Genomic DNA, 98,750 nt, shown 5'->3' with positions numbered 1-98,750 from the left:
CAACTATGTGTTTACTGTGAGTAATACAGGAAATATCGATCTGTTTAATATTCAGGTAGACGATCCAACCGTTACCGTTACTCCAGCTACTACGATTGACTTGGTAGTAGGAGCAAGTGACAACAGCACCTATACCGCGAGTTATGTGATCACCGCAGCAGATATTACCGCAGGTAGCTTTAGCAATACTGCTGTCGCGAGTGCACCTAACCCATTAGATCCAACAGCACCACCAGTGAGTGATGATTCAGATGATCCAGATGATGCTACAGATGTTGATCCAGACAATGATGGCAGTCCAGACGATCCAACAGTAACAGACCTTAGACAAGGTTTACTGGATATCACCAAGACGGATAGTTATGTAGATACAAACGCTAATGGTATTATCGATGCAGGAGATACGATCAACTATGTATTTACTGTGAGCAATACAGGAAATATCGATCTTACAGGAATCAGTGTTACGGATGCCTTAGTTACTGTTACTCCAGCCACTCCGATTGATTTAGTAGTAGGGGCTAGTGATAACAGTACCTATACAGCTACGTACACCATCACCGCAGGAGACATTACAGCGGGTAGTTTTAGCAATACCGCTACTGCTACTGCTACCGATCCATTAGGCGGCCCAGACATCACGGATGCCTCAGATGATCCAGATGATGCTACAGATGTTGATCCAGACAATGATGGTAGTCCGGATGATCCAACGGTTACAGATTTAAGTCAACCATTATTGGATATCACTAAGACAGGAGTTTTAGATGATACAAATGGAAATGGTTTTGCAGATGCAGGAGAAAATATCACATACACTTTTGCAATAACAAATACAGGTAACGTAGATTTAACAGGAATTAATGTTACTGATTTTGGAGCAATTATTACACCAACTACTACTATAGATTTAGTGGCTGGAGCTAGTGATTCTACAACCTATACTGCAATACATATGTTAACGCAAGCGGATATAGATTCAGGTAGTTATACTAATCAAGCTACAGTAAGCGGATTAGATCCAAATATGATTACTGTAACAGACCTATCCGATGATCCTAATGATCCTACAGACAATGATCCTAATACAGATGGAAGCCCTGATGATCCAACGGTAATTATGCTTCCTGCTAATGGTTCAATCAGTATAACCAAAGCAACAGATGTTCCAGTCGATGGTTCGTATGATACGGTAGGAGAGAATATTAGTTATACTATAGAAATATCGAATAATGGAAATGTAACCTTAACTAATGTTGTGATTACTGATGCTAATGCAGACATGATAACTCCATCCACAGTAAACAGTATCGATCCAGGTGAAATCATAACAGTTACAGCTACACACATTATTACACAAGCAGATATAGATGCAGGTAGTGTAACTAATGTAGCGCAAGTAACTTCTGAAGATCCGAATGGAATGCCGATCGAAGATCTTACATCTGATGATCCTAATACACCAACTTTAGATGATCCTACAATAACTGTAGTTGATCAAACACCAGAACTTACACTGATCAAAGTGCAAGATGCTCCAGCTGATGGAGCATATGATACCGTTGGAGAGGTGATTACTTATATGTTGACAGTTACTAATTCGGGTAATACAACATTGACGAATGTGGTAGTAAATGATGCCAATGCAGATGCAGGAAGTATCACACCAGCTGTTATACCTACCCTTGCTTCAGGAGCTAGCGTTATGGTTACAGCTGCTCATACGATTACACAAGCTGATTTAGATGCAGGTGTGGTTGTGAACCAGGCAGATGTAACTGGAGATGCTCCTGATGGTAGTCCTGTGACTGATCTTTCAGATGATCCTACTACTCCAGATCCAGATGATGCAACAATTACGATTACTAATCTAACACCTCTTGGTGATCTGGCGGTGACTAAAGTAGCGGATCAGGGATTATTTACAACTGTAGGAGATGTAATTACCTATACAATTGTAGTAACCAATACTGGAAATGTTACTATGAATAATATTACTATTACTGATGCCAATGCGACCATTACCTCTGGTTCGCCGATAGTTTCTTTGATTCCTGGTGGTATGGCAACCGTTACCGCGGAACATATAGTAACACAAGCAGATATGGTAGCTGGACAAGTGATAAATTCGGCAATTGCTGAAGGAACGACTCCACTTGGAGAAATAATTACTGAGACATCTGATGATCCTAATAATCCTAATGATATAGATCCTAATGGAGATGGAGATCCTGATGATCCAACTATAAGTTTCTTAGATAGTGATGGTGATGGAATTCCAAACCCTATAGATTTGGATGATGATAATGATGGTATTACTGATATCGAAGAACAAAATGGAGATCCTAATTTAGATACAGATGGTGACGGAGTTATAGATAGTCAAGATTTGGATGCTGATGGTGATGGAGTGAATGATGTGGCTGAGTCAGGACACGGAATGATGGATCTTGATGGAGATGGAAGATTAGATGGACCATTTGGTGATGACGGTATTCCAGATATTGTGCAGGATGATCCTGATGGAGGAACCGTAAATTATCCTATACAAGATACCGATGGAGATGGTATTGATGACTTCCAGGATACAGATGATGATGGTGATAATATCCCAACGGCGGATGAGAACCCTAACCCTGATGGTGATGGAGATCCTGATACTGGAAATACTCAAGATAGCGATGGAGATGGAATACCAGATTATTTAGATATGGATGATGATAATGATGGTGTAGATACAGTATATGAAGATTATGACGGTGATGATGATCCTACCGACCAAGATAGTGATGGAGATGGAATCCCAGATTATCTGGATACAGACGATGATGGTGATGGGATAGATACAATCTTTGAAGGAGTAGATCCTGACGGTGATGGAAACCCGAACACAGGAGATACTCAGAATACCGATTGTGAGATAGATAATAACTGTGATACCATTCCAGATTATCTTGATGTAGATGATGACGGTGATAATATCCCAACAGAAGATGAAAATCCAGATGCCAATGGAGATGGTGATCCAGATGATGCTTCAGATTTAGATGGAGATGGAATACCAGATTATCTCGAGCCTAATAGCTCAGATCCAACTGCAGAAGATGGAATTGAAATCTATACAGGGATCACACCTAATGGAGATGGTATTAATGATGTATTAGTAATTAGAGGAATTGAAAACTTAGAAAATACTTTAGAAATCTATAATCGATGGGGAGTAAAAGTTTTCGGGACAGATAATTACGGTAGAAATGATAATTTCTTCAGAGGTATATCTAATGGAAGAACTACGGTAGAGGCAAGAGATGAACTTCCTGTAGGGACATATTACTATGTACTGGAATATGTTCTGGATACTGGTGAACGCAAAAATAGAGCAGGATACTTGTATATCAATAAATAACCGATCAAAATAAAATACCCGTGAGTGAAATTCTCACGGGTTTAAATAAAAATATTAAACTAGAGCTGATGAAAAAAGCATACATATTAATTACTACAGTACTTTTAAGTCTCGCTTTCCAGCATTTGGGATATGCTCAACAGGATGCCCAATATACTCAGTATATGTACAATACTATTAGTGTAAATCCAGCCTATGCTGGTAGCAGAGGAGTAATGAGTATTACTGGGTTACATCGTAGTCAATGGGTTGGGTTAGATGGAGCACCGCGTACACAAACATTATCGTTGAATACACCGCTTGGAGGGAATAATAGAGTCGGTTTAGGTTTATCCATTGTCAATGATGAGATAGGGCCTACAAACGAAACCTATTTTGATATTGATTTTTCATATACGATTCCCACATCAGATGTTGGGAGGCTTAGTCTGGGATTAAAAGCAGGAGGACATTTATTAAATGTAGATTTTCAGCGATTAAGTCAGTTTGATATTAATGATCCGAATTTTGAGAATAATATAGATAATAAGTTTAGCCCCAATGTTGGAATAGGAATATACTATCATACAAACAAGTTCTATTTTGGACTAAGTGCTCCCAATCTTTTAGAAACAGATCATTTTGATGAAGATGCTACAGTAAACAGTAATGATTCAGCAACCTTTGTAGCAGAAGAACGTGTTAATTATTATTTGATAGCAGGTCATGTTTTTGATCTTAATGATAATCTAAAGTTTAAACCAGCAGTATTAAGCAAGCTAGTGTTTGGGACTCCTTTACAAGTTGATGTATCGGCCAATTTTTTATTGTATGATCGATTGACTCTTGGTGTAGGATATCGATGGAGTGCAGCTTTTAGTGCTATAGCAGGATTCCAAGTTTCGGATTCGTTGATGATTGGATTTGCCTATGATAAAGAATCAACTGAGTTAGGAAGAACGCAGTTTAATGATGGAAGTTATGAAGTAATGCTCCGTTTTGAACTATTTAGAAAATATAACAGAATGCTAACGCCTAGATTCTTCTAGCATTAAAAATATTGATTATGAACTTTAAAAAATACTTTATCTATGTAGCGTTTAGTATCATCGTTTGTGGTGCGTTACATGCACAAGAAAAACGGTTAGAGAAAGCAGATGAAAACTTTGATAGATATGCATTTGTAGATGCCCGTGAGATCTATTTGGATGTTGCAGAAAATGGGTACGCATCCGCAGATTTATATAAGAAATTAGGAGACTCTTATTATTTTAATGCAGAATTAGAAGAATCTGTAAAATGGTACGAAGAATTGGTGAGTACTTATTCGGAGCAATTAGATCCTGAATATTTATTTCGTTATTCCCAAAGTCTTAAGAGTGTAGAGCGTTATAATGAAGCTGATAAAGTAATGGAACGTTTTAATTCTGTTACAGGGAATGATCAACGTGCAGAATATTTTGCAAGTACAAGAGATTACCTTCGATTTATTGAAATGCAGTCAGGACGATATGAGGTACAACGACTTTATATTAATTCGGAGCATTCTGATTATGCTCCTAGCTTCAATAATAGAGGTCAACTTATAATAGCTTCTTCTCGTGTAGGAAGAAATAGCATAATCAAAACCGTACATGAGTGGAACGAAATGCCATTTTTAGATTTGTATTCATCGAATATAATAGGAGAACGTAGAGCTTTAACACAGCCAGAGCGACTAAAAGGAAAAATTAATACTCGGTTTCATGAATCTTCAACCTCTTTTAGCAAAGATGGACAAACGGTTTATTTTACAAGAAATAATTTCACTGATAAAAAACTAGGTTCAGATACAAAAGGAACTATCTTATTAAAACTTTATCGAGCAACTTTAGATGGTGAAAAATGGACAAATGTTGAAGAATTACCTTTTAATAGTAATGAATATTCTGTAGCACATCCAGCATTAAGTGCAGATGGTAAGAAGCTTTATTTCGCAAGTGATATGCCAGGAAGCAAGGGTTTTTCGGACTTATATGTAATAGATGTAAATGAAGATGGTACTTTTGGAGAACCTAAAAATTTAGGGAATCGTATAAATACAGAAGGAAGGGAAACATTTCCTTATCTGAGTGATTCTGGTCGATTGTATTTTGCTAGTGATGGTCATGTAGGACTTGGAGGATTAGATGTGTTCGTTGCAATACCTGAAGAATTTGGGATGTTCTCTATTCCTTATAATGTAGGGAAACCTGTAAATGGACCAGAAGATGATTTTACTTTTGTATTGGATGAGTCCACCAAAATCGGATATTTTGCCAGTAATAGAAATGGAGGTAAAGGGAATGACGATATCTATCGATTTAAACAAACAGATGAGTTAATAACAAAATGTAATCAATATGTTACTGGAGTGATTACAGATGCAGCTACTAGGGATATATTAGCGAATACAGAAGTAATTTTAATGGATTCAAGTAATCAGGAGTTGCAGAGAGTAATTTCTGATGATAATGGAATATATAAATTTGAACTTGAGTGCGAAGCATCATATGTAGTGCGCGGTACAAAAAAGACATATAGTCCTACTGAAGCTGTTTTGGCTACCAATTACATTCCAGAATATTCACATAAACTACCTTTACAACTTGGTAAAGGAGGGTTAGATAGTAATGAATTAAAACCAGGAGATGACTTAGCAAAAATACTTCGTTTACAAATTATTTATTTTAATCTTGATAAGTCCTTTATTCGATCCGATGCAGAGATAGAGTTACAAAAGATTATTGCGACTCTAAAACAAAACCCAAACCTCAAGATAGATGTCAGATCACATACTGATAGTAGGGCAGAGGATAATTATAATATGTATTTAAGTGAGAGACGTGCCCAAAGTACTATAAAGTATATTGTAGAAAAAGGAGGTATTGATCGATCCCGAGTTTCAGGAAGAGGCTATGGAGAAACCGCTCTAGTTAATAAATGCGAGAACGGTATTGATTGTAGCGAAGAAGAACATCAACAAAATAGAAGAAGTGAATTTATTTTGGTGCAATGAAATAATACTTTAATGTATGATAGAACTAATTTTGAATTTTTTATAGATTTTAAAACCCTTAATAACCCAAAATAAGTTTTGATAATAAGAAAATATATCAATCGAGTATTGTATGGCATTTTTTTAAGTGGGAAATGCTAGCTTTCGTAAGTTTCAGAATATTGTAGTTTTTATTTTTATATGACGATGGTAATAAAAACTTAGAGCAACAATTTCTGATTAAATATTTTGAAATTAGATTGATATACCGCCTCCTGATTCGTATGGGTAACGAACAGGAGGTTTTTTTATCAAATTTTCTAGTAATTATTATAATTTGATTATGCTTTCATAATTTAGCCATCTATGATAGATCATAAACTATTAGTGTATTTAGAATCTTTTCTTACTCCTAGAAGGTTGGAGTTGTATAAAAAAGTAATTGAACAACGCACCAATTATTTTACGGTGGCAGTAGAAGATGTGTATCAATTGCATAATACGAGCGCTGTGATTAGAAGTTGTGATGTGTTTGGAATCCAAAACGTTCATGTAATTGAGGAGATCAATGCAAAACGAATTGATAGAGAAATTGCAATGGGTGCACAGAAATGGGTGGATATTAATAGATACTCAACTACAAAAGAGTGTGTTTCTGCATTAAAAAACAAAGGTTATCAGATTGTAGCAACTACACCTCATGATAATTCGGTAGAATTAAAAGATTTTGATATTAGTAAACCCGCAGCGTTTTTCTTTGGGCAAGAACAAGAAGGATTAAGTGATTTGGTATTAAATATGGCAGATACAAAGCTTCATATTCCAATGGTAGGATTTACAGAAAGCCTTAATATATCTGTTTCTGCGGCGATTATTTTACAGCAAGTAACATCGTTATTAAGAAATTCGAATATTGATTGGCAATTATCAAAAGAAGAAAAATTAGAAAAAAGAATGGATTGGGCTAAAAAAGTAATCAAAAGCCATGAAAAAATTATAGCAAGATATGAAGAAGAGCAGGGATGACAAATACTAAACTATTGCTTACGAATAGTGAATAATAGATAACAAATTCTAATTATTCTTCTTTTGTTTAATTTGTAATTTACTCATAAATAATGGTTTACGCGTAAAAGGTTAATGTGCTTAAATCAAGGGTATTATAAATTAATTCCCTATATTTGATAAAGACTTTATGTTTTAGTACCCTAAAAACACCTTTGTCATGAGCAAAAAACAGTCACCTACCAACAAAATGAAAATGCTTTTAAAGCAAGTGAAAACAGGTTTTAAAACAAGTAAAACCACCATTAATTATCCAACAGAAGTCCACGATATTTTTCAAAAAAGAACGATAACATAGTTCATTTTTAAATATTGAATACATCTTCATAGCTCAAAATCATAACTAGTGATTTTGATGTACTGGTTTTATAAAACCAGTTATTTTTCTTTGTAAATATGTTTTTACTTTAGCGTACAAATTGTATCTTAATAACTATAAATTTTAGGGTTATATATTATGGTTACTTGGTTTGAAATTCCTGTTACGGATATGGATCGTGCTAAAGCTTTTTATGAAAAGGTTTTTGATATAGAAATTAGTCTTCACAACATTGATGGACTACAAATGGGATGGTTTCCAAATAAAAATGAATCTGGTATGGTTACGGGATCATTGATTAATGCAGGAGAACACTACACGCCTAGTCAGGATGGAGTTCTAATATACTTTTCTTGTGATGATGTAGCAAATGAGATTGGTAGAGTAACGGCTGCAGGAGGAAAAATAATCGCTAATAAAACACAAATATCAGAAACACACGGATATATGGGATATTTTATAGATTCTGAAGGAAACCGTATTGCATTACATTCTCAAAAATAAAAGTTGATTTTATTTTCTGTCTAAAACTTTATATTCTTCATAACACTCACTAATTGCATCAAGAATTTGTAGGTCATTAGCAAAATTTATAAAATCGGATGAGTAGTTGCAATTTCTTAGTATTTCATCAATATCCAAACGCTCTACTTGCAAAAGTGCCATGAGTGTAGCACGATCAAATTTAGTTTCCAAAAGATTTCTGATCTCATCATCTTTCTTCATTTTTCTGAGTTTACGTAACTCTTTGGATCGTTTACTAAAAATATTATAAAGAAAATCTGCAGGATTAAAAATGGCGCCCAATACTTTATTGACAGCTCCTGGTTGACTACTACCTCCTTCATATCCAGAATTTAATCCAGAAATACTATATCTATAGTTATTGTAGACAGGAATTTTCTTGGCATCGATCTCTAAGTATCCCGTAAGTTGCACATCTGCAACCACAACTTCTTCTAGAGCGATACCAAGTTCTGTCATTTTGATTTTAACGTCGCCAAACTTTTTCCAGTCATTCGTTACTCTAACTCTAAGTGGTTTGTATCCTATATACGTAAAATATAGCGTATCATTTACATTGGCCTTTATCTCAAAATCCCCTTCTTTATTGGTGATAGTTCCTACTACCTGACTTAAATTTACAATATGAACATTTTGCAATTTAATGTCAGTAGAGGCATTAAGAACTTTTCCAGAAACAGTTTCAGAATCAGTATCCTGTGCATAGATGCCAATGCTTATGATAAATGCTAAGTATGTTAAAATTCTTTTCAAAAGTTTATTTTTAGTAATGATTTTATATTAACTATTATATATGACGACCAATTTATAAGAACATAACATAAAAATCGAGCCAAAAAGCATATAGTTTCGTTAATTTAAGAAAAATTACCTACGATCACTACGTTTTCTTCTATCTCTTCTTCCATTACCTCCTCGATCACCACCACTATCATTATCACGACGATTTCTACCTTTTGGTTTAAAACCATCGCTTCTACGTTTTCCTTTAAAACCGCCTCCAGCATTATCTCTACGTTTTCTACCACCTCTGTTACGTCCAGAATCTTTAGAGATTTCTACGTTAACTTTTCTTCCTTCTAATCTAAAATCTTCAAAAATTGAAAGAATATTATCTTGATGTTCAGAATCTGTGTTGAAGAAAGAAAAACTTTCTTTTACATCCACACGGCTTACAGCATCTCTTCCTAGACCTAAAGTTTCTTTAAGGAAATCCTTCAGAGTCATCCAGTCAAATCCATCTTTCTCACCTACATTAATAAAATAGCGTGTACTACCATCTCTTCCTCCAGAGTCACGTCTATTATCTCCTGCAGCATTAAGATCCTTTGCGTTTTTATAATAATTATGAAAACGAGAGAACTCAACAGAAAAGAATTTTTTGATTAACTCTTCTTTAGAGAAATCTTTTAACACTTCATTAATTGAAGGAAGATATGTTTCAATTTCGTGATTTATTTCTGCTTTTGCAATATCATTTGCTAAATGAAATAATTGTACCTGGCAGATTTCTTCACCACTAGGAATTTCTTTTTCCTCGAATTTCTTTTTAATGATTCGTTCAACGGTCTTAATTTTTCTAAGTTCACTCTTAGAAACAATCACCATTGAAACACCATTTTTACCTGCACGCCCGGTTCTTCCACTTCGATGCGTGTATGTTTCAATCTCATCAGGTAATTGATAGTTAATTACGTGGGTAATATCATTTACATCAATTCCACGCGCAGCTACATCCGTAGCAACTAACATTTGAATCTGACGATTTCTAAAACTTTTCATTACTAAATCACGTTGATTTTGACTTAAATCTCCGTGCAAAGCAGCTGCATTATACCCATCTTCGATTAAACTTTCTGCGACCTTTTGGGTATCTCTTTTGGTACGACAAAATATTACTGAAAATATATCGGGATTAGCATCAGATAATCTTTTCAGTGCAGCATAACGATCTCTTGAATTTACAACATAATATTCATGAGAAACGTTTTCAGATCCTGTATTTTTATGTCCAACTGTAATTTCTACAGGGTTATGCATAAAACGTTTTGCAATTGTAGAAACTTCTCTAGGCATGGTTGCAGAGAATAACCAGGTACTCTTATCATCTGGAGTATGAGATAGGATAGCATTAATATCTTCATAAAATCCCATATTAAGCATTTCATCAGCCTCATCTAGTACGCAATATCCAATATTAGAGATATCCACCATCTTACGATTGATCATATCTTGCATACGTCCTGGAGTAGCAACAATAATTTGTGCACCTCGCTTTATCTCTTTTGCTTGATCATGAATACTAGCGCCTCCATATACAGCTACTGTACGCAATCCTTTAATAAATTTAGAGTAATTTTTTAGCTCATTGGTAATCTGTAGACATAATTCACGGGTAGGAGATAAAATTAATCCTTGCGTAATTCTGCTGTCGCTGTCTATTTTTTCAATAAGAGGAAAACCAAATGCAGCGGTTTTTCCTGTTCCTGTTTGCGCTAGCGCAACAATATCCGTATCTTCATCAAGTAAAATAGGGATAGCCTTTTCCTGTACTTCACTAGGAGTTTCAAACCCCATTTCATTCACCGCTTTTATAATAGCTTCACCGAGGCCTAACGCTTCAAATTTGTTCATATAAATAAAAATAAGCCGCAAAGGTACGGTTTATTATCTGTCTATTATAATAACGAAGTACTTATTGTGATGTTACAAAAGAATTAGTGAACATCGATCGGTTTATGATAATAAAAGTTACTTAATGATCTCAATTTCAAAAAGTTTGTCCCAATTTTTGCCTGTAACAAATAGTTGTTGAGTATCTTTTTTATAGGCGATACCATTTAATACATCCAGGTTATCGTGTTGCGTCACTTTTTCTCTTAACCCAGCTAAGTTTATCACGGCTTCTAATGCACCATTTTTAGGATTAATTATAGCAATTCCATCCTTTTGCCAAGTGTTAGCATATATTTTGCCGTCAATCCACTCTAATTCATTAAATTTTGATTTGATTTTAGTATTGGTAGTAACCTCAATATAGGATTTTTCTGAAAGTGTTTCTGGATCTAAAATCCATATTTTTTCAGTTCCATCGCTTTTATATATTTGTGCACCATCATTACATAATCCCCAACCTTCTTTACTTTTTTTGTATGCAAAAGTTCCAGTTTTTTCCAGTGTACTAAGATCATAAATAAACCCTTCTTTAGCTTGCCAGGTTAGTTGAATAATTTTATCATTAATAATAGTAATTCCTTCTGCAAAGTATTTTTTGTCAACGTCTTTTTTTAGTAATACTTCTCCAGTTGTATAATTCGTTTTTCTAAGTGAAGACAATCCATTTTTTCCAGTACTCTCATATAAAGTATCTCTATTAAATTCCAATCCTTGAGTAAAAGCGTTTTGGTCATGCGGATATGTTGCAATAATCTTATACTTATATAATTTGGGAGGTGTATTATTAAGGAAAGTAAGTTTTTTATACACATCTTCTTCTTTACCCTCATAATATACGATTGCCTTAAGAAGGTGTTTTCCTAATCTTTCTGTATCTAATTTTTCTTCGTATGTATAGTTACTGTTAGCATTAGATTTGATATCACCTAGAAAAAATACAACAGAATCAATCTCAAAATTTTTGTTATTTACAATGCTAGCTTTTACTGTTTCACCAAGCTTAAATTTTTTTTGATTGTTATCTGTTTTTATAGAAAAATATTTTTTTTTCGCCTCCGTATTACTACCACATGAAAAGACAAGGGAGCATAATGTAATGATGGCGAATAGGTTACGTTTGTTCATGATGTGAATGAAATTTATAGCAAGATATTTATTTTAATTGGGTTTAAAAAATCATTGTTTTATATACTAAAGATTGTATCTTTGCAGCGGCAAGTCCTACACAACCAGCTCCTGTTGAATCCTCCAGGGCGGGAACGCAGCAAAGGTAAATGGTCGTAGCGGTGTGATGTAGGTAGCTTGCCTTTTTTTGTACCCTAAACTTTCCTTTTTAAATATTTTAAGATTATTTCATAATTCTAAATTCATAAATCGTAATTCAGAGTGTATATTTGCGAGCATGAACACAGATCAAAACTCTAAAGTCATTTTAATAACTGGAGGCTCCTCTGGTATTGGCAAATCTATAGGGACATTTCTTACAAATAAAGGATACATTGTATATGGTACCAGCAGAAATCCGGATCGTTTTTCTGATTTTGATGCGTTCAAACTGTTGCAACTTGATGTAGCAGATAAAGGGAGTATACAAGCTGCAGTTACTAGTATTGAACAAAAACATGGAAGATTAGATATTTTGATCAATAATGCGGGTGCTGGAATCACAGGTCCTATAGAAGAGATTCCAGAAGAAGAAATTATAAAAAATTTTACTACCAATTATTTTGGACCTATTAACGTGACCAAAGCAGTGCTGCCATTAATGAGAAAGCAAGGTAGTGGGTTGGTTATTAATATTACTTCAATCGCTGGTTATATGGGCTTGCCATATAGAGGAATTTATAGTGCTTCTAAGGCAGCATTAGAAATAACCACAGAAGCTTGGAGAATGGAGTTAAAAGCATTTAATATTAATATGACAAATGTAGCTCCTGGTGATTTTGCAACAAATATAGCCGCTGGGCGATATCACGCACCAGTTCTAGATAAGTCTCCTTACCAAAAATCGTATGGAGAATCTTTAAAACTAATGAATGGACACGTTGATGAAGGAATGAACCCTGAAGAAATGGCAAAAGTAGTGTATAAGGTTATTCAAACAAATAAACCAAAAGTACATTATAAAGTAGGAGAGTTTATGCAAAAGTTTTCTATAGTTTTAAAAAGAATACTACCAGATAAAATGTATGAGAAATTACTTATGAATCATTATAAATTGTAATTTTGGCGACATAATTAAAACAATAGTTTTTAAACAGAATTTCAAAAAATAACAAATCTAAACACAACAATATGAAGTTTTTTATTGATACTGCTAACCTTGATCAAATTAAAGAAGCACAAGATCTGGGTGTACTTGATGGAGTGACTACCAATCCATCATTGATGGCAAAAGAAGGTATCACTGGTAAGGAAAATATTATAGAGCATTATAAAAAAATATGCGATATAGTAACAGGAGATGTAAGTGCAGAAGTAATTTCTACTGATTTTGAAGGGATTATTAAAGAAGGAGAAGAACTAGCTAAACTTCATGATCAAATCATTGTAAAAGTACCAATGATTAAAGAAGGTGTAAAAGCAATCAAATATTTTAGTGATAAAGGTATTAAGACCAATTGTACACTGGTTTTTTCTGTTGGGCAAGCATTATTGGCTGCAAAAGCAGGTGCAACCTATGTTTCTCCTTTTATAGGAAGACTAGATGATATTTCTACAGATGGTTTGAATTTAATAGCAGAGATCAGACTTGTGTATGATAATTATGGATTTGATACAGAGATCCTTGCAGCTTCTGTTAGACATACAATGCACGTAATTGATTGTGCAAAAATAGGAGCAGACGTAATGACAGGCCCTCTTTCATCAATAGAAGGATTGTTGAAACATCCATTAACCGATATTGGTTTAGCTAAATTTTTAGCTGATTACAAAAAAGGTAACTAAATTTTAATAAATAAGAATACTGAAAAATGTCCTTTAATCGAGGACATTTTTTTGTTTTTCTATGGTTGCTAATCTGCTATAGCTCATCAATTGTTTTTCGAAGATTGATGAAAACAAATCTGCATTTGGATTTATAATCCTTCCACGCTGGTCTACTAATATTACTTTATTACTATAATGAATGACTAACTCATCAGAGGAGCACTTAGGAAACTTAAACTCATATTCACGATCTAGATTATAATTGTGACGTTTAATTGTTTTCAACCAATTCTCTGTTTGATCATCATCTGTATTAATACCAATAAAGTCAATTTCGGGATATACCGTACTCAAATAATTGGTTTTCTGATGGGCCTTTATATAATGATCTTTCTTTTCAGTTGACCAAAAATACAAGGCTGTAACTGGTTTTTCAAAAAGAGAAGATAACTTAGTGATTTCTCCATTCGAAGAAATAAGATCTTGATCTGGAATAATATTATTTGGTTTAAGTCTAGAGGTCGCTTTGGCTAATTTTTTAAGTTCTTTCTGAAATTTCTTATTACTACTAATGGACAAGTAATGATTTAATACTTTTTGAGAGGTATAATCATTTTTGTTATCCAAGATGAAATTTGTTGTAATTCCTCTTAATAAATTATTCTTAATATATGAATGTTGTATTACACTATCCACAAGGTCTAATTTAGACATGGTGTATTCTACTTTATTCTTTGATAAAGATTTTTTCTTCATATATCTTGTATAAGAAGAATTGGTAAAGTAGTGGTTTAAAAAACGATTATAAGAATAGAGTCGCTTTAAATCATCATTATTAAAATTTACTTGATTTCTATAATCAAAAAAAGATTTAGGGAATTCCTTAAAAGCATCAATAGAGTTCATCCCATAATATTGATATCTGTAAAAGTACATTTCATACCTTGAAAAAAAGTCATATTCAAAACTAGATTTACAAATCTCTTTAGAAAGGTCACTTAACGCATACTTATCCGTTAACTTAGCGTATTGCTCTTGTCGCAATGTTAATAATGAATCTTGAGTATTTTTAAAATCAATGGGAGATAACCTAAATTCTCTTTTTTCTATTTTTTCTCTTTCAATTTCATTTTGAAGAAACATGTCAATTAGAAAATTGTTTTTTCGGGATCCTACACCTGTAAAAACCAAGGATTCATCAAACTCCAGTGTATTTATTCTTATCAAAACACTGTCACCTTTTTCCAACATTACGAGTTGATATTCTGGGTTATGTCTAAAAGAATAGAGGCCTTCTTCTTTTAAATCTTTTATTTTGTATAAGAATTGATTGTTTTTATCTAAATAGATGGTGTCTTGATATTTATTATCCCTAAAAAGGATAATATAATCGGTGTTAGGATTTACAATTTCTCCACCAAAATAGGTATATTCTCTTTCTATTTCCTTAGTAGAATCGCAGCTACAAACACAGCAAGTAAGAATAGATAAATAAATAAAATATTTTATTCTACAGAAATACATTTTGGGTGCTATAAATTTACTGACAAACATTCAAAAATAAACGGAAACAATTCTAGAGCTTGTTAAGAATACGTTAATTGTGTTATTATTAGTTAATTGTAAAAGAAAGATTGTGCTTCAACGACTAGATATAATCTTGATTTTACCAGAATTTTAATTTTGTAAGAATCCATTGAAAATACTACTATATTGTTTCAAGTTTCGGATCCATTTTTCTACTTTTGCCGAAAATACAATTTTTTACAAATTATAGCTATGTTATCAGTTTCTAATCTTTCAGTTCAATTCGGTAAACGTATTTTATTTGATGAAGTGAATACAACCTTCTCTCAAGGTAATTGTTACGGCATTATTGGTGCAAATGGAGCAGGAAAATCAACATTCTTAAAAATACTTTCAGGAGTTACTGAAGCGACATCAGGGCATGTGCATTTAGAACCTGGCAAACGTATGTCTGTCTTAGAGCAGAATCATTATGCCTATGATCAATACACTGTGTTAGAAACAGTGATCATGGGAAACAAAGATTTGTATAAGATCAAAACAGAAATTGATGCCTTATATGCAGATTATACTGATGAAAATGCAGAAAAGATTGGAGAGCTTCAGGTACAATTTGAAGAGATGAATGGTTGGAATGCAGATAGTGATGCTGCAACCATGCTTTCTAACTTAGGTATAAAAGAAGATCTTCATTATACAAGTATGGCGGATCTGGATACAAAACAACGAGTGCGAGTATTACTGGCACAATGTTTATTTGGTAGTCCTGATGTATTAATCATGGATGAGCCTACCAATGATTTGGATTACGAAACAATTTCTTGGTTAGAGCATTTTTTAGCTAATTATGATAATACTGTAATAGTGGTTTCTCACGACCGTCACTTCCTGGATTCTGTATGTACACATATTTCTGATATTGATTTTGGAAAGATCAATAATTATAGTGGTAATTATACATTCTGGTATGAATCCTCTCAATTAGCGGCAAGACAAAGAGCGCAACAAAACAAAAAGGCTGAAGAGAAAAAGAAAGAATTACAAGAGTTTATTGCTCGTTTTAGTGCAAACGTAGCAAAGTCAAAACAAGCTACCTCTCGTAAAAAGATGATCGAAAAGCTTAATATCGAAGATATAAAACCATCTAGTCGCCGTTATCCTGCTATTATTTTCGAAAGAGATAGAGAAGCAGGTGATCAAATCCTTAATGTAGAAGGGTTAGCTGCAAGTAATGAAGGTGATATATTGTTTAAAGGAGTAGATATTAATTTGGCAAAAGGAGATAAAGTTGTTGTTTTTTCAAAGGATTCTCGTGCAACAACTGCGTTTTATCAAATACTTAATGAAAAGCAAAAAGCGGATGCTGGAAAATTTGCTTGGGGAATAACAACTACACAATCTTACTTACCTGCGGATAATAGTGAGTATTTTCAGAACGATTTATCTCTAGTTGATTGGTTACGTCAATGGGCGACTACAGAAGAGGAACGCGAAGAAGTATTTATTAGAGGTTTTCTTGGTAAAATGATTTTTAGTGGAGAAGAAGCATTAAAAAAATCAAACGTATTATCTGGAGGAGAAAAAGTACGCTGTATGTTGTCTAAGATGATGATGACCAGAGCAAATGTGCTAATGTTGGATGAACCTACAAACCACTTGGATCTAGAATCAATTACAGCATTTAATAATTCTTTAAAGAATTTTAAAGGAACGGTACTTTTTACCACACATGATCACGAATTTGCGCAAACAGTTGCAAATAGAGTAATTGAATTGACGCCGAATGGAGTAATAGATCGTTATGCAACCTTTGATGAGTATATGAGTGATGCTAAGATCAAGGAACTACGTGAGAAAATGTATACAGTGAATGTATAGAAAACCATATATGGTTTTATAAAATATAAGAATCCTGCAATTTGCAGGATTTTTTTTATCAATTTAGGACTAACCCTTCAAACTTAATATACATATATTCCTTAATAGCCGATTCCAATGTTTGTTGATTGTTATCAAAAAATGTATGATCAGTGAGAAGTTGCATAATGAAGTATTCATCCATTTTGATTAATAATTCAGGAGAAACTGTTTTGAACATCTTGTTTTCGATCCCAAAAACATAGAAATTTTTAAGATCTTTTAAAAGCTCTTGTAAAAATTGTTCTACAATATTCCAGGCGCCAGAGTAATGAGTCTGCAACTGTTTTAAATAAAAAGGTGATATATCTTCAACACCTTCTGCAAGTATTTTGGCCAATGATTCATATTGAAAATTTAATACAGAGAGTTCTCCAGAAATTTCTTTTTTATAATCTTTGATACGATCAACTCTAACTTGAGTGATATATTCAAAAATCTCTTCTTTTGTTGTAAAGTATTGATAAATAGTGGATTTGCTTTTGCCCATTAATCGAGCCAAGTCATCAATAGTCAAATCTCCTAGTTCGATATTTTTAAGCTTAGAAAGCAGTGCCTGTGTCCATTGTTCTACCTTTTTGTTTTTGCCTTTTCTTTCACGACGAATAGATTTTCTTCCCATACTTGGTAATTTGTAAAAATCGAACTATATTTGATTTAATAGTTCGATAATAAAAATATCTTTTTTCAAACATAACCATTTGACGCGTGAAAAATCAAGCAGTTTGGCAAAAATATTCAGGAAAAGTAGCTTGGCCTACTATTTCACTCTTTATACTTTTATGTATTGGATATGCAGTACTATGGAAATTTTACACAAAAGGACTCTCGGCAGGATTAACGTCTTTAATAGGTGCTGTATTAGCATATGGTATGTTTACGATTGCACATGAGGCAAGTCATAATAATATTTCGGGAGGTGTGAAATCATATAAAGGACTTGAAAAAATACTTGGATGGTTGTCGAGCTTTTTTTTGTTGTTTCCATTTTCAGCATTTGTGGTCATTCATCTTAGACATCACGCGCATACAAATGATCCTATTAAAGATCCAGATCACTACGTTAATGGCAATAATCCTTTTTCAATATTTTTACGATGTGTAACCTTGATTGGCCATTATTTTATACTATCATTAGGAGTTCAAAGTAAAACTAATCCAGCTATGAGAATTATCAGAAAACAATCTATATTGTTTTTGATCATACTTACAGGAACCTTAAGTATTTTGATTTTATCAGGAAACGGGAAGGCTTTATTTTTCGTTTTTATATTGTCTGCACTTATTGCAGCACCAGTGCTCGCGTTTTCTTTTGATTGGCTGCCACACTATCCACATAACAACTTGAGTAAATATCATAATACTCGAGTGGTCACTATTCCTGGACTTGAATTTTTATCATTATATCAGAGTTATCATTTGATTCATCATTTGTATCCAAGAGTACCTTTTTATAAATACAGAAGTTGTTTTTTGGATATAGAAACAGAGCTTTTAGAAAAACAATCGGTTATTGAAGGTTTTAGAAGTCAGGACCTTAAAATTTTAGATAAACAAAACACATATAACGATATTAAATTAGGAAAAACCTGGAGTTATGTGCTGGAAGTAGAAAATGTATTTCAGGAAACTGAAGATACAGTTCGTATTGTATTTAAGAATCTTGAAGGAAATCATTTTCAATTTAAATCAGGGCAATATGTAGTTATTTCTGATTATGTACAAGATTGTCTAGTAAGCAGATGCTATTCTATTAGTGAAGATCCTGGTACAGGAAAATTGGCCGTTGGAGTAAAAAGTGTTCCAGGAGGAAAGTTGTCCAGTCATCTTGTAGAAAAGGTAAAAGAAAATTATAAATTAAGAGTTTCTGGACCTTTTGGTAAATTTGTGTTACCAGAAAGTATCGATAGATCATTTCTTTTTATTGCTGGCGGAAGTGGCATTACACCAATAATTTCCATGGTTAAATTTATTTTAAGAACTTCTAAAGAAAGAGTTACTTTATTGTATGGATGTAGAAGCTCTATGGATGTTATTTTTTCGGATGAGTTAAATGAATTAACTAAGGTGTATCCTGAGCAGTTCAATTATATGCTAAGTTTTGAGTTGCTTGATTCTGATCGACAGTATGCTTATTTAATGGATACTAGTATAAACACATATTGTTATATCTGCGGACCTACTCCTATGATGGAAGCTTCAAAAGTAGTATTAGACAAAATAGGTGTTAAGGATAGTTTTATTAGAACGGAGGAATTTTCAAAGAAACCAAAGCAACTCTCAGGAAATGAATATCAAATTAATACCTTGATAAATAATTCAAATATGGTATTTAAAGGGGATGCTTCAGAAACTATTCTGAATGCCGCTATCCGAGCTAACAAAGAAGTTCCCTATGCTTGTATGATGGGAGATTGTGGTACTTGTAAAGCAAAACTTGTAGAAGGAGAGGTGCATTGGAATTCTAAAAAAGAAATTGTACTTCTTGAACGTGAAATAGATCAAGGATATATTTTAACCTGTACTTGTGTTCCAAAAACCGATATAACGATAACTGTATGAAATTAAAAGAGCAATACGACTATGTGATTGTAGGAAGTGGTTTTGGTGGATCCGTTAGTGCACTTCGACTTTCGGAAAAAGGGTATAAAGTTTTGGTTATTGAAAAAGGGAAATGGTATACATCTAGTGATTTTCCGAAATCTAATTGGAATCTAAAAAAATGGTTGTGGGTTCCTTTATTTAGATGGTTTGGGATCATGAAAATGTCCTTCTTTAAACACGTAGTGGTAATTTCTGGAACTGGAGTAGGAGGAGGATCTCTTGTGTATGCGAATACATTACCGATTCCTAAAAAAGAATTTTTCACCTCTGGTAGTTGGAAAAACTTGGCGGATTGGCAATCAGAACTTGCTCCGTTTTATCAAATTGCATTAAAAATGCTGGGTGCACAAAAAAATCCACAACTTTTTGATGGGGATAAAGCGTTAAAGGAACTTGCTTCTACAATGAATATTAAAGATGATTTTTCTGCTACAGATGTAGCGGTATTTTTTGGAACACCTAATAAAACTGTACCAGATCCGTATTTTGAAGGAAAAGGTCCAGAACGAACAGGTTGTAATTTCTGTGGAGGTTGTATGACTGGATGTAGAGTTGGAGCAAAAAATACATTGGATAAAAATTATTTGTACTTAGCGCAACAGTTAGGCGCAGATATTTTGGCGGAGCATGAGGTTTTTGATGTAATGCCTTCTTCAGATGGGTATGAGGTGAAATTTAAATCCGCAACTAGAATTTATAAATCTAAAAAATCAATTCACACTAAAGGAATCATTTTCTCAGGAGGCGTATTAGGGACTGTAAAATTGTTATTAAAGCTAAAACAAAAGTCTTTACCGAAATTATCTGACCGACTTGGATCAGATATTCGTACAAATAATGAAAGTTTAATTAGTGTCACTAACCTTGATGGCACTAAAGATATGTCTAAAGGAGTAGCAATTGGGTCTATTTTAAACACAGATAAAAACAGTCATTTAGAAATAGTAAGATATGCCAAGGGTTCTGGATTTTGGAGATTGTCACATTTACCATTAACTCATGGTAAAAATGTAATCGTGAGAATTACTAAAATGATAACCAGTTTTATCAAACATCCTATTTCTTATATAAAGTTATACACTTCAAGAGATTGGAGTAAGAATACGGCAATTCTATTGTTTATGCAGACATTGGATAGCACTTTAAAATTTAAAATAAATGCTTTAGGTCTAATGAATACGACTGTTGCAGAAGGTAAAAAACCAAGTGCATTTATACCTCAATCTCTTAATTTAGCAAAAAGCTATGCAAAAATAACAGCTGGTAAAGAAACTGTTTTTGGATTAGAACCGTTAGCAGGAATTCCTTCTACTGCTCATATATTAGGAGGTGCTGTAATGGGAGCTAATATTGCAGAAGGGGTCATAGATCAGAGTAATAAGGTTTTTGGGTATAACAATATGTATATCTGTGATGGATCTATGATTTCTGCGAATCCAGGAGTAAATCCATCATTGTCAATAACGGCAATTACAGAACATGCAATGAGCAAAATACCTAATAAGGAAAATTAATTGTTATCAGTACTTTGAAAGTGTCGGTAAATTAAAAAACCTCCATATCCAATAAATAAGATAGTGAGTATAGCTCGGTAATCCCATTCGGTTTCAGCTTGTAATCGTTGATATAATCTAAAACTACCGAACAAGACCAATGCAATACCAATCATAAAGTCCCAATTTTTTCTTGGAGATCTATTTTCTTCTTCCATACCTATGATAAACTTTTTTCTATAATTGGAAGCGCTTCTTCCATATCAGTTTTTTTAACAAAAAGTTGAATGTGATCAGGGATTCCACCACCAAAACCAGCAGCCATTCCAGATTTCATATCATCTCTGGTTATAGAATTAATACCACTATCTTGAAGTAATGTTTGTAAAAATTGAATGTTTATTAAACTACCCGTATATACTCGTTCGTATTCGCTTTCAGGAAACATATGTTATTATTATGCATTAAAATATTTACTATCCCAGATGGCAGTATTAAAGTTTTTACCCAATGCAAATCCATAAAATAAAACTACAGCTGCCACAGACTTAAACATAAAAAGAAATATCATTATAAATTCTGAAGTATTACTTTCTTTACTAAATAATCCTTCTGGGACCATAAAGGTAATTAAAAGACTTACTAAAAAAGTAAGGATTAATAAGTTTTCAAAACTTTTGAAAAACCACATTATTGTTTTACGAAAAGGATGTAGATCTTTTCCCCAAGTATGAACTAAATAGTAATAGTTATTTCCCATCGGGACAAAAAGTAGGGGATCATCTGCATTGGCTAGCTTAAATAATTTAGAAGGGGCAATAATCTTAAATCCAGTTAATGTTATGCCGTGTGTATTTTCTATCTCTGTTATTGCTCTAATTGCTTCCTTTGGAAATTTTCCTTTAAAGTATTTGGTGTCTAGAAAACGTAAACGATAATCGATACATATCTTCTTAATCTGATCAATATGATGAATTTTAGAATAATCTAATAAATCAAAAATGAAATCATTGGGTTCAGAGGTGTTGCCTTTCTCCAAGGTTTCTATAATTTGATCATTCTTTTCTTCAGTTTTTTCAAAAATGGATTGAACTTGTTGTTCCCAGCTGGTAATATCAAATTCTTTACGCTTTTGAGTAATTAGTTTTTTTTCAATATTAGTTTTTGGGAATAACATTTTTCTTTCTTTAGCTTCACTAAATTAAGAATTTACATCCTTGATTACAAGGTTTTTATGTTTTTATAGAATAAAAAAATGCCTTTGAAACACTCCAAAGACATTTTTATAATATGTATGTGATTATCTTCTGTTATCTCAATTCAGCCCCTAATTTATTTTCAAAATTGTACTGAAGTTTTTTCATGATCTTATCAATTTGCTTATCTGTAAGGGTTTTATGATCATCTTGCAGCGTAAAGCTTACAGCATATGATTTTTTACCTTCTGGTAAATTCTTTCCTTCATACACATCAAATAAATTGATGTTTTTTAGAAGTTGTTTTTCGGTTTGTTTTGCTATAGTATGAATTTCTTCAAAAGAAACAGTATGATCTAATAATAAAGCAAAATCACGGCGAACTTCTGGGAATTTTGGAATATCAGTAAATTTAATCTTGTTACGTTTTGCAAATTCTAAGATTGTATCCCAATTAAAATCAGCATATAGCACTTCTTGTGAAATAGAGAAATGTTTTAAAACAGGTTTTTTGACCAGACCAAACTCTACTAATTTAGATTTACCTAAACTATATGAAACACCTTCAGAAAAAAGATCATTTTTTATAGGTGAAGTTTTAGAAACTTTAACTCCTAAGCGGTCTAATATAGCTTCGATAATACCTTTTAAATAGAAGAAATCACTGTTTTCTTGATTCACTTTCCAGCTTTCTCGGGTCTTACTTCCAGTAATAATCAAACTTAGATGTTTGTTTTCTATTCTTCCGCTTTCGTAGTTATGATATGTTTTTCCAAATTCGAAAAATTTAAGATCAGGACGTTTTCTGTTGATATTATACGAAACAGCCTCTAATCCAGAAAACAACAACGATTGTCGTAATACAGCTAAATCATTACTTAGAGGATTTAACATCTCTACATTGTTTTCTGAATGCAATTGTTCAGACAATGAAACATACTCTGGAGCGGTTAACGAATTTGCTAACATCTCGTTGAATCCCTGACCGACTAACTGATTGGAAATTGTATTCTGGACATTATGATCAGAAAACTTATCAATATTAGAAATAGATGCATTTAGTTTTTGTGTAAACTGAATATTGTTATATCCATACACACGTAAAATTTCTTCGATAACATCAGCTTCTCTTTGCACATCATTACGATATGCTGGAATCGTAAGCCCTAGACCACTTTCAGTAATATTATTGACTTTAATTTCTAATGAACTTAAGATGTCTTTGATAGTTTCTTGAGGAAGTTCTTCACCAATTAATTTTGTTGCATTTTCAAACGACAAAAACACTTGAAAATCTTCTGTTTTTTTAGGATAAAGATCCACGATTTCACTAGTGATATCTCCACCAGCAAGTTCTTGTATAAGAAGAGCAGCTCTTTTTAGTGCATACTCAGCAATATTAGGATCAATACCTCTCTCAAATCTAAAAGAAGCATCTGTATTAAGTCCATGTCGTTTTGCAGTTTTACGAATGCTTACAGGATTAAAATAAGCACTTTCTAAGAAAATCGAGGTAGTTTTTTCTGTAACACCAGAGTTAATACCTCCAAAAACCCCAGCAATACATAGTGGTTTTACAGCATCACAGATCATCAAATCTTCTTCATGTAATTCTCTTTCTACCTCATCAAGTGTCGTAAATTTAGTACCAGTTTTTAAGGTTTTTACTTCGATTTTGTTTCCTTCAATATATTGTGCATCAAAAGCATGTAAAGGTTGTCCTAATTCGTGTAATACATAATTCGTAATATCTACAACATTGTTTTTTGGAGTAATCCCGATTGCTTTAAGCCTATGTTGTAACCAGGCAGGAGATTCAGCAACTTTTAACCCAGAAATTGTAACACCGCAATATCTTGGTGCTAATTCAGGGTTTTTAACATCAATATCAAATTTATGTAATCGATTATCCACCTTAAAATTACTTACAGATGGTGTAATCAATTCCATCTGTAAATCTTTTTGCTGTAAACCAGCTTTTAGATCGCGAGCAGTACCCCAATGACTCATTGCATCTGCACGATTAGGAGTTAATCCAATTTCGAATACATGATCATTTTCTATATCAAAAATATCTGCAGCTGGAGTTCCTACAGGAATATCTTTATCCAGGATCATAATACCATCATGACTTTTTCCCAGTCCTAATTCATCTTCAGCACAAATCATTCCGTGACTTTCTTCTCCACGGATTTTTCCTTTTTTTATAGTCCATTCTTTATCATCCTGATCGTACAACTTAGTTCCAATAGTAGCCACAGGAACTTTTTGACCTTCTGCAACATTAGGTGCACCGCATACAATTTGCACAGGTTCTCCAGAACCCAAATCTACTTTGGTCACTTTTAATTTGTCTGCATTGGTATGTTGCGAACAACTAATTACCTGTCCTACAATTACACCTTCCAGACCTCCTTTTACACTTTGGTAGGTCTCAACTCCTTCTACTTCTAACCCTAAGTCTGTAAGTAATTCTCCTGCTTTTTCTGCATCCCAATCAAGCTTTATAAATTGCTTTAACCAGTTATATGAAATTTTCATTAATGATGATTCTGAAATTAGTCGGTAAAGATACTACTTTGGGTAAAGTTGACAAACAAGAAATCTTTCTTATATAAAAGAAAAAGTGTATTTTTAAAATTAATATTTACCTAACCAAATAGAATTATGAAAACAACGATTAAATTTTTTGTGTTTCTGTGTACAATAACAATTATTTCTTGTACAGATAAAAAGAAAGAAGCGGAAGAAACCAATGCTGCAGTTGAGAAAATTGAAGCAGTAGAAAAAGAATTAGATAAAGTTACTAAAGAAGTAGAAGCAAAGGCAGCGGAACTTGAGGATTCTCTTAAAGATTTAGATAGTATTTGATTTAAGTAATTGCTAATAAACTTTTTTCATACCAACCACAGTTATTAACTTAAAAATAATAAAATGAAATTATTTAGAATCGTAATGATAGTAATGATGGTTTTTACATTTGGAAACCATGTAACGATAGCTCAAGGAAAATCTAAAGAAGCTAAAGAAAAGGTAGCTCAAAAAAAGAATAAGGGACAGGAAAAGCATAAAGGTGCCAAAGAAAAATCAAATGATAAATTAAACAAAGAAAAGAAAAAAGCAAAAGATGAAATAAAAGAAACAAAAGGTAAAGGAGAAGAAACTAGGGATGATCTAAAAGAGGAAGGTGATAAGTTAAGAGGTGAAGCCAAAAAAGCGGAAAAGATGGCTGAAAAAGAAGCGAAAAAGGCTGAAAAAGAAGCTAAGAAAGCCGAAGTGAATGTCAAGAAAGAAGTAAAAGGCAATGCATATGGTAAGAATAAAGAAGGTTTAACAGGGAAAGCATATGGACAAGCAAGAGCAGCAGATGCGAAATCTAAAGTTAAAGAAAGCGAAGATATCCTTAATAAAGATGAAAGAAAATTAGAAAGAGGAAGAAATAAGATAGCTGCAGCTAAGGAACGCTTGGCAAAGACAAAAGAAAAGGAAGGTGAAGATGCTTTAACGCCTGAAGAAATAGCAGAAAAAGAATCTAAAATAACTAAGGCAGAGAAAAAATTAAAAGCATTGGAAGAATCTTTAAAAAAAGGAAAGAAAAAAGTGAAAGAAGAAAGTGATAAACTTGATAAAGTCTATCCTGAAAAGCAATAAAAAGATAGAAAATAAGCATAGAAATGAGCTATCTTTCTTGTTGTTAAGAGAAAAAACATGTTTGTTGCTTTTTATAGAGTGTGTTGTTAAGTATTTTTCATTTAGGTATAATATTAGTACTTTTGATTAAGATTTTTTAAAAATAAGCCCTAAATGAAGTCATTTAAATTAATTATGTTTTTTGTGCTATCTCTTACTTTTGCCACTTATACTGGTACGGCACAACAATTAAATAGTAGCAATAGTGAAATGCCTATTTCTAATCAGGTAAAATCTAAATCTGCAACAAAATCAAAGACTAAAACTATAAAGAGAGCAAAAACAAGAGCTGTAACAGGTGTAAATACAAGTGAAACAGCAAAATTGCATTCTAAGTCCGAAATAGAAGCAAGAGCACTAACAGCACAGAAGACAAGAAATAGTGGAAAAGCAAACATTCCTAAAGAAGTAGCGGTAAGACAGAGAGAAGCTAGAATACAAGCTGCTATTGAAGCAAATAAGACAAAAAAGAAAACAACTTCAAAAAGAAAAACTGGAAATTAATAACTTAATTGAAACATACTTTTTTTGGGGATAACAATTATATTTTGATAAAATTACAACTGTCTAGCAAGGTCAATTGATCTTGCTAGACAGTTTTTATACACACACATCATGAATAAATTCATAACAGTACTTTTAGTAGGATTAATACTCTTCTCGTGTAAAGACGAAAAACCTAATAAAGAAACATTTCTTAAAAGCGGCCCTTGGAAAGCTTCACTATTGCTTCCTGATAATAAAGAACTCCCTTTTTTAATGGAGGTTTTTGAGGATCAGACCTTGAAAATTTTTAATGCAGAAGAAGTAATTGATATAGATGAAGTTAGGATTAAAGGAGATTCGGTTTTTATTAATTTCCCAGTTTTTGAGGGATATGTAGCTGCCAAGTTTGAAGATTCATTGACCATTTCTGGAAGCTTTATTAAAGAGAGTTTGGATAGAGTAGTTCCTTTTAAAGGATCCTATGGAGAGCATGATAGGTTCGAAATTGTTTCAAAACCAATTTCTGATATCACAGGTAATTGGGAAGCTGTTTTTAGTCCAGAAAACCCAGAAGACAGGTACATTGCCAAAGGAATTTTTAAACAAAATGGAAATGTGGTTACAGGAACTTTTAGAACAACAACAGGTGATTATCGTTATTTGGAAGGAGTTCTTAATGAAGATAAATTTGAATTATCTGCGTTTGATGGAGCTCACGCTTTTTTGTTTACTGGACAAGCTACCGATAGTACAATGAGCGGTTATTTTTATTCAGGAAATCACTGGAAAGAACCTTTTGTAGCTAAACGAAATGAACAATACGAATTACCTTCTGAAGATTCTCTTACTTTTATAAAAGAGGGATATGATAAACTGGAATTTAGTTTTCCAGATGCTAAAGGAAATCAAGTTTCTCTTAATGATGAGCGTTTTAAAGGAAAAGTTACCATGGTTCAGATCATGGGAACCTGGTGTCCTAACTGTATGGATGAAACCAAATATTATGTTGATTATTATGCTAAAAATAAAGATAAGGATATTGAGTTTGTAGCGTTAGCTTTTGAGTATGCCAAAACCTCAGAAAAAGCATTTAAATCTATTGAAAGATTACGATCTAAATTAAAGGTAGAATATCCAATTCTTTTAGCGCAGTTTGGTACTTCAAATAAAGAAAAAGCACAAGAGAAACTACCAATGCTTAATCATGTGTTATCATATCCAACTACAGTTTTTATTGATAAAAAGGGAGATGTACGTAAAATTCATACTGGTTTTAATGGACCTGCAACAGGTCAAAAATATATAGATTATAAGAATGAATTTGAAAGTTTTGTTAATCAGCTGTTAAAAGAATAATCTATTTAACACTTATTAGGACTTGTTTTTTGACTTTAACAATACGGTAACATCAGGATACGTATTATCCTCTTATTATTGTGACTGATGTATGATTTTTCTTTCGTATGCAGTTAAATAATTAATTCAAAAATTCAGTCATGAAACAATCTAACTTTATGATGACATTGCTTGCTGGCGCAATGATGTTATGTACGATTCAAACAAACGCTCAATTAAAAACTCCCGAAGCTAGTCAACGCGCACAGGTCACTCAGCGAGTAGGAATAACCGATATTACCATAGATTATGGAAGACCAAGTGTAAAAGAACGAGAAGTATGGGGCAAACTAGTTCCTTATGGATTTAATAACCTAGGATTTGGTACTTCTACAGCAGCTCCTTGGAGAGCTGGAGCTAATACTAATACCACAATTGAATTTGCTCATGATGTAAAGGTAGAAGGTAAAGACATAAAAGCTGGACTATATGGACTTCATATTGCATTAAAAGAAGATGGAGGTGCCACCATAATTTTTTCTAAGAATACTTCTTCTTGGGGAAGTTATTTTTATGATGAAAAAGAGGATGCCTTACGTTTAGATGTTCAAACTAAAGAGGCACCACATACTGAAACCTTAACGTTTTTATTTCCTTCTTTTGAAGCAAATAGCACCATAGCTGCATTGCGATGGGAGAAAAAAGAAATTCCATTTAAAATTGAGGTAAATGTAGAAGATATTGTCTTAGAAGGAATCAAAGATGATCTTAGGAGTAATGCTGGTTTTACACAATCTAACTGGGATAACGCTGCAAATTATGCTTTCAATGCAGGAAAAATAGATCAAGCTTTGGAGTGGGTAAATGCTTCGATAAGCGGTAATTTCTTTAGTAAAGAAACTTTTGGTAATCTTTCTTTAAAATCTCAGATTTTAGGAAAACAAGGAAAAACTCAAGAAGCTATGGCAATTGTTGATAAAGCAGCTGCACTAGGAAATGCTACTCAGGTGTTTCAATTAGGAAATGGACTGATTGGTCAAGGACAAAAAGATAAAGCATTAGAGATTCTAAAAGGTAATGTAAAAAATAATAAAGGTGCATGGCCTTCTAATTATGGATTAGCCAGAGCTTATTCTGCAACTGGAGATTATAAAAACGCGATTAAGTCAATTAATGTAGCATTAGGTAAGGCACCAGATAGATTTAAAGGAAGATTATCTGGTGATTTGGAAAAACTAAAAAAAGGAGAAGACATAAATTAAATAATTAAAAATATCAAGCATTTATAATGGGGTCAGAATTTTTCTGACCCTTTTTTTATGTATTAGAAAATAAAATGGTTAATATTTTTTAGCATTATATATTGTCATAGTTTGTTATTGTATTGCAATGTGCTATTTTGTTGCTATTAGCATATCTTTGCACAACCAAATTTATATACATGAGTAAAGCCGTTTATATTGCTACTATAGAACCTAATAGTGGTAAATCTATTGTAGTTCTCGGATTAATGAGAATGTTATTAGGGAAAACAGCCAGAGTAGGATACTTCAGACCAATTATAGATGATCCCAAAGAAGGTGAAATAGATAATCATATTAATACTGTAATATCACATTTCGAATTAGATATTAATTTCAAAAACACATATGCTTTTACAAGAAGCGAAGTACTCCAAAAGTATAATCAAGGTAGATCAGGAGCTATCATTGATGGTATTATTGAAAAGTATAAAAATCTAGAAGAGAAATTCGATTTCATATTAGTAGAAGGAACAGATTTTTCGGATGAAGGAAGTATCATCGAATTTGATATTAATGTTATTATTGCTAAAAACCTTGGGATCCCTTCAATTATTGTTGCAAGTGGTGTTGATAAGACGAAGGAAGAAATTGCAGGAAACCTTAAACTAGCATATGATACTTTTATAAGTAAGGATGTAGAAGTAGTTGCGATTGTTGCTAACAAGGTAGTGAATGGGTGTGAAAAAGAATTAAAAATAAAACTAAACGATGATTTTGGAACAGATGTAGAACAAATCATAATTCCTAAAATAGGAGCTTTAATTAATCCTACAATCAAAGAGATTGTTAAAGAATTAGATGGAACAATACTTTTCGGAAAAGAGTTTTTACATAATCAAGCAGGAAGTTTTGGAGTAGGAGCAATGCAATTGCGTAACTACCTGACACATCTTAAAGACAATAGTCTGGTGATAACACCAGGTGATCGTGCAGATATTATTTTGGGTGTTTTACAAGCCAATATATCAGATAACTATCCTAAAATTTCTGCAATTATTCTAACAGGAGGAATTGTGCCAGAAGAGCCTATATTAAAATTAATTGAAGGTGTGTCATTATCCGTTCCTATTATATCAGTTGCACAAGGAACCTTTTCGATTACCAATAAAATCGGAGCTATTAGATCAAAAATATACGCCGATAATCAACAAAAAATAAACACATCTATTAGTACATTCGAACAATACGTCGATGCAGATCGTCTGGTTGATCCTCTAATTACTTTCGAGTCGGATAGTTTGACACCAAGCATGTTTCAATACAACTTGCTAAAGCGTGCATTACAGCATAAAAAACATATCGTTTTACCAGAAGGATCTGATGAGAGAATTTTAAGAGCTACCTCTAGATTACAAGCGTCTAATGTTGTAGATATAACACTAATTGGTAATGAAAAGAAAATTAAAAGTAAAGCAATCAAATTAGATATCCCTATTGATTTCAATACGGTAAATATTGTTTCGCCAATTGACTCTCCTCATTTTGACGATTACGTAGAGACATTTTATGAGTTGCGAAAGCATAAAAATGTAAACATGGATATGGCCAAAGATATGATGGCAGATGTCTCTTATTTTGGTACCATGATGATTTATAAAGGTCATGCAGATGGTATGGTTTCTGGTGCGGTTCATACTACACAACATACTATCAGGCCAGCTTTGCAATTTATCAAAACCAAACCAGGTGTAAAAGTGGTTTCTTCTGTGTTTTTTATGTGTTTAGAAGATAGAGTTTCGGTATTTGGCGATTGCGCAATTAACCCAAACCCTAATGCTGAACAATTAGCAGAAATTGCAATTTCTTCAGCTCAATCAGCTTCTGCGTTTGGTATTGAACCTAAAGTAGCGATGCTATCTTATTCTTCAGGAACATCTGGAAAAGGAGAAGATGTAGAAGTAGTTAGAGACGCTACCAAAATTGTTAAGGATAAGCATCCAGAATTAAAAATAGAAGGACCTATACAGTACGATGCCGCCGTTGATATGAGAGTAGGGCAGAGTAAGCTTCCTGATTCTGAAGTAGCGGGTCAAGCAAGTGTATTGATATTTCCAGATCTTAATACAGGAAATAATACCTATAAAGCTGTACAACGAGAAACGGGAGCCTTGGCAATCGGACCAATGCTTCAAGGGTTAAATAAACCTGTTAATGACTTGAGTAGAGGATGTACAGTAGATGATGTGTATAATACCGTAATTATAACCGCAATTCAGGCACAAGGTCTTTAAAAAAAGAGAATATAACAATATGCAAGTACTAGTATTAAACTCGGGTAGTTCGTCGATTAAATTTCAATTATTTAAAATGCCAATGGCAAAAGTGATTTGCTCAGGATTGGTAGAACGCATCGGACTGGATAATGCTAAAATCAATTACAAGACTGATACTCAAAATATAGAAAAAACAGAAGAAATTCCTGATCATAAAACAGGCCTGCAATTAATTGCTTCTTATTTATTACATGCCGATATAGGAGTTATCAAATCCGCACTAGAAATTGAGATAGTTGGTCATAGAGTAGTGCATGGTGGAAGTACATTTGCTAAAACCGTAGAGATAAATGATCAGGTTAAGCAAAAAATAGAAAAGCTTTCTGCGCTGGCACCATTACATAACCCTGCTAACTTACAAGGGATTTTAGTCTCTGAGGAGATTTTTAAAGAAGCCAAACAAGTGGCTGTGTTTGATACAGCATTTCATCAAACCATGCCAGTTGAGGCATATCAGTATGCGATTCCAAATAAGTTTATAGATGAAGATAATATTCGAGTATATGGTTTTCATGGGACCAGTCATAAGTACGTATCAGAAAAAGCAATAGCATTTTTAGAAAATGAAAAATCTAAAATTATTACAATACACTTAGGTAATGGCTGTAGTATGACAGCCATAAAAGAAGGAAAGAGCATTGATCATACTTTGGGGTTTGCACCAATGAACGGGTTGATTATGGGAACACGATCTGGTGATATTGATCCTGCTGTAATTTTTTATATGGTAAAATCATTAGGATTTACTTTAGAAGAGGTAAGCTCATTGCTCCAAAAAGAAAGCGGTATGCTTGGATTAACGGGATATAGCGATTTACGTGATATTGAATCAGAAGCAGAGAAAGGGAATGTCAATTGCAAAAAAGCATTAGAAATGAAAGCATATCGTATCAAGAAGTTTATTGGATCCTATGCGGCGATCATGAATGGTTTAGATGCGATTGTATTTACAGCTGGAATTGGAGAAAATTCGGATGTTGTACGTAAACTTGTCTGTACTGAACTAGAGTATTTAGGGATAGAATTAGACCAAGAAAAAAATAGTATTAGATCAAAAGAAATTAGAGATATAAGCAAGAGTTTTTCTAAAGTAAAAGTATTAGTTATACCTACAAATGAAGAATTGGAAATAGCAAAACAATCTTTTCAATTACTTTCTAGCTAAAAAATGGTGCTTATCAATTGGCACCGTGAAATATTTATACTGGTTCGCAATACCCAGAAGAAGTATTGTAATTTTCACTAGGATCTCCACAAGGAGTATGTGTTCTTATACCTCCAGTAATTTGCTGTTGCTGTTGTTTATTTAGTTGGTAAACTTCTGTTAGATCTAAGATCATTTTCATTGTATTAAAAAAATAGATTATTGACTAAATATAATTAAAAACTATTAACTAAGACATGATAAAAGGCAAACTTGTATAAGTTTGCCTTTCTTATTTTTTAGAGTGTATCTATATTTAGTAAAGGATACATCCTCCCCAATCTAGACATCTTCCAGGCTCACAAAAACTTCCTCCTGGGAAACTAATACGACATTTATTACGTCCACAACATGAAACATTTCCCCAAGCTCCTTTTACAGATCTTTGCTCTTCCTTACTTAATTCTTGCACTCCTTTTAATTCTAAGATTTTTTTCATTGTGTAAATTTTAAAGTTAATTTATGTGTGTACAATATACTTGTAAGCTATGCTGAATACAAGTTGAGTTACTTGATATTTATAAATTTCAACAACAATTATATGAAGTTTGATACCACATAAGTACTAAGAATCAAAGGCTTGTTGTGTTTGCAGATTGTTATTACTAATGAAAAAACTGATGTTACCTCATGAAGTCTTCTAGGTATCTATATTATAATATTGATTGGGTTGAAGGTTTAGATTTTAATGAGTATTTAAGTTAAGCAATAATAGAAAAAGACAAATATTTCTATTTGTCTTTTTAAGTTTTAAGGATATACGATCTTATTTTATTAGTAAAGTATACAACCTCCCCAACCCCAAGGATTACATCTTCCTGGCTCACAGAAACTTCCTCCTGGAAAACTAATACGGCATCTGTTACTACCACAACAGGTAATGCTTGTCATCGCTCCTTTAATGGATCTTTGCTCTCCTTTACTTAATGTTTTAACGCCTGTTAAATCTAAGATTTTTTTCATTGTGTAAGATGTTTAAGTTAATTGCTTAAATATAACGGAAAATTCCCTTAATATGTTACGTAAAAAACTTTAAATAATGATGTGTTAGACATACTGCTTGTCTTTTTAATACACATTTAAAAATGACCGCAGCAACTTTTATTGAGTTTGAAAAAATAATTTTTGAAGCGAAATTCCTGTCTTATATGTAAGAAATAACTTATTAACAGTATTGTAATTTTTTAAACATCTGTTTATTAAGGAGTTATAACTATTTTTAGGCTAATATATACATTATCAACATATTGGGTAATGATTTGATAACATTAGAGGCTAGTTATTTTATCAAAATAGTTTTAGCTTCGGAGTTCAATTTTATACTAAACTAACTCACAACACACAATGAAAAAAGCACTACTATTACCACTTATGTTGGTATTTGTTGTGTATGCTTATGCGCAAGTTCCAGCATACTATAATGATGTTAACCTTTCTTTATCTGGACAATCTTTAAAAAATGAGTTATCCACAAAGGTTACCAATTCACAGACCAATACACTATCTTATACTCCTGGAGTATGGAATGCATTAAAACAATCCGATCTTGACCCAACAAATTCTTCTAGCGTTGTTCTTATTTATGGTTATAGTGATACAGATGGTAATTCTGTAACAGATAGAACAAGAGGAGTGAATGATAATGGTGGAGGCTCTACTGACTGGAATAGAGAGCATGTGTATCCTAAATCCCTAGGAAATCCTAATTTGGGAACTTCTGGTCCTGGAGCAGACGCACATCATCTTCGACCTGCCGATGTGCAGAGAAATTCTAATCGTGGTAGTCGAAAATTTGCAGATGGTTCTGGTAATTCAGGTACAACTTCTCAAGGGCATTGGTATCCTGGAGATGAATTTAAAGGAGATGTAGCACGTATGATGATGTTTATGTACATACGTTACGGTAATCGCTGTTTACCATCAAATGTAGGAGTAGGAACTGCCGTATCAGGAGATACGAATATGATTCAATTATTTTTAGAATGGAATGCTGAAGATCCAGTTTCACAGTTAGAATTGCAGCGAAATCCGATCATTGAGAGTTTACAAGGGAATAGAAATCCTTTTATTGATAACCCGGCTTTTGCAACACAAATATGGGGAGGTCCACAAGCCGAAGATCGTTTCGGAACTACAGGAGGAGGAGGAAATACATTATGTAGCACTACAATTACATCATTTCCTTATACAGAAAGTTTCGAAAATACTTTAGGATCTTGGAAACAAGCAACATCAGGAGATGATTTTAATTGGGCGATTCGTTCTGGAAATACTCCATCATCAAATACAGGTCCAAGCTCGGCTAATGCCGGTTCTTATTATATGTATATGGAATCTTCGAGTCCCAATTATGCCAATAAAAGAGCGATTCTATATGCTCCTTGCTATGATATAACTAATGCAAATCAAGCTACTTTTTCATTTAAGTATCATATGTATGGAGCCTCATCAATGGGTGGTCTTGCTCTAGAAGCTAGTCTTGATGGAACAAGTTGGACTTCAGTATGGAATAAATCAGGAAATCAAGGAAACTCTTGGAAAACTGCATCAGTTAGCTTAGCTGCTTATGTTGGTAAAAAAGTACAATTACGATTTAATGGAGTTACAGGAACTACATGGCAAGGAGATATGGCTATTGATGGTATAAATCTATCAACCTCTGGAAGTACAGGAGGAGGTTCTTCGACACGCGATATTACTCTTAGAATTACTTTTGATAACTATCCAGAAGAAACCAGCTGGGAAATAAGAAATGATAGTAATCAGATCGAATATTCTGGAGGAACCTATGGATCTCAGTCAGATGGTTCAACAATTAACTTATCAAGAACACTGGATATTGGATGCTATACATTTATAGTAAAAGATACCTATGGAGATGGGATTTGCTGTAGTTATGGTAATGGTTCCTATGCAATAACCGATAATTCTAATGGAACAGTATTGACTTCTGGAGGTTCTTTTGGATCTCAAGAAAATAAAAACTTCTGTATAGGATCCGCAGCAAGAAGTTTTTCAGAAGATGTAGTAAAAGAAAACACGATACATGGTTTTGATTTTAGTTTTTACCCCAATCCTGTTAAAAATGAAATTATGCTACAAATGAAAAATCCTGTAGAGGCAAATTATAGAATTGTGAATTATGTAGGCCAGGTAGTCAGTAGAGGTAAAGTGTCTAAAGAATCAATTTCACTTCATAACTTTTCATCTGGGATGTATTTTGTTTCGGTGAGTGATGGAAAACAGATTATTACCAAGAAATTTACAAAAGAATAACCGTAAATATTTTATTTAAACCTTACCCCATTTGAAAAAGTGGGGTTTTTTAGTTAAGGTATATTCCATATAATCTAAGTGAATCTTATCGCTAAGTTGATACTTGATTTATGAGTATTTCTACACAATATAAAGTCTAAGCTTCTAATTAGACATTTTCGAATTTTTAACGTCTATGTTTTTAATATTTTCATTCAGTATAACATAAACAGAAGTTATGAATAGAATTATATGTATTTTAATGATAAGTGTTAGTACCGTTGGATTTACAAAAGAGAGATCATATAGTCTCATTGGCCCTATATTGAATAGTTTTACAGCATCCAATGTTACAGGAGACACTGCCGAACTTTCTTGGAGTGCTGTTTCCGATAGTACAGATATAGATGCTTTTATAATGTATCGAAATGATCAGGTATATGGTTGGTTTGATGGATCAGATACTAGTGCAGTCATAAAAGGGTTATCCCCCAAAACATTATACCAGTTTAGAATAGTTGTATTAGATCAACTAGGAAACTATTCTGATTTTAGTGATGCTCTTTATGTATTAACTACTGAGACAGCTAGTGCTTATTGTTTAGCATCTTCATTTAGTACAGATTATGAATACATTGATTATGTGGGTCTCAATGAAATTAGTAACAATTCTAGTAATGAAGGTTATTATGATTTTACAGATTTGATAGCGAATCTATCAATTGGTATAAATACAATTGAACTACGACCTGGGTTTATCGGAGATTCATACGAAGAAAGCTTTGCAGTATGGATTGATTATAATCAAAACAAAGTTTTCGAAAACTCAGAACAAGTAGTATCTGTGGCTGTACCGATAGGCGATAATGGCATTACTACAAATTTTGTTGTTCCTTCAACAGCTACAGGTGGTAACACCAGAATGAGGGTAGCGATGAGGTATGATGGTATACCGATAGCCTGTAATAGCGATTTTGCATATGGAGAAGTCGAAGATTATACGGTTAATATTGTATCACGTAGATCTGCTAATACAACTTTTAGAGCTCTGGGGAATTTAGAAGATCAAAATTTCGATAAGAAAAAATCAACAATTACCATGTATCCTAATCCTACAGATGGATTTATTTATTTAGATTATGAACAGCATCAAGATGTTGAATACTCTTTAAGAGATATTTCAGGTAATCTTATTAAAAAAGGCAAAACAGAGGGCAAAAGAATCAATTTAAGTGAGTTACCAATAGGTGTATATGTGTTTTCAATTCCTTATGGAAATGAGGTGGTATCAAAAAGAGTTATAATTAAGTGAAAATATAAATTGGTATTTAATCTGTATAATCACATCTTTTATCTGTTATTTTGTAATGAAAAACAGGGAAAATTCCGACTTTTTGATTGAAAGCTACGGTTACTAAGTAGTTTTTGAATAATTACGCAGTAAGAATATTAAGATTTCGGGGAATTTACCCCATAATTTTAATGTTTAATTACTAGTACAATACGATGAAATACACGTTTTTTACTGCTTAAATGTTAAAAAAATATTTTTTTAACATTCTTTTGTAGGTTAATTCTCTTTGGAACATATAGTGTTTTCAGTGTTTTTTATTTTTAAAGGGTATTTAACCTTAATTAAATTATGGTTTAACCGTATTTTAATTTCTCTTTTTGTTTGTACATTAGAACTAAGAAAAATTATAAAGCGCTTATTGTTAGATTTTTAGTAATCCTTAAAATAAAATTGTTATGAAACAAAAATACTTTTTTTTAGTTGATTTTTTATCTCATTGGAAGTTTACTTTCGTAAAATAAAATACACTTTTAAAACCCATTAATTCGTTTTTTTTTGAATTAATACGGAGACTTACCGCTCAACGATTATTTATTTAGAATTATGTATCACCCATATTACCCCACTTTAATATCGGTATACAACAAAACACATTTTTGTATGCACACTATGTTTGTTGTGCAGTCTTAATAATCGTACTTATACTGTGTTACTACACAGTCCTGAGGTGGGGAATAAATTAATAATATGGTTATCGTTAGGAATTATACCTAATAGAATACTATTAAAATATTAGGATAAATGAGTATATCTGCACACTTTAATATGTTTTGTGATGAGCTTAAGGTTTCTTCTAAGAAGAAGTCCATTATTTCGCTACGTTATGATTCAATAAACAAAAAATTAAATAATGATTTTTGGAATATAAATACTAATTATGGTAGTATTTATGTCGGTTGCTATGGGAGAGAGACTGCAAATGATGGTATCAATGAAATCGATATGATTTTTGAGATGCCATCTCATTTGCAGAACGAATATGAAGAATGCGGAGGGAAATGTCAGGCTAGATTTTTAGAGGATGTTCGTAGATCAATAGCAACAATATATCCTAAAGCAAATATAGATAAGGAAGGCAAAGTGATAAAAGTCAGATTTTCTGATGGTATGTCTTTTAATGTATTACCTGCTTTTATTAGAGATGGAGGAAATTATGTATATGCGGATCTTACTAATAAGGGTAGATGGAACATTACGAAACCAAAACCTTTTTTAGAACTAATGAAAATAGGAGATAAAATTACCAATCATAACTTAAAAAAATTATGCAGAATGGCTAAGGCTTGGAAGCAAAATTGCAAGGTTAAGATTAAGGATGTGTTAATTGATATGCTTGCGTATGAGTTTTTAACATCTACAGAAAACAGATATCAGTCTTATTCTCATTTTGATACTATGTGTATGGATTTTTTTAAATTTTTGATGAACCAGGAATCATCAAAAGTAAGTTGGAATTTCGCTGGATGCGAACAAAAAATTCATAACCCTGATAATTTTAGATATAAAGCTACTGGCTCATTTTAAAGCTGAAAATGCTATAAGAATGGAGTTTTTAGGTAGAAAATGGAAAGCTAGACAAAAATGGAGAGAAATATTTGGTTATAGATTCCCTGAATCTGTAAGAGTAGAATTACAAATAAAGAAACTGTTCGAGAAGACGACAACATTATATAATTCCCAGAAAAAGTGTATACGTATTTTAAATCAGAAAGTATTAACTTTTAAAGGAGTCCAAGTCTTAACAGCTTTACTTATTATATCTGGAATATTGATTATTGGATATACCGAGAATTTCAATTTAGGATTCGGGATGTTTGTAACTTCGTCGATCTTGTTTTTAGTGATCCTTTATCTCAAAAAATATAATCTGACTAATATATCAACGAAACATAGGCAATCCGCTTTAAGAACATTTTTAATTAAAGAAGAATTTCAATCTTTATTAAAAGATCTTAATCGCAATGATGTGGATATATCTATTATACGTAGAAGAAAAGATGAATTACAACGCAATATGATAGATGTGTATAAAGGGACTTCCAAATTTGTAAGTAAGGGATATTCTGAAGCAATAAAAAAGATAAATTCAGTTTCTAAAGCAAAAGAAAAGTTACCAGTTATAGACTCATCAAAAATACAAATCCCAACGTGGCAGAGTACCAAGTTTTATAGGGAAAATCGAATACAATGTCTTATGAATTATAGAGATTGAATAAATTAAATTAGGTTTGATAAGTGGAAGATGATCCTTCTGTAATCGATGCTTTAAAAATATTTTAGTGTTGATTATGAAGGATCATTTTATGATCAGATCAATATACTATATTAAATAATTAGATTAATTTCTAGATATAGGATATTAAAAAGCGCAAACCCTTGGATTTACGCTTATCAAATAATTACTAAAGTATCTTGTGAGTTTGTGTTATGTAAGATGATTTAATAATTTTTTTGCAACCAGTTCTGAAGATGCAGGATTTTGTCCTGTAATCAATATTCCATCTTGTACAGCATAGGGATTCCAATCTGTTTCTTTAGAATAAATACCTCCATTAGTGGTTAACATATCTTCTACAAGAAAAGGTACAACATCAGTTAACTGAACTGCTGCTTCCTCTGTATTAGAAAACCCTGTGATTTTTTTTCCTTTTACCATAGACTCTCCATCAGTTCCTTTTACATGTTTAAAAACAGCTGGAGCATGGCAAACAGCACTTACAGGCTTTTGTTGAGCATAAAATGCTTCAATTAATGCTATCGAGTTTTGGTCTTCTGCCAGATCCCATAATGGTCCGTGGCCTCCAGGATAGAATATAGCATCATATTCATTTGCACTAACATCTTCTAATTTTATACTATTAGCAAGAATGGATTGTGTTTCCTGATCTTCATTGAATCTTTTGGTAGCGGCTGTCTGAAAATCTGGCAATTCGCTTTTAGGATCTATTGGAGGTTGTCCTCCCTTTGGAGAAGCTATAGTGATGGCTACATCTTTATCTTTTAAAAAATAATAGGGTGATGCAAATTCCTCAATCCAAAATCCCGTTTTTTCGCCAGTATTACCTAAACTATCATGACTGGTTAAGACAAATAATACTTTTTTCATGGTATCTATTCTTTTATTTTTAACGATTGTTTATTTAAGATCAACGATCCTTAGTTTCAAAATTGTGATATCAAAATTAAAGGAACTTAAGAAGTAAAAAAATGATGTATGATAAGAAAACGAATTAATTATGAGTAATTTCTTTTCGTACCCTACTTAAACTTTCTGAAGTTATACCGAGATACGAAGCTATGTGATAGTTTTTAACCAATCGTTCGATATTTGCGTAAGTATTCACAAAATCGATATATCGCTCTTTAGCTGTTTTTGATAAATCTCCAATGATTCTCTTTTGAAAAGAGCCAATATAGGATTCTGTTTTCAATCTAAAGAAACGTTCGACACTAGGGATTCTATCAAAGATTTCATTCATATCTTCTCTAGAAAGCCTATAAAGAATAGCATCTTGAATGCACTCTATCTTTAGAATTGCTTTTCCTTTTTTAAAAAAAGCAGTATAGTCACTGATCCACCAATCCTCAATTGCAAATTGTACGGTATGTTCTTTTGCGGTATGATCTGTAATAAATGATCGTAGGCATCCTTGTTTAACAAAATATTGATAATGAACGATTTCTTCAGGGTGTAATAGAATTTCCCCTTTGGAAACAGTTATTTTTTTAAACCTACTATCAATTAATTTTTGGTCTGCTCTACTCAATGCTAGTTCGCTAAAAATTTCTTGATTGATCATGAGACTACTTTTTCTTACTAAGATATACAGTAAAAATAATATGATTTTATAAAACTATTTGGGCATAAAAGAAAAAATCCAACCATAATTTAATGGTTGGATTTTCATTATATAATTTGATCTAATATCTGGATTCTAATTATTAAGCATTACTGGCATAACCAACATAGTTACACTTTCTCCTTCATCTAATCCATCAGTAGGCGTAAGTATTCCAGCACGATTAGGCAATGACATTTCTAATTGTACATCATCTGCATTTAGGTTATTTAGCATTTCGCTTAAGAAACGAGAGTTAAAGCCTATTTGCATATCATCTCCTTGATAATCACAAGTAAGACGCTCTTCAGCTTTATTAGAATAGTCAATATCTTCTGCCGATATATTTAGTTCTGCTCCAGCAATTTTTAACCTGATTTGATGTGTAGTTTTATTAGAAAAAATAGAAACTCTTCGTACAGAGTTTAAAAATTGTGTACGAGCAATCGTTAATTTGTTAGGATTTTCTTTTGGAATTACCGCTTCATAGTTTGGATATTTTCCGTCAATTAATCTACATATTAGTTGTGTCTCGTCAAAAGTAAACTTAGCATTAGACTCGTTGTATTCAATTAATACTTCTGTATCACTTCCTGCCAAAATACCTTTTAGAAGGTTTAACGGTTTTTTTGGCATAATAAATTCTGCGGATTGAGAAGCTTTTACATCTTCTCGAGAATATTTTACTAATTTATGAGCATCGGTAGCTACAAAAGTTAAACTTTCCGTAGAAAACTGAAAAAACACACCACTCATTACTGGTCTTAGATCATCATTACCTGTAGCAAAAATTGTTTTACTAATTGCGGTAGCTAATATATCACCTAATAAAGTAGTTGAACTAGGGTCTTCTAATTCTACCGCTTTAGGAAATTCTTCACCATCTGCATAAGCTAGTGCATATTTACCATGGTTAGAACTGATCTCTATTGTATTATTATCTCCAGCAACAAAAGTAAGAGGTTGCTCTGGAAATGTTTTTAACGTTTCTAGTAATAATTTGGCTGGTACAGCAATCATACCTTCATCAGAAGATTCTACTTCTAACTTAGCAGACATAGTAGTCTCTAGATCAGAAGCCGAAACGGTTAATGAATTGTTATCTAATTCAAATAAAAAATTGTCTAAAATCGGCAAAGTGTTACTATTATTGATAACACCACCTAATACCTGAAGTTGTTTTAGTAAATATGAACTTGATACTATAAATTTCATCTGTTTATATGTGTTGTTTTTCTCTTGTCAGATGGAATTCGCATAATAATTATTTCAATTAAGATCGAGATACTTAATTATACGCATTTCATGTGTGATTAATTGTCTACGAGTTAAACGCAAATATAATTGTAATCCACAAGGATTTTGTTATGCCAAAAACTTTAGTTATTAACAAACAGAGAGGAGTTATCGACTATGGTAAATATTTATATTTATAATTTATAAAGACTAAATACCTTTAGCATCTTCATCCTTCATCAATTTATCGGTATAATGAGCTTTATGTTTTGGTTGTGCAAAACGTTTTTTATTGTAAGATGCTGATTCCCCTTTAGGAATTGATAATGATTGCCAATTTGTATTGCATATCATTTTTCCCAGAAAGACAATTTGACCAACATGATAGGAGTAATGCGCTAATTGACGATTGATTGCCTCAGTAATACTATGCTCAATATTTCTTATGTAAATAGGTTGTTCAAAATTAGTTTCATTTACACTGTTAAGAGCCTCAAAAAGACAAAACCATCCTTCGTTCCACTTGATTAATAATTCATCTTTTGTGCGGATATCATTTTCGAATTCTGCATCACGTGCTCTCCATTCTTTTTCGCCATCAGAAGTAAGAAAATCTGTCCAACGAGATTTCATATTTCCCCAAAGATGTTTTACAATTATTGCAACACTATTACTATCCTCATTATATTGCCAAAACAACTTATCACTAGGAATTTGATCTATTGTTTTATCACCAAGCAATTTATAATATTCGAATTGTTTTTTAATCCCTTCTAGATAGCTTATTGGATTCATTTATAACGTGTTTATGACTAAAGATACTGATTTTATAAGAGTACAATGGTTTCCAATAAGCCAATAATCTTTAACCTAACTAAATTAATTGCAACAGTAAGATGATCAATTAGCGGCTATATTTCCTTTTTCTCATCAAAGAAAAGAGGTATCCAAATATCCCAAGGATTAATAATGGAATTATTATATTGATAACCTGCCAAAAGGTTTTGTTTTCAACCACCTTTTCGATATTTAAAAAAGAAATATTAATTTCTTTACCTCTAACATTCATAAGGCCAGAATCATCAAGTAGATAGTTTACCGTATTTAACAAAAACTCTTTGTTTCCATATTTTATGTTCATATATGGATTGTATCCCAGTTCTATAGGTCTTCCTTTTCTAATACCATTTTTTATAACATCTCCATCTGCTATTACAACCATTTTGGTTTCTCTACTGGAATCTATATTGTTACTTAGTTTAAAAGGTTTTATGCGATCTTTGTATACTGATTTAAAATTACCTTCTAATAAAACCGCCAGATTATGATTTCCTTTGATATAACCACTAAGATCGGGTTTCTGGCCAATAATATTATCTAAACGAATTTCTTTTGGAATTCCTTCGAGTTTGGATCTGTTAGAACTAGTAAGCAAAACAGTTTTGGTTACGTCATTTGGCAATGTATCTATTTGATTAGAAAACTCGAATTTTACAGATTCTATGTTCTTTACTATTGGATGATCACTATTGCTTTTAGTCAATGAAGCATAAAACCAAGGATGTGGTGTAAACTGGGTATCATTTCCTTGACCAGAAGCTAACATTAGTGGTGCAGAGTATAGATCATTTACCAATACAGGATTAATTCGTACACCATAAGAAAACAGAGCATCTCCTAATTTTAGATCTTGTAGAAAAGCAATCGCAGCACCATCTGCTTTTGGTTTAAACAAACTGTCAATTTCCATGGCTACAGATTCTAATAACCAAAGAGATTTACCTCCATCCATAATAAATTGATCCAATACATATTTTTCTTTTTCAGAAAAAGCTTGTGTTGGTTTCGCATTGATTACCAGATCAAATTTTTGTAAATCGTGTAATGTTTTTTCTGGATTAGATACTACCGAATCGAGTGTAAAAGCGCCAACAAAATAGTATTCCTGCAATGTTTTTATAAAATCTGCAATGTTCACATCAGGTAACTGACCATTACCCTTTAATACTGCAATTTTGTGTTTTTTAGGGTGAATTAATTTTTTTAATGCATCCGCGAATACATATTCTAATTGTTGGATAGAATTATTTACACGCTCTTCTGTAGTTGCTCCGATTGTATTTTTTACCAATGCAACCTTTACACTACGTTTTTGATAATTCATGATTGCCCAAGGAACAACGGTTTCAATTTCGGTTTTACCGCTTTCTCGAACACTCACTTCCATCGGAGTTAATCCTAATCGTTGTAATTCTTCTAATGTTTCTTTTCTAAATTCTTCTTCTTCAATTGGATTAGTGAAGACATATTGTATGTTTGGGTTGATTGCATTGAACTCTTCCAGTATTTGTTTTGTTTCTCCTTGCAATCTTCTGAATTCTGAAGGGAAATCACCTTCTAACAGCACATCAATAGAGATTGGAACTTCTGCTTCACTTAGTAATTTCTCTGTTGATTCAGAAAGTGTAAAGCGATTATCGGCAGTCAGATCGAAACGATTATATAATGTATTACCAATAAGAGTAAGGATCAGACAGCCAATTATTGTAAAAGAAACAAATTTTACGGCCTTATTTCGAGGGAATCTCTTAAGGACTATAATTGTTAAAAACACGAATAACGTAATGATACTAATGAAATATATAATATCTCTGGTGTCCAGAATTCCCTGACTAATACGTTCATAATGTAATTCGATTCCTAGTTGTTCTAACGAGTGACCTAATGCTCCAAATAATTGATAATTTGCCAATCCACTAAACCCAAAGTAGAATAAAAAACAAAGAAATAGACCCACAAGAAAAGCCACAATCTGATTGTTGGTAATCGAGGAAGCAAAGGTTCCGATGGCAGTATATACACCGCAAAGTAGTAACAAAGCTATATAGGATCCTATGATACTTCCGACGTCTAGGTTACCAACAGGATTTCCTAGTTGATACAGCGTGATTATGTATAAAACACTTGGGATTAAGGCTATGCAAATAAGTAATAAACTTCCGAGATATTTTCCTAGAACTAATTGCCAATGCGTAATAGGTTTAGTGAGAAGTAACTCCAGAGTTCCTTGTTTTTTTTCTTCTGCAATGCTACGCATAGTAACAGCAGGAATCAAAAACAGAAGAATCCATGGTGCTATTAAAAAGAAAGGAGACAAATCTGCAAAACCACTATCAAGAATATTAAACTGCCCTTTAAAAACCCATAAAAAAAGTCCATTAAGTACTAAAAATATTCCAATCACTAAATATCCTACAGAGGAGGCAAAAAACGTATTGATTTCTTTTCTTATTACTGCAAGCATATTTGTTTTTATATATTAATTATTGGGTAGTGAAAATAAGAATTTACTGTTATAAATTAGAGTTCAAGTATGATACTATTTTATATTTCTTCAACACTCCAGGCTTCTGGGCGTTGATTAAACTTATTTTTTGTATTGGCCCAAACTCCTTTAAATAACGAAGAGTTTCTATAGTTATTGAGATGCGCTTCAGATTCCCAATGACTATAGGTGAAAAATTGATTGGTTTGATGAATATCCCTAATTAGTTTAAGATGCGAACATCCTTCAAAATTTCTAATTTTCTCCTTATTTTGATGGAAATTCTCCAAAAAAGCATCAATTTGCTCAGGAATGAACCCCAATTTTACAATTCGTATGATCATTTTCTTTTTTTAAATTTCAATAGTTATGAAGTACTAACTGTATGTTTATCTACTCAAAAGTAATACTAACGGTATCTCGGTAATACAATCCAAAAAGACTGGAAGCACCTCCAACTGTTTTAGGATTACTTTTATAAATAGCCAATTCTAAGTACCCTGAAGAATTAAAAACAGCTAATTTCTTACCGTCTTCTTCTCGTTTACTTTTTTCTATCGTAAAATTTATTGCATCGCTATATCGTTCATAAATGGTATTAAAAATTGCACTTCTGGCAGTGATTTTAAAATCACGACCTTTTCCAACATCTTCAAAAAGTTTGCGAGTAATATTGGTAATTAAGTTTCCGTAATTGTCAATATAAATTATACTACCTACGATTTGTTTATCCCCAACATTTACAATCGGTGTGATCCCTCTGATTAATTTAATATCTGAAATGGGTTTTCCGATTACTTCTAGTGTTCCTCCACGAGCAATATGACAAGCTACAGCAACAAAAACATCTAACACGGGAAAATTAGTGCCAATAGCATCATGAATATTAATTTCTACAATTTTTTCAGGTCTAAATTCTGAAGCAATTAAAGAAATCAATCCATTATTAGCACAAATGAAATAATGTTCATCTAGTTTTACGGCAATATGTTTGTTCTCTGGATTTAGCTCACTGTCAATTCCTACGATGTGAATACTTCCTTTTGGGAAACTTTTATATGCATTCTGGATAATGTATGCAGCTTCTGTGATATGAAATGGTGAGATTTCATGAGAAATATCAACAATGGTTGCTTCAGGTAATTCTGTATAGATAGCACCTTTAACCGCAGACACAAAGTGATCTTTGATTCCGAAATCAGTAGTTAAAGTTATTATTGGCATCTATAAGAATTGTTAATATCTTTTAATTATAAGCGCTTAAAAACATGTAAATTTGCTATGAAGTTATTCAAAGTTTTTTTGAATCTAGAAATCAATAATAAAAACATATGAGTTTATCATTTTCGACCACTACTTTCTTTTTATGATCTTTAATAAAATTCAACTTATAATACGTTTTTCATTTTTGATTCCCCGACAAAAACTTCAAACAATCCCAATAGCTATTGGGAGAACAAACTTAGTCAATCCAAAAAACAAATCATACTAAAATTTCTATAGCTTTTGAACGAACTTATTATTGAACTTACAGAAATCAATCCACGGGAGTTTTTCGGACTTCAGAATAGTAATATTCAATTATTAAAAAAATATTTTCCAAAACTTAAGATTGTTGCCAGAGGTAGCAAATTGAAAGTGTACGGAGATGAGGATATGCTCGAGGAATTCGATATGCGTCTTAATATGCTTTTAGAGCATTTCGGAAAATATAACAAATTGGATGAGAATGTCATCGAACGTGTACTAACAAGCGATAGCAAAGCTGACTATGAAACTTCTGCCGTTAGCGGAGAAACATTAGTTCATGGAGTTGGAGGCAAGCTAATCAAAGCACAAACTGCTAATCAACGTAAGTTGGTAGAGCTGACATATAAAAATGATATGGTTTTTGCTATTGGACCTGCAGGTACTGGTAAAACATATACAGGAGTAGCGCTGGCGGTAAAGGCTTTAAAAGAAAAACAAGTAAGAAGAATTATTTTGACACGTCCAGCTGTTGAAGCAGGAGAAAATCTTGGTTTTTTGCCAGGAGATCTGAAAGAAAAATTAGATCCCTATATGCAGCCTTTGTACGATGCATTGCGTGATATGATTCCTGCAGAAAAATTGGAAAGTTTTATAGAAAAAGGAGTAATACAGATTGCTCCTATGGCTTTTATGCGTGGTCGTACATTGGATAATGCTTTTGTAATTCTTGATGAAGCACAGAATACTACACATGCTCAAATGAAAATGTTTCTGACACGTATGGGTAAAAATGCGAAGTTCATGATTACTGGTGATCCTGGACAGATTGATTTACCTAGAAGGGTTACTTCTGGTTTAAAAGAAGCATTACTTGTGTTAAAAGGAGTCGCCGGAATTGGCGTAATACATCTGGATGATAAAGATGTGATTCGCCATAAACTAGTGAAAAAGGTAATAGCTGCTTATAAAGAAATAGAAAATAGAAACGATTAGTTTTAATTAGGAATTACGATTTAAGAATAGAGTAGATTTAAGTTAAAATTTGATTCACTTTTATCTTTGTCACTTAGATTTTCGGATACTTTACAACTTTAAGAAAAATGAATACCATTGTTGATACGAATTATAATTTTCCTGGTCAGAAATCTGTATATAAAGGAAAAGTAAGAGAAGTATATAATATTGATGATGATCTGTTAGTTATGATCGCTACAGACCGTTTGTCAGCGTTTGATGTAGTTATGCCGAAAGGAATTCCTTTCAAAGGTCAAATCCTAAATCAGATTGCTACGCAGATGATGAAAGCAACTGAAGATTTAGTTCCTAATTGGTTGATTGCAACTCCAGATCCTAATGTGGCTGTAGGACATCTTTGTGAACCATTTAAGGTAGAAATGGTAATTAGAGGATATCAATCAGGTCATGCAGCTAGAGAGTATAAAGCAGGTAAAAGAGTATTATGTGGTGTACCAATGCCAGAAGGAATGAAAGAGAATGATAAATTTCCAGTACCTATAATAACTCCCTCAACCAAAGCTGATAATGGCGAACACGATGAGGATATCTCCAGAGAAGAAATATTAGCAAAAGGAATTGTTTCTGAAGAAGATTATCTAGTATTAGAAGATTATACTAGAAAATTATTTCAACGAGGAACGGAGATCGCTGCAGAACGTGGCCTAATCTTGGTAGATACTAAATATGAATTCGGAAAAACAAAAGACGGAGAAATTGTCTTAATAGATGAAATTCATACACCAGATTCTTCACGATATTTCTATGCCAACGGGTATGAAGAAAGACAACAAAAAGGGGAAACTCAAAAGCAATTATCCAAAGAATTTGTAAGACAATGGTTGATCGGGAATGGTTTTCAAGGAAAAGAAGGACAACAAATTCCTGATATGACTGAAGAGTATATCAATTCTGTCTCGGATCGTTATATAGAGCTATATGAAAATATTACAGGTACTGCTTTTCAGAAAGCAGACGTTTCCAGTATCCAGAATAGGATAGAGGAGAATGTGTTATCATATTTGGCTAAATAATTAAAAAAGCAACCAGATCATAAAATCTGATTGCTTTTTGCGTTTACTTAAATATATAACTAATACTATTAAATAATAGTAGATTGGCCTACGTGTATGTTTTCAAAATTTATATTAGAATCCTCTGGGTTAAGAATGTAATCATAGATAAAATCTCCTACTTTTTCTGTAGTTAGCGGATTGATATTATTAAGATCTGGAGTGGTTAGATTTAATTCTAAAGCTTTTTCTACTGCATTTTTGATTGCGGTTGCTTCATGAATCAGATCAAAATGTTCTAACAACATAGCGGCAGAAAGGATGGCAGCAATTGGATTTGCAATTCCTTTTCCAGTAGCTTGGGGATACGATCCGTGTATTGGTTCAAACATGCAGCATGTGTCGCCAACAGATGCCGAAGCTAGCAATCCTATAGAACCTCCTATGACACTTGCTTCATCAGAAATAATATCTCCAAACATATTCTCGGTTAAAATCACATCAAACTGACTTGGGTTAAGAATCATTTGCATGGCCGCATTATCCACGAATAAAAAATCAAGTGATACATCATGATACTCTTTAGCAATCTCTGTAACTACTTTTCTCCATAAACGAGAAGATTCTAGAACATTCGCCTTGTCTACCAGAGTTAGTTTTTTGCTGCGGTTTTGTGCAGCTTTAAATGCTAAATGTGATATACGTTCTATTTCTTCTTTAGAATACTCGCATAAATCAGAAGCTATTGTTCCTTCTTCGTTTAAATGTTTTTTTCCAAAATAGATGCCACCAGTAAGCTCTCGATAAATAGAAATATCTGTACCTTGTATGATCTCTCTCTTTAAGGGAGATTTATCAATTAAAGTATCATAAGCTTTCACAGGGCGAATATTTGCGTACAATCCTAGTTCTTTACGTAAACGTAATAATCCTTGTTCAGGGCGAATAGGAGCGCTTGGATCATTGTCATATTTGGGATCGCCTATTGCTCCAAACAAAACGGCGTCTGTAGAAGCACAAAGTTGTAGTGTTTCATCGGGTAGAGGATTACCCGTTTTATCAATGGCAATAGCACCAACTAATGCATCCTTAAAAGTAAAAATATGATCAAAGCTATGTGCAATAGCCTCTAATGCTTTTACGGCCTGAGAAGTTACTTCTGGTCCGATTCCGTCTCCTGATAATACAGCGATATCTAGTTTCATAGATAAGTATCTATTTTAAGATTATTATTTTTTTAATTGTCAGGTTGAGTCTGACAATGTTATTTTTTTTAAACTCTTGATTTTTCGAAAGCTTCAATTTCTGATTTGTTGCTGATCAAAAAATCAATATCATCATATCCATTTATCAAACACATCTTTTTGTAATCGTTGATTTCAAAAGTAGCTTCAGAACCTGTGGATTGAATTGTAATACTCTGTGCTTCCAGATCTATTGAAATCTGAGTAGCGGGATTTTTATCAATTTCGGTAAATAATTCTTTCAGAAATTCTGGAGATACTTGCACAGGCAGTAGCCCATTATTTAATGAATTTCCTTTAAAGATATCGGCAAAAAAACTAGAAACAACTACTTTAAATCCATAATCATGAATTGCCCAAGCAGCATGTTCTCTACTAGAACCACAACCAAAGTTATCTCCTGCAACTAAAATACTTCCAGAGTAAGTAGTGTTGTTTAAAGTAAATTCCTTATTGATGGTTCCATCTTTTTGAAAACGCCAATCTCTAAATAAATTCTCTCCAAATCCATCACGATTTGTAGCTTTTAGAAAACGAGCTGGAATGATTTGATCAGTGTCCACGTTTTCTATCGGTAATGGTATAGCTGAGGATGTTAGTTTTACAAACTTATCCATAATTATTAATTCAATTGTTTAGTAATATCTACGATTTTCCCTTCAATAGCAGTTGCAGCTGCAACCAATGGGCTAGCTAGAATTGTTCTAGCTCCTTGTCCTTGTCGTCCTTCAAAATTCCTATTAGAAGTAGAAACACAATATTCTCCTTCTGGAATTTTATCATCATTCATTGCCAAACATGCTGAGCATCCTGGTTGACGCAATTTAAAACCTGCATTTTCGAAAACTTCATTTAGGCCTTCATCAATAATTTGTGATGCTACTTGTTGAGATCCAGGTACAAACCAAGCAGTAACATTATCTGCTTTTTTCTTTCCTTTAATATAATGGGCAGCAACCCTAAAATCTTCAATTCGACTATTGGTACAACTTCCTATAAAAACATAATTGATTTGTTGATCAATCAAAGATTGTCCTTTTTCAAAATTCATATATGCTAATGATTTCTCAAAAGATGCATTGTGTTCTGTTGGTATTTTTTCTGTTACTTTGATACCCATTCCTGGATTCGTACCATAGGTAATCATAGGTTCGATATCAGAAGCATCAAAATGATATTCTTTGTCAAAAACGGCACCTTCATCAGTTGGCAGCGTTTTCCAATAAGCTACTTTTTTATCAAATAGATCTCCTTTTGGTGCAAACTCTCGACCTTTTACATATTCAAAAGTAGTTTCATCTGGTGCAATCATACCTCCACGAGCTCCCATTTCTATACTCATATTACAGACAGTCATACGACCTTCCATAGACATTTCTTCAAAGACATTACCAGCGTATTCACAAAAATATCCTGTACCTGCATTTGTGCCTAGTTTTGCAATAACATATAGAATTACATCCTTAGGCAGTACGCCTGGTTTTAATTGTCCATTGACATTTACACGCAGGCTTTTAGGTTTTTGAAGTAGTAAACATTGACTGGCAAAAACTTGAGCAACTTGACTAGTTCCGATACCAAATGCAATGGATCCAAATGCTCCGTGAGTGGATGTATGACTATCTCCGCAAACCATAGTCATTCCTGGCTGAGTGAATCCTAATTCGGGAGCCATTACATGAACGATACCATTGTATTTATGACCTAAACCATACAGAGTAATATTATTTTTGTCACAATTCTCGGTAAGTTGAGCTAATTGATTTCTAGATAAAAGATCTTTTACTGGTAGGTGCTGATCGATGGTTGGTGTATTGTGATCCGCTGTTGCCACAATCTGATTAGGTCTAAAAATAGAGATTCCACGCTGTTCAAGTTCATTAAAGGCTTGTGGACTTGTAACTTCGTGGATCAAATGTTTATCTATGTAAAGTACTTGAGGACCATTTTCTACCTCTTTGACGACATGAGCGTCCCAAACTTTATCAAACAATGTTTTTTTCATGTGCTTTATACTATTCCTTTTAGTTTTACTTTAAAAGGGATCATGTTATTAATTTGCTTTTTATGCTACAACTGCAGATGCAACATCAACTGTTTTCATGATCTGATGAATATCCTCATTTACTACTTCTTTCTTTCTATCCGCATAGTGTAAGAATTCTGTATATACTTTATCCAGTTGAAGTTTGGTTAATTCATAACCAATTTTTTTGGCGCGATAGGCAAGTGCTGCTCTTCCACTTCTTGCAGTCAATACAATTGCTGATTCAGTTACACCCACTTCTGCGGGATCTATGATTTCATATGTTTCGCGATTTTTAATAACTCCATCCTGATGTATTCCTGAACTATGTGCAAAAGCATTAGCACCTACAATGGCTTTATTTGGCTGTACTAACATTCCCATACTTTCAGATACCATAAGACTTGTGTCGTACAATAACTTAGTGTCGATATCCGTATTTAATTTTAGGTAAGGGTGTTGTTTCATAATCATTACAACTTCTTCTAAAGCTGTATTTCCTGCTCGTTCACCAATTCCGTTAATGGTACACTCAATCTGTCTTGCTCCATTGATTGCTCCTACGATAGAGTTAGCAGTTGCCAATCCCAAGTCATTATGACAGTGACAAGAAATAATCACATTATCAATACCTTTTACATTTTCTGTAAGGTATTTTATTTTGGCACCGTATTCTTCAGGAAGGCAATAACCAGTAGTGTCGGGTATATTAAGAACCGTAGCTCCAGCTTTGATCATAGCTTCGCAAACACGTGCTAAAAACTCATTATCTGTTCGTCCAGCATCTTCTGCATAAAATTCTACATCCTCAACAAAAGACTTAGCATATTTTACAGCAGCGATACCACGTTCGATTACTTTTTCTTGAGTTGAATTAAATTTATATTTTATATGAGATTCTGAAGTTCCAATCCCAGTATGAATTCTTGGTTTTTTTGCATACTTAAGGGCTTCTGCAGCGACTTTGATATCATTTTCTACTGCTCTTGTAAGCCCGCATACAGTTGCGTTTTTTACAATTTTTGCTATTTCATTAACTGAAGTGAAATCACCAGGGCTTGATACTGGAAATCCAGCTTCGATTACATCAACTCCTAGTAGGTCTAATCGCTCGGCAATCACTAATTTCTGCTTAGTGTTTAGTTTACAACCAGGGACCTGTTCTCCATCTCTTAAGGTAGTGTCAAAAATTTGGACTTTATTATCGCTCATAGGAATTATGTGAATTATTAGTTTGGTAATCTCTTACGAATTTATATTTTGGTTATTCAAAAAGAAGGTATTTAATAAGGTGTTTTACAATGTTGAAATGTTTTTGTAATCGCGTAATCTTCTTGTAATCAATTAATTGTAATATATTTTCTTACAATGACTAATGATCAAAAAGATCCTTTGTTTATTTTAGTAAAGTCGCTTTCTAAATCAGAAAAACGACAATTTAAGGTGTATGTTGGAAGATTAGGGGTGAATACTGACTCTAAATTTTTAGCACTTTTTAATCATCTGGATAAAAGTGAATCTCTAGATGAAGAGTTAATTGTGTCTAAAGGAATTGTCAAAAAACAACAACTTTCTAACCTGAAAGCACATTTGTATAAACAAATTCTCATAAGCCTTAGGTTAAGTCCGTTGCATCAAAATGTAAGATCTCAAATAAGAGAACAGCTCGACTTTGCGACAATTTTATATCATAAAGGACTTTATAAGCAAAGTCTTAAAATTTTAGATAAAGCAAAAACGGTTGCAAAAGAGAATGAAGAAAACAATATAGCATATGAAATAGTTGAATTAGAAAAAGTAATTGAAACTCAATATATCACTAGAAGTATTAATAGTCGAGCTGATGAATTGACTATCGAGGCTAAAATGTTAAGCATGAAAAATGTGCTTACAAGTAGATTATCTAACCTTTCACTTCAATTATATGGCTTAATGATAAAAAGCGGATATGTTAGAAACGATAAAGAGCATAACGTTATTACCAATTATTTCCAGAGTAAATTGCCAAAATATGATTGGAATATCCTTGGGTTTCGAGAAAAATTATGGCTGTACAAAGCTCATTTGTGGTATAGTTTTATGGTCCAAGATTTTTTGTCTTGTTATAAGTACTCTAAAAAATGGGTAGATCTTTTTTATGAACATCCTAAAATGATTATTCTTAATCCAGTGTTTTTTCTGCGCGGAAATCATTATTTACTAGAGTCATTGTATTTAATTCAAGATAAAACACAGTTAAAATTAACATTAAGCAAATTTGAAAAAACTATTAAATCGGATGATTTTCCGATAGATGATAATATAGATGTACTTTCCTTTCAATTTATTCATAATAACAGGTTGAATGTTCATTTTTTAGAAGGAACTTTTGAAGAAGGAGCGTATTTAGTAGAGGAGATCTTAAAAGGTATTAAGGAGTATAAAGATCGTTTGGATGATCATCATATTATGGTGTTGTATTATAAGATAGGTTGTTTGTATTTTGGAATGGCAAATCATCGTAAATGCATTGAATATCTTAGTAAAATTATCAATAATAAGTCTTTAAAAATGAGAGAAGATTTAATGTGTTTTGCTAGAGTATTAAGTTTGGTAGCACATTATGAAGCAGGAATGGATTATCATTTGGAAAGCCAATTGAAAGAGACCTATAGGTTTTTGATTAAAATGGATGATTTGCATGAAGTACAAAAAGAGATGATTAAATTTCTTAAAAACCTAGGTGATATTTTTCCACATCAAATCAAAGATGAATTTAGAAAACTTCATAAAACACTCAAGCAGTATGAAAATCACCCTTATGAAAAAAGAGCTTTTTTGTATTTAGATATTTTATCTTGGTTGGAAAGTAATATAGAAAATAGACCAGTTGCTGATATTATTAAAGAGAAATCAAAAAAATTAATACGGTAAGGTGTAATTGGAAACCTAATTTACACATTTTTTACTTTTTTATTTTTGAAAGTAGGGTTTTTTGAATCAACTTTGTTTATAATTTGGGAAGAGGATTATTGGAATAGTATCTAATGTAGTTTTTTTGATCATTTGATATACTACTTAAGCACTTAGATGTGACTAAACTTTTCGGCGACCTAAATTTTTTTAAATATTAATTGGTTCACTATTAAAATGAATAAAAATACTTTATTTTTTATATTGTTTAGCGCATTTACGATGCCGTTTTTTGGACAAATCACAGTGGATGATAGTTCATTTACAGCCCAGCAATTAGTTGAAGATGTTCTTATTGATAGCCCTTGTGCGACAGTAGAAAATATATCCTCTTTTACAGGAACAGCCCAGGGATTTAATGGAATTGGTTATTTTGAGTCTAATGGTTCTGGTTTCGAAATAGAAAGAGGTGTTATTTTAAGTACTGGAAATGCATCAAGTGCTTCAGGGCCTAATGGGCCTACACCACTTGGAGAAGGAGATGGTACTGTTTGGGGCGGAGATGCAGATTTGGCAAATATAACAAGTACTCCTAGTCTATTTAATGCATCCTATATTCAGTTTGAATTTGTACCTACTATAGATTTCATAAGTTTTGATTTTCTATTTGCTTCAGAAGAATATACAGGAGCATTTCCATGTTCTTTTTCTGATGTTTTTGCTTTTATACTTACAGATTCCTCTGGTAATTCGGTAAACCTTGCTGTTGTTCCAGGAACAAACCCTCCAGTTCCAATTAAAGTGACAACGGTACATGATGGAGTCGATTTAAATAATAATGGAATTTTTACTGATGTGGTAAATGGAACTTCAGAGTGTGCTCCTCAGAATCCAACTTTTTTTAATAGAAGAATTCCCGCTAATAGCCCAGCACCAATAGACTTTAATGGATATACACAGGTATTGACAGCTTCAGGAAATGTAATTGCGAATGAGCGCTATACCATAAAATTGGTAATAGCAGATAATCAAGATGGCGATTTTGATTCGGCTGTTTTTTTGGCTGCAGGAAGTTTTAATTTAGGTGGAGATTTAGGAGATGATAGAACATTAGCAGCAGGTAATCCAGGATGTACTGGTGATTCAATTATATTAAATGCAACCATTGGAACCAGTTCTACTTATACATGGATGAAAGATGGTTTGCCATTGGCTGCTGGAGATGGTACAACATTATTGGCAGGAGGCGCACAATTAGAAATTACTCAAGGAGGTGTTTATAGTGTAGAAATTGCTATTGCAAGTGGTTGTACAGCTTCAGATTCTGTTACTGTAGAATTTATTAATTCACCCGATATAATCGCACCACCTATAAATCTAACATCTTGTGATGATGATGATGATGGTTTTAATTCTTTTGATCTTACTGTAAATTCTAGTTTAGTATTAGGAGGACAAGATCCTATGATATTTCCTATTACATATCACCTTACACAAAATGATGCGGAAAATTATACAGGATTAGCTGCAGATCCGATTATTACAACTCCAGATAATTTTGTAAATACCACTGCTGGTCAAACAATATGGTTGCGAATAGCAGAATCTAATCAGAAATGTTATAAAGTTTCATCTTTTGATTTAGAAGTTGTTAGAAACCCAGTTGCAAATACTCTAACTGATCTAGAAGCTTGTGATAATGATAATGATGGTAGTGATGTTAATGGGATTATAGAATTTGATCTTTCGGTAAAAAGAACTGAAGTATTAGGAGCTCAAAACCCTGCTGATTTTACAGTATTGTTTTATGAAAATCAAACAGCAGCCGATGCTGGTAATCCAGGAACAGAGCTTGCCGACCTGTATACCAATGTAGCAAATACACAAACAATATTTGTTAGAATAGAAAATAATACAGATCGTCAATGCTACGAAACTACTACTTTTAGATTGGTCGTAAATCCTCTTCCTGTGGTGTCAAATGTGGTATCACTATTACAATGTGATGATGATACAGATGGTTTTTCATTATTTAATTTATCAGAAGCTAATTCATTGATATCTACAAATTTCACAAACGAAACTTTTACATATTATTTGACTGAGCAAGAGGCTGTTCTTGGTAATACTTCAGATCAAATAACCAATTTTACAACATACTCTAATCCAATTGCAATAAATAGTGTCGTATATACAAGAATAGAATCTGATAAAGGGTGTACCAGAACGTCGAGAATAGATCTTCAGGTTTCCGCCACTCAAATTCCTTCTGCTTTTAATCTTACTTATGCTATTTGTGAGGCAGATAACCCTGATGATAATTCTACAGATGGTATTGCAACATTTGATTTTAGTGATGCTACAGATCAGATCCTTCAATTATATCCTGGCGGTCAAAATTTATCTGTTAGTTATTATCAAAATGAAGCAGATGCTTTATCTGAAGAAAATGAAATCTTAAATATAAACGCATATAGGAATGAAGCATCTCCTTTTACACAGAATTTATATGTTCGAGTAGAAAATGGAGATGATAACACTTGTTTAGGGTTGGGAGAACATATTAGTTTATTTGTAAACCCTTTTATACCAATAGGGTTCGAAGATGAATATACTATATGTTTGGAAGGTGATGGATCAGTAATTAATTTGTTGCCTACAGCTACTATTGACACTGGATTAGATGCTGTGGAAAATACTTTTCAATGGTATACAGGAACAACTCCTACAGCTGGCAATGAAATACCAGGAGCCACAAATGCTGATTTTTCGCCTACAGTACCCGGAGAATATACTGTATTAGTTACCAATGTGGCAACAGGATGCTTATTGTCTAGAAGCACTAGGGTGATAGAATCATATCCTCCAGAAAGTATTACCACAGAATTAATTTCTGGAGCTTTTTCTGATAATGCAACGATTCAAGTTAATGTTGTTGGTAATGGGGAGTATGAGTTTAGATTAGATAACGGAGATTGGCAGAGTTCTAATATCTTTGAGAGGGTTCCAAGAGGAGAACATATTGTATATGTAAGAGATTTTCGAATGTGCAGAGAATTAGAAGCTGATGTAGAATTTATAGTGGATTATCCGAGATATTTTACGCCTAATGGAGATAGTTTTCATGATACTTGGGGTATTGTAGGAAATGAAAATGTACAGATAACGGGGATATTAATTTTTGATAGATTCGGAAAACTTCTTAAGGATCTTGGGTCAAGTGGTACTTGGGATGGAACTTTTAATGGAAGATTATTGCCTTCTAATGATTATTGGTTTAGAGTGATGTATACAGAAGAAGGAGTTAATAAACAGTTTAATGCGAACTTTTCATTAATCCGATAAAGATTGCAGAACAATAAGCAGCATTTACGTAATATACTAGAGCTTAATCTAGCCATGCTATTTATTAGTACTTCTGGTGCTTTGGGTAGATATATAGATATGCCAGTGCCTGTCACAATAGCTTTTAGGGCAATTTTAGCAGGAGGATTATTGTTTTTATTTTGTAAATGGAAAAAGATTTCATTTAGAATTGCCACAAAAGATAGGGCAACAATCATTGCAGGAGGAGTACTTATGGGACTGCATTGGGTTACTTATTTTTATGCTTTAAAAATGTCTAATGTGGCTATAGGTATGTTATCCTTATTTACATATCCAGTGATTACCTCTTTTTTAGAACCGATACTTCTCAAAACAAAGTTTCAAAAGATGCATCTAGTATTAGGTGCATTAGTATTGTTAGGGATTTACTTTTTAGTTCCTGATTTTAGTGTAGAGAATTCGTACGCTAAAGCTGTTGGTTTTGGTGTGATATCTGCGTTATGTTATGCATTGCGAAATTTAATTATGAAAACCAAAGTTGGTAATTATCACGGTTCAATGCTAATGTGGTATCAATTAGTAATAATAAGTGTATTATTATCACCTTTTTTGTTTGTAATGGATAGCTCTGGGATTACTACGCAATGGCCTTGGATATTGGTGTTAGCTTTATTAACAACAGCGATTGGACATACACTTTTCTTATTTAGTTTAAAGCGATTTTCTGCGACTACAGCTAGTATTATAAGTAGCATACAACCAGTATATGGTATTATAATCGGAATTGTTTTTTTGAAAGAAATACCATTATGGACAACAATTATTGGAGGAGTGTTAATTTTAACCTCTGTAGTAATAGAAAGTATACGATCCTACAGGTAAGTTGTAACAATATTAAGTGAATATATGTTCAATACCTTATAAGCAGTCATCCCAAATAGCATCTGGTGGCGGTGGAGCAAGAATAGAGAGTGATTCCTTTTTTACTGGGTGTATAAATGTAAGTTTTCTAGCATGAAGGTGAATGCTACCATCTTTGTTACTACGATCAGCTCCGTATTTTAGATCTCCTTTAATTACAGACCCTATAGTTGATAACTGAGATCGTATCTGATGATGACGACCTGTATGTAGATCAATTTCTAATAAAGAATAGTTTTGTAATTTTTTAATGATTTTGTAATCTAAAATAGCTTTTTTGCTATCGGGGACTTCATTTTTATGAGCATAAGATTTATTTTGCTTAGGATTACGTTTAAGCCAATGAGTAAGCGTATCCATTTGATTGGCTGGTTCTTTTTTTACAACCGCCCAATATGTTTTTTTAGCTTCTTTGTTAGCGAATAGTTTATTAAGTCTAGGTAAAGCTTTACTTGTTCTAGCAAAAACAACAATTCCGCTCGTAGGACGATCTAAACGATGCACAACGCCAAGATATACCGCTCCTGGTTTGTTGTACTTATCAGCAATGTATTCCTTTACGACTTCACTTAATGGTTTGTCACCTGTTTTATCACCTTGAACGATGTCACCAGCACGTTTATTAATAACAATAAGATGATTATCTTCATAAAGAACTTGAAGATTGGATTTGTTAGAAATTATTTTTTCAGACATGTTCGATAGTTAGACCGTTAGATTTTATTGTAATGTTAATTTGAATTTTAAGGTTATCCTAAGCTTGGATTCTAATTAGATTAAAAGTGTATCTAATTAATTCATAATATAGACCAAACCATCTAGAGACCAAATTGTCTTACAATTCAATAATCTAACACTAATATTGCTCATTGTCATTAGGGAAATCAACTGATTTTACGTCAGCAACATATTGTTGGAAAGCATTGGTCATTTCTGTATATAAATCAAGATAGCGTCTTAGAAACCTTGGGTTAAATTCATGAGTCATGCCTAGCATATCGTGCGTTACTAATACCTGTCCGTCTACACCATTTCCAGCTCCAATTCCTATAATAGGAATCGTAAGACTTTTAGCCACTTCTTTTGCAAGTGCTGCAGGAACTTTTTCTAATACAATAGCAAAACACCCAGCTTTTTCAAGCATCAATGCATCTTCTTTTAATTGTTTGGCTTCAGCCTCTTCTTTTGCACGTACGGTATACGTTCCGAATTTATAAATGGATTGAGGTGTTAAACCTAGATGCCCCATTACAGGAATACCAGCGTTTAGAATTCGTTTAATAGAATCTTTAACTTCTTTTCCGCCTTCAAGTTTTACCGCATGTCCTCCAGATTCCTTCATGATTCTAATTGCAGAACGTAAAGCTTCTTTTGGATCACTTTGATAACTACCAAAAGGTAAGTCAACAACGATTAATGCTCTGTCAATAGCTCTTATAACGGATGATGCGTGGTAGATCATTTGATCTAAAGTAATAGGTAGTGTAGTTTCATGACCTGCCATTACGTTAGAAGCAGAATCACCAACAAGAATAACATCAACTCCAGCGCCATCAACAATTTTTGCCATCGTATAATCATATGCAGTAAGCATAGATATTTTTTCTTTATTGGCTTTCATCTCCACTAGAGATTTTACCGTAACACGTTTGTAATCCTTTTTTGCTGTAGACATTTTATAAGTTAGTTTAGTGTCGTAAAAGTAATCAATTCGTAATATCGTAACAAGCAGATATTATTTTTGATGTATTTTATTTCAAAAGAATGATATGTAAATGTTTTAAAAAACAATTAAAACCCTAATTTAGAGGTGTAAAAAGGTAAATGTTATGTATAAGTTTTCACTATTATTATTTTTATTTATATCGTGTACAGTTTTTTCTCAAAAAGAAATGACTCTAAATCAAAAGCAAGCTAAACAAGCAATATTGGATTTTTTTGAAGGATTTCACGAAGGTGATACTGTTAAAATTAAAAAAACCATAGATGCTAATATCGTAATGCAAACAATTTCTATGACGAAGGAAGGAAACCTTAGAACTACTAAAACCAATATTAAAAAGTTCTTAGAGGTAATACATAATAGACCAGAAGATCAGAAATGGTTAGAGAAATTGTTAGATTTTAAAATTGATGCAAATGAAAATATAGCACAAGTCTGGACACCTTATGAGTTTTATGTAAATGATCAATTTAGCCATTGTGGTGTTAATATTTTTCAATTGTTTTATGATGGTACAACTTGGAAAATTATGGCATTGGCAGATACTCGTAAAAGAAAAGGTTGTAAATAGCTTAAAGTCTACTACTAACTATTAAAAATACTACTCCGTTGTTTAAGGCATGAAGTAGCATTGGCCAGATAATATGGCCATTTTTTATTTTCAATTTACCGAACATATGTCCTGAAATGATTCGAGGGACAATAAGTAGAAATAAAACACTATCAATCCTAAAAGAATCTACGTAATTGAAAATATGTACAAAACCAAATATAATAGAGGTGATCTGAAGTGTTATTAGTTGATGATCATTTAAAAAGTATTTAATTTTTTCCAGATATTTTTTTGAGATTACCCGTTTATAAATAAAGAATATTCCTAAAGTAAAACCTAAAAATATGAAGTATCTATAGTACCATTCTTGTTCTAACGTAATAAATAGGTTTATAGTGAAAGTCGTCCAGATACTTAAAAATAACAAAAGCTCTTTTTTTGTTGGTTTTATTAAAGTTCTGAACATAAGTTCTTCAATGATAGGAGCATAAATTATCACTGATACAAATGCTTTGAGTTTATTATCTTTTAATATTTCAAATAAACCATCTTGAGAATATTTTTTTAAATCCAAGTAAGGAAATAAACTTTGAAGAAATGCTACACAAATAAAAAACAGAATATATAATCCAAATAACTGAAAGTAAAAGAAGAATAGATTTTTAACTTTATGGATTGTAATACCTCTAGACATGAAGTTGAATTAACAGTCGCTTAAGCTCACTTTAATTGCTAAGCCTCCTTCACTGGTTTCTTTATACTTAGTATTCATATCTTTTGCAGTTTCCCACATAGTTTCTATCACCTTATCTAAGGGTACTTTCGCATTAGACGCGTCAGAATCTAAAGCCATTTCACAAGCGTTAATTGCTTTTATAGCACCCATAGCATTACGCTCAATACAAGGAATCTGTACTAAACCACCAATAGGATCACAGGTTAAACCTAGATGATGTTCCATTGCTATTTCGCTAGCCATTACCACTTGTTCTGGTGTACCACCCATTAATTCTGTTAAGGCTCCTGCTGCCATTGCAGAAGAGACCCCAATTTCTGCCTGACAACCACCCATAGCTGCGGATATAGTGGCACCTTTTTTAAATAAACTACCAATTTCTCCAGCTACTAACATAAACTGTTTGACATCATCAAAATTAGCATCGTGGTTCTCAATTACCATATAGTACATCATTACTGCTGGGATGACACCAGCACTTCCATTGGTAGGAGCAGTAACAACCCGACCAAGAGAAGCATTAACTTCATTTACAGCAAGTGCAAAACAGGAGACCCATTTTAAAATCTGACGAAATTTCACCTCTGTATCTCTAATAGAGTCGATCCACTCCGTAGGATTGGAATAGGAAGCAGTACCAATTAGTTTTTTGTGAGTATCAAATGCTCGTCGTCTTACATTAAGTCCTCCAGGAAGTGTTCCTTCTGTATGACAACCAGTATACATAGATTCCAACATTACTTTCCAGATTTGCTCAATTCTATGATCGATTTCTTTATCACTACGCAATGAGCGTTCGTTTTCCAATACAATTTCTGATACCTTCTTGTTTTTAGCGGTACAATATTTCAGCAAATCGGTGGCCTTTTGGATTGGAAGTGGAAACTTATGAAACTCTTCCAGTTTTTTTTCTTTCCTCTTTCGTTCTTCTTGTACCACAAAACCTCCTCCTATTGAATAGAATGTAGAAGAAGTTTGTTCTTCGTTATCTAGTGTTGCAGTAAATGTTATTGCATTAGGATGAAACTCTTTAAATTCTTTATTGAATATAATGTGAGTCTTTGGGTCAAAACTAACTTCATGCTCGGTATTGAAAGATAATACCTTAGTAGTAGTTATGGTGTCAATTATAGAATTAATTGATGAGACATCAATAGTTTGGGGATCAAATCCACATAAACCTAAAATAGAAGCTATGTCGGTAGCGTGTCCTTTTCCAGTAAGTGATAAGGAACCGAAAAGATCCACCTTAATTTCAACTACAGATGTAAATTGATTATTCTCTTTTAATTCTGAAATCCATCTTCTACCTGCTCTCCAAGGACCAAAGGTGTGAGAACTAGAAGGTCCTACACCTATTTTTAACATATCAAAAATACTGATACATTCCATAATTAGTAATGCTATATAATTTTTCGGAGGTAAATATAAGTTATTGATAAAAAATAATATGTTTTTTTAAGTAATACTTAGTAATCGTATTTACTTTTTGTAGTTACTGCAATGTTTTAAAAGAACGTATGGTTGTTCGTATAAAAGAGATAGTGACATCCTGTCAGACAAATAGAGATGGCATAATCATTGACTTATGTGCAATAAATTATTTAGAACAACACTAAAACATTTATATAATAATATGAGTAAGATAATAGGAATAGATTTAGGGACAACCAACTCTTGTGTTTCTGTGATGGAAGGTAATGAGCCGGTAGTTATACCTAATGCTGAAGGAAAAAGAACTACTCCATCTGTAATTGCATTTGTAGAAGGAGGAGAAATTAAAGTAGGAGATCCTGCAAAGCGTCAGGCGGTTACAAACCCAACTAAAACAATCTCTTCTATTAAAAGATTTATGGGAAATAAATTCTCTGAATCATCTAAAGAAGCAGAAAGAGCTGCTTACAAAGTAGTAAAAGGAGATAATAATACGCCACGAGTAGATATCGATGGACGTTTATATACACCACAAGAATTGTCTGCTATGACACTTCAGAAAATGAAGAAAACAGCAGAAGATTATCTTGGGCAAGATGTGACTAGAGCGGTAATTACTGTGCCAGCATATTTTAATGACGCACAACGTCAGGCAACTAAGGAAGCGGGAGAGATCGCAGGTCTTAAAGTAGAAAGAATTATCAATGAGCCTACAGCAGCTGCATTGGCATATGGTTTGGATAAAAAAGGAACAGATCAGAAGATTGTAGTATTTGACTTTGGTGGAGGTACACATGATGTATCTATCCTTGAATTAGGAGATGGTGTATTCGAAGTGTTATCAACTGATGGAGATACGCATTTAGGAGGAGATGATGTAGATCAAAAAATTATTGACTGGTTGGCAGAAGAATTTAAGAGTGAAGAGAATATGGATTTACGTCAAGATCCAATGGCTTTACAACGTCTTAAAGAAGCTGCTGAAAAAGCGAAAATTGAATTATCTTCTTCTTCTCAAACTGAGATCAATTTACCATATGTTACAGCGACTGCAAGTGGTCCTAAACACTTAGTAAGGTCATTAACAAAAGCTAAATTTGACCAATTAATTGATGATTTGGTAAAACGTACTATCGAACCTTGTCGTACTGCTCTTAATGCAGCAGGATTGTCTACAAGTGATATTGATGAAATTATATTAGTTGGAGGATCTACTCGTATTCCTGCGGTTCAGGAAGCAGTAGAGAAGTTCTTTGGTAAAGCTCCAAGTAAAGGAGTAAATCCTGATGAGGTAGTAGCTGTTGGAGCTGCAATCCAAGGAGGTGTACTTACAGGAGATGTAAAAGATGTATTGTTATTAGATGTTACACCACTTTCTTTAGGGATTGAGACAATGGGTAATGTAATGACTAAATTGATTGAAGCAAATACCACGATTCCTACTAAGAAATCACAAGTGTTTTCTACGGCAGCAGATAATCAACCTTCGGTAGAGATTCATGTACTGCAAGGAGAGCGTCCTATGGCAGCTGATAATAAAACTATTGGTCGTTTCCATTTAGATGGAATTCCACCAGCACAAAGAGGAACACCTCAAATCGAAGTTACTTTTGATATAGATGCTAATGGTATTATTAAAGTTTCTGCTACAGATAAGGCAACCAATAAGTCTCAGGATATTCGAATTGAAGCATCTTCTGGATTAACAGAAGAAGAAATCGAGAAAATGAAGCAGGAAGCAGAAGCGAATGCTGAAGCAGATAAAGCAGCAAAAGAAACTGCAGACAAGTTAAATGAAGCGGATGGAATGATTTTCCAAACAGAAAAGCAGCTTAAAGAATTTGGAGATAAAATTTCTGATGATAATAAGAAGCCTGTAGAAGAAGCTTTAGAAGAATTGAAGAAAGCGTATGAATCTAAAGACCTGGCTATCATACAACCAGCACTAGATAAAATCAATGAAGCTTGGAAAGCAGCTAGTGAAGAAATGTATAAAGCACAAGCAGAAGCACAAGGTGGTGCAGCAGGACCAGAAGCAGGTGCACAACCTGAAGGAGGAGATTCTGAAGCTAGTGATGTAGAAGATGTTGACTTCGAAGAAGTGAAATAAGAATTGTTATTCTATATTAAAAATGCACAGTGAAAACTGTGCATTTTTTTTGTTGTATATCTAGATATAACAAAAAAATAGTTTTAATTTTATCAGAGCTAGATATTCCGATGTATAATAATTGATTTTCACACAACTATTCTTAATATAGGTAGTCACTATCAGATTTGATATAGCTTGATTTAAGTAACGAAATATATTAATGAATCTATCACAAATTTTTCGTAGAAAAATCTTTTGGCTTTTAGATGCCCTAAAAGGGAATGATATTAGAAAGCATTATAAAGACATTAAAGAGTTGATTGAGAATCCTGAATCCAAATTATCTCAGGATACGAAAGATGTATATTTACAACAGATTTTAGCACATGCTGTTAGTACTACTTGGTTTTATCAAAAATATACTAACTATAATTCTATCCTTGATTTTCCTGTAATAAACAAAAATATGATACGCGATAATTTTGATGAGTTTGTATCATCAAAATATAACCCTGATAGCTGTGTATTGGTTTCTACAAGTGGATCTACGGGAGCTCCTTTTTCGGTATTGCAAGATATAAATAAACGATGTAGAAGTACTGGAGATAATTTATACTTTTCTAAAAGATCAGGATATGAGATAGGACAAAAATTGATGTATATAAAAATTTGGCCCGATACTATTAAGCGCACTCTTTTTTCTAAGTTTTGGTGGCAAAATGTGTACCCTCAAAGTGTTTTTAAGCTTACAGATTCTGATATAAATAATTTTATAAAGGATTTAAAAAAAGATACTTCCAAAAAGAGCCTTTTAGGATATGCGTCATCGTTTGCGACTATTTGTAAATACCTTGATGCAGTTAATGCTCCTCCAGTTTCTTGTAATATGCAATCCGTTATAGCAATGTCTGAAGGACTTAATCCCTATATAAGAAGTAGGATGGAAAAATATTTTGGAGTGGCACCAGTATCTAGATACTCTAACAATGAGAATGGAATTTTAGCGCAAGAAGATCGTAATGTAGCTTCTAAATTTACAATTAATTCTGCAAGCTATTATATAGAGATATTGGATCTGGATAAAGATATTTCGATTGGTTCCAGAAAACGAGGAAGAATCGTAGTTACGGATTTACATAACTATGCTATGCCTTTAATTCGATATGATACAGGTGATGTAGGAATGATAGAGTATAATGAGGGAGGTGTAGCATATCTTTCATCTATTGAAGGTAGAAAACTTGATTTAATCTATAATACAAAAGGAGAAATTATACCCTCTCATGTTTCCTATAAGTTATGTAAGTATGGTGAATATAAACAGTTTCAATTGATACAATATGGTAAGAAAGATTATTTGATTAAACTGAATACAGATAAAAAAGTAGATGAAGCTAAAATGCTGAAAGAATACAAAACGTACTTTGGGCAAGACGCTAATATTCAAATTGCGTATGTAGATGAAATTCCTTTGTTGTCCTCTGGAAAGAGGAGAGAGGTTGTTAATTCATATCATGTTAAATTATAAGTATACCAATCTATAGACTCATTTTTTTGAGAAACAGAACAATCTTATTGTAGCCTTTTTAAAGCTTCTTTTCGACTTAAAGGTTTTAAATCTGTTTGGGATACAAAAGTTTTAACAGCATCGGGATTTACTTTGGAATACTCTCTTAATGCCCATCCAATAGCTTTTTGGATAAAAAACTCTGAAGAAGATTTATGTGTTAAACATATATCGAATAACTGCTTAGCATCTGTTTTGTTTTTATACCCTAATTGAAAAAGAATAGCACTTCTATTTAACCACATATTTTCTGAAGCAGAAAGCGCAGTGATTACTTTTTCATTTTCAGAAGGGAATTGTAATAAATAATTGCCTAGGATATGTTTTGCAATAAAATCAACAGAGTCCCACCAGGAATTTGTGATGATTAAGTTTTTAATAAAATCAATATCTTGAATTCTATATTTTTTCTTTAGAAATTTATCCGTTAATTCAATAGCACAATAATGTAACTCTCGTTTGGGTTCGTTATATAAAGTATTAGCAATTGGAATGATATTGTTATCAGATAAATCGTTCTTAAATACTGATATAGTTTCTTTTAACAACTGTTTTCTAACAGGAGCTTTTATTCCATATAAGGGAAAAAGATTTTTCAAATATGCTTCCATAGCCGCAGCATTTTCTGCATTAGCATTGTTTTCAAATTTTGAAATTAATTTGTCTGTGAATTCCATGTATACATGTGTTTGAAACCTTTTAAAACATCTCCAGTACGTAAAATACCAAATCTATATCGAATAATAAATGGTTGGTTGCAAATTCTCAAAATGTTTATAAAGGTTTAGAGGTGTTCTGTATTTTCGAATAAATTGGTCAACCAATTTATATTTGTATGTTTTTATCTAATCAAAAATTAAAACAAATGCATAAAATGGAATATAATTCATTAATAGTCAAAAAGATCATTCCAGTCTTCTTATTGCTTAGTGCTTGCGTATTTGGACAAACAACGGTTAATTCTTTAAGTGCATTAAAACCATATTTAAATGATAATAATGTACATGTTAAGTTGGCTCCAGGTACCTATACGATCACTTCGGCAGATATTACGGCTGGTAAATTTGGTAATCCATTATTCCTATTTGAAGGTTCTAATAGTATCTATGATTTTACGGGAGTTACTATTAAGTTTAAAACTGAAATATTCCGAAGTTTTGGTAAAGTTGATGTCAAAGAGATACAGATATTAGGGAATAATAATATCCTTAAAAATCTAACAATGATTGATGATGGCGCTACAACTGATAACCCAAGTAAAACTGCATTAGGTATTGCTATGGATGGTTCTGGGAATAGGGTAGAAGGCTTTCATATGACAATCAAGGGTTCCTGGCCTTATGGATATGGAGATGCATTTGGGAAAGGAGGACAAAACAACGTTATTTTACATTATAAACATTCAGCCATTCTCGTTAGAGGAGAGTCTAATCATGTTAAAAATTGTACTATAATTCATAGATCATATGGTCATGCTATTTTTATGCAGGCCGCGAATAATCCTATTATTGAAGGATGTTATATTGAAGGTGAAATACGTACTACTGATGATATGCTAAAAGAAGAAGGAACGGGTACTCGCGCTGATGATGTTGATTTTATGACTACTTGGGGATATAGGCTTCCTGCTGGTTATACAATGAGTCTTCAAGAAGAAGGTATTAGAGCATACAATGGAGGAGAAACTTATATTAATGGAATACGATATGAAAGAGGAACATCCAATCCAACCGTGCTTAATTGTACAGTAAAGAATATGAGAGGCGGAGTAACATTAACTCATGCTACTGGTACAAAATATGTTGAAAATTGTACTGCTATTAATTGTGAAAGAGGATATGCTATTGGATCTGGTGACATTGTTAACTGTAAAGCAGATGCTAATATTGGTCCTGTATTAGGGGTTGATTATAGTAATGATAGAAATATTACTGCAGATATTACAGTTTTGCCCAGTACTAGTAATAATAATGGGGGAAAATTATTGGCATATATAGGAGGTAATACTCACAATATAACATTAAGAAACACTGAATCAAACCCAGATCAAAACTTGAAAATTATGGTATCTGGAGATCTTAATACGATACGACATCTTAACGGTGCAAATTCAGGGCAGGATAATTTAATCTCATCTGGAGTCGAAATTAACAATTTAACTAATTTTCCGATAGAATTAGATAATGATAGCCGGAATTGTATTGGGCAATCAGGAGGTAGTATTAAAGATAGAGGGAATAATAATAAAATAAACAAAATAGAAATCAATGATGACGGTGATTGTATAGGTCACCCATCTGTAAATACTCCAGATAGATTAGAATCAGGTATTAATTATCGTTATTATGAAGGTACTTGGAACTCTTTACCCAATTTTGAAGAGCTTATTGAAACTGCAGCAGGTATTACATCAGTAATTGATATCAGTAAAACCTTAAGTAACGATTATTTCGGATTTGTATTTAGTGGATATATAGATGTAAAAGAAGATGGATTATATACTTTTTATACTACATCAGATGATGGATCTAGTTTATATATAGATAATGAAATGATTGTTAATAATGATGGTTTGCATGGTGTCAAAGAAGCATCGGGTACTGTTTGTTTGGAATCAGGATATCACAAAATTAAAGTGGAATACTTTGAGAAAACAGGAGGGAATTTATTGTCGGTAGCATATGAGGGACCAAATTTTTCTAAAACTACTATCTCCAATTTATTTGGGATTGCAGAAGATACTACCACTTGTTCTTTGCCATGGGTAGATGATAATTTTACAATTACCAAAAACACGGTAAACTATAGTTCAGGAGCTATTGATATTTCTTGTGAATCTTCTGTGAGTATTTCATTGGATATCAAAGGTGAAGGTCCTATGGAAACCTCGGATTATCTTAATATTTATTATAGAATCGATGGCGGTGCTCGACAAGTGATTTCAGAAAATAGAGATTCATTTTCTTTAAAAAATGTATCAGTTTCTGAATTAAATGGTAATGTGATAGAACTAATTATCGATGGGTATACTAGTTATGCAGATGAGACTTATAGTATTTCTAATATGCTAATAGAACCTGTAAATTCGACATCTTTTTCTAGAATCGAAGCAGAAGATTATGGAGCAATGTCGGGGATACAAAGCGAGGTATGTATTGAAGGTACAGATAATATAGGTTGGATTCATAATGGAGATTGGTCTCGTTATGATAATATCGATTTAACAGGAGCGAGAAGTATTGATATTAGAGTTGCGAGTGCTTTTAATGGTGGAACAATAGAATTACGCTCAACTAGTATAACGGGAACTTTATTAGCCACTTTACCGATTCAGAATACTGGAGGAAATCAAGTATGGACAACGTATAGTGCTAATATCAATAGTATAAATGGTATACAAGATGTGTATCTAATTTACAAAGGTGGAAGTGGATATTTGTTTAATATCAATTGGTTGGAGTTCTCGGGCAATACAAAAAAACCAATCGATATAACTAAAGGAGACATAGAATCCGTTAGATTTTATCCAAACCCAGCATCAGATGTAATATACTTAGAAAATGCTATAGGAACCATAATTGAAATCTACGATAGTATAGGTAAGAAAATGTTAACAGCAACTATTCAAAATACAAAAGAATTTATAGAGATAAGTAACCTGGTAAAGGGAGTATACTTTATAAAAATTAATAAGCAAGGAAGTCTTACGTATCAACAAATTATCAAAAGATAAAGTAATTTAAAAATGGGTTTGATAGAATAAGGTCCGACCCATTTATCAAATAGTGAAAGCTTATTTTTTGTATTGAATTAGCTTTACAAAATAGCACCTTTATTTCCAGTTATAGATATTGATGATTTGTATATGTGTAACGGTATTACTATTATATTTTTAACTGTAATAGATATAAGTGTTTGATTTTTTTAACAACTTAGATATGATTAAAAACCAATAGCCTTGTCGTCTCCTCGTTTATCAGCTCCTCCTTCTAAACTTCCATCAGAAAGTACCAAAATACCATCTACTTTACTTGTGATTTTGGTTTCGGATTCATTGATGGTATATCCTTTCGTTTGTAAACTATCCAGTAGGTTAGGATCAAATAGATTAGGTTCAAAGAAAACTTCATCTGGCAACCATTGATGGTGAAAGCGAGGGGCATTAACGGCATCTTGCATAGTCATACCAAATTCTTCAACATTCAGGATGGTCTGAAGTACAGAAGTGATTATAGAAGATCCTCCAGGAGTTCCCACAGACATCCATAGCTTGTCATCTTTTTCTACAAGAGTTGGAGTCATAGAGCTCAGCATCCTTTTCTCGGGAACAATAGAGTTGGTTTCTGTACCAAGTAATCCATACATATTAGGAGTTCCAGGTTTAGCACTAAAATCATCCATTTCATTGTTTAAAAAGAAGCCTATTTCTGGAACATAGAGTTTAGATCCGTATGCTCCATTTAAAGTAGTCGTAACAGATATAGCATTTCCGAACTGATCAATAATGGAGTAGTGTGTAGTTTCGCTGCTTTCATATCCAGGAATACTTCCATAACTTAGGTTTGAAGATAATGTAGCTTTTTCAGGATCAAAATCTTTCATCCTTTCCGATAAATATGAATTACTTATTAAAGTGTCCACTGGGATTTCAACAAAATCAGGATCACCCAGATAAAAACTTCTATCTGCATAGGCTCTTCGTTCTGCTTCGGTGATTATTTGAATCGATTTTAATGAATTATGTCCGTAAGAACTTAAATCATAAGGTTCGATCATTTTCATAATCTGAGCTAGACAAATACCACCGCTAGATGGAGGTGACATTGATGTTATAGTAAGGTTTTTATAGGTAAACTGAACAGGTTTGCGCCATTTAGCCTGATATTTGGCTAAATCTTCCATTGTTATAATACCTCCTTTAGATTGAATGTACTCAACCATTTTCTGCCCTGTTTCTCCTTTGTAAAACTCATCTTTACCATTTTCGATAATTCTCTCGATGGTCGCTGCAAGGGGTAAATTTTTTACCGTATCCATTGCTTTATATGTTTTAGCATATAGAATAGTATCTGTATTAGTTTCAATAAATATGTCCTTGTATTTCTCAAAACGTTTTTGCTGTTTCAGTGTAACTTCATATCCTTTGGTTGCAAGTGCTACCACAGGAGTAAGTAGTTCTTTTATTGATAATGTTCCAAATTTCTTATGTACTTCGAATATACCTGCAATTGTACCAGGAACACCAACAGCCATTGCTCCTAATTGACTTTTTTCTGGTATAGGATTTCCTTTTTCATCCAAATACATATCTCTAAAAGAAGCCAAAGGCGCTTTTTCTCGATAATCAATGGCTCCAGTTTCTCCGTTGGCTTTTCTGAAAACCATAAAGCCACCACCACCTAAATTGCCAGCATAAGGATAAGAAACCGCCAAAGCCATTTCGGTTGCAACCATAGCATCAAAAGCATTTCCTCCTTTTTCTAGAATGTCCTTACCAATTTTAGAAGCTTCTTTTCTGGCAGAAACTACCATTGCATTTTGTGCTATTACACCTCGAACAGGTTGGTATTTAACTTGGTTATGAGCAGAGAGTTCAGGCTTTTTTTTACAAGAAAAAATTAAAAGAACTAATAATAAATATAGTACGCGCATATAAAATGTTGTTAGTAATGGTTTTCTTTGATAAGGGCATTCTGTTTATCATAAAATTTCCAATATCCAGATGGCTCACAATTTTCAATATGCCCCTCGGATTTTACATTTCCATTTTTGTGATATTCTTTCCAAAAACCTTGTTTCTTACCTTTTTCATAATGACCTTCAGCTTTTGTATTGCCGTTTCGATAGAAGTATTTCCAGAATCCTTGTTGCAATCCATTTTGATAATGACCAATGCTTTTTAAATTTATGGAGTTGGCAAAATAATTTTTGGTGTAACCGTTTTTCGAAGTTTGTTGGATTTTTTCTTTGCAGATATTAGTTGTATCGTAATTGCTAACTTGTTTTTTGCAAGAAAGAATACCTATTATTACTATCAAAAGATAAAACGATCTCATAACGTTCTCATTTCGTTTTTTGTGAATAACTCCAATTCTTCGAAAAAAGAACGAAACTCCCTCTCGAAATCCGAATAATATTGTTCCAATTCAATTACTGCAAAATTCATCTTGGACCTGTTTTTGGTTCTGTGATTCATTTGATATAGTATCCTGCCGATACCTGGTATTGTTGCATAGCTTAGTAACCAATTATCCCGTAACATATAGGGTAGAAAATTCTGAACACGTGTAGGAAGTATTTCATAATATTCCTGAAGTAATTGATAGAAGTCTGAAACATATACCTCTAATGGGGTATTGGAAAATTCGTCCCAATAAGCAGCTAGAAAGTGATCATAAAGAATATCTACAATTACACTACTATAATGACCGTATTTAGGAAATAACCTTAGTATACTCTCCCTAACAATAGGATGACTATCTGTATACGAATCAATTTTTCGATGTAGTGTAATACCTTGTTGGATTCGATCTGGAAATTGTGTAAACTTTTTTCCTTTAACAGAATCAGCGATAAAATTGCCTATTTTAAGTTCTTGATCATCTCCTGAAAGGTAAATATGAGCTAAAAAATTCATTAGGTGAATTTACAATTTTTTAGAAAGTTGTTATTGTTTTTTTTGCAAACTTTAATCGTAAAGTTGTGGTAATCGGTTGTAGCATGTACATTTGCCAAAACAGAAAAAAAATAATCGATCAATAATATGACATTAATCAAATCAATTTCGGGAATTCGAGGAACTATTGGAGGAAAAGTAGGAGATAATTTAACGCCGATTGATGCAGTAAAATTTGCATCTGCCTATGGTAGTTGGTTAAAAGCCGAATCCAATAAAGAACATCCAACAGTAGTAGTAGGTAGAGATGCTCGTATTTCTGGAGCAATGATCCAGCAATTGGTAATGAATGGATTAGTAGGATTGGGAATCCATGTTATAGATTTAGGATTATCTACTACGCCAACGGTTGAGGTAGCGGTTCCTATGGAAAAAGCAGATGGAGGAATTATATTAACTGCTAGTCATAACCCTAAACAATGGAATGCACTAAAATTATTAGATAATAGAGGTGAGTTTTTGAATGCAGAAAATGGTAAGAAGATTTTAGATATAGCAGAGAATGATAATTATACTTTTGCAGAAGTAGATGATCTAGGTTCAATTACTACAAATGACACATATATCGATAAGCATATAGAAGAGGTGCTTCAACTTCCATTAGTTGATGCAGAAGTGGTCAAGAAATCTGGTTTTAAAGTTGTTGTGGATGCTGTGAATTCTACTGGAGGGATTGCAATTCCTAAATTACTTAAAAAAATGGGAGTAGAAGTGGTAGAACTTTATTGCGAACCTAATGGACATTTTCCGCATAATCCAGAACCACTTAAAGAACATTTAACAGATTTATCAGAGCTGGTAGTAAAAGAAAAAGCAGATTTTGGGCTTACTGTTGATCCTGATGTAGATCGTTTAGCCTTTATGAGTGAAGATGGAGAGATGTTTGGAGAAGAATATACGCTGGTTGCCTGTGCTGATTATGTACTTGGTAAAACACCAGGTAATACAGTTTCTAACTTGTCGTCAAGTAGAGCATTAAGAGATGTAACCGAAAAACATCAAGGTAGTTATGAAGCAAGTGCGGTAGGTGAAGTAAATGTAGTTTCAAAAATGAAAGCTAATAATGCGGTTATTGGTGGCGAAGGAAATGGAGGGATTATTTATCCTGAGTTGCACTATGGAAGAGATTCTCTAGTTGGTGTAGCGTTGTTTTTGACACATTTGGCAGAAAAAAATTGCAGCGTTAGCGAATTGAGAAATAGTTATCCATCTTATTTTATGAGTAAAAACAAGGTGCAATTAACACCAGAATTGGATGTGGATAATATATTAAAAGGATTCCATAATACACACATTAAAGAAGAGGTAAGTACTGTAGATGGTGTAAAAGTTGATTTCAGCGATTGTTGGGTACACCTTAGAAAAAGTAATACAGAACCTATTATTCGTATATATACTGAAGCGCTAAGTCAAGAAAAAGCAGATCAATTGGCAAACGATACTATCGCTACTCTTAAGGAAATAGCTGGTATTTAATACTAAAAAATACTCCTGTCAAATATTTTTCTTTGACAGGAGTATTGATATCAATCGATAGTTGCTTCTTTCGGAATTTCTGCATTACGATGTTTCCATCGTTTATGCGTCCATAAATAATATTCCGGAGCCTTTCTGATTTGTTCTTCTAACATCCGTAAATAAGTTTTTACAATATAGAAATCTTCACAGTTTTTAGCATTTTCGGTTATGGGAACGAATTTAGCCTCATAATATCCTCGTTTAACTTTTTCAACGTGTAAATACACTACAGACATATCTAATCTTTTCGCCAATACAGCGCCACCGATATGTGTAGGAACTTTTATATCCATAAAATCTGTCCAGTATGTCGTTTTAGCAAGACTTGGAGATTGATCAGATAAAAAGGCATAAGAACAAAGTGTACCGTTTACTTTATCCCTTGTAATCTCTTTCATAGCATTATAACTGGAGATTAATCTAGCATCATAACGCTGTCTAATACGATGTACCAATTGATCAAAATATTTGTTTTTAATTTTCTTGTACACACCAACAGTTGGATAATCTACTAGTAATTGTGTAACAGTAGCCCATTCATAACTTGCATAATGAGCCATTAATACTACAATACTTTTATTTTTAGCCTCTAAATCTTTTAAAGTGTGAATATCAACGATTTTAAAGCGTTTTAAAAGATCTCGATCACTAATAGAAATGGATTTGATCATTTCCAAAAACATATCACACATATGTTTATAAAAAGCTTTGCGAATTTTTTGAATTTCTGAAAGTGGTTTTTCTGGGAATACGAGGACGAGATTTTCTGTAACTGTTTTTCTTCTATACCTAGTAATATGATATACTAAAATGTATACACAAGTAGAAAACAAATAAAACAAACGCCAGGGTAATTTTGATATAATCCACAACAATGGATACACCAGGCGATATACCAATAATTGCATTTTGTTAATTTAAGCCTACAAATATAAAGTTATTTGCTGACTCGAAATCTTAGAATAATCTTAAAAAACAAAGTGTTTATTTTATGATTGCTCCCTTTGGAGGTTCTGCATCACGATGCTTCCATCGTTTATGTGTCCATAAATAATTCTCTGGCTTATTTCTAATTTGTTCTTCTAGTAACTGAGTGAATTTTGTAGTGATATAATACTCATCTTCTTTTTTAGGCTCTTCGGATATTGGAACTAGCGTGGCTTCATAATATCCGCGTTTTACTTTTTCTACATGAAGATAAAAAATACTAAGACCTAATCGTTTAGACAACACTTCTCCTCCAACAAATGCTGGAACTTTTATACCCATAAAATCTGTCCAAAAGGTAGCGTTATTAAGCTTAGGTGATTGATCAGAAATTAAACCGTAAAGACTTAATTCATGATTCTCCTTTCTTTGATCCATCGTCATTTCCCTAAAGACCTTAGCGCTTGGTATCAACCTAGAATTAAATCTACCTCTAATGCGATGCACCAATCTGTCAAAATATTTGTTTTTTATAGGTTTATAAATGCCTACACATCTAAACTTACTTATCAAGTCTATAGAGTTTGTCCATTCATAGCTATTATAGTGCCCCATCATTACAATGATGCTTTTGTTTTTGTTTTCTAAAGTAACCAAGTCCTCCATGTTTGTTATATGAAAACGTTTGATTATTTCTTTTTCACTAATAGATAGTGAACGTATCATTTCCAGAAACATATCGCACATATGTTTATAAGAAGCTTTTTGGATTCGTTGTATTTCTTTTTGTTCCTTGTTAGGAAAAGCTAATATCAAGTTTTCGGTAACTGTTTTTCTTCTATATCGAATGATATGATAAATAAGAATATAAATACCAGTCGAAAGCATATAAAATAAACGCCACGGTAATTTAGAGATGATCCATAGTATTGGATATACAAGGCAATAGATCGCTAGTTGCATTAATTTTGTTTTAAGCGGCTAAAGATAGTTTATTAAAACTAAGTAATAGGTAGAAATATTAATTGAACATATCTCAACTAAAAATAGCTATTCTTTAGGTTAAAATATATACTATATTTGAACGACAAAAAATTGTATATGCTACATCTTGATATTGTTGTAATTATTATCATACTTGCCAATGTCCTTGTTTCGTTAAAAGGGCTTAAAGATTTTTCTTTTTTTGAGCGTTATAAGTTTAATATAGGAGGAATTCGTAGAGGAGAGCAATTGCGTATGTTTGCTTCTGGGTTTTTACATGTGGATGAAATGCATCTGTTTTTCAATATGTTTACCTTGTATTTTTTTGCTCCAGTCGTACTGGGTTCATTAGGTAATGTTAAGTTTCTAGTAGTATATTTTGGTAGTCTATTGGTTGGAAATTTATTTTCATTGTTTTTTCATAAAGATGAATATCATTATAGTGCTGTGGGAGCAAGTGGAGCTGTTTCGGGTATTATCTTTTCTGCAATATTGTTTCAGCCGGATATGAAATTGTATTTGATGCTGATTCCCATTCCAATTCCTGCTTATATTTTTGGTATTGGGTATTTACTGTATTCTATATACGGAATGAAAAGTAGATCAGGTAATATTGGTCATGATGCCCATTTTGGTGGAGCAGTTGGAGGGTATTGTGTTACGTTGATATTAGCTCCTTATTTGTTTGAAGAAAATTTATTGATGATTGGATTACTAGCAATACCTATTATTATATTGTTCGTAATGCAAAGACTCGGCAAACTTTAGTAATAAAAAAACGACCTGATTGATAATCAGGTCGTTTTTTTATGTTATTCATTTTGATTTACAAAGATTCTTTACCCAGTAATTCTGAAATTCTGCTTTCCAATGCTGGCCCACGAAGATTTTTGGCAATAACATTTCCTTTTTCATCTAATATAAAAGTAGCTGGAATTGATCTTACACCATATGCTTTAGCAATAGGATCTTGCCAAAATTTTAGGTGCGATACATGATTCCAGTCTAGATTATCCTGAGTAATTGCTTTTGTCCAATGATCTTTATTTCTATCAAGAGAAACACCAATAATATTAAGACCTTTGTCATGATACTTATTGTATACTCTTACCACATTTGGATTTTCTGCTCTACAAGGTTTACACCAAGAAGCCCAAAAATCAATAATCGTAATTTTTCCCATCGATTCTTTTAACGAAACTAACTGACCTTCTGGGTTAGGAGCAGAAAAATCTTCAGCTTCACTTCCAATATCTATTTTTCCTACAGAAGCTTGGATTAAACGATCCAAATTTTTTCCTAAACGCGATGTTTTTAAAGTATCTTCTACAGTAGCATATATTTTTTTGATCTGTTTAGCTGGAGCAGCTTTAAGATTTAAAAGATCTGTTAATGCCATTACTGCAACCAAAGAATTAGGGTTTTTTACAGCTATTTCTTTTCGATATTCCTTCTCATTAGTTCTAACTTCTTCTAATTTTGCAGATAGTTGTAGTGCCTTATCCGCTTCTTTTAGTTTAGAAGCTATTTGATATTGATTGCTAAGCTCTTGTCTTTCTTTTCCATACGCATTCATCGTTCGTAAATACGAAAAGAATAATTGATTTTCTGAACCACCTTTTATAATAGAAGATCGCATACTATCTTTATAAATGGTCATTTTAATAGGATTGTTTTCTCCTAGATACAATACATTTCCAGGCACATCCTTAAAAGTTAAGTAGTTTAGGTCATTACTTTCTATTGGAGGTAAGGCAATTTTAAATTTTCCTTCCTTAATAGTAGTAGAATCAATAATTGTTGGTCTATTAGACTGATTAATTGCATTCACATATACAGTGACTCCATCATCAAATCCTTCGGTTTCAGCAGAAATTGAATAACCTTTTTCTTCTTTTTGACATGCTACTGATAATAAAATGATTGCAAGCAGTACTATTTTTTTCATTCCAAGTTTTTTTTGAGTTGTAAAAATATAGAATATGATTTGTAAACACCAAAAATTAACTTTTAAATATAGGTAGTTGTTAATTTATTTGGCTAAAAAGAATTTGATTATATTAAATTTTGACAAAAATGTAACAAAATCGACTATTGTAGAGTCTAATATAATACATGAAGAATAAATGATTGGGGTCTTTATGGGTGTATGGGTGTGCTGAAAGAAAGTTTTTCGACTCGTTAGTCCAAATATCCTGATGGTTTTCGTTATGCTATAAAGTATTAAACAAGAATTTAATGTAATTAATTGTTAATACTAAGGTGATGTAAAAAAGTTTTATATTTTTTTTGTTAAACTACCGTAAACAAACAGTTATGAAGGTGCTGGAGCATGATTTTCCTTTAGATATTCGAATAAGTTTTTCTTTGTTCTTTGATCAGTACAGAGAGTTTCTTAATAGTGATAATGAATTACTTCGGGAACGTGCCAAAAGTATTTTAAAGATTGCTAAAGAATATCCAGAATTAGAAGATGGCATTACTTCTGAAGAAAGAGTGAAAGAATTGTTACCACAAATCGAATATGTTCTAGAAGATTCTTTTTCTCAAATTTTACAGAAAAACGAAATAAAAATAGCCACAATTCCTTTTAATAATACAGTTTTAAAATCTACACAACGTTATAAAAATATCATAACTGCTGCTGGAACTAATTTTGAACCTCAGATTAAAAATCTTGATGATGATCACTACTTCATTATGGGATGTAGTATTATTTTGAGTCAGTACTATGGTTATAAGATTGATTTCAGAAGACCATTTTTTTATGATATACCCGATGCAGCTGGAATAATGCGCCATTATAGGATTTTGTATAATGGTGATTTTATTGAGATAATTAAGACAGATGCAGCTAAGGATATTACAGAGGAAGATGTTGCCGAGTTGTTAGATAATTTTGATAACGTGGCAATATGGAAGGAAAAATTTCCTTCTAACAGCTGGATTTTTAAAGGTATCGTGATAGCTAATATGTTTGATGTTACCACAGACGTTTCCTTGTCTGAATTTAAGACGAGTTTATTAAGGTATGATAAAACTAGAGGTAATTTTATAGAAAACTTCCAGAATATATTTAGAGCAATATTCAACCTTCCTGAGATCATGGTTGGATTTTCTAATTATAATGAGGAGGATGAAGTTTTTGAAAGAGTACCTTTTAAAAGCATTGACAGCTATATATTATTTGATCAATATTCTGATTCGTGCGAAGCAGCTTTATGCAAGGGAACATATTATTATCTGTTTAAAGAATCAAAGTATTTTGCGATTTCTGATGTTAAGAAATATCAGAAATCTACTCCAGATGAGAAAATGTATAAAAACCTGGTAAAACAAAATATAAATAGTGCAATTATAGCACCTATTGAAGATCAGGGGAAATTACTAGGAGTTCTAGAAATAGTATCTCCTAATATACATGAGTTAAATAGTATCAATGCTAATAAATTACAGGATGTAATGCCATATTTGGTAGATTCTGTTTTAAGATCTAAAGCTAAAGCTGAAGATGAGTTAGAATTAGTTATTCAGCAAGAATGTACAAGTATTCATCCTAGTGTTTATTGGAAATTCAGACAAGAAGCAAAACGTTTTATGCGTGCTAAAGTTGAAGAAAATCCAGTATCTTATAGAGAAGTTGTATTTGAAGATGTGTATCCATTGTTTGGACAAATAGATATAAAAGGATCTTCTGATGCTAGAAATAGTTCAGTCCAGAAAGACTTAGTTGTGCAACTAACGGCAATAGCCAAAGTTATAGAAAAGGTTATTGAACAAGAAAGGTTACCTATATACGAGCAAATAAAATATAGAATTGATGATTTTATAAATCTTATTAATGAGCAATTACAAGTAGATAGCGAGCAAAAGATTCTTAATTTTATCAAGAAAGATATTACGCCTTTATTTAAACATTTAAGAAGAAAAAATGTAGAACTAAAGGAATTGGTTGAAGCTTATAATCAGAAACTAGATAATAACATAAAGATGGTCTATAAGTATAGGAAAGCTTATGACGAATCTGTAATGTTAATCAACAAAAAGATGGCTTCTTTATTAGATAAAAAACAAGAAGAGGCACAGAAGATGTATCCACACTATTTCGAAAGGTTTAAAACAGATGGTGTAGAGCATAATTTGTATATAGGAGAATCTATTACCAAGAAAAACAGCTTTAACAAGATCTATTTGTATAACCTTAGATTATGGCAATTACAGGTTATGTGCGAGATGGAGAATGAATATTACCAACTTAAAAAAGACCTTCCAGTAGCATTGGATGTAGCGTCTATGGTATTGGTTTTTAACGCTTCGTTATCCGTTAGATTTAGAATGGATGAAAAGCGTTTTGATGTCGATGGTACTTATAATGCTAGATATGAGGTAGTAAAGAAACGCGTAGACAAAGCATATATTAAAGGCACAAATCAACGTATCACAGAGAAAGGTAAATTAGTAGTTGTATATTCTCAAAGGAATGATGAGATAGAATATATAAAATATATAAATTTCCTACAATCTAAAAACTACTTAGAAAAGGATATTGAAATAGTTGAGTTAGAAGATTTACAAGGAGTTACTGGTTTAAAAGCCCTTAGGGTAAATATCCTATACAGTAGAAACAAAGAAGACAAAGAGTATTATACCTACGAAGATCTTATGAAAGAAATTAGTAAGTAGTAATCAAGATTATAATTGTTGATTTACTGTAAGGTGTTAAATGCTATTACAAAAGAAATAGAAGAGGTAATAAAGCCTATCATAAATACAGTATAGGTAATACGCAATATTTTGTATTTTCTATGAAGTACTTTGCCTAAAAAATATAAATCTTTGATCATGGTGTCATAGATATAATCCTTATCATCCATAAGCTCATGCATTGCCCATTTGTATTCGTCAAGAGGCATTTTATGGAAATTACCAAAAAACAATAAGTTTACTTTTTTCTCTTCAATTTCTTTACGCGTAAACTCACCACCAGTTACATTAGGTCTGGTAGCTAAAACCGATAATAACATCGATGCAATACTAAAAATAATGAATATTAATGTCGGGATAATTAGGTATTGATTAGAAGGGTTGTCCAGTTTAGGAATTAAATTAGATAATGCTAACGAAATAATAATCGCATTTACCGATAATAGAATATTTGCTTTGGTGTCAGCGATATCACTTAATTTTAAGTGATTTCTTAATGTAACTCTGAATAAAGTTTGAATCCCTTTTTCTGGGCTTTCTTCTTTTACTAACTTTTTAAGCTTTTCTTTTTTCTTTTTTTTCTTTAGCTCTGCTTGTTCATTTAATATTTCCAAAAGATGCTTCTCCTTTTTAGGTTGCCATTTTTTTAAGGCATATTCTGTATAAAATTTATGTTTGTTTTGTAAGAAATCAATATTGATTTTTAACCATTCAGAACTATTGTAATCTTTTACATTGTTTAGTTTAAATTCTTGTCTTAAGAATTCGCTAGTTTCTTTAAAATATCCTTTAGCTAAATGTGAAGCATCTGCATCTCTAATAATTTTTTCTAATTGATTTATCGGCTCGTGTTCCATTTTAGTTGCCATAATTAATGTAGAAACTTTCGAAACAGTTTCGTCAGAGACGTTTTGGCTTTTCAGGAAGGCTTCAGAAATACGTACGCTGTGTTCTTCATGATCATCAAAACTTTCTGAGTACCCAGTATCATGAAGCAAGGCGGTCAATAATAATACTTGTGCATCTTCTTCAGAAATAGTAGTATTGTCAATAATTTCTTTTGTACTTTTAAATACTCTTTTGGTATGAGTATAATTATGATAGATACAGGTTTCTGGAAGTTTTTTTGTAAACAAATCAGAAACGAAATTATCAGTTTTTTCGACTAGGGTATCCATATTGTAATTTTTCAGTAACCAAAATAATTAAAAAAAAGTGAATGTACTCCTTTATGAATAAAAATATCCTTGCTTTCTCAGTAATATGCATTTTGTTATTTAACTCATGTGCAACCTACACTCCTCAATATTTAGACGAAAATTTCTCTGATACATTACCAGATAAAGAGATAGAAAAAAGCTTCTACCTTATAGGTGATGCAGGTAATGCTAACATGAATGAAAGTACTGTTGGATTAGATGTATTGAAACAAGTATTAGCAAAAGAGGACACAAAAGGAGATTATCTGCTATATCTGGGAGATAATATTTATCAAAAAGGAATGCCGAGCAAAGAATCCTCAGAAAGAGCGTTGTCAGAACATAGGATTGATGCTCAAATCAATGCAACAACTGATTTTGATGGAGAAGTGATATTTATTCCTGGTAACCATGATTGGTATAACGATGGAGTAAAAGGATTAAAGAGAGAGGAAAAGTATGTGACAAAGAAATTAAAAAATAAAAAATCTTTTTTACCATCAAAAGGCTGCCCTATTGAAAGTATAGAAGTAAGTGATAAAATACAGTTAATTATTTTGGATACGCAATGGTATTTGGCAGACTGGAACAAAAACCCAACGATTAATGATAATTGTGAAATCAAAACCAGAGATAAATTCTTAAGTGAGATAGAAGGAGAACTTAAAAAACATAATGGAAAAACTGTACTTGTAACCATGCATCACCCTATGTTTACGAATGGGCCACATGGAGGAAAGTATAATTTTAAGAATCATATTTTTCCATCTAAAAAGAAAATTCCACTGCCAATTTTAGGTTCACTTGTGACTCAAATTCGTTCGCAAGGAGGTGTAACTCCTCAAGATAGATATAATGAAAGTTATAACAAATTAATGCGAAGGTTGTCTACAATTTCACGAGATAGTGAGCGCGTAATTTTTGCTTCTGGACATGAACATTCTTTACAGTATATAGATAGTGATGGGTTAAAACAAATTGTTTCGGGATCTGGTGCAAAAGTTTCTCCAGCCTCTTTAGGTAAAGATGGATTGTTATCATATCCTAAACAAGGTTTTGCGATATTAGATGTATATACTGATGGTTCATCTAATGTACGTTTTTATGGAGACGAAAAAGGAACTGCAACATTGGTATATCAAAAAGGGGTTCATACAAAACCGGAAGAATACCCAATAGGTGATTTAAGTAATTCTTTTGATAACGAAATCTCTGCCGCTATTTATAGTAAAGAAGAAACCACAAAATCTGGTTTTTTTAAATCTTTATGGGGAGATCATTATAGAGATGTATATAGTACAGATATCAAAATTCCGATCGCTACTTTGGATACGTTGATGGGAGGTTTTACGATTGATAGAAGAGGAGGAGGCCAGGTAACCAGATCTCTGCGATTAATCGATAAAAACGGAAAACGCTATAGCCTTAGAGCTATGAGAAAAAGTGTCACACAGTTTTTGCAAAAAGGAGCATTTAAAGATACCTATTTAGAAAATGGTTTTGATGATACTTTTACCGAAGAATTACTCTCTGATTTTTATACCTCTAGTTATCCATATGCGTTTTTAGTCGTAGGCGGATTGGCTGATGCTATTAATGTATACCACGCCAATTCTAAAGTATATTATATCCCTAAACATGCGGCACTAGGTGCATATAACAAAGATTTTGGAGGCGAGATGTATTTTCTGGAGGAACGTCCAGGTAAAGAACATAAAGATGTGGCATCTTTTGGGAGCGCAGATGATATCGAAGGGACAGATGATCTGCTTAAAAACCTTAGAAAGGATGAAGAATATCAGATGGATGAACCACATTATATTCGAACCAGATTATTTGATATGATCTTAGGAGATTGGGATAGACATTCTGATCAATGGAGATGGTCCCGTTTTGATACCGATCAAGGAAAAGTATATCGACCAATACCTAAGGATCGTGATCAGGTTTTTTCTAATTATGATGGAGGACTTTTAGATGTAATAAAATTCATCGTCCCTATAACAAGAAAGTTTCAGGTATATGATGAAGAGTTGAAAAATATAAGATGGATTAATGAGGCTGGTATACGTTTGGATAGAACGTTTGCTCAAAATTCTGATAGAAAAGTATGGCTGGAACAAGCAAAATACATTAAAGAAAACCTTAGTGATCAAGCCATAGATGAAGCTTTTAGAAATTTGCCTATAGAATTACAGGATGAAACGGTCGAAAGAATTAAAAAATATCTAAGAAAGAGAAGGGACGATGTTGAAGATATCGCAGGAAGGTATTACAAATATCTTTCTAAGCAAGTAATTATAAGAGGAACTGATAAAGATGATCTGTTTGAAATTATAAGAAAAGATAATCAAACCACTGTGAAGATTTCTAGAATAAAAGATGGATCTCCTCAAAAGCCATTTTATGAAAGAACTATTTCTTCAAAAGAAACTAAAGAGATATGGATATATGGATTGGATGATGATGATCAATTTGTTGTTACTGGGAAAGGAAGTAATCCTATATGCACAAGAATTGTGGGAGGACAAAATAATGATGTATATACAATAGAAAACGGTAGACAGGTTAGAGTGTACGATCATAAATCAAAACCTAATACCGTAAAGAAGAAAAGTGGAGCGAAGTTTATCTTTAGTAATAACTACAATCATAATACTTATGATTATAATAAGTATATCGATAAAACAAATACCTTAACTCCGCTAATAGGATTTAATCCTGATGATGGAGTCAATATAAATATTACTGATGTTTATACTGTTAGAGGATTTAATAATAGCCCTTATCAAAGCAAACATACCATAAAAGCTGCCTATTATTTTGCTACTGAAGGTTATGATGTATCCTATAAAGGAGAATTTGTAAATGCCGTTGGAGATTGGAAATTACAGATCGGCGGTATATATACAAGTGAGAATTTTGCACAAAACTTTTTCGGTTTTGGAAACAATACGATAAATCTTGATGACAATCTTGGTTTAGATTATAATAGAGTTAAGACAGGAATTTGGGGATTGAACTTGGGGATTGCTAAAAAAGGATTTTATGGAAGTGAATTTTCTATTACTGGATCATATGAAGGAGTAGAAGTTCAGGATTCTGCTGGAAGGTTTATAACTTCAGGTCTTGGTTTAGTAACTGCCGATCCTGATTTTTTTGAAAGAAAGTTTTTTGCAGGAGTAGATGTGAACTATGAGTATAAGAGTTTTGATAATAGTGTAAATCCAACTAGAGGAATGTTATTTAGATTGCAAGGTGGATCTAAAATGAATCTGGATGATTCTGATAGAGTTTTTGGTTATATAAATCCAAAGCTTGGGTTTTATAATGCAATTACTAAAAACCGTAAACTAGTATTAAAAACGGATGTACAAGGAGAATTTATTATTGGAGATAGTTTTGAGTTTTATCAGGCGGCAACATTAGGAGGAATTAATAGTTTAAGAGGATTTAGAGAAGAACGTTTTACAGGAGATAAAGCATTAGCCTTTAGCACAGACCTTAGGTATAGTTTTAATAAATTTAAAACTGGGTTATTACCATTACAATTAGGAGTTTATGGAGGATACGATATAGGGAGAGTATGGTTTGAAGGAGAAGATGCGGATAACTGGCACGACTCGATTGGAGGAGGTCTATGGATTAATGCGGTGGATGCAATTGCGGGTCAATTTAATTTGTTTAGTAGTGAAGATGGTTTGCGATTTACTTTTGGCCTTGGATTAAGCTTTTAAAAGTAAAAAACTCCTTAAAAAAGATGTAATTCGATTTTAAGGAGCTGTTAGATAAGTTATTGTTGTTTTTTTAGAAGTCTGGATCTACGCTACTTACTACAGTGTTAGTTACTGGTTCAGGGCTCATTAATAATGTAGGGTTCTCGATAGTTTTATAATAAAAAGAATTAGCGTCTAAATTATGTTTATCTTCTGCAGAAGATGATTTCATAACAATTATTGGTTGATCTTTAGTAATTAGTTTGGTAGCTGGCTTTATTGGGTTATCATAAGAACCTGAAGCGATAACCTTAGAACCACCATTAATAATAATAGTTACCGTAGTTTTGTTTATACTTTTTAATGTTACACCTTCTTCTATATTAAGAATAGCACCATTCGATAACTGGATATCATTAGTTACAATATAGGTAGTGTTTTTTGTTAAAGTCAGATCAGCATGTATTGTACTAGGTAATTCCTGGTCTGTATGGGTCTGGGCATTTAAAAAATTTGATAGTAGTAGTACAAGTAATAATTGGGGTATGTATTTTTTTATCATATTACAATAATTTTGGGGTTAAAAATATGTAGGTCATTTCCTTCTAAATTAGTAAAAAAATATGATAAATAAGTATTTAATCGATATTTATTGTTTTTAATTTGTTTATATCTTGTTGATAGCTTTTTGTTTACGGCTTAGACACCTAGTGTTTATTGGTATTTTCTATCAATTAACTAAAAAGTGATTATTTGATATTGTTAATAACTTAATGTTTTGTAAATCAATATATTATTTTTTTTACTGATCTAAGTGAAAATGAAATATGCAATTGAGTTAATGTATGGGAGTTTTTAGGAGACAAACTTTTCTTTATGTCATGAAGATATCTGTTTTAGAAACATTTATAATGAGAAAAGCCCTTGATATAAGATGCAATTATCAAGAGCTTTCCAAATTCAAAAACATAAATCTATGTTTCCAAAATGTATTATATGTTAGAAGAAATCTAAAGTAGTTCTAGGAACCGTTGATGTAGATACTTCCATGATAGCTTTCCTTTTTGTAGTTACCTGTTGTACTTTTGAGACATTCGAGTTTTCAGGTAAAGAAACATTTGCTATTTTATTATAATGTGTAGTTTTCGAGATCTGCTGATTAGAATCTTTATTTTTTGCGGGAACTACAATTTTGGTAATCTGTTTTACAGTGTTTTCTTTAGAAATGTTTTCTTGTGAAAAAAGTAAACTGGACGATAATAGTGTTATTAACATAAGACAAGCTGGGGCGGCTTTCATATATAATGTAAGTATTTGGGGTTAATAGAAAAGGATTTATACTAATTGTCAGGATAAATTCTTTGTCTAAATTAATAATAATAAAGGATGTAAAAGGTTATTAATCAGTTGAAAACGTTTATTAGAAGCTGTTAAATTGTTAAAAAGTAAGTTTTATACTACTGTTTTTTATTGGTTACGACTTGTTGCTGCTGTTTTTATCGATAAAAGGTTAAAGTTATGGTTTAAGTGTGTTATTGTTGATAATTTTTAAGAAATTTTTTAAAGAAACTCTGAGATTAAGGAAGTATACTTGTATTATTAATTAATAATCAAATAATGTTTGAATTGAAAGCCTTAGAATTACATAGTGATCGATTATTACTTAGAGGTGTAGAATTGTCAGATCTTTCTGAAGTTCATCAACTACTTTCAATTCCTGAAGTAGACAAATATAATGCGCTAGGTATTCCAACGAATAAAGAAGTTACTAGTGTATATCTAAATGAATGGATAGACAATCGTAAAATGAGAAAGGAATTGGTGTTTGCTTTAAATTTATTAGAAGATGACGTTTTTATTGGTTTGATATCATTGAGAATTGGAAACGCCAAATATAGTATAGGTTCTATGTGGTATAAATTGCACCCAAATTTTTGGGGAAAAGGATATGCTACTGAATCAGTAAAGAGAATTTTGAAATTTGGTTTTGAAGAAATTGGATTGCATAGAATTGAAGCTGGGTGTGCAATTGGTAATATTGGCTCAATTAGAGTATTAGAAAAGTCTGGCATGATTAAAGAAGGTCATAAACGTAAGGTATTGCCTCTTAAATCAGGATGGTCTGATAATTATGAATTTGCAATGCTTGATGAAGATTGGAAAACATTATACTAATTAAATAATTTTATTTTGGTAAAATAAATTGGTAGAGTTTTCCATTGGTACTTTTTCTTTTTTCGTCTACAATTAAAAGAGTAGAGTCATTTTTAAAACAGATCCCTTCTTTTTGTGAATAGTGATTAAGTTTGATTTTTTTAATTGTACTATTAAATAAATTATCATTTTTAAAATCAGAAAGAACAAATATTTTATTGTAGGTAAGTAGGGCAATTTTATCTCCCTTATTGCTAATCGCAGCACCGCTTATAAAACAATCATTAGGGTCATCACAGGTTTTGTAACTACTTACTAATATTGCGTTTTGTTTTCCAGATTGTTTTTTAACTTTATACAGTTTAGTCTTTCCATCAAATTTAGAGCTTCTGTTTTTAGAGAATAAATAGAAGCTTCCATTTTTATATATGAAAGCTTCAATGTCGAAATTTCTGTTTTTCTTTCCTGGAGGAAATTTCTTTTGATCTTCTAGCGTAAATTCAGTTTTAGATGTTTTTAAACTATCCGATCCAATACCCGTAACTTCATAAATAGCAAGGTTTTTTCTGTCATTGTAATTGTTCCCAAAATCACCAATGTAAATAGTGCCTTTTTTGTCATAAGCAAGATCTTCCCAATCATTATTTTCACTATTGGGAACTTTTAGTTCTTCTAGAATATTACCTTTTAGATCTAACCGAAATAAAGTATTGCTATTACCAGAATCATTGATGGCGTAAAGATTTTTATCACTTGTAGATATTGCAATGCCAGATATTTCTTTTAAAGAAGAAGAAAGATGATTGACAGTTAATAGATCTGTATCGTCGTTTTTTTGACAACAAACAGTTAAGGATACAGTTAATAAAAGAAAGAAAATTTTTAGTTTCAAATTTTTAGTTTTTATGATTCCAAGCGTTTAACATCCAGCTTGTTTTTTCTAGTTCACCAATATACGTTCCAGTAATGTCCAGAGTTCCATCATCTCCAGCTTTTTCAGCCTCTTTTGTTACTACCTTTAGTTGTTTCAAAATCGCAGTATGATCTTCGAGTACAGCAGTAATCATTTCATGATCCACTAATTTGGTGTCGGCCTCTTTTATAGAAGAGGTTGTTAGGTAAGAACTATAATTACTAATGGGCTTTGCTCTCAGTGTTAAAATCCTTTCAGCAATTTCATCAATTTTTAGCTTAGCATCTTCATAAAGTTCTTCGAATTTTTCGTGAAGTTCGAAAAAGTTTCGTCCAGTAATATTCCAATGAAAATTTCTTAGTTTTTGATAATGCATATGGTAGTCTGATAATAATACATTTAGAGCTTGTACGGTTTCTTTATTTGAATATGTCATAGTTTTTATTTATTGATTTTTAATTTTCAATACAAAAATACTATAATACAACATTTATAATTCAAGTTACAATAGTTAATTACAATGTGGCTATTATATGAATCGATTTGTGATTTCTTTAAGAATCAATTCATAATAGGCCATATCATGTGGGACATACTTTTTCCTGATTTCAGGATCTTTAAGATCATTCATTAAGAATTTAGGAGATATTAGTTTAATATTACTAACTTCTTCCTCCTGTAATCTTAGTGTTTCTATAGGTACAGATAATTTGGATACATATATATAATGAAATTCGTTATCGAATAAATTTGACCTTGGTTGTTTTTCTGCAAGATATACCCCAACAAATTCTAAATCCTTTTTTTCAATCGATAACCCTATTTCTTCTTTTACTTCTCGTAAAGCTGAATTTTCTCTGGATTCTCCAGCACTAACATGTCCAGCAACTGATACATCCCATAAACTAGGAAACGTATCCTTATGATCAGCGCGTTTCTGTAATAGAATCTTTTTACTTGATGTATAAAACCATATATGCACGCTAGCGTGAAACAAACCCAATCGATGAGCCTCTGATTTTAGTCGCACTTCTTCTGTTAATTTTCCATTTTTATCTAATATGTCAATAAATTCATCAGCCATAACAATGTTCGTAGATATTTCTAAAATTAATTATTAAAATTTAGAATTATGCAATACTTGATAATTAATCATTAAGGATTAATTTATTTTATTCTTAAAGTAATATATTTATCAAAGTGTAGGAGGAATAATGTACTTCTACTAATTTTATTTTGATTCAAGATGACATCAGAAAAAAAACAAAATGCGAAAGCATATTGGAAAAAGAATCTTAAATATCTTTCAGTTTTACTGATCATATGGTTTGCAGTATCATATGGAGCGGGTATTCTTTTTAAAGATATGTTAAACGAAATTCGATTAGGAGGTTTTAAACTAGGGTTTTGGTTTGCTCAGCAAGGTTCGATTTATGTATTTGTGATTTTAATCTTTGTTTACGTTCGGTTAATGAATAAACTGGATAAAGAATATGGTTATGATAAAGATTAAATGAATCTTAAAAACGAACAAACAATGAATGTACAGATTTGGACCTATATTTTAGTTGGAATTACTTTTGCATTATATATAGGAATAGCCATTTGGTCTAGAGCAAGTTCTACTAAAGAATTTTATGTAGCTGGCGGTGGAGTATCTCCATTGGCAAACGGCATGGCAACAGCAGCAGATTGGATGAGTGCGGCTTCTTTTATTTCTATGGCAGGTATCATTGCGTTTGATGGATATGATGGAGCTGTTTATCTAATGGGATGGACTGGAGGTTATGTACTGTTGGCATTATTGTTAGCTCCTTATCTTCGTAAGTTTGGAAAATTTACTGTACCCGATTTTATAGGAGATCGATATTACTCCAAAACTGCAAGATCAGTAGCTGTTTTTTGTGCGCTTTTAGTATCATTTACCTATGTTGCTGGACAAATGCGAGGAGTGGGAATTGTGTTTTCTCGATTTCTTGAAGTAGATATCAATACAGGTGTATTAATAGGTATGATCATCGTTCTTTTTTATGCTGTTTTAGGAGGAATGAAAGGAATTACCTACACTCAGGTAGCTCAATACTGTGTGTTGATTTTTGCGTTTATGGTTCCAGCAATATTTATTTCGATCCAGATGACAGGTAATCCAATCCCGCAACTTGGTTTTGGCGATACCATTGCTGATGGTTCTGGAACATACCTTTTGGATAAACTAGATGGATTAAGCGCAGAATTAGGATTTGCTGAGTATACAAATGGTTCTAAATCTATGCTGGATGTGTTTACAATTACTTTAGCATTAATGGTTGGTACTGCTGGACTTCCTCATGTGATTGTACGTTTCTTTACCGTAAAAAGAGTAAAAGATGCTCGTAAATCCGCAGGTTATGCATTGTTACTTATAGCGATACTGTATACTACCGCTCCAGCAGTGGCGGTTTTTGCAAAAACAAACCTTATCGAATCTGTTCAGAATAAAGAGTATAAAGATTTACCATTATGGTTCAAAAACTGGGAAGATACAGCGCTACTGGGATGGATTGATAAAAATCAAGATGGGAAAATACAATATACTAATGGTCATGCGGTAGAAGGGAATAAAAACAAACCCATTTTTGACGAAGATCGGAGAGGAGAGTATGGAGAGCGTATCATCACAAATGTAAATGCTGCAACAAAAAACGAATTATTTGTAGATCGCGATATTATGGTACTTGCAAATCCAGAGATAGCAAACTTGCCTAATTGGGTAATTGCATTGGTTGCAGCAGGAGGTTTAGCGGCAGCATTATCTACAGCAGCAGGATTGTTGCTGGTAATTTCATCTTCTGTATCTCATGATTTGATAAAAAAAATGATGAAACCCGATATTTCGGAAAAAGGAGAATTAGTAGCTGCAAGAATTTCTGCAGTAGCTGCAGTATGTGTTGCAGGTTATTTTGGGATTAACCCTCCAGGATTTGTAGCAGCTGTAGTGGCTTTAGCCTTTGGACTCGCAGCCGCATCTTTCTTTCCTGCTATTGTTTTAGGGATTTTTTATAAACGAATGAATAAAGAAGGTGCTATTGCAGGGATGGTTGTGGGTATTATATGCATGTTGTTGTATATGATTAAATATAAATTAGGTTGGTTTGATGAAACCTTGCCAACTTCTGATGAATGGTGGTTTGGGATTTCTCCAGAAGGTTTTGGAGCTATCGCTATGAGTATTAATTTTATAGTGTCATTGATAGTATGTCAATTCACAACTAAGCCGCCAAAAGAAGTACAAGAAATTGTAGAAAATATTAGAATTCCAACCAATGCAGGACAGTCCGTAAATCACTAATAATGACTGTGAAATTATAAAGTTATACTATATCTAAAATATAAAAACACGTAAATCACTTAATTAATAATGAGTAATTATCACATAAAGCATCTTGAAGAATATTTTCAAGTATATCGAAAGTCAGTAAGAAACCCTGAGCTTTTTTGGAGTGAGATAGCAGAAGAACATTTTTTATGGAGAAAAAAATGGGATAAAGTATTGGAATGGGATTTTGCTAAACCAGAAGTGACTTGGTTTGAAGGAGCAAAACTAAATATTACAGAAAATTGTATTGATAGACATTTATATGTTCGTGGAGATAAAACAGCTATTTTATTTGAACCTAATAATCCAGAAGAACCAGCAGAGCATATAACATATAATCAGTTGCATGAACGAGTATGTGAATTTGCAAACGTTCTGAAAAGTAAGGGGATTAAAAAAGGGGATAGAGTCTGTATTTATCTTCCTATGATCCCTGAACTGGCAATTTCGGTATTAGCTTGTGCTAGAATAGGAGCTATACATTCTGTAATCTTTGCAGGTTTTTCGGCTACTGCATTAGCAACAAGGGTTAATGATTGCGAAGCTATGATGATCATTACATCAGATGGAGCTTATAGAGGAGCAAAAATGATAGATTTAAAAAGTATTGTGGATGAAGCCGTGAAACAATGTCCAAATGTCGAATCAGTATTGGTTGCAAAACGTATTGGTTCAGATATCACAATGAAGAAAGGAAGAGATGAATGGTTACAGCCATTGTTGGATAACGCAGATTCCAATTGTATTCCAGAAATTATGGACGCAGAAGATCCATTATTCATATTGTATACATCTGGTTCTACAGGTAAACCAAAAGGAATGATGCATACGACAGCTGGGTATATGGTATATACAGCGTATAGTTTTAAAAATGTATTTCAATATAAAGAAGACGATATTTATTGGTGTACAGCAGATATAGGCTGGATCACAGGACATTCATATATTGTATATGGTCCGTTAGCCAATGGAGCGACTACGGTGATGTTCGAAGGAGTTCCATCGTATCCAGATTTCGGACGTTTTTGGGATATAGTGCAAAAACATAAGATCACACAATTTTACACAGCTCCTACAGCGATTAGAGCATTGGCAAAAGAAAATTTAGACTATGTAAATAAATATGACTTATCTAGTCTAAAAGTATTAGGAACAGTCGGAGAGCCTATTAACGAAGAGGCTTGGCATTGGTATAATGACCATGTTGGAGAAAAGAAATGCCCTATAGTGGATACGTGGTGGCAAACAGAAACAGGAGGGATTTTGATTTCACCGATCCCTTTTGCAACACCAACTAAACCAACCTATGCTACTTTGCCAATGCCTGGAGTACAACCAGCTTTAATGGATGATGAGGGTAATGAAATTAAAGGTAATCAAGTAGAAGGAAAGCTATGTATTAAATTCCCCTGGCCATCTATGGCTAGAACAATTTGGGGAAATCATAAAAGATACAGAGACACCTATTTTTCAGCTTTCGGAAACAAATATTTTACTGGCGATGGAGCGTTGAGGGATGAAGTTGGATATTATAGAATAACTGGTAGAGTAGATGATGTAATCATTGTCTCAGGTCATAATTTAGGAACAGCACCAATTGAAGATGCAATCAATGAGCATCCTGCAGTGGCAGAATCAGCAATTGTAGGTTTTCCACATGATATTAAAGGAAATGCGTTGTATGGTTTTGTTATTCTAAAAGAAGTAGGAGAATCCAGAGATCGGGATAATTTGAGTAAGGAAGTGAATCAACAAATCACAGAGCGAGTCGGCCCCATTGCCAAATTAGATAAAATACAGTTTGTTCCAGGATTACCTAAAACCAGAAGTGGAAAAATTATGAGACGTATTTTAAGAAAAATTGCCTCTAAAGACACATCTAATCTAGGAGATACTAGTACACTGTTAAACCCAGAAGTGGTTCAAGAAATAATAGACAATGCTCTATAAGGATAAAACATTAAAATTAAAAGCCTCGCAATTGCGAGGCTTTTAATTTTAATGTTTATTTTTTTGATTTTGTTTTAGCCTTTGTCTTAGGTTTAGGCTTTGGTGCTGGTTTAGGTTTTTCGAAATAACTAAAAGTTTCACCAGATTTAATAGCAAGTAAACTTTCGTATATTAAACTAATAACATTTTCTACATCCTCTCTATGTACCATCTCCACTGTAGTATGCATATAACGCAGTGGTAAAGAAATCAATGCAGAAGCTACACCACCATTACTATAAGCAAATGCATCTGTATCTGTTCCTGTCATTCTGCTTGATGCCATGCGTTGAAAAGGTATCTTCTTTTTTTCTGCAGTATCAATCAATAGCTCTCTAAGTCTATTTTGTACAGCAGGAGCATAAGAAATTACAGGTCCATCACCAATTTTTGTTTCGCCCTGAGTTTTCTTTTCTATCATAGGAGTAGTAGTATCATGACATACATCTGTAACAATAGCAACATCAGGTTGAATTGTATGCGTAATCATTTCAGCTCCTCTAAGACCTATTTCTTCCTGAACAGAATTAGTGATATATAAACCAAAATCAAGTTTATCCTTATTTTCTTTTAATAAACGAGCCACTTCAGCAATCATAAAACCACCCATTCTGTTATCAAGAGCACGACAAACGAATTTATCCTTATTAAGGATAAAAAACTCATCTGGATAGGTGATCACACAACCTACATGAACTCCAAGTTTTAAAACTTCTTCTTTGGTATTGCATCCTACATCAATACAAATATTTTCTAAAGTTGGAGCTTGTTCCTTAGATCCTTTACGAGTATGAATCGCTGGCCATCCAAATACTCCTTGTACAATTCCTTTTTTAGTATGGATATTCACTCGTTTCGAAGTAGCTATTTGGTGATCACTACCTCCATTTCTAATAACATATATAAGTCCATTATCTGTAATATAGTTTACATACCAGGAAATTTCATCAGCATGTCCTTCAATAACAACTTTGTATTTAGCTTTCGGGTTAATTACACCAACTGCCGTTCCATAAGTATCTGTAATAAATTCGTCAACATATGGCTTAAGGTAATCCATCCATATTTTTTGCCCTTCCCATTCATATCCAGTAGGAGCAGCATTGTTTAAATAGTTCTCTAAAAAAGTCAAAGACTTCTTGTTTAGTATACTTTTTTTAGCCATTTATCTATTTTGTTTTTTACGAAGTTAATAATATTCACAAAGATTTTGCAGTTTACAAAGCGTTTATTGTTAATTTTGGAATGATTTTAGAAGATCACTAATTGGATGCGAAAACTTTTATTGTACATATTATTAATGTCACTACCTTTTATTGGATATTCCCAGAAGGAAGTTGATACTGTAAAAATAGACACAACTGGCTATGTACAGTATTATATTATAGAAGGAGATACAATTCCGCATGAGGCAATTGATCTTGATGAAGTAGTTATATTAGGGAAACTAAAATTTAAAGATAGACTAGCAAGAAGAAAATATCTTATTTTAAGACGTAAAACAAGAAAAGTATATCCTTATGCAAAATTAGCCTCCGATAGATTAACAGAACTTAATAAGAGGTTAAAGAATATTAAATCCAAGAAGGCACGAAAAAAATATATTAAGATTCTTCAGAAATATATGGAAGAAGAATTTACCGCAGAGCTAAAAAAAATGACCCGTACAGAAGGACAGATTTTAGTTAAGTTGATACACCGACAAACGGGTCAAACTATGTTTGATTTGGTAAAAGAGTATAGAAGTGGGTGGAAAGCGTTTTGGTATAACAGTACAGCTAAACTTTTTAGTATCTCATTAAAAGAAGAGTATGATCCTATTAATGTAGAAGAAGATTATTGGATAGAAGATATACTGCAGAGAAGTTTTCAATCAAATATTCTTGTAGAACAGAAAACGGCACTGGACTTTAGTTTTTATGATTTAAGAAATAAGTGGACAGATACAATTAAGACTACTTCAATAAAGAATTAATTTTCTTGGGGTATTACACTTCGTAAACTCGGTGTCGGGCTATCCGCTATATCTTTTGTTTTATTGTTATTTTTATGAAAAACAAAAGGATGTCACTACTATCCCTAATACAAGAACTGATTTTAGAATAGAAATAAGAATACATTTTGGCAGATCATCCGTATTTGTTAAAAAAAATTACCCTTTATTTTGATTAATTTTATTATCTTCGCTTTCCAACTTTTTAAAAATCAGATCATTTGAGTTTTGGTTTTGAGATTTTTAAAAAATTAATAAAAAAAGGTATTGTTAGATTAAAAAAGGGTTGTATGTTTGCACCCGCAAAACGGGATTTTGTTTTGCGATTGTTCATTGATAAGGGGTTGTTTTTTTGGTTTTGTATAGAGGTTAATTCGGATATTTTTTATTTGGGTTTGGTTCAAAAAAAACTTCAAAAATAATTCAAAAAAGTTTTGTTGAATTGAAAAGTGGTTGTATATTTGCACCCGCTTTGAGAGACAAGCTAAGTTCATAGGAAAAAAGATTATACTGGAGTAGGGTGATTAGGTTTATTTTTAGGGTTCGATTCCTTAGTAATTAACGATTAACGACTGACGATGAAGATTGTTTGGTTTAGTTAAAAAAGTTCATTGATATATTGATTGACAGCGCGTATAATAATTGCATTTATGTA

Annotated in this window: 80 protein-coding genes, 1 other RNA gene and 1 pseudogene; 41 read left to right on the top strand and 41 right to left on the bottom strand. The window is 32.6% G+C overall.

What is annotated here, in order from left to right; genetic code table 11:
* The 6 genes from QBK95_RS00410 to QBK95_RS00385 all read left to right on the top strand — a co-directional run.
* The coding region (locus QBK95_RS00410; protein WP_280929372.1) for a CLIPPER-2 domain-containing protein at positions 1-3,406 on the top strand (3,406 nt) is incomplete at its 5' end.
* Positions 3,407-3,474: 68 nt separating this feature from the next.
* Positions 3,475-4,434, top strand: a complete 960-nt coding sequence (locus tag QBK95_RS00405) for a PorP/SprF family type IX secretion system membrane protein (protein ID WP_280929369.1) — start codon at positions 3,475-3,477, stop codon at positions 4,432-4,434.
* A 17-nt stretch (positions 4,435-4,451) separates the two neighbouring features.
* Positions 4,452-6,422, top strand: coding sequence for an OmpA family protein (locus QBK95_RS00400; protein WP_280929367.1), 1,971 nt, complete (start codon positions 4,452-4,454; stop codon positions 6,420-6,422).
* A 345-nt stretch (positions 6,423-6,767) separates the two neighbouring features.
* Positions 6,768-7,427: a TrmH family RNA methyltransferase gene (locus QBK95_RS00395; protein WP_280929365.1), complete on the top strand. Its 660-nt coding sequence runs from the start codon at positions 6,768-6,770 to the stop codon at positions 7,425-7,427.
* A gap of 199 nt (positions 7,428-7,626) precedes the next feature.
* On the top strand, positions 7,627-7,764 hold the full coding sequence (locus QBK95_RS00390; RefSeq protein WP_280929364.1) for a hypothetical protein: 138 nt from the start codon (positions 7,627-7,629) through the stop codon (positions 7,762-7,764).
* A gap of 159 nt (positions 7,765-7,923) precedes the next feature.
* The gene (locus QBK95_RS00385; protein ID WP_280929361.1) at positions 7,924-8,289 is read left to right on the top strand and encodes a VOC family protein; all 366 of its coding nucleotides are present in this window, start codon (positions 7,924-7,926) and stop codon (positions 8,287-8,289) included.
* 9 nt (positions 8,290-8,298) lie between these two features.
* Here the strand turns inward: QBK95_RS00385 and QBK95_RS00380 are convergent, their stop codons facing one another.
* The 3 genes from QBK95_RS00380 to QBK95_RS00370 all read right to left on the bottom strand — a co-directional run bounded on the left by QBK95_RS00380 (position 8,299) and on the right by QBK95_RS00370 (position 12,111).
* On the bottom strand, positions 8,299-9,063 hold the full coding sequence (locus QBK95_RS00380) for a carboxypeptidase-like regulatory domain-containing protein (RefSeq protein WP_445012612.1): 765 nt from the start codon (positions 9,061-9,063) through the stop codon (positions 8,299-8,301).
* A gap of 114 nt (positions 9,064-9,177) precedes the next feature.
* A complete protein-coding gene (locus QBK95_RS00375) occupies positions 9,178-10,944 on the bottom strand; it encodes a DEAD/DEAH box helicase (protein ID WP_280929359.1) in 1,767 nt (588 codons plus the stop codon).
* 117 nt (positions 10,945-11,061) lie between these two features.
* Positions 11,062-12,111: a glutaminyl-peptide cyclotransferase gene (locus QBK95_RS00370; RefSeq protein WP_280929357.1), complete on the bottom strand. Its 1,050-nt coding sequence runs from the start codon at positions 12,109-12,111 to the stop codon at positions 11,062-11,064.
* Positions 12,112-12,198: 87 nt separating this feature from the next.
* Between QBK95_RS00370 and ffs the strand changes: the two genes are divergently transcribed.
* The 3 genes from ffs to fsa all read left to right on the top strand — a co-directional run bounded on the left by ffs (position 12,199) and on the right by fsa (position 13,935).
* Positions 12,199-12,297, top strand: an RNA gene (gene ffs / locus QBK95_RS00365) — signal recognition particle sRNA small type.
* A gap of 91 nt (positions 12,298-12,388) precedes the next feature.
* A complete protein-coding gene (locus QBK95_RS00360) occupies positions 12,389-13,210 on the top strand; it encodes an SDR family oxidoreductase (RefSeq protein WP_280929355.1) in 822 nt (273 codons plus the stop codon).
* A 71-nt stretch (positions 13,211-13,281) separates the two neighbouring features.
* On the top strand, positions 13,282-13,935 hold the full coding sequence (fsa, locus tag QBK95_RS00355; RefSeq protein WP_280929353.1) for a fructose-6-phosphate aldolase: 654 nt from the start codon (positions 13,282-13,284) through the stop codon (positions 13,933-13,935).
* A 33-nt stretch (positions 13,936-13,968) separates the two neighbouring features.
* Here the strand turns inward: fsa and QBK95_RS00350 are convergent, their stop codons facing one another.
* Positions 13,969-15,441, bottom strand: a complete 1,473-nt coding sequence (locus QBK95_RS00350; RefSeq protein ID WP_280929352.1) for a TlpA family protein disulfide reductase — start codon at positions 15,439-15,441, stop codon at positions 13,969-13,971.
* Positions 15,442-15,696: 255 nt separating this feature from the next.
* Here QBK95_RS00350 and QBK95_RS00345 point away from each other — a divergent pair, with 255 nt between their 5' ends.
* A complete protein-coding gene (locus tag QBK95_RS00345; RefSeq protein ID WP_280929350.1) occupies positions 15,697-17,322 on the top strand; it encodes an ABC-F family ATP-binding cassette domain-containing protein in 1,626 nt (541 codons plus the stop codon).
* A 58-nt stretch (positions 17,323-17,380) separates the two neighbouring features.
* Here QBK95_RS00345 and QBK95_RS00340 read toward each other — a convergent pair whose 3' ends face one another.
* Positions 17,381-17,983: a TetR/AcrR family transcriptional regulator gene (locus tag QBK95_RS00340; RefSeq protein WP_280929348.1), complete on the bottom strand. Its 603-nt coding sequence runs from the start codon at positions 17,981-17,983 to the stop codon at positions 17,381-17,383.
* Between the two features lie 86 nt (positions 17,984-18,069).
* Between QBK95_RS00340 and QBK95_RS00335 the strand changes: the two genes are divergently transcribed.
* Both QBK95_RS00335 and QBK95_RS00330 read left to right on the top strand, forming a co-directional pair.
* Positions 18,070-19,923 (top strand): fatty acid desaturase, encoded by a 1,854-nt coding sequence (locus QBK95_RS00335; RefSeq protein WP_280929346.1) that lies wholly within the window; start codon positions 18,070-18,072, stop codon positions 19,921-19,923.
* The gene (locus tag QBK95_RS00330) at positions 19,920-21,479 is read left to right on the top strand and encodes a GMC oxidoreductase (protein WP_280929344.1); all 1,560 of its coding nucleotides are present in this window, start codon (positions 19,920-19,922) and stop codon (positions 21,477-21,479) included. The genes QBK95_RS00335 and QBK95_RS00330 overlap by 4 nt, the downstream gene beginning before the upstream one ends.
* Here QBK95_RS00330 and QBK95_RS00325 read toward each other — a convergent pair.
* The 4 genes from QBK95_RS00325 to pheT all read right to left on the bottom strand — a co-directional run bounded on the left by QBK95_RS00325 (position 21,476) and on the right by pheT (position 25,195).
* The gene (locus tag QBK95_RS00325) at positions 21,476-21,676 is read right to left on the bottom strand and encodes a hypothetical protein (protein WP_280929342.1); all 201 of its coding nucleotides are present in this window, start codon (positions 21,674-21,676) and stop codon (positions 21,476-21,478) included. The two genes, QBK95_RS00330 and QBK95_RS00325, sit on opposite strands and share 4 nt — an antisense overlap.
* 2 nt (positions 21,677-21,678) lie before the next feature.
* Positions 21,679-21,906, bottom strand: a complete 228-nt coding sequence (locus QBK95_RS00320; protein WP_280929340.1) for a putative signal transducing protein — start codon at positions 21,904-21,906, stop codon at positions 21,679-21,681.
* Positions 21,907-21,915: 9 nt separating this feature from the next.
* Positions 21,916-22,635, bottom strand: coding sequence for a hypothetical protein (locus tag QBK95_RS00315; protein WP_280929338.1), 720 nt, complete (start codon positions 22,633-22,635; stop codon positions 21,916-21,918).
* Between the two features lie 133 nt (positions 22,636-22,768).
* Positions 22,769-25,195: a phenylalanine--tRNA ligase subunit beta gene (gene pheT, locus QBK95_RS00310; RefSeq protein ID WP_280929336.1), complete on the bottom strand. Its 2,427-nt coding sequence runs from the start codon at positions 25,193-25,195 to the stop codon at positions 22,769-22,771.
* Positions 25,196-25,321: 126 nt separating this feature from the next.
* Between pheT and QBK95_RS00305 the strand changes: the two genes are divergently transcribed.
* The 7 genes from QBK95_RS00305 (at position 25,322) to QBK95_RS00275 (ending at position 32,907) form a co-directional block, all read left to right on the top strand.
* On the top strand, positions 25,322-25,525 hold the full coding sequence (locus QBK95_RS00305) for a hypothetical protein (RefSeq protein WP_280929334.1): 204 nt from the start codon (positions 25,322-25,324) through the stop codon (positions 25,523-25,525).
* A 63-nt stretch (positions 25,526-25,588) separates the two neighbouring features.
* Positions 25,589-26,305, top strand: coding sequence for a hypothetical protein (locus QBK95_RS00300; protein WP_280929331.1), 717 nt, complete (start codon positions 25,589-25,591; stop codon positions 26,303-26,305).
* Positions 26,306-26,458: 153 nt separating this feature from the next.
* Positions 26,459-26,848: a hypothetical protein gene (locus QBK95_RS00295; protein ID WP_280929329.1), complete on the top strand. Its 390-nt coding sequence runs from the start codon at positions 26,459-26,461 to the stop codon at positions 26,846-26,848.
* A 111-nt stretch (positions 26,849-26,959) separates the two neighbouring features.
* Positions 26,960-28,186 carry a peroxiredoxin family protein gene (locus QBK95_RS00290; protein ID WP_280929327.1) on the top strand — a complete coding sequence of 409 codons (1,227 nt, stop codon included), beginning with the start codon at positions 26,960-26,962 and terminating at the stop codon, positions 28,184-28,186.
* A 140-nt stretch (positions 28,187-28,326) separates the two neighbouring features.
* A complete protein-coding gene (locus QBK95_RS00285; RefSeq protein WP_280929325.1) occupies positions 28,327-29,427 on the top strand; it encodes a DUF2911 domain-containing protein in 1,101 nt (366 codons plus the stop codon).
* A 179-nt stretch (positions 29,428-29,606) separates the two neighbouring features.
* Positions 29,607-31,700, top strand: coding sequence for a phosphate acetyltransferase (gene pta, locus QBK95_RS00280; RefSeq protein ID WP_280929323.1), 2,094 nt, complete (start codon positions 29,607-29,609; stop codon positions 31,698-31,700).
* 19 nt (positions 31,701-31,719) lie between these two features.
* Positions 31,720-32,907 carry an acetate/propionate family kinase gene (locus QBK95_RS00275; RefSeq protein WP_280929321.1) on the top strand — a complete coding sequence of 396 codons (1,188 nt, stop codon included), beginning with the start codon at positions 31,720-31,722 and terminating at the stop codon, positions 32,905-32,907.
* A gap of 34 nt (positions 32,908-32,941) precedes the next feature.
* On the opposite strand, the gene QBK95_RS00270 is transcribed toward QBK95_RS00275, so the two are convergent.
* From QBK95_RS00270 to QBK95_RS00260, 3 genes are all read right to left on the bottom strand, one after another.
* Complete coding sequence (locus QBK95_RS00270; RefSeq protein WP_280929319.1) at positions 32,942-33,082, bottom strand: hypothetical protein; 141 nt, start codon at positions 33,080-33,082, stop codon at positions 32,942-32,944.
* 120 nt (positions 33,083-33,202) lie between these two features.
* On the bottom strand, positions 33,203-33,385 hold the full coding sequence (locus tag QBK95_RS00265) for a hypothetical protein (RefSeq protein ID WP_280929317.1): 183 nt from the start codon (positions 33,383-33,385) through the stop codon (positions 33,203-33,205).
* Between the two features lie 335 nt (positions 33,386-33,720).
* Positions 33,721-33,909, bottom strand: coding sequence for a hypothetical protein (locus QBK95_RS00260; protein WP_280929315.1), 189 nt, complete (start codon positions 33,907-33,909; stop codon positions 33,721-33,723).
* A 381-nt stretch (positions 33,910-34,290) separates the two neighbouring features.
* On the opposite strand from QBK95_RS00260, the gene QBK95_RS00255 reads away from it, so the two are divergent.
* The 4 genes from QBK95_RS00255 to QBK95_RS00240 all read left to right on the top strand — a co-directional run bounded on the left by QBK95_RS00255 (position 34,291) and on the right by QBK95_RS00240 (position 39,767).
* Positions 34,291-36,222: an endonuclease gene (locus QBK95_RS00255; protein WP_280929313.1), complete on the top strand. Its 1,932-nt coding sequence runs from the start codon at positions 34,291-34,293 to the stop codon at positions 36,220-36,222.
* 217 nt (positions 36,223-36,439) lie between these two features.
* Positions 36,440-37,513: a GEVED domain-containing protein gene (locus QBK95_RS00250; protein ID WP_280929311.1), complete on the top strand. Its 1,074-nt coding sequence runs from the start codon at positions 36,440-36,442 to the stop codon at positions 37,511-37,513.
* A 783-nt stretch (positions 37,514-38,296) separates the two neighbouring features.
* Complete coding sequence (locus QBK95_RS00245) at positions 38,297-39,079, top strand: SMODS domain-containing nucleotidyltransferase (protein WP_280929309.1); 783 nt, start codon at positions 38,297-38,299, stop codon at positions 39,077-39,079.
* Positions 39,080-39,098: 19 nt separating this feature from the next.
* A complete protein-coding gene (locus tag QBK95_RS00240) occupies positions 39,099-39,767 on the top strand; it encodes a hypothetical protein (RefSeq protein WP_280929307.1) in 669 nt (222 codons plus the stop codon).
* Between the two features lie 213 nt (positions 39,768-39,980).
* Here QBK95_RS00240 and QBK95_RS00235 read toward each other — a convergent pair whose 3' ends face one another.
* The 7 genes from QBK95_RS00235 to QBK95_RS00205 form a co-directional block, all read right to left on the bottom strand.
* On the bottom strand, positions 39,981-40,661 hold the full coding sequence (locus QBK95_RS00235; protein WP_280929305.1) for a type 1 glutamine amidotransferase domain-containing protein: 681 nt from the start codon (positions 40,659-40,661) through the stop codon (positions 39,981-39,983).
* Between the two features lie 124 nt (positions 40,662-40,785).
* The gene (locus QBK95_RS00230; RefSeq protein ID WP_280929303.1) at positions 40,786-41,355 is read right to left on the bottom strand and encodes a Crp/Fnr family transcriptional regulator; all 570 of its coding nucleotides are present in this window, start codon (positions 41,353-41,355) and stop codon (positions 40,786-40,788) included.
* Positions 41,356-41,490: 135 nt separating this feature from the next.
* Positions 41,491-42,609, bottom strand: a complete 1,119-nt coding sequence (dnaN, locus tag QBK95_RS00225; RefSeq protein WP_280929301.1) for a DNA polymerase III subunit beta — start codon at positions 42,607-42,609, stop codon at positions 41,491-41,493.
* 231 nt (positions 42,610-42,840) lie between these two features.
* On the bottom strand, positions 42,841-43,425 hold the full coding sequence (locus QBK95_RS00220; RefSeq protein ID WP_280929299.1) for a DUF1572 family protein: 585 nt from the start codon (positions 43,423-43,425) through the stop codon (positions 42,841-42,843).
* Between the two features lie 109 nt (positions 43,426-43,534).
* Positions 43,535-45,934 (bottom strand): gliding motility-associated ABC transporter substrate-binding protein GldG, encoded by a 2,400-nt coding sequence (gene gldG, locus QBK95_RS00215; protein WP_280929297.1) that lies wholly within the window; start codon positions 45,932-45,934, stop codon positions 43,535-43,537.
* An 80-nt stretch (positions 45,935-46,014) separates the two neighbouring features.
* The gene (locus QBK95_RS00210) at positions 46,015-46,299 is read right to left on the bottom strand and encodes a putative quinol monooxygenase (protein ID WP_280929295.1); all 285 of its coding nucleotides are present in this window, start codon (positions 46,297-46,299) and stop codon (positions 46,015-46,017) included.
* Positions 46,300-46,348: 49 nt separating this feature from the next.
* Positions 46,349-47,179, bottom strand: coding sequence for an SAM hydrolase/SAM-dependent halogenase family protein (locus QBK95_RS00205; protein ID WP_280929292.1), 831 nt, complete (start codon positions 47,177-47,179; stop codon positions 46,349-46,351).
* A 282-nt stretch (positions 47,180-47,461) separates the two neighbouring features.
* On the opposite strand from QBK95_RS00205, the gene QBK95_RS00200 reads away from it, so the two are divergent.
* Complete coding sequence (locus tag QBK95_RS00200; protein ID WP_280929291.1) at positions 47,462-48,418, top strand: PhoH family protein; 957 nt, start codon at positions 47,462-47,464, stop codon at positions 48,416-48,418.
* Positions 48,419-48,525: 107 nt separating this feature from the next.
* Positions 48,526-49,473 carry a phosphoribosylaminoimidazolesuccinocarboxamide synthase gene (locus QBK95_RS00195; protein WP_280929289.1) on the top strand — a complete coding sequence of 316 codons (948 nt, stop codon included), beginning with the start codon at positions 48,526-48,528 and terminating at the stop codon, positions 49,471-49,473.
* Positions 49,474-49,541: 68 nt separating this feature from the next.
* Here QBK95_RS00195 and leuB read toward each other — a convergent pair whose 3' ends face one another.
* The 4 genes from leuB to QBK95_RS00175 all read right to left on the bottom strand — a co-directional run bounded on the left by leuB (position 49,542) and on the right by QBK95_RS00175 (position 53,934).
* Positions 49,542-50,657, bottom strand: coding sequence for a 3-isopropylmalate dehydrogenase (leuB, locus tag QBK95_RS00190; protein WP_280929287.1), 1,116 nt, complete (start codon positions 50,655-50,657; stop codon positions 49,542-49,544).
* 68 nt (positions 50,658-50,725) lie between these two features.
* A complete protein-coding gene (leuD, locus tag QBK95_RS00185) occupies positions 50,726-51,313 on the bottom strand; it encodes a 3-isopropylmalate dehydratase small subunit (RefSeq protein ID WP_280929285.1) in 588 nt (195 codons plus the stop codon).
* Positions 51,314-51,318: 5 nt separating this feature from the next.
* Positions 51,319-52,701: a 3-isopropylmalate dehydratase large subunit gene (gene leuC / locus QBK95_RS00180; protein ID WP_280929283.1), complete on the bottom strand. Its 1,383-nt coding sequence runs from the start codon at positions 52,699-52,701 to the stop codon at positions 51,319-51,321.
* Positions 52,702-52,761: 60 nt separating this feature from the next.
* Entirely contained in the window at positions 52,762-53,934 is a 1,173-nt protein-coding gene (locus QBK95_RS00175) for a 2-isopropylmalate synthase (RefSeq protein WP_280929281.1), read from the bottom strand.
* A 156-nt stretch (positions 53,935-54,090) separates the two neighbouring features.
* Between QBK95_RS00175 and QBK95_RS00170 the strand changes: the two genes are divergently transcribed.
* The 3 genes from QBK95_RS00170 to QBK95_RS00160 all read left to right on the top strand — a co-directional run bounded on the left by QBK95_RS00170 (position 54,091) and on the right by QBK95_RS00160 (position 59,823).
* On the top strand, positions 54,091-55,635 hold the full coding sequence (locus QBK95_RS00170) for a hypothetical protein (RefSeq protein WP_280929279.1): 1,545 nt from the start codon (positions 54,091-54,093) through the stop codon (positions 55,633-55,635).
* 216 nt (positions 55,636-55,851) lie between these two features.
* Positions 55,852-58,959 carry a T9SS type B sorting domain-containing protein gene (locus QBK95_RS00165; RefSeq protein ID WP_280929277.1) on the top strand — a complete coding sequence of 1,036 codons (3,108 nt, stop codon included), beginning with the start codon at positions 55,852-55,854 and terminating at the stop codon, positions 58,957-58,959.
* A 3-nt stretch (positions 58,960-58,962) separates the two neighbouring features.
* Complete coding sequence (locus QBK95_RS00160; RefSeq protein WP_280929275.1) at positions 58,963-59,823, top strand: DMT family transporter; 861 nt, start codon at positions 58,963-58,965, stop codon at positions 59,821-59,823.
* 36 nt (positions 59,824-59,859) lie between these two features.
* Here QBK95_RS00160 and QBK95_RS00155 read toward each other — a convergent pair whose 3' ends face one another.
* Entirely contained in the window at positions 59,860-60,558 is a 699-nt protein-coding gene (locus QBK95_RS00155) for an RluA family pseudouridine synthase (protein WP_280929273.1), read from the bottom strand.
* A 160-nt stretch (positions 60,559-60,718) separates the two neighbouring features.
* Positions 60,719-61,537 carry a 3-methyl-2-oxobutanoate hydroxymethyltransferase gene (panB, locus tag QBK95_RS00150; protein ID WP_280929271.1) on the bottom strand — a complete coding sequence of 273 codons (819 nt, stop codon included), beginning with the start codon at positions 61,535-61,537 and terminating at the stop codon, positions 60,719-60,721.
* A gap of 217 nt (positions 61,538-61,754) precedes the next feature.
* Between panB and QBK95_RS00145 the strand changes: the two genes are divergently transcribed.
* Entirely contained in the window at positions 61,755-62,156 is a 402-nt protein-coding gene (locus QBK95_RS00145; RefSeq protein ID WP_280929269.1) for a nuclear transport factor 2 family protein, read from the top strand.
* Between the two features lies 1 nt (position 62,157).
* Here QBK95_RS00145 and QBK95_RS00140 read toward each other — a convergent pair whose 3' ends face one another.
* Together QBK95_RS00140 and QBK95_RS00135 are read right to left on the bottom strand one after the other, a co-directional pair.
* Entirely contained in the window at positions 62,158-62,712 is a 555-nt protein-coding gene (locus QBK95_RS00140) for a CPBP family glutamic-type intramembrane protease (protein WP_280929268.1), read from the bottom strand.
* 129 nt (positions 62,713-62,841) lie between these two features.
* Complete coding sequence (locus QBK95_RS00135) at positions 62,842-64,266, bottom strand: L-serine ammonia-lyase (protein ID WP_280929266.1); 1,425 nt, start codon at positions 64,264-64,266, stop codon at positions 62,842-62,844.
* Positions 64,267-64,510: 244 nt separating this feature from the next.
* Here QBK95_RS00135 and dnaK point away from each other — a divergent pair, with 244 nt between their 5' ends.
* A complete protein-coding gene (gene dnaK, locus QBK95_RS00130; protein WP_280929264.1) occupies positions 64,511-66,418 on the top strand; it encodes a molecular chaperone DnaK in 1,908 nt (635 codons plus the stop codon).
* A gap of 202 nt (positions 66,419-66,620) precedes the next feature.
* Positions 66,621-67,928, top strand: a complete 1,308-nt coding sequence (locus tag QBK95_RS00125) for a phenylacetate--CoA ligase family protein (RefSeq protein ID WP_280929262.1) — start codon at positions 66,621-66,623, stop codon at positions 67,926-67,928.
* Positions 67,929-67,972: 44 nt separating this feature from the next.
* Here QBK95_RS00125 and QBK95_RS00120 read toward each other — a convergent pair whose 3' ends face one another.
* Positions 67,973-68,644, bottom strand: coding sequence for a DNA alkylation repair protein (locus tag QBK95_RS00120; RefSeq protein WP_280929260.1), 672 nt, complete (start codon positions 68,642-68,644; stop codon positions 67,973-67,975).
* A 197-nt stretch (positions 68,645-68,841) separates the two neighbouring features.
* Here QBK95_RS00120 and QBK95_RS00115 point away from each other — a divergent pair, with 197 nt between their 5' ends.
* The gene (locus QBK95_RS00115) at positions 68,842-71,700 is read left to right on the top strand and encodes a carbohydrate-binding protein (protein ID WP_280929258.1); all 2,859 of its coding nucleotides are present in this window, start codon (positions 68,842-68,844) and stop codon (positions 71,698-71,700) included.
* A gap of 209 nt (positions 71,701-71,909) precedes the next feature.
* Here QBK95_RS00115 and ggt read toward each other — a convergent pair whose 3' ends face one another.
* The 3 genes from ggt to QBK95_RS00100 are packed head-to-tail and all read right to left on the bottom strand — an operon-like array spanning position 71,910 to position 74,604.
* Positions 71,910-73,619 (bottom strand): gamma-glutamyltransferase, encoded by a 1,710-nt coding sequence (gene ggt, locus QBK95_RS00110; RefSeq protein ID WP_280929256.1) that lies wholly within the window; start codon positions 73,617-73,619, stop codon positions 71,910-71,912.
* An 11-nt stretch (positions 73,620-73,630) separates the two neighbouring features.
* Positions 73,631-74,023 (bottom strand): toxin-antitoxin system YwqK family antitoxin, encoded by a 393-nt coding sequence (locus QBK95_RS00105; protein ID WP_280929254.1) that lies wholly within the window; start codon positions 74,021-74,023, stop codon positions 73,631-73,633.
* Positions 74,020-74,604 carry an acyl carrier protein phosphodiesterase gene (locus QBK95_RS00100; protein ID WP_280929252.1) on the bottom strand — a complete coding sequence of 195 codons (585 nt, stop codon included), beginning with the start codon at positions 74,602-74,604 and terminating at the stop codon, positions 74,020-74,022. Before QBK95_RS00100 ends, QBK95_RS00105 begins: the two co-directional genes overlap by 4 nt.
* A gap of 126 nt (positions 74,605-74,730) precedes the next feature.
* Here QBK95_RS00100 and glmM point away from each other — a divergent pair, with 126 nt between their 5' ends.
* Positions 74,731-76,119 (top strand): phosphoglucosamine mutase, encoded by a 1,389-nt coding sequence (gene glmM / locus QBK95_RS00095; RefSeq protein ID WP_280929250.1) that lies wholly within the window; start codon positions 74,731-74,733, stop codon positions 76,117-76,119.
* Between the two features lie 50 nt (positions 76,120-76,169).
* Here glmM and QBK95_RS00090 read toward each other — a convergent pair whose 3' ends face one another.
* Positions 76,170-77,069, bottom strand: a complete 900-nt coding sequence (locus QBK95_RS00090) for a lysophospholipid acyltransferase family protein (protein ID WP_280929248.1) — start codon at positions 77,067-77,069, stop codon at positions 76,170-76,172.
* Between the two features lie 76 nt (positions 77,070-77,145).
* Entirely contained in the window at positions 77,146-78,051 is a 906-nt protein-coding gene (locus QBK95_RS00085; protein WP_280929247.1) for a lysophospholipid acyltransferase family protein, read from the bottom strand.
* Positions 78,052-78,189: 138 nt separating this feature from the next.
* Between QBK95_RS00085 and QBK95_RS00080 the strand changes: the two genes are divergently transcribed.
* A complete protein-coding gene (locus QBK95_RS00080) occupies positions 78,190-78,840 on the top strand; it encodes a rhomboid family intramembrane serine protease (RefSeq protein ID WP_280929245.1) in 651 nt (216 codons plus the stop codon).
* 58 nt (positions 78,841-78,898) lie between these two features.
* Here QBK95_RS00080 and QBK95_RS00075 read toward each other — a convergent pair whose 3' ends face one another.
* The gene (locus QBK95_RS00075) at positions 78,899-80,020 is read right to left on the bottom strand and encodes a TlpA disulfide reductase family protein (RefSeq protein WP_280929243.1); all 1,122 of its coding nucleotides are present in this window, start codon (positions 80,018-80,020) and stop codon (positions 78,899-78,901) included.
* Positions 80,021-80,388: 368 nt separating this feature from the next.
* On the opposite strand from QBK95_RS00075, the gene QBK95_RS00070 reads away from it, so the two are divergent.
* Positions 80,389-82,755 carry a GAF domain-containing protein gene (locus QBK95_RS00070; RefSeq protein ID WP_280929241.1) on the top strand — a complete coding sequence of 789 codons (2,367 nt, stop codon included), beginning with the start codon at positions 80,389-80,391 and terminating at the stop codon, positions 82,753-82,755.
* Between the two features lie 23 nt (positions 82,756-82,778).
* Here the strand turns inward: QBK95_RS00070 and QBK95_RS00065 are convergent, their stop codons facing one another.
* Positions 82,779-83,954 carry a Pycsar system effector family protein gene (locus QBK95_RS00065; RefSeq protein ID WP_280929239.1) on the bottom strand — a complete coding sequence of 392 codons (1,176 nt, stop codon included), beginning with the start codon at positions 83,952-83,954 and terminating at the stop codon, positions 82,779-82,781.
* 53 nt (positions 83,955-84,007) lie between these two features.
* Between QBK95_RS00065 and QBK95_RS00060 the strand changes: the two genes are divergently transcribed.
* Entirely contained in the window at positions 84,008-87,712 is a 3,705-nt protein-coding gene (locus QBK95_RS00060; protein ID WP_280929237.1) for a metallophosphoesterase, read from the top strand.
* A gap of 70 nt (positions 87,713-87,782) precedes the next feature.
* Here the strand turns inward: QBK95_RS00060 and QBK95_RS00055 are convergent, their stop codons facing one another.
* Positions 87,783-88,253, bottom strand: coding sequence for a beta-helix domain-containing protein (locus tag QBK95_RS00055; RefSeq protein WP_280929235.1), 471 nt, complete (start codon positions 88,251-88,253; stop codon positions 87,783-87,785).
* A gap of 437 nt (positions 88,254-88,690) precedes the next feature.
* Positions 88,691-88,990, bottom strand: a complete 300-nt coding sequence (locus tag QBK95_RS00050; protein WP_280929233.1) for a hypothetical protein — start codon at positions 88,988-88,990, stop codon at positions 88,691-88,693.
* A 318-nt stretch (positions 88,991-89,308) separates the two neighbouring features.
* On the opposite strand from QBK95_RS00050, the gene QBK95_RS00045 reads away from it, so the two are divergent.
* Positions 89,309-89,866 carry a GNAT family N-acetyltransferase gene (locus QBK95_RS00045; RefSeq protein ID WP_280929231.1) on the top strand — a complete coding sequence of 186 codons (558 nt, stop codon included), beginning with the start codon at positions 89,309-89,311 and terminating at the stop codon, positions 89,864-89,866.
* Between the two features lie 10 nt (positions 89,867-89,876).
* Here QBK95_RS00045 and QBK95_RS00040 read toward each other — a convergent pair whose 3' ends face one another.
* From QBK95_RS00040 to QBK95_RS00030, 3 genes are all read right to left on the bottom strand, one after another.
* Positions 89,877-90,737, bottom strand: coding sequence for an SdiA-regulated domain-containing protein (locus QBK95_RS00040; RefSeq protein ID WP_280929229.1), 861 nt, complete (start codon positions 90,735-90,737; stop codon positions 89,877-89,879).
* A 4-nt stretch (positions 90,738-90,741) separates the two neighbouring features.
* The gene (locus QBK95_RS00035; RefSeq protein WP_280929227.1) at positions 90,742-91,194 is read right to left on the bottom strand and encodes a Dps family protein; all 453 of its coding nucleotides are present in this window, start codon (positions 91,192-91,194) and stop codon (positions 90,742-90,744) included.
* Positions 91,195-91,287: 93 nt separating this feature from the next.
* On the bottom strand, positions 91,288-91,842 hold the full coding sequence (locus QBK95_RS00030) for an NUDIX hydrolase (RefSeq protein WP_280929225.1): 555 nt from the start codon (positions 91,840-91,842) through the stop codon (positions 91,288-91,290).
* A gap of 162 nt (positions 91,843-92,004) precedes the next feature.
* On the opposite strand from QBK95_RS00030, the gene QBK95_RS00025 reads away from it, so the two are divergent.
* The 3 genes from QBK95_RS00025 to acs all read left to right on the top strand — a co-directional run bounded on the left by QBK95_RS00025 (position 92,005) and on the right by acs (position 96,063).
* Complete coding sequence (locus QBK95_RS00025; protein ID WP_280929223.1) at positions 92,005-92,271, top strand: DUF4212 domain-containing protein; 267 nt, start codon at positions 92,005-92,007, stop codon at positions 92,269-92,271.
* 24 nt (positions 92,272-92,295) lie between these two features.
* Positions 92,296-94,086 carry a sodium:solute symporter family protein gene (locus QBK95_RS00020; protein ID WP_280929221.1) on the top strand — a complete coding sequence of 597 codons (1,791 nt, stop codon included), beginning with the start codon at positions 92,296-92,298 and terminating at the stop codon, positions 94,084-94,086.
* Between the two features lie 69 nt (positions 94,087-94,155).
* Complete coding sequence (gene acs, locus QBK95_RS00015) at positions 94,156-96,063, top strand: acetate--CoA ligase (protein ID WP_280929219.1); 1,908 nt, start codon at positions 94,156-94,158, stop codon at positions 96,061-96,063.
* A gap of 118 nt (positions 96,064-96,181) precedes the next feature.
* Here acs and QBK95_RS00010 read toward each other — a convergent pair.
* A pseudogene (locus QBK95_RS00010) lies at positions 96,182-97,267 on the bottom strand (M42 family metallopeptidase); the annotation flags it as partial.
* A gap of 105 nt (positions 97,268-97,372) precedes the next feature.
* Here QBK95_RS00010 and QBK95_RS00005 point away from each other — a divergent pair.
* Complete coding sequence (locus tag QBK95_RS00005) at positions 97,373-98,077, top strand: DUF4294 domain-containing protein (protein WP_280929215.1); 705 nt, start codon at positions 97,373-97,375, stop codon at positions 98,075-98,077.
* Positions 98,078-98,750 lie beyond the last annotated feature (673 nt).

Origin of the sequence: Aquimarina mycalae (assembly GCF_029906345.1) — a bacterium.
Taxonomy (GTDB): Bacteria; Bacteroidota; Bacteroidia; order Flavobacteriales; family Flavobacteriaceae; genus Aquimarina.
Note: the sequence above shows the minus strand (reverse complement) of the source record. Positions and strands in the feature narration are given on the sequence as shown.

Bases quoted from the DNA above. Each gene is read 5' to 3' on its own strand.
- QBK95_RS00405 (WP_280929369.1), top strand. From the start codon at position 3,475: ATGAAAAAAGCATACATATTAATTACTACAGTACTTTTAAGTCTCGCT.
- QBK95_RS00400 (WP_280929367.1), top strand. From the start codon at position 4,452: ATGAACTTTAAAAAATACTTTATCTATGTAGCGTTTAGTATCATCGTT.
- QBK95_RS00395 (WP_280929365.1), top strand. From the start codon at position 6,768: ATGATAGATCATAAACTATTAGTGTATTTAGAATCTTTTCTTACTCCT.
- QBK95_RS00390 (WP_280929364.1), top strand. From the start codon at position 7,627: ATGAGCAAAAAACAGTCACCTACCAACAAAATGAAAATGCTTTTAAAG.
- QBK95_RS00385 (WP_280929361.1), top strand. From the start codon at position 7,924: ATGGTTACTTGGTTTGAAATTCCTGTTACGGATATGGATCGTGCTAAA.
- QBK95_RS00375 (WP_280929359.1), bottom strand. From the start codon at position 10,944: ATGAACAAATTTGAAGCGTTAGGCCTCGGTGAAGCTATTATAAAAGCG.
- QBK95_RS00370 (WP_280929357.1), bottom strand. From the start codon at position 12,111: ATGAACAAACGTAACCTATTCGCCATCATTACATTATGCTCCCTTGTC.
- QBK95_RS00360 (WP_280929355.1), top strand. From the start codon at position 12,389: ATGAACACAGATCAAAACTCTAAAGTCATTTTAATAACTGGAGGCTCC.
- fsa (WP_280929353.1), top strand. From the start codon at position 13,282: ATGAAGTTTTTTATTGATACTGCTAACCTTGATCAAATTAAAGAAGCA.
- QBK95_RS00350 (WP_280929352.1), bottom strand. From the start codon at position 15,441: ATGTATTTCTGTAGAATAAAATATTTTATTTATTTATCTATTCTTACT.
- QBK95_RS00345 (WP_280929350.1), top strand. From the start codon at position 15,697: ATGTTATCAGTTTCTAATCTTTCAGTTCAATTCGGTAAACGTATTTTA.
- QBK95_RS00340 (WP_280929348.1), bottom strand. From the start codon at position 17,983: ATGGGAAGAAAATCTATTCGTCGTGAAAGAAAAGGCAAAAACAAAAAG.
- QBK95_RS00330 (WP_280929344.1), top strand. From the start codon at position 19,920: ATGAAATTAAAAGAGCAATACGACTATGTGATTGTAGGAAGTGGTTTT.
- QBK95_RS00325 (WP_280929342.1), bottom strand. From the start codon at position 21,676: ATGGAAGAAGAAAATAGATCTCCAAGAAAAAATTGGGACTTTATGATT.
- QBK95_RS00320 (WP_280929340.1), bottom strand. From the start codon at position 21,906: ATGTTTCCTGAAAGCGAATACGAACGAGTATATACGGGTAGTTTAATA.
- QBK95_RS00315 (WP_280929338.1), bottom strand. From the start codon at position 22,635: ATGTTATTCCCAAAAACTAATATTGAAAAAAAACTAATTACTCAAAAG.
- pheT (WP_280929336.1), bottom strand. From the start codon at position 25,195: ATGAAAATTTCATATAACTGGTTAAAGCAATTTATAAAGCTTGATTGG.
- QBK95_RS00305 (WP_280929334.1), top strand. From the start codon at position 25,322: ATGAAAACAACGATTAAATTTTTTGTGTTTCTGTGTACAATAACAATT.
- QBK95_RS00300 (WP_280929331.1), top strand. From the start codon at position 25,589: ATGAAATTATTTAGAATCGTAATGATAGTAATGATGGTTTTTACATTT.
- QBK95_RS00295 (WP_280929329.1), top strand. From the start codon at position 26,459: ATGAAGTCATTTAAATTAATTATGTTTTTTGTGCTATCTCTTACTTTT.
- QBK95_RS00290 (WP_280929327.1), top strand. From the start codon at position 26,960: ATGAATAAATTCATAACAGTACTTTTAGTAGGATTAATACTCTTCTCG.
- QBK95_RS00285 (WP_280929325.1), top strand. From the start codon at position 28,327: ATGAAACAATCTAACTTTATGATGACATTGCTTGCTGGCGCAATGATG.
- pta (WP_280929323.1), top strand. From the start codon at position 29,607: ATGAGTAAAGCCGTTTATATTGCTACTATAGAACCTAATAGTGGTAAA.
- QBK95_RS00275 (WP_280929321.1), top strand. From the start codon at position 31,720: ATGCAAGTACTAGTATTAAACTCGGGTAGTTCGTCGATTAAATTTCAA.
- QBK95_RS00270 (WP_280929319.1), bottom strand. From the start codon at position 33,082: ATGATCTTAGATCTAACAGAAGTTTACCAACTAAATAAACAACAGCAA.
- QBK95_RS00265 (WP_280929317.1), bottom strand. From the start codon at position 33,385: ATGAAAAAAATCTTAGAATTAAAAGGAGTGCAAGAATTAAGTAAGGAA.
- QBK95_RS00260 (WP_280929315.1), bottom strand. From the start codon at position 33,909: ATGAAAAAAATCTTAGATTTAACAGGCGTTAAAACATTAAGTAAAGGA.
- QBK95_RS00255 (WP_280929313.1), top strand. From the start codon at position 34,291: ATGAAAAAAGCACTACTATTACCACTTATGTTGGTATTTGTTGTGTAT.
- QBK95_RS00250 (WP_280929311.1), top strand. From the start codon at position 36,440: ATGAATAGAATTATATGTATTTTAATGATAAGTGTTAGTACCGTTGGA.
- QBK95_RS00245 (WP_280929309.1), top strand. From the start codon at position 38,297: ATGAGTATATCTGCACACTTTAATATGTTTTGTGATGAGCTTAAGGTT.
- QBK95_RS00240 (WP_280929307.1), top strand. From the start codon at position 39,099: ATGGAGTTTTTAGGTAGAAAATGGAAAGCTAGACAAAAATGGAGAGAA.
- QBK95_RS00235 (WP_280929305.1), bottom strand. From the start codon at position 40,661: ATGAAAAAAGTATTATTTGTCTTAACCAGTCATGATAGTTTAGGTAAT.
- QBK95_RS00230 (WP_280929303.1), bottom strand. From the start codon at position 41,355: ATGATCAATCAAGAAATTTTTAGCGAACTAGCATTGAGTAGAGCAGAC.
- dnaN (WP_280929301.1), bottom strand. From the start codon at position 42,609: ATGAAATTTATAGTATCAAGTTCATATTTACTAAAACAACTTCAGGTA.
- QBK95_RS00220 (WP_280929299.1), bottom strand. From the start codon at position 43,425: ATGAATCCAATAAGCTATCTAGAAGGGATTAAAAAACAATTCGAATAT.
- gldG (WP_280929297.1), bottom strand. From the start codon at position 45,934: ATGCTTGCAGTAATAAGAAAAGAAATCAATACGTTTTTTGCCTCCTCT.
- QBK95_RS00210 (WP_280929295.1), bottom strand. From the start codon at position 46,299: ATGATCATACGAATTGTAAAATTGGGGTTCATTCCTGAGCAAATTGAT.
- QBK95_RS00205 (WP_280929292.1), bottom strand. From the start codon at position 47,179: ATGCCAATAATAACTTTAACTACTGATTTCGGAATCAAAGATCACTTT.
- QBK95_RS00195 (WP_280929289.1), top strand. From the start codon at position 48,526: ATGAATACCATTGTTGATACGAATTATAATTTTCCTGGTCAGAAATCT.
- leuB (WP_280929287.1), bottom strand. From the start codon at position 50,657: ATGAAACTAGATATCGCTGTATTATCAGGAGACGGAATCGGACCAGAA.
- leuD (WP_280929285.1), bottom strand. From the start codon at position 51,313: ATGGATAAGTTTGTAAAACTAACATCCTCAGCTATACCATTACCGATA.
- leuC (WP_280929283.1), bottom strand. From the start codon at position 52,701: ATGAAAAAAACATTGTTTGATAAAGTTTGGGACGCTCATGTCGTCAAA.
- QBK95_RS00175 (WP_280929281.1), bottom strand. From the start codon at position 53,934: ATGAGCGATAATAAAGTCCAAATTTTTGACACTACCTTAAGAGATGGA.
- QBK95_RS00170 (WP_280929279.1), top strand. From the start codon at position 54,091: ATGACTAATGATCAAAAAGATCCTTTGTTTATTTTAGTAAAGTCGCTT.
- QBK95_RS00165 (WP_280929277.1), top strand. From the start codon at position 55,852: ATGAATAAAAATACTTTATTTTTTATATTGTTTAGCGCATTTACGATG.
- QBK95_RS00155 (WP_280929273.1), bottom strand. From the start codon at position 60,558: ATGTCTGAAAAAATAATTTCTAACAAATCCAATCTTCAAGTTCTTTAT.
- panB (WP_280929271.1), bottom strand. From the start codon at position 61,537: ATGTCTACAGCAAAAAAGGATTACAAACGTGTTACGGTAAAATCTCTA.
- QBK95_RS00145 (WP_280929269.1), top strand. From the start codon at position 61,755: ATGACTCTAAATCAAAAGCAAGCTAAACAAGCAATATTGGATTTTTTT.
- QBK95_RS00135 (WP_280929266.1), bottom strand. From the start codon at position 64,266: ATGGAATGTATCAGTATTTTTGATATGTTAAAAATAGGTGTAGGACCT.
- dnaK (WP_280929264.1), top strand. From the start codon at position 64,511: ATGAGTAAGATAATAGGAATAGATTTAGGGACAACCAACTCTTGTGTT.
- QBK95_RS00125 (WP_280929262.1), top strand. From the start codon at position 66,621: ATGAATCTATCACAAATTTTTCGTAGAAAAATCTTTTGGCTTTTAGAT.
- QBK95_RS00120 (WP_280929260.1), bottom strand. From the start codon at position 68,644: ATGGAATTCACAGACAAATTAATTTCAAAATTTGAAAACAATGCTAAT.
- QBK95_RS00115 (WP_280929258.1), top strand. From the start codon at position 68,842: ATGGAATATAATTCATTAATAGTCAAAAAGATCATTCCAGTCTTCTTA.
- ggt (WP_280929256.1), bottom strand. From the start codon at position 73,619: ATGCGCGTACTATATTTATTATTAGTTCTTTTAATTTTTTCTTGTAAA.
- QBK95_RS00105 (WP_280929254.1), bottom strand. From the start codon at position 74,023: ATGAGATCGTTTTATCTTTTGATAGTAATAATAGGTATTCTTTCTTGC.
- QBK95_RS00100 (WP_280929252.1), bottom strand. From the start codon at position 74,604: ATGAATTTTTTAGCTCATATTTACCTTTCAGGAGATGATCAAGAACTT.
- glmM (WP_280929250.1), top strand. From the start codon at position 74,731: ATGACATTAATCAAATCAATTTCGGGAATTCGAGGAACTATTGGAGGA.
- QBK95_RS00090 (WP_280929248.1), bottom strand. From the start codon at position 77,069: ATGCAATTATTGGTATATCGCCTGGTGTATCCATTGTTGTGGATTATA.
- QBK95_RS00085 (WP_280929247.1), bottom strand. From the start codon at position 78,051: ATGCAACTAGCGATCTATTGCCTTGTATATCCAATACTATGGATCATC.
- QBK95_RS00080 (WP_280929245.1), top strand. From the start codon at position 78,190: ATGCTACATCTTGATATTGTTGTAATTATTATCATACTTGCCAATGTC.
- QBK95_RS00075 (WP_280929243.1), bottom strand. From the start codon at position 80,020: ATGAAAAAAATAGTACTGCTTGCAATCATTTTATTATCAGTAGCATGT.
- QBK95_RS00070 (WP_280929241.1), top strand. From the start codon at position 80,389: ATGAAGGTGCTGGAGCATGATTTTCCTTTAGATATTCGAATAAGTTTT.
- QBK95_RS00065 (WP_280929239.1), bottom strand. From the start codon at position 83,954: ATGGATACCCTAGTCGAAAAAACTGATAATTTCGTTTCTGATTTGTTT.
- QBK95_RS00060 (WP_280929237.1), top strand. From the start codon at position 84,008: ATGAATAAAAATATCCTTGCTTTCTCAGTAATATGCATTTTGTTATTT.
- QBK95_RS00055 (WP_280929235.1), bottom strand. From the start codon at position 88,253: ATGATAAAAAAATACATACCCCAATTATTACTTGTACTACTACTATCA.
- QBK95_RS00050 (WP_280929233.1), bottom strand. From the start codon at position 88,990: ATGAAAGCCGCCCCAGCTTGTCTTATGTTAATAACACTATTATCGTCC.
- QBK95_RS00045 (WP_280929231.1), top strand. From the start codon at position 89,309: ATGTTTGAATTGAAAGCCTTAGAATTACATAGTGATCGATTATTACTT.
- QBK95_RS00035 (WP_280929227.1), bottom strand. From the start codon at position 91,194: ATGACATATTCAAATAAAGAAACCGTACAAGCTCTAAATGTATTATTA.
- QBK95_RS00030 (WP_280929225.1), bottom strand. From the start codon at position 91,842: ATGGCTGATGAATTTATTGACATATTAGATAAAAATGGAAAATTAACA.
- QBK95_RS00025 (WP_280929223.1), top strand. From the start codon at position 92,005: ATGACATCAGAAAAAAAACAAAATGCGAAAGCATATTGGAAAAAGAAT.
- QBK95_RS00020 (WP_280929221.1), top strand. From the start codon at position 92,296: ATGAATGTACAGATTTGGACCTATATTTTAGTTGGAATTACTTTTGCA.
- acs (WP_280929219.1), top strand. From the start codon at position 94,156: ATGAGTAATTATCACATAAAGCATCTTGAAGAATATTTTCAAGTATAT.
- QBK95_RS00005 (WP_280929215.1), top strand. From the start codon at position 97,373: ATGCGAAAACTTTTATTGTACATATTATTAATGTCACTACCTTTTATT.